This window comes from Microbulbifer variabilis ATCC 700307 (genome assembly GCF_000380565.1).
Classification (GTDB): domain Bacteria; phylum Pseudomonadota; class Gammaproteobacteria; order Pseudomonadales; family Cellvibrionaceae; genus Microbulbifer; species Microbulbifer variabilis.
In genome coordinates this window covers 55,897-171,239 of the sequence record NZ_AQYJ01000029.1, presented here as the reverse complement: position 1 = coordinate 171,239, position 115,343 = coordinate 55,897, and the positions used below count along the sequence as shown (strand labels likewise).

The window sequence follows — 115,343 nt, the reverse complement described above, 5'->3', positions numbered from 1 at the left end:
TACAACCTGAACCACAGAGTGAATATTGAGTTCGTGCATCCGCTCCAGAGTTATCGTAGCGATAAGTCTCACGGCCCAACACGTCATAGCTAAAGTAACTCTTAAAGCCATTCAGCCCATGAACTTCCAGGGGCGCTCCATATGCATTTCGACTGATTACTTCTTCTGTTAAATGCTCAAGACTATTGTAATTCTTATTCGCAAAACGCCCAGAAATATCATAAACAGTCCGTGTATAGCGACTCTGTTCACCCTCTGCGCTCAAAGTCTTCTTCTGAATGTTACCGAAGCCATCATATTCATAAGTAGTAGTTTGCGTAAACTCAGCATTATTTGGCTCAACAACCTCAGTAAGGAGCAGGCCCTTTAAACTTCCAACGGTATGATAAGTAAAGGCAGATTCACGAACATGATCTGCCTGGCCCGGGCGGCTGTTGATTACCCTGGTAAAGCTCAAGCGCCCCTTTTCTGACTCCCAATCAGTACCACCGGAACAAAGTGAGCTCGGATGGGCAGCCATAGAACCGCCGAAGCAGTTGAGTGTATTTTTAATAAACTGCTCACCAGTGGCCTCATCAATAGTTCTCAGTTTTATTGAGGTAACGTTTCCATCATTATCATAACTATTCTCTGTAATAACGGTTTGCAGGTGCTCACCATGTGAACTTCCGTTATTTTCAAGAGAATAGGTTTCCTCTACTACCTTTTCTAGATATGGCTGATAAGGATAGACAGAGGTGTCAGAACCATTCCAACCCTTCAAGCTCCAGGTATTGGCAGCCTTTCGTATCAATGCCTTTGAGGCAGACCGAACCTCGGTTTGCAAGGGCATACCAGTGAACGGGTAGTCCTGGCGGTAGTAAGTGGATGTCTCTACACCCGTTTGCTCATCAGTTGTGGAGATCTTCTGGAAGCCCAGCATCCCTCGCCCAGCAGCCTGCAGTTTCATCTGTGCGTATTCATACGAAACAGCACTTTTCGCCGTGTAATCAACAGCACCGGGAGAGGAGCCGGCAGCTGGAGAAGTACTCTCCACTTTAGAAACTAAGTACATCGGTATCAACACATCGAGAACCGGTGCATCTTTTCCTAGGGTGACACTATCCTCCGGAAGGACCCATGGACCATTCAGTGCAGTATAAAAGTCCGCCGTGTTAGCGGCCTGCTTTAGATAACAATATGTACTTCCGGGGATCTCTACGCCGTTCTCATCTCTCTCAGACGGAGTAGTAGTACACTCCTTACCTTCAAGGGTTTTCGACATTTCAAGGCGACTATAGAACCAACTCCTAATGGTGCTGGTATAGGAGATATCAGTGGTATTACCCAGCCCATTGTCAATTTTGGTTAATACCTTGTTGGGAATATCCCTATTTGCAGAGTTCCCATAGTTGGATACATAGGATGTTAAAAAGCCTTCATCGCTTATCTTGTGATAATCCGGCTGATTATCCCCATTGATATCAGCAAAGATGTGTAGGTAATCGTCATTATTGGGTACAGTCTGAATAAAGATAGACTTTCCAAAGCTGGAAGTCTGGGGATCCCAAAGTTCTACCCGCAACAATCCCGCATCATGATCAGGCCAGTAGACATCCAGCATCCCATCCTGGTTATAGTCCAGGGCTCCGGCTTGCTCTGAAGCAAACCTGCTAGGGGTTACTTTTACCAGTTGTTTCCCAGTACTGAGATAAAGATTTGACGAAGAAGATTCCTGCAATAGCAGGTCAGTTAAACCATCACCATTAAAGTCCGCTGCGACATGAGACTTTGCAGTATTACCTCCCAGGCTTGCAAAAAGGTCGTAGCTATCTGTTTCAGCGTTAAATACAAAAGCCGCATGCCCAGAGGGTCCTGCCGAATAAATATATTTAAAACCGCTTTTCAAATCCCCATTTTCATCAAGGCAAAAATCCAAGTCCACCACTTTATTGTCAGGGTCCTTACAACCGCTAACATAAGGTCTCTCCAAAGCAATCAGAATGTCAACATTACCATCCCCATTGAAATCCGCAGTAGCTGCTTTCAATGGAGAGTTGGTCAAACGGCTTATTGATTTACCGGAAGGCAACTCTAAGGAATAGCTTTTAGCTGAGCCGAACCGATAATAAGTCTTGGAACTAATTGGATCCGAGCTAGCTCGTAAGGGATAGACTAGTAAAGTTGATCCACCCACCACAACCAAATCGGACAGACCATCAGAGTTGACATCGACAAAGACACCATCCCTCTCTCCTACTCCGGTATCAATAGGATCGGATGAAAGCTTCCACTGGGAATCCACATAAGTAGAAAGGTAGACATGCCAAGTTTTACTGGTGTAGCGGTCATCGTATACAGCAATATCTGAGCGGCCATCAGCATTGTAATCTAAAACCGCAATACTGATATCCTCGTTTGCATTTGCCCCGGAGAATAAATATTTTTGGCCATTTGAGTAAGTTGCAGGAGCTAAGTATGCGCCATTTGATAATGCATACTTAATTTGATGATCCTGATCACTCGCACTATCAGTATCCATCTCCAACCAAACAACATCTTGGTATCCATCGCCATTGAAGTCGCCAAATTGGAAATCTCTTAAAGAACGGCTTTTGTTTGCCGTAAAATCAACAGATCCACTGGAAGTTCCGTAATTTAAGGAGTACTGAGACCACTCAAATGAGAGTGCCGGCAAGCAATTACTGCCTACACACTCTTGAATACTATCTATAAGGGAGGTCTGATTCTTGGATATATTATCAGCTACCAGCTGGTAATTAATATTATATTCACGCAGGGTACTGCCATCAGCGGCAGACGTAATTTTGGAAAGCCGTTTCGTTGTATTAAAAAGGTACCCGGCAGTGTAAGCTTGTAAGTAATCAGGCCTATCCGAATAAGTAAACTGGACTGAAGCCGCATTAGCTCCTGCTCCATATGCATATCTTACTTCGTGGATTCGCTTCCCGCTATCAGAATCACCTTCATATTCGAATTCAATTCTATTTCCAACGCTATCCTGAAATTCGTTCTGCATCCATGAGAGAACCTTACCTTCTGACACATTGGCATAAGACTTTGAGTTGGCTGTATTACCGTACCAACTGGTTGAGCCATCTTTTCTTTCAACGGTAAAGTAGGCAGGACCCGTTCCTATACTGCCGTGAGATGTGACTTTTACAAAAGATTCGATCTCAGTACGGTATTGTGCGCCGTCCGCACCATAAGATTTACTGGAAACATTAATTAGCCTTTGGCCATCCAGACAAAACCTGTCCGAAGGACTCCAGCTGATAGGTAAAGCTTTTCCGTCCGTGGCCAATGTTTGTCGGCAACGGGTAATTCCGGAAAGCCCCCCAATAGACCACCCCTTGCCCAGTAACCCATTACCTGTATTACCTTGGTAATTTAAAGATAATTGAGGGACAACACCGGCAGTACCCACCCCTGCTGCTATAGCAAGTGAATAAGTCGCACTACCTGACTCATTAACCCTGAACTGACCAGCAGAGCTACCGGCCATTGTAGGGGTCTTTACGCCCGAAGAAACAATATCCTGCTCAATCGATGGAAGACTTCCGTTAGAAAGGAAAGCAGTATCTACGAGATATTCTTTTCTGCCTTTAAGAACCAGATCATCCTGTCCGTTCCCATCAATGTCATCAACATAGAACGTATTATTAGAATCAGCTAGTAATTCAGAGAGGTCACTAGAGCGCGAATATGAAACAACAGAAGTCGGAACCTCATCACCAGAAACACCTACCACTACAAAAGGTGGCTCGTTAGTATTTTGGCTCCTGAACAGGATATCTACTACAGAATCACCATCAAAATCACCGTAGTAGAAGTCAATATTTTCCTCAAGCCTTGTAAATCCCGTCAGCTCATCTTCTGGCACGCTATACGGAGCAATAGTTCCGTCAGCAAAAATCACGTATGAAGGCCTGGGGGGCAAGGCAATCGGGGTGGCAATATCTCCATGTAAAATTAAATATCGACTATTGCTGATGACATAATAATCCAGGTCACCGTCACCATCGATATCCTTTAAATAAATAGCTTGGCCTTGGGAATCAAAACTTGAAGCCTTGAGCGATAAAGGCAGTATACAGGCCAATAAAATAAGCCATCTAAATACGTACTGAACTGCATTACTATTGCTCAAATGAAACATCTGGCTTCCCCAATGACCCCAATTTTATGGTACAAATGTACAAAAGCAGCAATTCTGCATACCTGAATAGGCGCAGTCAATTCCTCATTAACTTACTTAATGGGATGTTCATCAAAAGCCCAAGCCTTACAATATCCGGGCAAGAATAACCCCCACAACCGCGTCATCAAAAGTTAAAAACACCACCCTGAGAAGCCAACCACAGAAGGCGCACTAACAAAAGCATGTAGACTTCCAACATAACAAGTGAACACTTCAAGAGGTGCAAGAGAGATAAGCCAATAAGCGCAACCGTTAACCAACAAAACGGTCAGATAGGAATTTGTTACAACCAATAAATTCACGCATAGCGAAACAAACCACTTTTATCGACCGAATACTTCTCAACGTTCCCTTGCGATATTAACTACTGGCTATTGGAGCTATTCCCGAGCGTTATCATTTGGGGTACCTTCCGAATCTTTCCCTCGAACTCCAAACAAGCCCTTACGACCTTCGATAACTTCTGTTACAGGCCGCAAAAAATGACTTAGCTTATCCTTTTCCCACATTGCATCCTGATATCCGAGCTCAATCAATTCCTCTATATAAGGTCTTTCAAAGAGCAGATAGCTGGCAGCTGATACACCGCCTCCGGCACTGGTGGCACCTGTGGAGCGAAATAGCCAGCGCAGCGCAGGGGGAAGAAACTGCAGCTTTTTCCCTCCCAGCCAGGCAAGGCTTTGCGAGGGCTCAATCACCACAGACTCTACCGGGCGCAAAGGCGCCAAATCGGAATATTTCTCTTTTTCTACAGATTCCAACAAGCTGTTGACCCGATCCATATGCTCCAAATCCCCCTCAAGGCTGTCAATGAAGGCAGCGTTGAACCACTGGGCAGCTATCTGGGCCATTGAAGGAGAATGCATTTGCCTGTCAGTGCGCCGGCTACCCCAGTGTATGGGGGAGCGGTTATCCGATACACCTACAATAAACACCCGCTTTGCACCAAGGTGCAAAGCGGGACTGATCGGGGCCATTTGACGTATGGCACCATCACAGAAATAAATATCTTCAATTCTGACAGCGGGAAAGATTGCTGGAATAGCTGCTGATGCGAGTAAATGATCCACGGTTAGCTCGGTAGGCACACCAAATCGCCTAAAGCGCTGCCAACTCTTCACGCCATCGGCAGCTTGATAAAAGCTGACTGACTCACCTTCACTGTAGGAAAGTGCGTTAATGCAAGTGGCATGTAAATGCCCAGCATCGATATTTTTCTGAATATTGCGAAAGTCGATAACTTCCTTGAGCAATTTTCTCAGAGGTGAATTATCGAGTAGTGCCAGAGGTTTTTGTCGCCCCACCCCCTGGTTAAGTAATGATCGGCTAATTGAAAATAGATTGCCTATAAGGCTCCACCAACTAGTACGATAAACGCGCTCAACACTGAGGCTCATCCACACAGAGCACATGCTATCAACGGCTTCTTTGAAGGTGCCGGGATGGGAAGCCAGCATCATTGCATTCATCGCACCAGCAGAGGTGCCGCAGATAATTTTAAAAGGCCGAGGATTATCCTCTGGTACCACCTCCGCCAAGGCCTTTAGCACACCTGCTTGATATGCCGCACGGGCACCACCACCGGAGAGAACCAGCGCGCTGTTTTCATCGAGAAATGAAGACTCGTTGTTACCTTTAGACAATGTGCTCTTCCAACAGAAATAGACCGCCAATAACAGCATTTACCAAAATGCTATTGAAAACAAAGCGGACAAACAAATACCAATGCTTATATGCAGCCTATAAATCAACTCAGTTAAAAATCTGGATTTTGTAATTATTATTCCGAAAAGTTAAGCTGCTTACAGGGACATATTTACCACGTAACGGCCAATTCCATGCCCCCTATGAATACGAGCAAGAAACTCCGGCGCCTGCTCCAAAGAAATATCTTCAGCGATCCCGCGGAGCTGATTACCGATATACCAATCCCTCGAAAGCCGCTGCCAAACCGCGCTCTTTTTTTCAATTGGTAGCTCAACACTATCGACACCTAAAAGGCTGATGCCGCGCAAAATAAAGGGGAATACGTTGGCATGGAATTGTGCCCCGGAGGCCATTCCACAAGCAGCAACACCGCCACCATAGGCCAATGACTTAATCACATTGAAAAGTGTTTCACCGCCTACAGTATCTATTGCCCAGGCCCAAAGAGGCTTTGCCATAGATTTACTGGCAAATGGAGCCAAGGTATCCCTATCGAGAACTTTCCAGGCACCTAAATTAGTCAGGAAGTCCGCAGCTTCCAATTTACCTGTCACCGCCGCCACACGGAAACCCAGCTTAGCTAACAGTGCCACTGCAATTGATCCGACCCCACCCGTAGCACCGGTCACCAGAACCTCCCCATCCTCAGGGACCGCACCAGATTCAAGGAGCTTCTCCACACACAATGCGGCTGTCAGGCCGGCCGTACCCAGAGTCATTGACTCCCTGGCAGTAAGCCCCTGCGGAAGAGGCAACGCCCACTTGGGGGGAATGGCAATCATTTCTGCCAAGCCCCCCGGCGTATTCATGCCCAAATCATAGCCAGTGACCAACAATTCCGTACCGGGTTTATAAGTGTCACTATGATCCTCCAACACCTTGCCTACCGCATCGATACCCGGCGTATGGGGATACTCCCGGGTAATACTACGGTTACCAAATGCGGACATCGCGTCTTTGAAATTCAGAGAGGAATGAGAAACTGCAAGCAACAAGGGATTGTCTGGCAGGTCACAGACCTGCCTTTCAACCAAAAGCTGGTCGAACTTACCTACGGCAACCTCTTCTACCCTTATTGCCCGGAAACTTTCATCCCTGAAATTGTTCATGTGAAAATTTCCTGTCTATCAAAGATTTCAACCCTGCTTGAGGTGCTTATTTATTGCGCGTGATGCCGCCAAGCAGCTAACCTTGAGAATAGACGAGTCATCGCGGACTCTACTCCTGCCTCAGCAGCCAGCCCCATTTTCTTGGCAATATTCTTCTTTTCTTTGTACTCCACCTGATAAAGGTCAGCACCTTCTGCACTATGAGTCAGATACTCATCGGAAGTCTTGAGTTCATCAACAAGCCCAAGGGACAAAGCCTTTTGCCCAAACCAGACTTCACCGGTAGCAACTTTGGCAATATCCAGGCTGGGTCGGTATTCACTGACAAAATGCTGGAACAACACGTGGATCTCTTCCAGATCACTCTGGAATTTCTCACGGCCTTCTTCAGTATTTTCACCAAACATTGTTACTGTGCGCTTGTACTCTCCTGCAGTAAACAACTCATAGTCCACATCATGACGCTTAAGTAAGCGATTAAAATTGGGGAGCTGTGCGAGCACACCAATAGACCCCAACATCGCAAATGGGGCAGCCAGAATTCGATCAGCCACACAGGCCATCATATAGCCGCCACTAGCCGCGACTTTATCTACGGCAATAGTGAGGTGTATACCCGCGCTGCGTATACGCGCCAGCTGACTAGCCGCAAGGCCATAGTTCGCAACCATACCGCCTGGACTTTCCAGGCAAAGAAGCACCTCATCTCCCGTTTTTGCCACCTGCAGGATCGCAGTAATTTCTTCTCGTAGGTGGGAGAGCGCACTTGCTTTAATATCGCCATTAAAATGCATTACGAAAATACGTCTGCGATCCTCAGAGGACACTGCAATGCTTTTTTCAGATTTTTCTGCCTGAGCTTCTGAAGTGCCTATTTCTTGCTTCTGGTTATCACTTTCTTTTGCTGCTTTCTTCTTTGCTTCAGCCTTATGTCTCTTCACTAATGCCTTTTCTTCAGCTTTTTTTTCCTTCGCAAGTTGCTTCTTGCGATGGGCAAACTCGTGCTTTTCCATGACCGCTTCCAGCAGGGTGTCTTTGAACTGCTCATAGCGGTCATTCAAACGTGTAACACTAATATGCCCCTGAACACGCTCCTTTAGCTGTTCGCGATTGGCAAAAATAAAGCCTATCAATATCATTAGGGCCACAATCACTGTGACAATTTTTGCCAGGAATAGGCCGTACTCAATTAAAAATTCCACTTAAACTCCAGATTGCTACCTTTCAACATTAAAATTTATTACTCATATCATTTCCAGCCATCCAGGGCGGAAGTTGCCTGCTTATTCAGCGGCCTTGCCAATAACCCACTGTGACTGATTCGAACATCGTAAACAGCTCCATCCTCCATAGGAAGAAAGGTTGCGCTACCATAAACGGCATCAACGAAAGGCAGGCTTTTATCAAAACCTTTAACAAACCGCCAAACATCCACTCCGTAATTGGTGCCGTCGATCTGGTGGACAGATCGCTCCCGGGCTCGTTCATCCCTCAAGGTTAGGTAACGCCCGCTCAGCCGGTCCAGTCTGTATGCCGGTTCAATGCCCCAACGGGCCAAATGGCCCTGCCATTTCAGCATTCGCGCATCCAACTGCCACTGATCGCCATACAGCTCAAATTTCTGAGAAATTCCATCGGCATCAGCGAATTTAACTTCGAACTGCTGCTCGGCCACCTTTCGGAAAGAGACAATACCGACGCTGTGCTCTTGAGCCAGATTGCGATAACTGAAGACATCGGCCGCCACCAGGACTATCCATAGGGCCAAACCGAAAAAGATCAAGCCCGCCGAGCCTCGCAGAAAGCCCATCACCCAGCTTCCACTTAACAGTACTCGCGCCCCCCAAAAAACAAGCAGCAATGCCAATATGGCAATCAGAAAGGTGATCAAGATGTACATAAATTATTGTTCTCCATACTTCTTAGCAGAGCCGTTAGAACAACCACGGCTACTTTCCCGCCGCGACCTGCTCCACGAAAGTGTGAATCAGCTGTCCCGAGAGAGTCTGCACAGGTGGAATTTCCGGCAGCGATCTATAGTGAAACCATTGTGCTTCTTCAATTTCATTCGGATCGGGACACAACTCACCGCCCTGCCACGCCGCAAGATATCCCAACATCAATTGGCCGGGAAATGGCCAGGGCTGGCTACCGATATACTGCAAGCTACCCACCTCTAAGCCTACTTCCTCACGAACTTCACGCTTGAGCGCTATCTCAGCGCTTTCACCCGGCTCTATAAAACCCGCAAGCGCGGTATAGGTGATATTTCTACGATTCGCATGACGGGCAAGCAGGCACTCTTCTCCTCGAGTGACCAGCATGATGACACAGGGAGAAATTCGAGGATAAACCGTCAATTGGCAGTTCGGGCAGGTTCTGGCCCTGTCGATGGAATGGTAGTGAGTTGCGGTCCCACAGCACCCACAAAAGCGATGGTCGCGGTCCCAATGCGCGATCTGTAGAGCGCGGCCGGCCAAGGCAAATAAATGCTCGTCTGTGGAGGTTAATAAACTGCGCAGGTTACGCCAGTCATGCCCGCGAATATCCAGCAGGCTGGATAACACACGAACACCGCAACTTTGTCCTCCCAACTCCCCAAGATAGTGGTTTGAAATTACAGCCTCGGCCAAAAATATATCCATCTCATGGATAAACTGGTCTCCTCGACAGAGCACCAACCCCTCAGCCACAATAATTTGTTGGGAAAAATCTGGGGTAGCCCACACATTTGCAGCGGGCTCAAAGCGTTCGACCAAAAGAGCCTCCTAATTCAGGTTAAACCGTCTCTACGGGATAACCAAGTGCAGCCAAGCTCTCCACAGCGAGGTTAAGGGATTGCACATCGGCCTGACGGTGCAGCTTTACCTCGCCAAGGTAGTACTCAAGGCTGATAATAGCATCGGCGAAAATATCCAGTGATTGCTCAACATCAGGACCTGCATCGTGGCGATCTACCACTGTTTCAACAAATTTAAATAAGCCTTCAACCACCGAAGCAGCGCGCTGTAGGTTTAAGACGATCAACCCCCCACGCACAGAGTTAAGAGTGGTCGAGACGTTGCGGATATGGCCATGGTCATAGCCGGAATCTGCATATGCAGCTAGAGCGCGCTTTATCAACGCAAGGCCAGCTTCCGCCTCCTTAAGCACTGCTACCTCTGCCTCTGCCAGCTGGCTATGCTCAAAAGCAATATCCGCATGGCCGTACTCATCGAGATCAATATTGGTACTCTGCTTTAATGCCCGCACAGTACTATCCACCATCAACACTTGACCGGTGAGCTTCTGTAAAGCTGAATCTGCGACAGAACCTCCTGCACCTGCAGCACTTTGGTATTCAGCTACGGCATTGCGCAGACTCTCGCCCACTCGCTTGAAATTCAACATTTGCAAGGTACCAGCAACGCGTCTCAGAGTGCTGGCTAGTCCATCATTCTCATCGATATCGGAGATACCGATCAGCTCAATATCATCCAGCATCCGGCGCACACTGGATAACTCTTCATCCAGTGCACCAGCTACAGCAGAAATTGCAGTGGCACCAGGCCCACCCAGGCTCGCGCGCTCCCTTTCAAGTTCTTCCTCAGTATATTCAAGGGATTCTGCCGAAAAGATATCGAGAAGCTTACTCCCAGCCTCAGCAGGCTTCGACAGAGCAAGCCAATAGATGCATTCTTTCAGCAATATCGGGGGTGCAGGCTGGTCTAGAGCAGCGTCACACTCCTTTTGCAGGGCACGCAACCAACGATCAAACATACTGAATACCATAACCCTGGAACGGCTAATACGCATTTCACAGGCAGCCATACCTGTCAGGGCGGCACCAGCCACGACCCACAGGCGCCCATTTGGACGCCCAGAAGTGATACTCGCAATCCGCTCCAATGCTCGGGCCATCATGGTGAAAGCCGGGCCGCGGGGTTTGCCACGCAATAATGCCAAGAGACCAACTTGGTACATATGCCGGAACCTACGGACAAAACTACGCAAGTCTTCGGACATTACTGCCGAGGCGCCCATGCCAGGTATCGAAGCATCCAGGTTACAACGAAAAAAATGGCTTTCAGGTACCGGCGGCTGGGACCGCGCAGCCCTAAGGTTATTAATAAAGGGGATCAGTAATTCTGGCCTGGCTATGGCCCGACTCTGCACAAAATCGAGGTACCGGCCCAATACATAAAGCCCACTACCCAGAGCTTCCATTAGCTCCTCTGTGGCTTGCTGTCGCCCTTCCAACACTTCGGTGAGTGCAGTTATTTTCTCCTGGGCAAGCAATTCTCCAGCATGGAGCTGCACCATCTGCAATACGCCACTCACTTGCCTAAGAGCTGCCAAGCATTGCTCCAATGACTGCTTCTGGGTGGTATCTGCTGCAAATTTGTCCAAGTGAGAGGTAGCGTTATCTACTGCTACTACCAGCTCATCCTTGACCACATTGACAGAAGTGATGTTGATCTTGCGCAATTCACTCTTTGACTGCACCGCTGCACTCTTCCTGTAACCGAACAAAAAATAACCAAAACAAAAGGTTCTGGCCTAGTAAAGGGCAATTTATACCAATAGAGAAAAGAGTCCACCTTTCCGCTAATAAATTCCACCGAATATTCGACAAATCCTCTGATACCTCCTCTGAACCCCTAAATTACTTGAATTTTCCGGAAAACCCAGTAGCGTTTGCTACTTTCAAGTGTGCAGATGCGCACTTTTTTTGCGCTTACGCCCAAAAAACAATCAGCTTCACCAGCTGAACACAAGGGAAAGAGAGATCGCGGCTAAGGGCTTTCCCGAAATGCCGCAAAGGGCAGGGACAACCCGACACTTCAATTTGACCCAAACACTGGGTTACCCAGGGAAGTAAATGATGAACACTTACAACAATGCACTGACGGCTTCCGGTAGCGGTTTTGGCCGGGCTTTTGCGGATAATTTTCTCGGCGAAGCCCCGGATTGGTACAAACTGACAATAGCTGCCTTTCTTCTATTAAACCCAGTAATACTTTATGTCAGCGGCCCTTTTATTACCGGGTGGGTACTGATTGCTGAATTCATTTTTACCCTGGCAATGGCACTAAAGTGCTACCCACTTCAACCCGGAGGATTGCTCGCTATTGAGGCCGTCCTTATGGGAATGACCAGCACAGATGCGGTCTATCATGAAGTAGTCGAGAATATTGAAGTTATCCTGCTGCTGATGTTTATGGTCGCCGGGATCTACTTTATGAAGAGTCTCTTACTCTTTGTGTTTACCAAGATCCTAATTCACGTGAACTCAAAGAGTATGCTCTCGCTACTGTTTTGTGCAGTAGCTGCAGTACTTTCAGCATTCCTAGACGCACTTACAGTTACTGCTGTACTAATCGCGGTAGCTGTAGGCTTTTACTCTGTTTATCACCGGGTCGCCTCCCAGCAACCCCACCACCACCATGACCATGATCACTCAAATGACGAACACGTAGTGGAGTACCACCGGGAGGACCTGGACCAATTCCGGGCCTACCTGCGCAGCCTTATCATGCATGGTGCCGTAGGTACTGCATTGGGAGGCGTCTGTACTTTAGTGGGTGAGCCACAAAACCTACTGATTGCCGAAAAAGCCGGCTGGGAGTTTCTTCAATTCTTCCTGCAAATGGCGCCGGTCACTATCCCCACCCTATTTGCTGGGCTTATCACCTGTGTATTCTTGGAAAAAACTAAAATCTTAGGCTACGGTGCCCAGCTTCCTATAGCAGTGCGTGAAGTATTGTTGAACTATTCGAGAGAAGAAGAAAAGAAGCGTACCTCTGCACAGGTGGCTGAACTCTGGGTACAGGGCATTGTTGCTCTGCTGCTTGTATTCGCATTGGCCTTCCATGTTGCCGAAGTGGGTATTATCGGCTTGATGATCATTGTGCTTTTGACGTCCTTCAATGGTATTGTTCAGGAGGCCCGAATTGGACACGCCTTTGAAGAAGCCCTGCCTTTTACGGCTCTATTGGTGGTATTTTTTGCCATTGTTGCGGTGATTCACCAACAGCATCTGTTTGAACCGGTTACCCACTTCGTACTATCACAAAAGCCTGAACAACAACCGGGTTTACTGTTTTTGGCCAACGGCATACTGTCCATGATCAGTGATAATGTTTTCGTAGCCACGGTGTATATTAATGAAGTTAAGACTGCCCTAACTGCGGGCGACATCACTCGTGAACACTTTGACAAGTTGGCCATTGCAATTAATACAGGAACTAACCTTCCGAGTGTTGCCACACCGAATGGACAGGCAGCCTTCTTATTCCTGCTCACCTCAGCCCTGGCTCCGTTAATCCGTTTATCTTACGGGCGTATGGTAATCATGGCTTTGCCATACACTATCGTGCTCACTGCTGTTGCGCTGGTTTGCGTTGTTTACGCAATTTAATGAGATTCAAAAACACTAAATCCTAACAGCTACTTCACTTCTATCGCACAATAAAAAAGCCCGCTATGCGGGCTTTTTTATTACCAAAAATGCTTGCCTGAGGATTTCTCCAGTAATGCCAACATGGATTGGTGAGCTTCTAATTCCCCTCTATCTGCCTGAACTACAAGCAGGGGCTCACGATCAGTTGAGAGCCTACGGATTACTGATGAAGTGTCTTCATTCTGCCCTTTATCCCCATCCTCTTGATTGTGCCCATCGCCACCCTGAGCCAGTATTAAGTCAGTCTGGCCGCCGGTCATCATCAAGTAGACGTCAGCGAGAATCTCCGCATCCAGCAAAGCGCCATGCAGGTCTCGCTGGGAGTTATCGACAAAATAGCGCTTGCACAGAGCGTCCAGGTTGTTCTTCTGGCCAGGGTGCTTTTCCCGCGCCAAAGCCAGAGTATCCAGGACAGTGCTGTGGGCTGCCACATTTTTCCAGCGGGGATTGCCGAGCAGCCTCAACTCAGCATTAATAAAGCCAACATCAAAGGGAGCGTTGTGAATAACCAACTCAGCCCCCTCACAAAAGTGCATAAACTCATCCGCGATTTGCGCAAAGACCGGTTTATCGGCAAGGAATTCATTGGTAATACCATGAACTTCTATAGCGCCATCTTCCACTTGCCGCTGCGGATTAACGTACTGATGGTAATGGCGCCCGGTCAGCTTGCGGTTAATCAGTTCCACGCAGCCAATTTCAATGATCCGGTGGCCACTTTTGGGATCCAGGCCGGTAGTTTCCGTATCGAGGACAACTTGACGCATTTTCTACTCTCCCTCAGGACTCCAGCTCATCAATACCACGGTTAGCTAACTGATCCGCCCGTTCATTGCCCGGGTGGCCAGCATGCCCTTTTACCCAATGCCACTGCACTTGGTGACGAGCAACACTCTCATCCAGCTGACGCCAAAGATCAGCATTCTTAACTGGCTTTTTGTTGGCGGTTTTCCATCCGTTTTTCTTCCAATTATTGATCCAGCCGGTAATACCCTGGCGCAAGTACTGAGAGTCCGTATGCAAGTCAACCAGGCATGGCTGTTTAAGCGCTTCCAGGGCCTGAATTGCCGCCATTAGCTCCATGCGATTGTTGGTGGTGTGAGACTCGCCACCACATAGCTCTTTTTCCAAATCGCCATAAACCAGCAAGGCTCCCCAGCCACCAGGGCCTGGATTACCACGGCAGGCACCATCGGTATAAATAGTTATTTGTTTCAAAATTGACGCCAAATTAGGAAAGTAGCCGATGTGCGAAACCGCTCCGCAGGATCAGCGCTTCTGATGCTTACCCCGCGCCGCAACACGGGGGCTCGTAGGTGTGGCCACCAAGGCGGGTTTTCGCTGGGTACGCCAGTTAATTTTTATGGTACGTACTCGCGCCACCTCTTTGCGCGCGACTATGATGTAAAAGCCCCCCCAAGGCAAGCACCAGCGGGATCCCAGGCGCTCCATCCAAGCCGTTTTAGCTAGCAACTCCCGCTGCTGTAATGGCAACCGAAAGAACCCCCGGTGCACTTTATCTGCCTGTAAATCCAGGAGATTCATCCAGTCTGCCACACGGGCAGCGCGCATTTGGTTGCCCTTTTGGTATGCACCGCGAGAAAAAAGCATCCGTGACAAACCGAGAAGAGAGAAAGGATTAAACCCTATCAACAACATATGACCACCTGGTATCAACACTCGCGCAGCTTCTCTGAGTATCTGGTGGGGGTGCGCTGAGAAGTCCAGCAGATGGTGCAATAGAACAACATCTATAGATTCAGATGGTAGAGGCAGATGCTCCAACTCTACCAGCGCAGCTCCCTTCTGCTCCGGACAGGCAGCGAGGCGGAATCGATGATTAATACGACTGGAGTCCGCAAAATCCACAGCGTCTGTTACTCCGACCTGCATCAGATGGTAACCAAAGAAGCCCTCAATCAAGGGTTGCGATAGCGCCAGCTGCTGGGACAGTATTTCCTGACCCAAACTACTGGAAAACCAGTGTGACAGAGCCGGGCAGGCTTTTACCAGTGACGGCAGCTCCGAGTCGTTCCGCGACCTGAACTTATCAGTCATTCAATCTCCTAATTAAAAGCCAGCAATATCCTGGCCTCAAAACCACCCGATACAGAGGTTCACCCCGAAACCCAACAGCAGTTTAACAAGATAAGGTAGCGTTATTTGCTATGGATTTAAAAGGTAAATCAGGCCACTAAATGTGCTTTCAGCACACTACTACTCTGATTACATGGTATCGTTTCCAGCCCCAGATGGCAGGCAGGATCAATATGCTCTCAATAACACCTATTCCCGCACTTAGAGACAACTATATCTGGCACCTCAACAAAGGCGACGAGCACTGGGTTGTCGATCCAGGGGAAGCTGCTCCAGTTATCCAGGCACTTAAAGGCGACTCTCTGGATGGCATTTTGATCACCCACCACCATTTCGATCACACCGGAGGAATAGCTGAACTGAGAAAGCACTATCACTGCCCTGTTTACGGACCCAAAGCAGTAAAAGGTGTGACAAATACGATTACTGAGGGAGACAGCCTTCAGATACTTGGCACTTCCCTGCGGGTTTGGAGCATTCCGGGGCACACCCTCGACCATCTCGCTCTGATCCTTGAGGGGCAAGGCAAAAACGGAACTCTGCAAACTCATCTCTTCTGCGGCGACACCCTTTTTGCCGCGGGCTGCGGGCGATTGTTTGAGGGCAGCCCTGAACAGATGTATCAATCCCTACAGCGGCTTTGCACCCTACCGCCGGCAACACAAATCTACTGCGCTCACGAGTACACTTTGGGTAACCTGAACTTTGCCAAATCTGTTGAACCAGACAACCCAGCAGTAACCCAGCGCTTGCAAGAATGCCAGCTACTCAGAACTTCAGGCAAACCTACGCTGCCATCCAATATCATTCGGGAGAGGGAAACCAATCCATTTCTACGCTGTGATATTCCAGAGGTTAAGCAAAGTGGCGCGCGACACTTAGGCCGCAATAACCCTCAAAGCCTGAGTGAAGTTGAGGTATTTTCGAGCCTGAGAGACTTAAAAGACCACTTTTGACAAAGTGCCCTCAGCTAAAATCCTGTAGCAATCAAACTTGAATAAACTGTCTATATTTTATTCAGTCGCGTTGACCGAAACTATTCCTGCTATTTAGAATCATATGACTATGATCTAATGCTCAGTGTTAGCAAAAAATAAACGCCTAGGCGTAAGCTGAGCGAGGAATTAAAAGAAATATTCGCGGATACCAATCATGGTTCATAAGAATTTTGCCGTGGCGCTGTTAGCAGCCACGGTTGGGGCATGCTCGCAGATGCCAAATAAGGGCTCATCACCTGAGCGTGAAGCTGCAGAAGCTCCTGAAAGAAAAATTGCGAGCAGCACCACTATCTCCACGCCTGAACCTGAAGAGGAAGCCCTGCCCCCTACAGACATCTGGGAACGTTTGCGTAGAGGCTTCCGCCTCAATCATCGCGTTGATAATACAAAAGTCCAGGATTACATCGCCTATTTTTCCCGCAATGAAGGCTATATGGCGCGCGTTAGCGAGCGCTCGCGCCGTTATATCTTCCATGTAGTCGAAGAACTCGAAGAGGCCAACTTGCCTCTCGAACTGGCCCTGTTGCCAATTGTTGAGAGCGCATACGATCCCTTCGCTTACTCTCATGCACGCGCCTCCGGCATGTGGCAGTTTATCCCTTCCACTGGCCGCTCCTTTGGTTTGCAACAAAACTGGTGGTACGACGGCCGTCGTGACGTCCATGAATCAACCCGCGCAGCGGTTAAGTACTTCAATTACCTGATGGAGCGGTTTGACGGCGACTGGGAACTGGCCCTGGCAGCCTACAATGCTGGCGAGGGCACCGTTCGTAGAGCAGTAGAGCGCAATCGTCGCAAAGGGCTTGGTACCAGCTTCTGGGACCTGAAATTGCCTAGGGAAACGAAGCGATATGTACCACAACTGCTAGCACTGGCAGAGGTGGTTTCACGTCCAGACTATTACAAAGTGCCTCTCCATGATATCGCTAATGAGCCTTACTACGCCCGGGTTGATGTCGGCAGCCAGATAGATATGGCGCAGGCTGCTGAGCTGGCTGAAATTGAAGTTGATGAGCTCTACCTACTTAACCCAGGCTATAACCGCTGGGCTACAGACCCCAACGGAAACCATCAATTATTGATACCCATTGAAAACCAGGATGTGTTCGAAGCCGCGCTCAAAGAGCTGCCTGAAGACCAGCGAGTAACCTGGCAACGCTATACCATTAATCGCGGGGATACACTTTCGACGATTGCGAGGCGCTACCAGACAACGGTCAGTGCCATTCGCGAGACTAACAAACTGCGCAATAACAATATCCGGGCTGGTAAAACCCTGCTGATTCCCAGTGCCTCTGGCCCTGCCGGACAGTATGCGTATGCTCTGGACCAGCGTGTAAAACGCCGTCAATCCTCCGGCCAAGGGCAGAAGAGCAGCTATACAGTAAGACCTGGCGACAGTCTTTGGGCTATAGCTCGGAAAATGAACGTAAGCGTCAAACAATTGGCCAGCTGGAATAGCATGGCGCCCGGTGACACCCTACGCCCTGGCCGGACATTGGTTGCCTATGATGGGAGTACGCCTGCTAGCAACAACCGTACGACACGCAAGGTTTCCTATAAAGTCCGTAGCGGTGACTCTCTTTACCGAATCGCTAACAAGTTCAGTATTGAGATCGACGATATTTTACGCTGGAATAAAATCACCAAATCCAAGTACTTACAGCCAGGCCAGCGCCTCACTCTGTTTGTGGACAGCGCAAGCAACAGTTGAGTTTTCTGACCTTTCGCCCGCCTGCTATCGCAACTAAATAAAAGAAGCTGTAAATAAAAAACCCGGCATCTGCCGGGTTTTTTATTTTTCTAATTGAGCAAAGTTACTGGCTCTCTGGCGCCAGCTCGACTTTTGCCTGATCAGATAAGTAACGCTGAATAGCTGCCAGTTCCGCACCTCCATTTACTGAGGCTAATTGCTGCATTAGCGCCTGGCGCTGCTCTTTACTTTGCTGGGATAAATTGCCTTCCCGCACACCGCGTAATGCCAGAACAACTTGATCACCGCTGCTCGTAGCAAACACTGACAATTCCTCAGAGCCGGTGGCCGGGGCAGCCAAGGAAAATGCCTTGGTATTGATTTCTCCGCGCTCCCCAAAGCCACCGCGACGTGTTTTGTCGCTGACCTCTAAGGTTAAGCCTTGCTCCTCTGCCAATTTGGCAAAATCTTCACCTGCAGCGAGCTTTTCTTTCAGGGCTTCGGCACGAACAGCAAGCTGCTCGCTCGCTTTGTCACGCTTGAGACGCTCAACAATTTGCTCGCGGACTTCCTCTAGCGGATAGGTTCCAGCCTGCTTGGACTCCGTTACGCGTAATACCACGGAGTGCTCGTTATTAAGATTGAGCACATCTGAAGTGTTACCATCTTCCATCACTTCAGGGGAGAAAGCAGCTTCCACTACCTGCCCATTAGCCAAGACCCCAGCGCCACTTTCACGAGAGAAGAGGCCACTGGTTTTTAGAGGCACTCCCAGCTCCTCGGCGGGACCTGCCAGGTTATCGGCATTATAAGCAAGGTCTGCCAAACGGCTCAGGGCATCAACGAATTCACTCTCTGCTGCGGCTGCACGTAACTGGGTCTCGATAGCACCCTTACGCTCCTCAAAAGTTGGAGGCTCACTCTCCTCAACTTCCAGCAACTTAATAAAGTGTGTTCCGCTATCAGTGGTAACCGGAGCAGACACCTGACCAACCTCCAAGCTTGCCAGTGCCTCCTCAAAAGCCTGAGGGAAAACATCACCGGCGGTAAAGCCGAGGTCTCCACCCTCTTCCCGTGAACCAATATCTTCTGAATAAGCTTTGGCCAGTTCGGCGAAGTCTTCACCTGCATCCAGCTTGGTCTGGATCTCCTCCAGCTTCGCTTGGTCTGCGTCCTCCAAAAGGATATGAGCTGCGCGACGACGAAGGTCAGCGCCAAAACTGGCAATCTCTTGGTCGTACTGCGAGCGAACATCCTCTTCTGAAATATCGATATTGGCTGCAAACAACGCGGGAGTAAGCTCTATATACTCAACTGCCACTTGCTCAGGTCGCTGGTATTGACTCTGATTTTCCTGGTAGAACTGCTCGACTTCTGCATCACCAACTTCAGTGGTGGCCAGAAGCTCCTGTACCGGCATTACTACATAGTTGAAATCACGCTCTTCCATTGATGCCGCCACCACCTGCTCGGCATCAGCTTGCGTAGTAAAAGCGCTTTCGGTAACGCTATCTGCATATTGCTGCAGCGCCAGATCACTTTCGACAATTTGAGGGAAATTGGCTGTGCTATAGCCCATACGACGCAAAGCATCGCGATATAATTGAGGATCAAAGGTGCCATTTACCTGAAAAGCTGGAATATCGGTAATGGCTTTATTAACAGCCGCAGTACTCATAACCATACCGCTCTCCAAAGCAGCTTGGCGCATGACTGAGCTTGAAATTAATTGGCGCAATACAGGTTCACGTAACTGCTCGTCGCTGATCAGGTCTGCTGGGACATTTTCCCCATATTGACTCATGATCATACTGCGACGATTTTGAATCGCTCGCTGCAAATCCAGATTGGTGATTTTTTCACCATTTACCTCGGCAACCGCATCGGCGGCACCACCACTGGCCCCTGAGAAAAAGTCGATTCCCCCAATGACCATAATGAACCCAAAGAAAGCTGCGACAATAATCGCTGCCGTCCCTTTCAGGTTATCGCGCATGGACTGAAGCATGCTCAGCTCCGAATTTTGACTCTAATTATTTAACTGTTACCAGATACAAAAAAGGCGTATCCAACCTGACACGCCTCTTTATAGCTTCGAATCTTTTACAAGGTCTCGAAGTTCACCGAAAAACTTAGTTTACGGCGTCTTTCAGGGCTTTACCGGCCTTGAAGTTAGGGATTTTCGCTGCGGCGATTTCGATGGGGTCGCCAGTGCGAGGATTGCGGCCAGTACGGGCTGCGCGCTCTTTCACTGCAAAAGTACCAAAGCCTACCAAGGCAACCTGATCGCCTTTTTTAAGCGCATCAGTAATGCTATCAACCATTGCGTCCAAAGCACGGCCAGCTGCTGCTTTTGGAATATCTGCAGACGCGGCAATTGCTTCAATCAGTTCGGACTTATTCACGCTTAATCCCTCTGTTCTTTTAAATATGTTCAGGACACCCTCAGGCCAGGTATCACTATTAGTAACTTTTTAACCACCGGCAATTTTGGCGCCGGGCAATAAGCCTCGTTTTATACCAACTGCCCGGTAACGGGTCAAGGAACCATGCGGGTTTCCGGACAGTTGAACGAAACCCGAGCATCAAAAATCAACAGAGTGGTTATGTTTTGGTCTTGCAATTGTTACGGGGTGACAACAGTCACCCCGTAACAGGTTAATGAGTTTGGATCGATCTTTGCGAGCGCTCTTCCGCCTGCTTTTGCAAGGCAGAATATTCCTCATCCGAAAGGGACTCGGGTTTGTGCTCAAGTGCCAACTCCAACACCTGGTCGATCCACTTGACCGGTTTCACCACCAGGTCCTGAAGGATATTGTCGGGAATATCTTTCAGGTCACGCTCATTATCCGCAGGTATCAGTACAGTTTTTATACCGCCTCGATGTGCTGCCAATAACTTTTCCTTGAGACCACCAATTCGTAAAACTTCTCCACGCAAAGTGATTTCACCAGTCATCGCCACATCCGAGCGCACAGGAATATTGGTGAGTACTGAAACCAAAGCCGTGCACATCGCAATACCCGCAGAGGGGCCATCTTTCGGTGTAGCACCCTCTGGCACATGAATGTGAATATCCCGTGTCTCGTGGAAGTCGGGCCCTATTCCGAGGGCTTGCGATCGCGAGCGCACCACTGTCAGGGCAGCCTGGATAGACTCCTGCATTACATCACCGAGAGATCCGGTCTTGATCATACGACCCTTACCTGGAACCGCAGAAGCTTCGATATTTAACAATTCACCGCCGACCTCCGTCCAGGCAAGGCCGGTAACGATACCGATTTTGTTCTCCTCTTCGGCACGGCCGAAGTCAAATTTACGCACACCCAGCAACTCTTCCAGCTGGTCAGATTTGACCACAGCCGTTTTCTCCGATGGGTTGCGTACATGCTCGGTCACGACCTTCCGGCAGATTTTGGCAATTTCGCGATCCAACCCACGTACACCAGCTTCACGAGTGTAATAGCGAACGATATCCCGTATTGCCTCATCGGACAGATCCAACTCATCGTCTTTCAAGCCGTTAGCCTTACGCTGCTTTGGTACAAGGTAGCGCTGGGCAATATTGAGTTTTTCATCCTCGGTATAACCGGGAATACGGATAACCTCCATGCGATCCAGTAATGGACCGGGAATATTCATGGAGTTGGAAGTACATACGAACATTACATCTGACAGGTCATAATCTACCTCGAGGTAATGGTCGTTAAAGGTCTTGTTCTGCTCCGGATCCAGAACCTCGAGCAGTGCTGAGGCCGGATCTCCGCGCTGATCCATGCCCATTTTGTCGACCTCATCGAGCAGAAACAGCGGGTTCTTTACACCGACTTTGGAAATTTTTTGAATCAACTTCCCTGGCAGTGAGCCTATGTAGGTTCGGCGATGCCCACGAATTTCCGCTTCATCGCGCACGCCGCCAAGGGCCATTCGCACATACTGTCGATTGGTAGCGCGAGCTATAGATTGCCCAAGTGAGGTCTTACCAACCCCTGGAGGCCCAACCAAGCAGAGGATCGGACCCTTCACTTTTTTTACGCGCTTCTGTACCGCCAGGTATTCAAGTATACGTTCCTTGACCTCCTCCAGACCGTAATGCTCTTTTTCGAGTATCTCTTCAGCCTTCTTAAGGTCATGCCTTACCCTGCTCGCTTTTTTCCAGGGCAGACTTAACATCCAATCGATATAGCTGCGCAGGACCGACGCTTCTGCCGACATCGGAGACATCATCTTCAACTTGGCAAGTTCAGCGCGGGTTTTCTTCTCAGCCTCTGCACTCATACCGGAATCGGCAATTTTGTTTTCCAGCTCTTCAATTTCATTGGGCTCTTCAGTAATTTCGCCCAGCTCCTTTTGAATCGCCTTCATCTGCTCATTCAGATAGTACTCACGCTGGCTTTTCTCCATCTGCTTTTTCACGCGGCCACGAATGCGCTTCTCTACCTGGATCAGGTCGATCTCTGAATCCATCAGGCCAAGCAGATGCTCCAAGCGCTCTTTAACGCTGGAGGTTTCAAGAAGCTCCTGCTTCTGTGCTAGCTCAAGGGACATATGGGCAGAAATGGTATCTGCAAGGCGCCCTGGTTCATCGATCCCAGACAGAGAGGTGATGACCTCGTTGGGTACCTTCTTGCTCACAGAGACATACTGTTCAAATTGAGTCATCACCGAGCGCACCAGAGCATCAGCCTCGGCTTCAGGCAACTCAAACGTCTCCATAGGCTCTACTGTCGCCTCGAAGTGGTTATCCCTCTCCATTACATCGAGAATATTTACTCTCTCCCCCCCTTCCACTAGCACTTTGACCGTACCGTCGGGAAGTTTGAGCAGCTGTAAAACGCTAGCTATGGTGCCCACGCGATAGATGTCCTCAGCGCCAGGGTCATCTTCCGATGCTTTTTTCTGGGCTACGAGTAACACTTGCTTATCCCTGCGCATGGCCTCTTCCAGAGCCTCTATGGACTTTTCCCTGCCAACAAATAGCGGGATAACCATATGGGGGTAAACAACAACATCGCGCAATGGCAACAACGGATATTCAAGTTTGGTGTCGGATGACTGATCCATAGAACTCCTCTCGGCCCTATCACTGGGTATTTGGCGCGGCATCATGCTGCTGTAGTAAATGACAGCTCAATTTGGGCCACCGCCCTTCAGTTGCTAGAGATGGGGGGGGAGAGCCCGGAATACAAGTCTAATCTGGCGACCAATTTGTGCCGAACTCAACTGAATACCAATAAGCCGCCTCGGTATTGGGGCCTCAAATGGTAAAAGGAGCTTCTTTTTAAGAAGTTGAGGTTATAAAAAAAGCCCCGAATTGGGGCTTTTTTAAGTACGAGGCGTCACTCTTCAGGAGCTGCTTTCTGGGGCTGGGTCTCACTTTCATAGACGAGTAGCGGGGCCGACTCACCCTTGATTACAGCCTCATCGATAACTACTTTAGCTACGTTGTCAGTGGAGGGGATATCGTACATGGTCTCCAAAAGGACAGATTCCATAATAGAACGCAGTCCACGAGCACCGGTTTTACGCTCCATTGCCTTGGTAGCTACAGCATCCAGGGCATCTGGGCGGAAATCCAGTTCCACATCCTCCATCTCAAACAGTTTGCCGTACTGCTTGGTCAGTGCATTGCGAGGCTCTGTCAGGATCTGGACCAGGGCCTCACGATCCAATTCCTCAAGAGTCGCGGTTACCGGAAGCCGCCCAACAAATTCGGGAATGAGACCGTAACGCACTAGATCCTCGGGTTCGAGATCTCTGAGAATCTCACCGAAATTACTGGTTCCGTCCTTGGACTTCACTTCAGCACTGAAGCCAATTCCACCCTTTTCGGAGCGATCGCGAATTACTTTATCAAGGCCGGCAAATGCTCCACCGCAAATAAACAGGATATTAGAGGTGTCCACTTGCAAGAATTCTTGCTGAGGGTGCTTACGGCCTCCCTGAGGGGGCACTGAGGCCACAGTTCCTTCAATCAGTTTCAGAAGTGCTTGCTGAACACCCTCACCAGAAACATCACGGGTGATAGAGGGATTATCTGACTTGCGAGAAATCTTGTCGATCTCATCGATGTAAACAATGCCCTGCTGAGCCTTCTCCACATCGTAGTCACATTTCTGTAACAGCTTCTGAATAATGTTTTCTACATCCTCACCAACATAACCAGCTTCAGTGAGAGTAGTAGCATCTGCAATCGTGAAAGGTACGTTGAGCAGGCGAGCAAGGGTTTCCGCAAGCAATGTCTTACCGCTACCAGTCGGCCCAACCAACAAGATGTTGGACTTACTTAGCTCAACTTCATCCTTGCTCTTTACACCAGCTTTGCTGCGTAGGCGTTTGTAGTGGTTATATACAGCCACTGCCAGTACACGCTTGGCCCGCTCCTGGCCAATAACGTACTGATCAAGGATCTCAGTGATCTCGCGCGGCGTGGGCAAGCGTCCCTCCGGGCCCTCCGCACTCTCTTGGACCTCTTCGCGAATAATGTCTGTACACAGTTCGACACATTCATCGCAGATAAAGACTGACGGCCCAGCGATTAACTTCCGCACTTCCTGCTGGCTTTTGCCACAGAAAGAGCAGTACAGCAATTTGCCGCTGTCTTCTCCGCTGCTTTTGTCGGTCATCAAAATACTCCGTGGTCACTGGCCGGCCAGGGCCTTCAAATTTAGCTATTACAGCAAGATGCTGTTTTTTGGCGTATTTTTCAAGCCCCTCAACTAGGAAGTCTGCTCAAAATTATTAACAAATATAGGAAAACGCCACTAGCAAATTTTTTTTGTTGAAATACTATTTTTCCAGTGCTTGGCGACGGGATAGGACATCATCCACTAAGCCATATTCCTTGGCCTCATCAGCGCTCAAGAAGTGATCTCGCTCAGTATCGCGCTCAATATCACTGACCGGGCGGCCGGAATGATGCGCCATCAATTCATTGAGGCGATGGCGAATCTTCAGGATTTCCTGGGCGTGGATATGTATATCACTAGCCTGCCCCTGAGCCCCGCCACTGGGCTGATGAATCATCACCCGGGAATTGGGCGTAGCAAAACGCTTACCCGGAGCACCCGCAGTAAGCAGGAAAGCGCCCATACTGCAAGCCTGGCCAATACACATGGTGCTTACATCAGGCTTGATGAACTGCATGGTGTCGTAGATAGACATCCCTGCAGTAACAGACCCTCCAGGGGAGTTGATATATAGGTGGATATCTTTATCGGGGTTCTCAGCTTCAAGAAATAGCAACTGAGCAACCACCAGATTGGCCATATGGTCTTCAACCGGTCCAACCAGGAAAATAACCCGCTCCTTAAGCAGACGGGAATAAATATCAAATGAACGCTCACCCCGGGCAGTTTGCTCCACCACCATCGGCACCAGTCCGCTTGCTGAAGGTTCGATCGAGGCTTGGGGAAAATCAATTCGTGCCATAGGTACCATTGCTTCCTTTTGTGGCGTTTTCGGCAGGCCAGCAGATAGGCAGATTTGCCTGTGCTGAGAAATTCGTCTTCAGAGCTTAACCGGTCAGGGCGGATAAAGCCAGCCGGTAAAAAGGAAGGAGATGCAATGACGCCCGGCAAAGCCGAGAGCCATTGCATCCTTGAGAAAGCAGATTATTAACCCTGCTTCTGCGGCTTGATTACGTCATCGTAGGAGCTTTGTACCTCTTCAACCTTCGCAGCATCCAGTACAAAGTCTACAACTTGATCTTCTAGAACTACTGACTCAACACCAGACAGCAACTCGCGATTGTTATAGTAGTATTCAACTACCTCTTCTGGCTGCTGGTAAGTGGACGCCAACTCTTCAACCTTCGCTTTTACACGATCTGCATCTACAGACAGGCTGTTCTGCTTAACAATCTCGCCAACAACCAAACCCAGTACTACACGACGCTTTGCCTGCTCTTCAAACATTGTGTCCGGCAGCATGCGCTCAGCGTCTTCGGCTTTGATCTGACCTCCGAATTGCTGAACCATTTGACCGCGCAGAGTGCGAACCTCATTCGCAACCAATGTTGATGGCAGCTCGACCTGATGCTTTTCACACAACTGATCCATCACTTGGGTTTTAACTTTATTTAACGCCGCATTTTTGAGTTCGCGCTGCATATTGTTGCGCACTTCCTCACGGAATTTTTCTTCACCGCCCTCTTGAACACCATAGGCTTTGAAGAATTCTTCATTCAACTCGGGCAATTCAGGCTTTTCGGAGGAAGTTACTTTGATATTGAAGGTTACTGCAGCACCGCGCAGATCTTCAGCCTGATAGTCCTCAGGGAAAGTCAGGTCCAGGTCTGTTTCCTCACCTGGCTTCATGCCGAGAATACCCTCTTCAAAGCCAGGGATCATCTGGCCTGAACCGAGAACCAGCTGATGACCTTCCGCTTTACCACCTTCAAACTCTTCTCCGTCTTTACGACCGAGGAAGTTGATAACAACACGATCACCTTTTTGTGCTTTGCGCTTAGTGTCCTTCCAGGAAGACTGCTGCTTGCGCAGCACATCAATCATGTTGTTTACATCGGCATCAGTTACGTCGGCAATTGGGCGTTCAACGCTGATTTCCGCCAGGTTAGAGAGCTCAACTTCAGGATATACTTCAAAAGTGGCAACATATTCCAGATTTTCACCAGCTGCAGTCTGCTTGGCTTCAATACTGGGCTGGCCGGCCGGCTTCAGCTCTTCTTTTTGAACAGCATCATAGAAGGAACGACTCATCACCTCGCCAAGCACTTCCTGTCGAACACCAGCACCAAAACGCTGACGCACCACCTTCAAAGGTACCTTGCCTTTACGGAAACCATTTACGCGAACAGTCTTGGCGGCCTGCTGGAGACGCTTGTCCACTTCTTTATCGACGATTTCCGCCGGCAAATTAACCGTTAAACGACGCTCCAGACCGGAAGTAGTTTCGATGGAAACCTGCATGTTTATCCTCGTGAGACTATCTCTTTTATCGCGCCGCAGCGCCAACGAATACCGGGCCGCCGGGACTTAGCCAACCGCCTCTTAGGGCATAGCCGTCAAAATTGCACAGCAATTTCCGGCTGACACCAAATACAAGGAGCCCGCACTCACCCCTCCAGGGCAAGTCATGCGGACTCCAGAGTTCTTAATTTGGTGGGGACGGGGAGACTCGAACTCCCACACCTTTCGGCACCAGAACCTAAATCTGGCGTGTCTACCAATTTCACCACGTCCCCAGAACTTTTCCGCCGCTAACTCTTTGAAAAGTAAAGAGTTTCAGCTCAAAACAAGAGCCCATCGCGACAAGGGGTGCAGATTGTGCCACAGCATTTTGAGGGCTTCAACACTTTACTGAACACTTTCCTCACAAAATAAAAAAAGGCGCCTCAAAGGCGCCTTTTTTCGAGATCCAATTAGATCAGACTCGCTCTACGACAGTGGTAATACCCTGCCCCAGGCCGATACACATGGTGGACACGCCCAGGTTACCGCCTTCGTTTTGCATAACGCTCAACAGGGTACCGGTAATCCGCACACCTGAGCAGCCGAAGGGATGCCCCAAAGCGATAGCGCCACCATACAGGTTGACCTTCTCATCCATCTGCTCAAGCAGATCCAGGTCTTTCAGCACCGGCAGTGCCTGGGCCGCAAACGCTTCATTCAGCTCGACCTTGTCGATATCGCCGATTGTCAAGCCAGCCTTCTTGAGCGCCTTCTTGGTGGAAGGCACGGGGCCATAACCCATGATGGATGGATCGACACCAGCCAGAGCCATTTCCTTCACGCGGGCTATAGGGGTCATACCCAGAGCCTGAGCGCGCTCAGCAGACATTACCAGCATCACAGAAGCTCCATCGGTGATCTGGGAGGAGGTTCCGGCGGTTACTTGGCCATGCTTCGGGTCGAATGCCGGCTTCAGCTGAGACAGGCCTTCCACGCTAGTATCGGGGCGGATGGTTTGATCCGTTTCAACCAGAAAAGGTACGCCGTCGTCGTCGTGGCCTTCAATGGCAATAATCTCGCGATTGAATTTCCCGGCCCTGGTAGCTTCAGCAGCGCGATGGTGGGAACGAGCACCGAACTCATCCATCTGCTGACGCTGGATACCATGCATCATCGCCAGGTATTCAGCAGTCATACCCATAGAGCCTGCAGCTTTTGCCATATATCGGCCCAGCATTGGGTTGGGACTGACATGCTCCATCATATTCAAGTGGCCCATGTGCTCAACACCGCCCACAACGTACACATCGCCAACGCCAGCCTGAATGTTGGCAGCGGCAGTGTGCAGGGAAGACATTGAGGAGCCACACAGACGGTTGACGGTTTGCGCCGGAATGGTGTGTGGCAGACCGGCACGCAACAGAATAAAGCGAGCTACGTTAAAGCCCTGCTCATCGCGCTGCATAACGCAGCCCCAGATCAGGTCATCGATCTCAGCGGGATCGAGCTTGTCGTTGCGCTGCAGGAATTTTTTCAGCAGCTCAGCGGACATATCATCGGCGCGAACATGGCGATATACACCATTCTTCGAGCGACCCATGGCCGTACGCGCGTAGTCGACGATTACGGCATCTCTAGGATTTAAACTCATCGCTATTCTCCTTACTTGTTGCCGTAGTAGGTTTTGCCACTTGCGGCCATTTCACGCATACGATCGGTCGGCTGGTACAGCTCGCCCAGTTCGGCGTACTTATCGGCAATCTTCACGAATTCATCCAGGCCAATACTGTCCAGCCATGCGAAGATTCCACCGCGGAATGGAGGGAATCCGATGCCGTAGATCAATGCCATATCGGCTTCAGCCGGGGAATCGACGATACCCTCTTCCAGGCAGCGAGCCAGCTCTGTTGCCATGGGCACCATCATGCGCTCGATAATTTCGCCTTTCTCGAACTCGCGTCGATCAGCAACATGCGGCTTCAGCAGCTCGTAGGACTCTTCGGTAGCCACTTTCTTCGGGCGACCTTTCTTGTCCTGCTCGTAATTGTAGAAACCTTTGTTGTTCTTCTGACCATAGCGACCCGCTTCATACATCACATCAGAAGCGGCGGTGAAGTTTTTACCCATACGATCAGGGAAGCCTTCAGCCATTACGCTTTCTGCGTGGACACCGGTATCAATACCAACAACATCCATCAGGTAAGCGGGGCCCATCGGCCAACCCCAGCGCTCCATCACCTTATCAACGGCCTGGAAGTCAGCGCCATCACGTACCAGCATGGAGAAACCAGCAAAATAGGGGAAGAGAACACGGTTAACCAGGAACCCAGGGCAGTCGCGCACAACAATAGCTTTCTTACCCATCTTGTTAGCGTAGGCAACAACGCGAGCTACGGCGGTGTCGGAAGTTTTCTCGCCGCGGATCACCTCAACCAGCGGCATTTTGTGCACCGGGTTGAAGAAGTGCATACCGAGGAAGTTTTCCGGGCGGGAAAGCGGCTCGGCCAGATGGTTAATGGAGATGGTAGAAGTATTAGAAGCGATTACAGTGTCTTCGCTTACCTTGGTTTCCACCTCTTTCAATACAGCATGCTTCACCTTGGGATTTTCAACCACGGCTTCGACAACAACATCGATATCGTTGAAGCCATCGTAGCTTAGGGTTGGCTCAATGCGATTGAGCACTTCACCCATTTTCACAGGGGTCAGGCGCTTGCGATCAACCAGCTTGGACAGCAGCTTATTGGCCTCATTCAGACCGAGGTCAATACCTTTCTGGTCGATATCCTTCATTTTGATTGGAGTGCCTTTGTAGGCGGACTGGTAAGCAATACCACCACCCATAATGCCAGCACCCAATACTGCCGCACGCTCAATCGGCTTGTCGGCTTTCTTTTCCCAGCCCTTGGCGACCTTGCTGATCGCCTGGTCTGCCAGGAACAAACCCACCAGGGATTTGGCAGTGCCAGTCTGGGCACAGAAGATAAACTTCTCCTGCTCAACTTTCAGCGCTTCTTCACGGGTTAACTTGTAACCCTGCTCAATAGACTCGACTGCAGCTACTGGGGACGGGTAGTTTTTACCCGCTTGCTGACCGACGAATGCCTTGGTAGTGAAGAAGGCCATCAAAGCTTCAGTATCGTTTAGGGGGATCGGAGATTTCTTGATCTCGCGGCTAGCCTTGTAGTCCAGCTCGCCATTAATGGCCCGCTCGAGCAGTTTGATCGCAGCATCTTTGAGCTTGTCAGTAGGCACCACTGCATCAACCGCATGAGCCTCAAGCGCTGCAGCCGGCTTCTGTTCTTTACCCGCTGCAATCCACTCAGCAGCAACATCAACACCCACCACGCGCGGCAGACGAACAGTGCCACCCCAACCCGGGATCAGGCCCAGCTTAACTTCGGGAAGACCAACTTTGGCTTCCTCGCCCATCAGGCGGAAGTCACAGCCCAGGCACACCTCAAAGCCACCGCCGAGCGCGTAGCCATTGATTGCCACTGCAGTCGGAACCGGCAGGTCTTCCAGGCGGTTGATATTTTCGTTGTTCTGATTCATCAGATCAGCAACACCCTCTGCACCCGCAGAGAAGGCATCGCCAAACTCAGTGATATCAGCACCAACAATGAAGACGCCTTTGCCGCTTGTCAGCAGTACGCCTTTTATACCATCCGCTGCTTCGATAGCATCCAGCGCTTGAGAGAGTTCAGAAACCGTCTGGCGGTTAAATTTATTGACGGATTCGCCTTGAAGGTCGAATTTGAGCTCGGCAATGCCGTTGTCCAGCATCTGTACCGTGAGCGCTTTGCCACTAAATAACATTGATTGACCTCTTTTATTCTGGGCCGCGATCCTGGGCCCGGGGTCGGAATTTTTGTGCAACCACAGGCCGTCCCGCAGGGTGCGGTGACACTTTGGCCCAATATGGTCAGCCGTAGTATAGCCAGATTCAAACGATTGTTTGAATACTATTTCTTACAAATAGAATGGCGCTACCAGCACCGAAGTACAGAAAATGGCCAACCTAAGAAACGGTGGCCAAGCTTTTAAGCGGAGCTAGTCTATCCCGGATTGATTTGACTTTTCAGCCGTCTGGCGCAAATTACTCTTTATTCAACACAGTATGTAGATCAGCGGATTGTGGTTCAGGAAGGGCTTGAGCTGGGGTCGCAGCATAGACAACTATACAGTCACAGCTACCGGGGTTTCGAAAGCGATGGGGGCGCCTGCTGCTAAAGTAAAAACCATCCCCAGTTCTTAGCAGGGCGAGATCTGACCCAACCGCAACCTCCAGCTCACCGGCAACCACTATTCCCCCTACCTCACCGCCGGCGACAGCAAAGTCAGGTCCCGAGTCCCGCCCAACAGGAAAAACTTTTCGCAGAATAGACATACTGCGATGCTCCCGAAAACCACCCAATAGCTGGGAGCGTACACCTCCCTGGCCAATATCAGGCATTTCATTAGCGCGAAAGAAAATCTGGCCTGGCTTACCAAGCTCCAGGGAGAAAAACTCCGCTAGGGACATTGGGACACTACCCAGGATCTTATTCAATGACCCCACCGACGGACTCACCCGCCCCTGCTCGATAAAAGAGATGGTGGCATTAGTGACGCCTGCCCGTCGTGCCAGCTCACGCTGGGAGATACCGTAGATATTGCGCACCATTTTCAATCGAATACCGACATCACTGCTATCGCCGGATTCACTGGACACATCCATGTCTGCCATTGCATTTCCTATCAAATTTGAGTGTTTAACCCTCCGGTCACCACACCTTCAATAACAGCAATTGGCGCTAGTGATTAATTGTCCCTTTACTCTACACCATATCGTCATAGGGATTTTCTTGAGGAAGGGAGACCGGCGAAAGCCCCGGAAGAACAACTTCTTCAGTAGACAATGCAATCTCACCTTCATCAAACAAACCCTCCCCAAAGCGGTAGATGGTATTTAGCTCTCCCCGGCTAGCCTCGACATCGTAAGCCTGCGCCCGCTCAATAACGGCTTCGTTACTCTTGCGGTAATGAGATACGGACTTCTTCCCGTGCCGTTTCTCAATCATGTTGCGAGTAAGATGCGGAGAAAGCACTGCAGCAGTGGCATTATTGCCACCAAACCCTTTCGAGTTCAGCAACGCAAGATCCAGAGAGCGAGGGTCTCTTTCGACGTGCTCAAGGGAGAAATCCAGGTTCTCTTGATGAACATCGTCAGCAATCCTGTCAGTGGTCAGGATACCCGGAAGTATTCCTTTATCAAAAATGCCTAGCGCTGTAATCAGCTGGTCGCCACTGGCCGCAGCTACGGTATGCCCTACAAAAGCTTTAACAGCACACACTGGCCATTTTTCTATTCCAAAAGTTCCAGCCAGGCGGTCGAGTATCGCCGATTCGGTTACCCGGTTTTGCGGAGTACTGGAGCCATGAGCCTGTACAAAGCTGCGTTGGCGCAAGGCCTCGTCACCAATTATCGATCGAGCCTCTGCCATAGCCCTGGCCATAGTGAGGTAATTACCCGGACCCGGTGCGGAGATTGACTTCTTATTGCCATCGGCATTGATGTACACACCCGCAACAGAGCCATGAATATTCGCCCCCAGCTCCAACGCCAGGGCATCATCCATCAGGATTGCCCACTGAGTGCCCTCTCCCAAGGTAAACCCACAGTTATCCCCAAAGGGGCGGCTTGTTCGCCTGAAGTCCACTTCACCCGGGTAGAGTTTGCGCAAATTTTCGATGGTAGCCAGGGCTCCCATGGTGGAATAACCATCTACCACTTCCGGCACTAGCGGGGCCTCTGCAGCCCCCACAATGGCGACCCTGGCACGGCCAGTGCGGATATCCTCCACTCCCGCTCGCAGATTATACAAATAACTGGCACAGGCCCCTGTCACTGCTCCTGTCGATCCCACATTATCCAGCACATAAGCATTTACAAAGTCGGCAGGCATACTGTTCAGACCGAGCGCCAGTTGCTTGGAACTGACTCTAGAACCACGCAAACGGGACTGCATCAAGCCCCCATTGCCAAAGTGATCCAATTGACTCATGGCCGAGGAGGCATACACAGAAATATTTCCTGGTCCCACAGCCCTTACAACTGTCTCCCAGTCAATACCCATGGAGCGCACTGCGTCAGAGGCCCCCAACACAGCAAGTTGCAGGCCGCGGGGGTGGAAGCGGGAATTGTAGTGATCGCCAGGCTCAAACCCAGTAGGCAACTGTCCCCCAGCGCCAACAGGAATTTCTCGGTAACTGTCCAACATCACCGACAAGCTCGGTGCCATCACACGCACCTTGCCACCCCCGATGGGCTCAACCTGCCACCCATCTGGTTGGGGATGAGGTAACTGACGCGCCGACATCTCAAAGGTGATGCCATTGGCGCTATTCAAGTTTGCTGCCTGGTGGAAATGACACCGGTGGTAGTCATAAAAACGCGCTTCCAGCTCTCGCACCAGAGTCCCTTGCAGTACTTGCTGCTCAAGCCCTGGATCCAGGGGAGTTCCGGCTTCAGCTCCCCTGCGAAGCCCCATTAGCGCAGCAAGGTCAGACAGGATATCAGCCCGCTCTCGCTGATCCAGCTTATCCAACACCAAACGGGAATAGCCCCGATGAAAGGAACTACGTCCTGCGGGGTTAAAACCACCAAATGCGGTGATTACGGGAAGGCGCTGCATCCTGACCTCCAGCCAAGCACTAAACACTTAATTTTCGAGTTGGGGAGTGTAGGGGGTGGCGATTCCGCCCAGTTATGGGCATACTGGCCAGCAAAATTGAGTGTTTTGGCCAATGGCGCAAGTGCGCTTGAGTATGCAATGCGAACGGTAACCTTTCTCCTAATTGATCAAATGCTGGCGACCGGCACGGTGCTTCCACTTGAAATGCTGCGTGGAGCCGAGAGCCGTGCCCGGGTGGAGGGAAAAAAAGAATCCCTGCGCCTGATAACTGCCAGCATGGATGGACGTCCAGTCAACACCCGTTGTGGCTTTACTTTCCAGCCCGATGTCGCCTTGAGCGAAGCCCCAGATAGCGATCTCATCTATATTCCCGCTCTATGGCGCAATCCACGCCCTGCACTTAAGCGTAGCGGACCGATCCTGGACTGGCTCAAGAGCCAGGCAGCAGCCGGAGCCGCCATCAACGCAGTGGGTACTGGTGTGTGCTTCTTAGCGGAAGCCGGCCTACTAGACGGCAAGCCCGCCACCACACACTGGCATTACTTTGATCGCTTCAGCTCCGATTACCCCAAAGTTAAGCTGAAACAACAGTATTTTATTACCCAGGCAGATAAGCTTTTTTGTGCCGCAAGCGTCAACGCCCTCGCTGATGTCACCGTGCATATGATCCGTCAACTTTACGGACCTGCAGTCGCAAGCCATGTGGAAAGGAACTTCTCCCACGAAATCCGCAGGCCTTTTGAAGAAATCGCTTATTCAGAGGGCGCGGTGCACTTGCACCCGGATGAAGATATCGTCCAGGCCCAGGCCTGGCTTAAGGAGCATTGCAATACAGAAGTGCGCTTGAGTGAAGTAGCGCAAATGTTTGACATGAGTGTTCGTTCATTTAACCGGCGATTTAAGCTGGCTACCGGGCAAACACCGCTGCAATATCTGCAGAATGTGCGGGTAGATATGGCTAGGGAACTTTTACAGTCCAGCAACCTATCGGTTAACGAAATTGCAGAAAAAGTTGGCTACCAGGATATGGGGCACTTTACCGCACTATTCAAAAAATTCCTGGCCACAACGCCCAGTGAATATCGCACCACTGTGCGGGCAAAACTATTCAGGGTAAATACCTGATTTGCGCAGGAAAATGACATCGCTATCGGCAAACTGAAGCTCGGCTTTTAATTTTTTAGCCAGCCATTGAAAGGTTTGCACACTGAAAAAGCTGATATGTGTAGGGTCACGGATATAGTGCCAACTGGCAAAGCGCTCTGGTGAAATCACCAACTTTGTCATCAGTGCCATCACTCCACCATCCCGCAACCTCTGCCAAAGGCAGGTCAATTCATCTCCAGGCGACACAAGGTGCTCCACCACTTCCGTCGCAACGATAAAGTCATAAGACTTATTCAGCGCGCCGGTGGTGGGAGCATAATAGCGATCGTATAAATCAACCCTGTGGCCATTATCAGCCAAAATTCTGGCTAGTAGCGGTGCAGGACCACAACCAAAATCCAGACCATCACTTGCCGGTAATAACTCATCCAGCAATGGTGCAGCACAACGACTGAGAAAACGGTGGTAACCCTCATCCTCCATGGAATTCTCATGCAGGTCGTAGTAGGCATGCTCTTCATCTGGGGTAAGATGATATTCGGTGGGCACAAATACTAAGGCGCAGCGATCACACTGGTGATAACTACGAAACTTATCGCGGTAATAAAACTGTACCGCCTTGTGGCGGCACAGTGGGCATACATATGACAAATCAGGCTGCAACTGAATCTGACTTTTTCTCACCATCAGTATGCTGTAATAAATTGCCTTCGCTGATTTCAATTTTGCGAGGTTTCATTGCCTCAGGAATTTCTCGCACCAACTCTATATGCAGCAATCCATTGGCAAGTTTCGCATCCGTAACTTTAACGTGATCCGCGAGCTGGAAACGTCGCTCAAAACTCCTGGCTGCAATACCCCGATGCAGGAAATTTCCTCGGGGAGACTCATCCGGCTTTTTGCCCGATACTGTCAGGCGGTTTTGCTCAACCTGGATATCCAGTTCAGACTGTTCAAAACCTGCAACTGCCATCGAAATTCTATAACTGTCCTCACCAGTCAACTCTATATCGTAGGGAGGATAGGAAGGTTGCTTCTGTTCACTGGTAGTCATGGCATCTAGTAGGCTGGCCATACGGTCAAAACCAATCGCAGAGCGGTACAGGGGGGAAAAATCAAAATTACGCATTGTTATATCCTCAATTCAGAGCAATATTAGAATTCGCTCGCCACAAAGCCCGAGCATTTTTTGCAAAAAACACTTTAAAAAAAGCTGCCTTCCGCACAACAGAGATAAGGGTAACAAATAGTTATTCAAGGGCTTAAAGAGAAAAAACATGTCAAAAGATTCAAAATTGGCCTCAAAAACTTCTTCACGCCTATTTATCGGTATCCGCCCACCAAGCGACACCCAAGTTTTTCTCGATAATCTATGTGCGCGCTGCAAGACGAAAATGCACCCGGAGACACTCAACAGAATACGCTGGACAAGCAGACAGAACAGGCACCTAACACTGGCGTTTCTCGGCCAGACCCCAAGTGAAAAAGTACTGCCACTCCAAAAAGGGTTAGAGGAAATTGCGAAAAACACCGTGAAATTCGAAGGATGTATCAGCTCAATAACCCCCTTCCCACAAAGCAATTCAAAATTACTCGCTACTGAGTTGACGCACAGCCCGGAATTGCTGAAAGCGTATGAGGATTGCAAAAGGCTGATCGAGAACCTGGGCATGAAACCTGAAGAGCTCGACTACCGCCCCCATATAACCTTAGCTCGCTGTCGGAGTGGTTTTTCCAATTTATTGACTGCTGCCCTGGATCATCCCCTTTGGCTCGACAATATCATTCTCTACCAAAGCAACCCTGCCCCGGAAAGCAGTCACTATCAACCACTTTTCGAAACAAGCTTGTCAGGCACAGAAGATATAAGGTAAATCAAAAAAGCCCGCAAATGCGGGCCTTCCTGGGGATATTATTTCAGAGAGTCCAAAACGTATTCGGGATACATCACTAAGCGAGGCCTTGAAAGGCGTCGCGCATCAAATACAAATACATAGCGTGTACCATCATCTTCAGCTGGAATCGTGCGACGGAATTTCCAGGTATTGATTTTATAGGTTTGCCTACCCGATTCTACTGCAGTCACCAACCGGTACTGATTCTTACCCAGGAACTCAAAAGGCACTCTCTCGCTTCCTGAGGGGCGCAATTCCAGGTTGCGGAAAGTTTGCTTATTATCTCCATCCTGCTCGCCCAACAAAGACGACAGACGCTCCTGTTCACGCTTAACATAGGCAAGCAATTCAGGGTCTATATCCTGCTTCAATTCCGGTACCGGCTCCGGCTCGGGCGCAACTTCACGCTTCTTGGGTTTCTCTATGGATGCAGTCTTAAGCTTGGGTGGCTTGGGCTGCTCAAGTCTCGCACTCCTAGCCAGAGCAGCTCTTCTCTCCGACTCTTCAGCCTTGGCGAGCATAGTGTCCACCATTTGGCTGATCTTGTCCTGCTGGGCGGAAATCTTGGCCTTAGTCTGAGTTATCGACTGCTGCTCCTGAGCCAGCCTGACCTGCAACTCTTTTTGATTTTCTTGAATAAACTCGAGACGGCGGCTGCGGCTATCCACACCGCGCTCCGCCATAGCGAAACCATGTTTTGCCTTGGTTAAACGGCGCTCAGTATCCGAATTCCCATTGGAGTCGTGGATGCGACGCGCCTCTTCCAGCTCGAGGCGACTTTCCTCAAACTCCTTGCGCAGCTCACTCAGGGACTCTTGCGCACGCTCAAGCTTGTACTCATAGGAGAGCAGCTCATTCTCAATGTCTTCCAGCTCGACCTGCTTGTTCTCGAGGGACTGCTCAAGACGCGCCAGCCGGTTTTTCTCCACCGTCAGGGATGATTGCGCCTGTGCCACAGCCCCGCCAAAAACTACCAAGCCCGCTAGAAAGAGCGAGCAGTACTGCTTTACCGCCATTGTACAGAACCCATTTCTCGATTTTTTGTCACACGTGAGATAAAAGCGCAGAGTCTAATTTTTGCTCAACCATTCCAAAATTTACTGTGCGCCAGAGCTAATTTTACGCAGGCTCAAGCTCGCGGGCAATGACCTCTCGTCCACATCTCGTACTTAACTGCTCAATAATCCCTCAAAATACATGGGCAAAGTCACTCTAAAGATAATTCGTCGAATTTTATGTGACATTTTCCTGCAATAGCGCTTGATTTTTTTTTTAGCGGAAGCATTATGGATAGCAGGGAGATGATCGCTGGACTCAGCGGAAACCCGACCCGGACGTAAAACACCCTTAGCTGTGCTATCAGCAAACTCTCGTTGCGATCCCGGCGGCTCGGTGCTCCAACTGCAGACACGACCCCTCCCAATAGGGCGCCCTACCTTCTTTTAGCAAACCGCATAAGCGGCCTGCATGGTTTCCTTTAACCGGAGGTATTTGCCCATGAAATCTGCGCCTAACGATAACATTGTGTTCCGCGATATCGACAAATCAGCTGCCCTGGCTACTACGGTATCCAAAAAGTTACATAAACTGGAACGTTATTGTGGCGACATCATTCGCAGTCGTGTAGTCCTGGAAGCCCCCCATCAACACAAGAGTAAAGGCCGACAATTTCGAGCCTCTCTGGAGCTTGCCATTAGTGGTAACCCAGTCACCATCAGCAGTGAAAACGAATCTATTCACCGGGCGGTTAATGATACATTTGCCTCTGCAGAGCGCTGCCTGAAAGAGCGCAGTGAACGCAGAAAGGCCATGCGCCACCAGGCACTTTACGAAGAAGCCGAACTAGAAGAGTAAGGAAAGTATTCGAGGAGATAAAAAGACAGGGCGGCGCAATCGCGCCGCCTTTTTGTTGTTGGAACTGATGCAAGCTTCCGGGAAACACTGATAAATCCTGCTGCCCTCCACAAGCTCCCTAGTCGCTAATGGAAATCATCATCCAGCAAGTAAACCCTAGCTTCCAACCGGCGCTCTCATTGTGACAAACTCTTCAGCAGCCGTTGGATGGATACCAATAGTTTCATCAAAGGTTTTCTTGGTCGCGCCTGCTTTCAAGGCTATCGCCATACCCTGAATAATTTCCCCGGCATCATCTCCTACCATATGCACACCAATTACCTTGTCGGTACTAGAGTCAACAACTAATTTCATCAATGTACGCTCGGTATTACCACTTACCGTATGGCGCATTGGCCGAAATTCGGATTTGAAAACAGTTACTGAGATGCCTGAATCCCGCGCCTCTTCCTCAGATAAACCTACAGTACCAATATTTGGCTGGCAAAAAACCGCCGTGGGGATATTGTTGTAATCAATTTCTGCCGTGTTTCCTGTACGCCAGTGTTTAACTAGTGCCATAGCCTCCGCCAATGCGACAGGCGTTAGCTGAGGCTCACCGGTAACATCTCCCAGCGCATAAATAGAGTGCACATTTGTGCGGAAATTATCATCCACTGAAATGGTGCCATCCTTATGAAGCACTACTCCTTGCTGCTCCAGGCCAAGCCCTACCGTATTAGCTTTTCGCCCAGTAGCATATAAAACCGTATCTACATTCAGACTGGAGCCATCTTCATCATGCACAAGCAGGCTGCCATCCTGCAGCTTTTCAATTGCCTTGACCTGATGATTGAATTTCAAATCAATGCCTTTTTTAACTACTTCGTCACGTACAAAATTGCGAATATCCCGATCAAACCCACGAAGAAACAGGTCCCGGCGATAAGAAAGATGGGTATCGGCCCCCAGGCCGGCGAAAATTCCAGCAAACTCTACAGCGATGTAGCCACCGCCAACTACGAGCACGCGTTTCGGAAACGCCTCCATAGAAAACACTTCGTTGGAAGTCAGCACAAATTCCCTACCGGGAATTTCTGGGATAAATGGCCAGCCGCCAGTGGCCACCAAGATACGCTCCGCCGTATAATCACGCCCATCAACGACAACACGATGCGGGTCGGCGATGCTGGCTCGACCATCAATTACAGTAACACCGGAATTGTTTAGCAGGTTGCGATAGATTCCGTTAAGACGACTAATTTCTTTTGCGTTATTGTCTCGAAGCGTAGGCCAATCAAAGTTCGCTCCTGAATTTTTCCAGCCATAGGCCCGCGCATCATCAAAGTTTTCACTGTAGCCACTGGCATAGACAAACAACTTTTTGGGAACACACCCTACATTGACACAGGTGCCACCCATGTAGCGGTCTTCAGCCACAGCAACTCTCATGCCCTGACTTGCAGCCATGCGTGCAGCACGCACACCGCCAGAGCCCGCCCCGATAACAAAAAGATCAAACTCATATTCAGCCAAAACAAACCTCTACTTCACTTAATTTTTCAACAAAGAGCCGAAGGAAATTTACCATCTGACAAACCATTTGGAACAAAGCTGTCACTCCTCACTTAATAATCGTTGACACTTTTTGGCGCTTTAGATATTCATGTGAAGACTGTCACAAAAAATACTCCGCCGGACAAAGTCGTAAACCAATAATGCGTGTTAGGCGGATAGAATAACCGTCACAAAAAAAGAGCAACGCATGGGCAAGAATATGAACTCTCCTATCTCAGTATTTCTACGGGCCACCGGGCTCCTATGCCTGCTATTTACCAGCACTCAGAGCATCGCAAATACCCATCCATCCTACCTCACCGAAAAGTACTGCAGCAGCTTGGTGGAACAGTTCGTCGATTCAGGCATGCGCAGTCTCGACAAGTATATCAATGAGCACTTCAACCCCGAATACAAAGGGGGCATCCGCAATACCATACGCTTTCTGGAACAGCGCCTCGAGTGGTTGAATGAGTGCAATAATTACCTCAAAGACACTGCACAAACCTATGTTTTTCACAGCGAAGATGACACACAAAGCATCTTTAGCGCGATCACTGAATTAACCCGTGAATTGCAACACGTTCGCTCTGGAGTTGAATATCGGGACGATGCGGGAAATAACAACCCTGCCCCTTATGTTAAGCGTCGTTTTGAAGCCCTGGCCCAACTGGTAGACCGGCACCACACCCGCATGCTGATGAAGAAGCAGTTCCAGTAAAAAATCCAAGAAAGCTCTGCCTCTTACAGAGGGGCCTGATTACCCAGCTCAGGCCCTTCCCCATACCATATTTGGGCTGGGCGATTTTTAGAGAAAATGGAGGAGCTAATCACTGCTAGAACGGGAAAACCCTGTATGCTCTTTGCGCGTAGGCCCCGCTTCCTTACGGCCAAATCCTACAGCAGAGAAGAGCTGGGGCATCCTCTCCTTCAGTCCCAGCCCAATGCGTGCCATTACGGAGCCCAGGCGTGGACGACGCTTGTCCGCAAATGGGATAGGCCGACAGCTCTGCATGGTTGCCAGACCAATACGTGCAACAAACAGACTGGCTCCAACCCCCTGTCCCAGGCGCGCCGAAAACGTGCTGAGCACGCTATCCCCAACCAGCTCTGGCCAAATTTCTGTTATGGCATATTCACTGGCACCACTGTAGGCCACAAGGGCGAGTACCTTCTTGAAGAGACGCCAACGCACGACGAGCGATGGACGCACCCCATAAATTTGTGCCACATCATCAATCATACGAAGTGACTGGCGCAGCGCGACCAGGATGTCAATACTAGCAAACGGACTCAACCCCACCAGTGCACCGGTTGTTGTTGAGTGGCGCACTACACGTCGCAACGCTTCCTGGTCAAGGGCGTCTAGAAAGGTCACTTCGAGATGCTGGAGCAGCTCACTGCTATCAAAGTAGTCCGGCGCCTCATCAAGCACACGATTGAGCAGGACCCCTTGGGGCTTGTTGGCAAAGTGCTCCTGCAACTGCTTACGAAATGGCTCCGCCTCTTTGTGACTGCGACAATCACGCATCTCCGCAGCCATCGACTGGGTTTTTTCAAGCTTTCGCAGAGGACGACCAGCGCGAAAGAACTCCCACACAGAGTTGACAATGACGGCTGCAAATATCGCAATAACCACGCCTGCAAGGGCTCCCAGGCTCCAGTGTTTATCCGCCGCCCAGGTATATAATTGTCGCAACTCCCACGCCAGCACCCCCACCGTAAGCGCAAGCGCCGAAAGAAGTGCGGGTTTCAACCACTTGAGCCGGAAAACTGGCAGGCGCAACTCTGAAAATGCAATACGATCCGGTAGAGACTCTCCAGTTGTGATGGATCTGGGAATATCCCCCCGTTCCTCTTGTAAGGCTTCAACCCGCGTCGTATCCCTGTGTGGCACCTCTCTTTCAGGTTCCTGTAATGACTCTATACGTGTGGTTCGCCGCTGTGTCTCATTATTGTCACCTTGCATCAAACTTTATCTCCAAGCAGCAAATTCAGTAGCGCATCGACACGGATATGGGGAATAGTACCGGAATCCATTCCCTGGGGAGGGCGCAGCTGTGGAGGTGCTGCACCGGTGTAGTGGCTCCAGCCGTCCTCCTCGCTTGGAAGACGTGAGAAAATCTCTGCATTCTCAAACCCCAAATAACGCCCCTTGAGATCGTGGCCCACGAGCATGCGCCGGCCATTGCGCTGATCTTCCCGAGAACAGCGCACCGCTGCAATTGCCTCACTAAAAATGGGAAGACCACGATGTCTAGCACCGGTAAATGTCTGCTGCAATTGCTGCCCGAGTAACTGGCGGAGCGCATCATGATCTGCCGCCAGAACCTGGTCCACTTTGGTCGCAGCAAATAGAAGCCGGTTAACTTTTGGGCGCCAAAGTTTACTCAGTAAGCCGGACTCACCGTAGCGGAAAGTATCTGCGATATGAGTGAAAGCCAGGCGCATATCATCGAGGGCCTGCTCTCCGGCAAACAATGTGCCAATCATATCCACTAACACCAACTGCCTATCCAGATGGCGAAAATGGCTCTCAACGAAGGGGGTTACCTGTCCCTGAACATAGGCCTCATAGCGGCGTCGCAATACCTGGTAGTTACTGTCATCCGGCATCGCCGCCAACTCATCGGCACTTAACTCACGTAAATCGAGTAACGGCAGTACCCCATAATCCTCACTATCGAGAAGGGCTCGCCCAGGTTGCAGGTAACTGAGCTTCCGTTCTTTCCTACAATCCTGAAGGAATCGCCTGTAATCCTCCCAGAGTGACGCAAGCTCACTTTCCCTGGCCTGAGATCGAGGTGACAGAGCAGCTAAGCGTGTTACGAGTTCGGGAGCCAGACCAGCCCTGGTGTCAGAGCCGATGATATGCGCCTGATGACGACACCATTCACGATAATCCATCCGCAGCAGGGGCAGGTCCATTAACCACTCCCCCGGGTAGTCGCGCAATTCCAGAACCAGGGTTTTATAACCCCTGCCCCGAAAGCGCCGGTGGCTACGCAAGTGAATATGGAGCTCCATAGCCGAAACATCGTGCGTACTCTGCGGCCAGCGAGGTGGCTCTGACATCAGTGCATCGAGGCAACTTTGATAGTCAAATACCGGAAGGCCCGAATCGAGGGCTGGCTTCAATTCGGCACCGAGCAGATCACCATTTAACGCCGGGGCAAATCCGGGTAACTGGGCTTTTTGCGGATGACTCAGTTGATAGATCAAACTGGTAAGGAGTGTCGACTTACCCGCGCCGCTGAGCCCTGTCACCCCAATACATACACGGCGATCCAACAGCCGCTCTGCTGCCCAGTGGGACTTCTCCTGGGCTCCTCGCCCCCAGTTGCGCAACTTTTCCTTAAAGCGTTTAGCACGACTGCTGTTTTGATCTATGTCGCTGTCCGGGCCTTGCTGCCGAGGCTCTACTACCTGGGGTTCCATATGGGAAGTGACTTCCTAAATAACGAGCGAAACCGGCACAAAGCCGGTCTCGTATGGGAGGCGCAATGCTGAATAGGCAATACGCATATGGCTATAAGCAACCGGGATCAGTCGACCAGGGCGACATCTCCAGAGCCCATCACCGAGAAAGAATCCCGTTGTGGACGTTTTAAGACAATGTCTCCGGACCCCATCACCGAACCAGAGGCACTATCAGCGCGCAGACCGCGTCCAGCAAAGTCCCCAGAACCCATAATGTTGATATTGACGCTGGCGACTCGACCACCAACCTTCATGTCCCCAGAGCCCTTGATAGCCGCGGAGAGGCTTTCCCCGGTAATACTGCGAAAATGTAGGTCACCGGAACCGGTGATAGCCACCTCTCCATTCACTGCCAGCGCCTTGTCTACCAGCAGATCACCAGAACCCGTTACGTATGCATTTAGGGTCTCTGCGGCAGCCTTTTTAACATAAATCGCACCAGATCCACTGACTCCGAGATCCAGGTTTTCACTTTCAATGCTGTCGGCATTAGCATCTCCAGACCCTGTGACCAAAAGTCCCTCGATCTTCGGCATCTTCACAGTAAAGTGCACTTCCTGATCGCGAGTGATAGTAACCACACCAAACCAACGCTGGGTGTTGTCTTCCACCGACAGCTCAAGCGTATCGCCTTTTACCACCACCTTGGTGTAGGGCATCGCTTCATCCGGCCCCGTTGCACTCACTGCAAATTGGTCTGCCTGAATCACCTCAACATGGGAGCTCCCCTTTAGGGACACCCGGGTAAAGTCACTGACGTCGAAGGTCTTGCTTTCCATTTTCTCAGCCTGAACGGAGGTGCTGTAGACAGAGCACACAGCCAGCAGAGCGAGTATTGGGGCCAAAAAAGCTTTTTTCAAAGTTGCCATTGCAGGTTTCTCGTAATTATCACCGTTACGTTCTACTAGACTACCTGAGAAGCTGGTTTGGATGCACCGCCTTCAAATAACTTTCACCAGGAAGAAAGCAGACCATTCAGTCAGTAGTTGTTTATCAACTTCCCATCAAGCGCAATCAGCCTCATTGCAACCCATTTCTTTCAGAGCCGTACGGATTTTTTCAGCTTCAATTGCCAACTGTTCAGGCGTAGCAGATTTTTGCAAGGAAAAATCAAAGTCCGTTAATTCATTCACAGGAATTAAATGTAAATGGGTGTGGGGAACTTCCAGCCCAGCAATCATCACACCTACACGCTTTGGTGAATAAGTCGCCTTTAGGCCTTTGGCGACTTTTTGTGCAACAAGCATTAAATGCGCCGCAAGATCAGCAGGAATATCATCCCAGTGATTAATTTCCTCTACCGGAATTACCAAACAGTGTCCCGGGTTAATTGGGGCAATTGTCATAATCGCAATCGCTTTATCATCGCGCCAGATAAAATGCCCAGGTAAATCCCCATTTATAATTTGAGTAAAAATACTTGCCATAAATCATCCTTTTCAGTTGCTTTTTTTGTACTTGGGTCAATCGTGCAGTCTAACACCGAGAGATAAAAACACAGCGTCGCGCGTAAAAAAACACTAACACAAATCGCGATTTTTTATTTGGCGTTCATAAAAGCAAGCGTACAACAACCTGTCGAACAGAATGACAATTTTCTTAAAGCAAGTTGGCAGTACAGGCGGATATGTCTTAGGCTGCTCACCAATTAATGTTGTACCGTCATTGAGCCAACGCACTTTGTGCACTATCGCCATCACAATATTTTCGGCTCTGCGGAATTTTTTATTTAAATACCTACTGCTCACCGGGGGGAGAGATATGGACAGCCTGTTAGATCAGGTCGGTGGTGCTAAATTTGTAAATCGCACAGTCAGTGAATTCTACGAGGCCATAGGCCGCCACCTATCAAATTACGAAACCTGCGATCACCGTAAGCAACAGAGCCGCCAGGCTCAATTCCTCAACCACGCACTTTCAGAGCAGCCCGAACCGGACCGCAGTAGTCGGGCCAGCTTCCTTGCTCGGGGCCTGAATCCAGCTTTGTTCGATGCTCTACTTGAGTACCTTGCGGAACGCCTGGTTGAACTGGGGTTCCCTTGGCAATTAAGTGAAAATCTCGTTCGGACCGCGAGCAGCCTCTACGGTGGCTGCGAACAAGACCTTTCCATCGCCTGTTGATTTTTTGAGCGCTCCGCGTATGTTGCGGCGCGCCCAACCTCTCAATACAATTGATGCCTCACAGCCTTTACCTTCCGTTTTCCAGCGCAGCGGTAAGCGCTACTTCACTTACGCTTCTAAATCAGAGATTATCCATGAAGATTGCCAACCACACAGTTGTGGAAATTCACTACACCCTGAAAGATGCAGACGGTACAGTCATCGACTCTTCTGCCAATGGCGAGCCGCTAAAGTACCTGCAGGGAGTCGGCAATATTATTCCAGGTCTCGAGCGGGAAATGCTGGAAAAAGCACCTGGAGACAAGTTCACAGCCGTTATTGCCCCTGAGGATGGATACGGCCAGCAAAACCCTGAACTGATCCAAACAATGCCACGCAGTGCATTCGGTGGAGTTGAAGACCTGGAAGTGGGTATGGCATTCCGCGCTGAGAGCACTGACGGCCACCCCATCGAAGTGGAAATCATTGATATCGACGGAGACGAGGTGACAATTAACGGCAACCACCCACTGGCTGGCGTTGAACTGCACTTCGACATCGAAGTGGTTTCCGTGCGCGAAGCCTCTGCAGAAGAAATTGACCACGGCCACGTGCATTAATCTATCTGCCGGGCGGTACTGGAGCCAGCTTTATCCTTTGGGCCGCCCTTCTTTAGTTATGCTCCCCCCCACTCCCAAAAAGATCGTTATCTTCGACAGCATCTGCAACCTCTGTAACGGCTGGAGCCGCCTGCTGCTGAAGTATGACAAGGAACACTATTTCACCCTCTGTCGAGCGCAGTCAGCCGCAGGACAGTATCTTCTCCAGAAACTGGGAATGCCTCTGCAGGACTTTGAAACAATGGTTTTGCTGGAGCGCGAAAATGGCTCATTCCGCCAATATCATAAGAGTGATGCTGCCCTGCGTATCGCAGCCTCCCTTACCGGCTACTGGCGTTTAATTGCCCTTTTGCGATACATTCCACGTCCCGCACGCGATCTCCTGTATGACCTGATCGCCCGTAACCGGTATCGCTGGTTTGGCCGACGTAACAGTTGCCTGCTGCCAAGAGCTGCAGACGAGCATCGCTTTCTGGAAGAAGTATCGGAAGAGAACCCCAATGAGCCAGTCTGAACAATACCTTCAACGCTTTGGCGGTATCGGCCGCTTATACGGCAATCGCGCTTTGGAAGCATTGAGCAGCGCTCATATGTTGGTCATCGGCATTGGCGGCGTAGGCAGTTGGACTGCAGAAGCTCTGGCCCGCAGTGGAGTCGGATCCCTAACCCTTATCGACCTGGACGATATCTGTATTACTAACACTAACCGCCAAAGCCACGCGCTGGCTACCACCATTGGCAACATGAAAATTGAAGTAATGGCGGAACGCCTGCGGCAGATCAACCCCGAAATTCAGGTCAATTCCATTGAGGACTTTATCGCCACAGATAACCTGGCCGAGTTAATCGATCCAGGTAAAATGCCCATCGATATTGTTGTCGATGCAATCGATAACGCCCGGGTAAAAGCCGCTCTGATAGCCTACTGCAAAGCGCGAAAACTGCGCCTGATCACCGTAGGCTCCGCCGGAGGCAAATGCTCACCCCAGGCTATTGAATGCACTGATCTCGGGCGAACAATCAATGACCCTATGTTGGCCAAGGTACGCCAGCACCTGTATCGATTCCATAACTTCCAGAAAAGCCGCAAGCGCCTGTTTGGCATTGATGCTATCTATTCAAGTGAAGCAATGGTCTACCCAAAGCCTGATGGCCAGGTTTGCCAGCAGAAGAGCGCTATGCAGGATGGGGTTAAGCTGGATTGCAGTGGCGGCTTTGGCGCCGCCACTATGGTCACGGGTACCTTTGGTTTTATCGCTGCCAGTAAAGCGATTGAGCGACTCCTTCAATCGAAAAGTTAAGCCGTCACCAATTGGGCTCTAAGGCGATCGCGATAACGTCGACTCACAGGCACCTGTTGTCCATTTGACAATCGAATGCGCGCATCGCCACTGTCCAGGGTCTCAATTTCAGCGATAGAGTCCAGACGCACAATATAAGAGCGATGTACGCGCACAAATGAATCTGGATCCAGGCGCTCTTGCAACTTTGCCATGGTGCCCCGTAAAGGGTAAATCCTGTTTTCCAGATGCAGATTAACGTAGTTTCCAGCGGCTTCTACCCACTCGATATCCCGCACATTGACTAAAAATTCCTTGCCCAGCTTTTTCACAAGAAGCCGCTCGGGGCGCTCAATCAGATCTACTGACTCCCCATCATCCGGCTGCTCTAACATGCATACCTCTCCCTGCAAACGAAGTAGCAGGAAGCGATACAAATAAACTGAACCTAGTAGAAAGCCGTATGTACGGAAATCTTTGAGGTATTCATAGAAAAACTCTACAGGCCAATTGCCAAAGTCATAAGAGCCACCCTCCAGGCGATAGATCCCGGTGCGCAATACCACCATACCGACAACATGTAGCAATGACCACGGCAGGGTAAACAGCAAATGGATCAACAGGTTGCGCCGGATCTTTCCCTTCTGCAGGGGGAATCGGCGATCCCATGCCAATAACAAGGGAAGCAACATGGCTATCACCAGGATACTGGTGCCCTCCCAAACCAGGAACTCCCAGGGCTCGAAGCCTGACTCTCCACCATGATGTTCGAGATATTCCACCGCAAACTGCACCAGCCACAGCACGAGAAAAAACAGTGCCCAGAATCCCACTTCATGTAACCGTCTGCGCGCCAGGTACCTCTGCACCGTCATTTAATTCAGCCCTGTATGAATTTTCAGCGGCAGTCTATCCGCTATTTATCCCTAAAAGCCACCACTGGTACCCAAACAGGGACCAATCGACCCTTTGTAGTGGCGTGCGACGTGTTGAAGAGGGAAGCATAGTGACTACTCGAACCATGCCCATAAGAAGGAAAAAATGGAAAACAATTCTCGTCGTCGCTACGATATCGATGCCCTACGCGTAATAGCATTTGGCCTGCTGATCTTATATCACCTGGGAATGGCTTATGTCGCCGAGTGGAGCTGGCATGTAAAAAGTGCCAATCAAAGTGAGACTCTACAGCTCATCATGCTGGCGGTGAATCAGTGGCGCATGCCGCTACTATTCCTGATCTCCGGTGCGGCGACTCACTTTCTGTTTAACAAGTTGGGGAGTACCGGCTTCCTGCTGCGCAGATTGAAGCAGCTATTGATTCCCCTACTGTTTGGCATTCTCGTTATAGTGCCACCACAAGCCTATTATGAAGCGCTCAGCAATGGCGTGATAGAGCCCGGCTACCTGAGTTTCCTTTGGCGCTACTTCTCCTTTCAACCTTGGCCTGCCGATAGCTTTGCTGGCAGCCATGTTGGTTTCACCTGGAATCACCTTTGGTACCTGCCCTACCTGCTCTGCTACACCTTAGTCATTATCCCTGTTGCCCATTACCTGCGAAACAAGCAGTCACTGTTGAAACATTGGATATCTGGTATCAAATCCTGGCACCTAGTATTGTTGCCGCTCCTTCCACTGACCCTGTATGGCCTCTTTCTCTTCCCACACTTCGGCGGTATTAACTACGCAGTAGTAGGCGACTGGTACACCCATGCCCAGTTCTTTACATTCTTCTTTATTGGCTACCTGCTTGTGAGTAGCCAGGCACCCTGGCAACTGTTGACACGTCTACGTATTTTCCTTCTGTTTGCTGCGCCGGCTTGCTTCGGCCTGTTCCTGCTTTTTACTCGGACAATAGAGGAAAATTCATTTCCAGGTCAGTCACTTATCAACCTGATAATTATCTATACCAACCGCTGGCTTTGGCTGCTGCTAGTACTGGCTTGGGGGAATCACTACCTCAATCGACCTTTCTCCTGGTTACCCTATGCAACAGAAGCAGTCTACCCCTGGTACATATTGCACCAGACAATAACCGTAACGGCGATCTTTAAATTGAGGAGTTTGTCTTTAGGGCCAATAGTTGAGCCCCTACTTGTATTGGCAATCACAATTGTCGGATGCCTGGCTATCCATGAGTTGCTCATTAGGCGGATACCTCTGCTGCGCTTATTGTTTGGCCTTAAGCCCCTGGTATCGAAAGGGGCAGCGGGCAAAAATCCTGTGCCTCAGGGTAGCTAAACCCATTAAACCTCAGCAGTACCGTCTTCTATCTGGTGCAAAGCACGGCGCAACAAGGCGTAGAAGCCATTAGTGCGCGATTGACTGAGGTGTTTACTAAGCCCCAACTCCTTAAAGAGCTGGGGCAGATCAAGCGCCCTAATTTCCTCCAGGGTACGACCATCAATTTGGGAAAGAAGTAGGGCCCCAAGTCCTTTCACCACACGGCTATCACTATCAAGACCAAAATAATGGCGCCCCTCCCTCTCCTTGTGTACCAGCCAAGCCTCTGACTCACAGCCGCGTACCAGATTTTCCGGGTTGCGGATCTCAGGTTTCGCACTCACGACTTTGCTCCATAGTAAAAGTTCGCGGTAGCGCCCCTGCCAATTACGCTGGGATGTCAAGCGCTCCAACAATAACGTGGAAAAGTCATCCAGGTCCCAACTGTTACTCTCATCTTCCAGCCCCGAGGCGGACACTTGCTGCACTTCACAGTAATCCTCAAGTGCTTGTAAAAAATCCCTAATATCACTATCTGTGTTATACGCCGCAACGGAAGCACGCACTGTCACCAGGTTACCACTAGCTCGCCCGAGTAGTTGCGCACAATGATGCCCCACACGCACGGCAATATCCCGCTCATCCAGCCAATGCATTAAATCAGCTGCACTGCCATACACTGGCACAAAAGCAACAATTCCCAGGTTGTGGTGCACCTGGCTAATCAGACGGAAGTTTGGCGAAGCCCTCAACTCGCGATGAAGCCAGCGTACAAGCTTCTGCTCATGCTCCTCCATCGCCCGGCGATCCTGTTGGGCGAGAAAGTCGATCGCAGCACCAAGACCGGCAAGCGCAGCCAGTGGCGATGTCCCCGCTTCAAACTTATGCGGCAAGCCAGCATAGCGACTGGTATGCAGTTCCACTTCTGAGATCATTTCACCCCCCCCCAGCCATGGGGGCATAGACTCCAAGACAGCCTCCCTTCCATAAAGGAAACCCACTCCGCTCGGCCCATAAAATTTATGGGCTGAACAAACAAAAAAATCACAGCCAATTTTCTGCACATCTATTTGTTCGTGGGCCGCCAACTGTGCACCGTCAACGATCCACATAATGTGTCTACGCCGCAACAATTGGCGGATCACTTCCAAGTCGGGTCGCAGGCCAATAGAGTTCGAGCCACCGGTCAGGGAAACCACCCGGGTGCGTTCGCTCAGCACTTCACCCAAACGGTCAAATTGTGGGATACCAGCAGTATGGGGGACAAAGCGCAAAGTCAGATGATACCGTTCCGCTGCCATTTGCCAGGGAACAATGTTGGCATGGTGCTCAGCAGTGGAAATAACAATTTCATCTCCAGGCTCCATGTCACTACAAAGACAGTGGGCAAGAAGGTTCAAGGCTTCAGTGGCGCCGCGACAAAATACAATTTCTCTCTCGCTGGCGGCATTCACAAACTGCGCAGCCTTCTTACGAACCTGCTCCACCATTTCAGTGGACTTCCGAGCTAGACGGTGGCTAGACCTATGAGTATTAGCACTGCTATGGATATAGTAATCACGCACGGCATTAATTACGGGCATCGGCTTTTGGGTTGTGGCCGCATTATCCAGATAAACCAGCCCAGCATTTTCTTCCTGGGCAAAAAGCGGGAACTGCTGCTTAAAGTGTTCTGCAGAAAAACTCATAAGGAAAATAAAATCTCAGTATTGTTTTGTGTCTTATCCGCAATGTCCTGCAGGGAGACACCGCGTAACTTAGCCAGCTCTGCGGCTATTAACGGCAGGTTTTCCGGACTGTTGCGCAACCCCTGCCTGCCCGAAATAGGCATGTCTGGCGCATCGGATTCAAGTACCAGGCTCTCAATGGGCAGCTGCGACACAGTTCGGCGGGTTTTCGCCGCGCGCGCATAAGTAATAGTGCCACCGATGCCCAAATAAAAACCCATTTTCCAGTAATCCATAGCCATCTGCTCACTGCCACTAAATGCATGGATCACACCTCCTCGGGGCAGGCGGAACTGTTTCAAGAGCTTCAGCACCTCATTGTGTGTCCGATGCACGTGCAATATCAGCGGTAATTCGAATTCACTGGCGACTTCCAGCTGTACTCTAAATACTGCTTCCTGAATTTCAATAGGCGTCTCAATAGCTGCATCAAGGCCACACTCTCCAACGGCAACACAATGATTCGAATTAAGGTAATCAGAAAGTGCCCAACCAAGCGCTTCAGGTTGAATCAGGCTCCCATCGGGGTTTGATTCTTTTGCTACCCACCATGGATGAATACCCGCAGCCCCGTACCATCCCGACTGGCTACCGGTCAAAGCTGTAAGTGGATGCCACTGTGCTCGGCAAACTCCCGGAATAATCAGGCGAGTTACTCCTGAATTAATACATCGCTGCCAGACTTGAGCGCGATCTGGTTGAAAGGCATCAAAATCAAAGTGGCAGTGGCTATCGATAAATTTCACGAGTGTATTCCCGGCTTTGTCTGCATCTTAGCATGGAGCCCTCCACTCGCCTCGAATGCCCTTTCCAGAGGAAAGCCTTCGATAACTGCGAGTTAGGAAAGAGAAAAAACCGGAAAAAGCCCTGTGAATGCCACCCTGGCATCTAGCATGAACCAAATACTGTTTATTAAAGTTTGGTTGCTTGGGGACTGTCGTCTGCGGCTTGCTGGAACCCCTTTACTCTCAGTCCGGGCTCGGCTAAGTATCTGGAGAAAGAGCAGAGGCGACATTGAGAGCTACCATTACACAGCTGGCAGCTCATCAATATCAAAAATATGATATGACAGCAGTGGGAGTTAGCGTGACGCAGTCTGGGTTGACGTCGCTGCCCGTAAGGCTGCCGAATCCTCCAGCCAGAGAATTTCACCACTATCAACTTGGCTTCCAGTGACATCCGACAAGGTTTCACTCAATCGCTGCAGGTTCTCATGCTCTAAAGCGGAGGTTTCAACCGGTACCTCCAGCCAAGCCTGTCCCTTTTCATCGACAACCTGACGCACCTCACCTTGCTCAACACTACTGACGTGCCGATCAACGACTGAACTCCTACCTGGCGGCAGGTAAATGGTACCGTTGGTAAAATCCACTGCAAAGGCCACAACCCCTGGAATAATACCAAAAAGCAGCGCTGCACCATCCAGTATTACTACAGCCGGATCAACACGCCCACCGGCCTGCCCCTTGCGCTCCGGATACAGAAAGTAACCACATGCGCTGAGGTTCATTAACATTGTCAACAAGCCGCTGAACACAATGCCACGTTTGATATTTCTATTCATGGCTTACCTCATTTATCTAATTGAATAATATTTCTGTAAGGTCATGGGCCCTCAAATTGAAGTTTGCCAACCCAGCACGCTCTTACACGGGGCTATCGCCCCATTCAGCATGGACAGAAGATAACCAAATTTACGCCGATCTGCACCAAGGTACAACATTTGATCACCGAGACTGCCTAAACTTTAACCAGCACTAGCTGCGGTATGTCATGGAGAAGTAAACGATTTCTGACAGTGTGGAGTGACGCACTTGTGATCAGGCCGGGCAGTGAGCAGTCGCCAGGGGTCCGACACCGGAAATTTCAGGGAGCAGTAGTCGTAGCAGGTGCCGCCAGGGATTGGCTAAAGCACGGTATCGAATTCGATACCGTGCTTTTTTATTATTGGCAGCGCGAAATCGCACCATAAAGTGGCGATATTCCCTTTCCTATTCCTGAAATATTCCCCATACCGCTGTATCCTGCGCCCAACAACAAGCGTGGAGCTCTCTAAATGTATATAACCAGTGCTTTTGACAGCGGCAATATCGAAGTCATCAATACTGATAGCAGCCCAATAGAACTGGCCATCCGCCAGGACAATAATTCTGATTTTTACCAGTGGTTCCACTTTCGCCTCGAAGGCGAAGTTGGGGCCAGCTACCCCTTGCGCATCGTCAATGCGGGCAAATCAGCATACCCGGAAGGCTGGGAGAACTATCGAGTATGTGCCTCATACGATAGACAAAACTGGTTCCGAGTCGGCGCCAACTATGACGGTAACACCCTCGATTTTACAGTTACCCTGGATGAACCAAGCATTTATATCGCCTATTTCGCCCCCTACTCCTGGGAGCGGCATCTGGACTTGCTGGCGTGGGCGCAGAGCAACGATCGGGTGAAAGTGCAAACCCTCGGTAAGACCCTCGACGAGCGCGACATGACCATGCTCACTATCGGAGATGCTGATACTGCCAAGCACCGGGTATGGATGATTGCTCGTCAGCACCCCGGAGAAACTATGGCCGAGTGGTTTGTAGAGGGCTTCCTTGAAGCATTGCTGGATGATGCCAACCCACAGGCCCAGAAGCTGCTCACTGACACCGTTTTCTATGTGGTCCCCAATATGAACCCCGATGGCAGTGTCCGAGGACATTTGCGCACCAATGCCGCTGGTGCCAACCTGAATCGCGAGTGGCTTAACCCAACGATGGAACGGAGTCCTGAAGTATTCCTGGTGCGAGAAAAAATGCTGGAAATTGGTGGGGATATTTTCTTAGATATTCATGGCGATGAAGCGCTTCCCTACAATTTTGTTGCAGCTTGTGAGGGTATTCCCGGCTACGATGAACGCCATGCGAAACTGGAGGAGACCTTCAAACAGGCCTATGAGGCCCTAAGCCCTGACTTCCAAACTGAGCATGGTTATGAGCTGGACAAGCCTGGCGAAGCCAACCTCACTATTGGCACCGCCTGGGCCGGCCACCAATTCCGCACCCTGGCACTAACTCTGGAAATGCCCTTTAAAGACAACGACAACCTCCCCGATCCCATAGAAGGCTGGTCACCAGCCCGCAGCCAACAGCTGGCCCGCGATATCCTGTACCCGATACGTGAAGTACTAAAAACCCTGAAGTAAAACCAGGTCACAAATGGCCCCGGCCGATACGGCCGGGAACCCACTTTCAAGGAAGCAAAACTCACTGCCTGGATATTAGTTTAGAGACATGGAGAAGAGTGGGCGCTATAGTTTTCGGCTTAATAAAAGACATTTCTTATTATATTAATTATTCAATGAATACAAACAAATCTACCCGCTCCAGGTAGGCTTTACGTACTGGATCCAGCTTACTCATGTTGGCGTAATAGTGAAGGCAACCTCTACGATTATTCACTTAGAACAAATATCAAAACACATTTACAATTAACTTCAATAGCATTCACTACGATGCACAAACTTTTGTACAGTAATCTCCAATGAGAAGATTTATCAACCCTTTTCGTTGACTGACTGCAACATAAAATTTTTAAATCATCCCAAATCGAAAACAGAAAAAATATTGAAAACTTACAGCGATTTTTTCAGTAGAAATATAACCATCAACAAAAGTAAAAAGGTAAATGCCACCAACCCCCACATTACAGATTGAAAAGCACTCGCGAAAGACTGGTCAAACATTGTAACAACTTGGCTATGAAGCTGACTGGAAACTCCTGCGGCACTGTGGTCAACTCGCTCAGGATTCATTAATAGAGCTTGAATATACTTTTCAAAGCTATGTGACATAGCAATCCCATCTTCCTTTATCAACTGTAACAAGTTGTGCTTTTCCAACAACCGGAAAACAGTACCAGTAACAGCCAGACCAAGTGCAGCACCAATATTCTGAATACCCCACAGCATACCTGTGGCAATACCGGCACTATTCGCAGGCAGGGCACCTATTGCGATAGGCGCGGTAGCACTAAAGACAAAGCCCCAGGCAATACCAAAAGGAACAAAAGCCAACAATAAAGTAGTAAAGTTTGTTTGGGTAGAAAATTGCGTCATTACTATGGCCGCAATCAAAATACATATTACACCGATTAGTATCGGGGCAGCGGGACGTGAGTTTGTAGCCATTCGCCCTGCAAGCGGGGAGACTAATGCCATCACCAAAGTAATTGGTAGCAGTATCAATCCGGACATCACTGTTGTGTCCTGGCGAACAACGTGCAAGTAAAACGGCAACAGGAAAAATGCAGAAATCAAAAACACCAACAAACTAAAATTAGTCAGCACACAGGCAGAAAATAGAGCGTTTTTAAAGTAGGAAAAATGAATTAGCGGTTGCTCTAATTTGTTCTCAACCCTATACAGAAGCCAAAAACCAATAATAGAAACCCCCAATAGAACCAGAGCAGGCCAACTCATCCACCCGATTTGAGGCCCCTCCACCACCAGCAATACCAACGATCCAACACTTAGCGCGAGCAAAATCATACCGCGCCAATCTATATAGCTCTTTTCTGCATCCAGGCACTGTGGACTCTTCATCATAAAGAGCCCTACAACAACACTGACCAAGACAAAGGGAATATTAATAAAGAAAATAGAGCGCCAAGAAAAAAGATGGCACATTATTCCGCCCAATACAGGCCCAAGTGCAAAACCTATCGCCAAAATTGACATCCACCAGCCCATCGCAAAACCCGCTTCTTTCTCCACAAAGCTATGGGACAGTAACGCTATGTTATTTGGCACAATGATGGCGATAGCAACACCTTGTAAACCACGCCAGACAATCAACCACAGTGGATCATTTGCCAACCCAGCCAATAGAGAAGCAACTGCTAGCAGTATCCATCCAACATTTAGCATTTTTAACGAACCAACAATATCCCCGAGACGCCCCATGCTCGCCATCAGGATACAGAGCATTAACATAAAGATATTGATTATCCATTGGGTCTGGACAAATGTAGCGCCGAGGCTTTGCTGAATAGTAGGGAGGGCAATACTGACTATGGTGTAGTCCAGGCCCAAGATAAAAGTAGCGGGAAAGGAACCCAGTAAAATAGTCCATTTGTTGAGTCGCTGCACCGCTCAATGCTCCACTTCGTTATTCCCAAATACCTGACTGGCGATAACAACCACCAAAGAATCAAGCATCTTCTAAGCCAATAATAATTGTAGGGGGTATTTATTGAGATAAGACTCATCCCACTTTCCCCACACAGTGGACTTTCTACCAATAAGCATAAAGGGCATATCACGACACGGGAGCCTTCACAAATAGCAATAAAAGTCCCCAGACAATCCCTTCTCATACACTAACAAGTGAACGCTTAGTCAATACAAATACTGACCAATCAACAAGAGAAATTTGAGTTAACCCAAAAAAACCAAAAATAGAATAACCAGTCACCACAAAACATTATCAACTCAATATTGGAACTTTCTATTCACGCAACCGCCCGGCAACCAAACCAACATCCCAAAAGCCAATAGTGCATTTCACTTTTTCTAGACAGGGAAATTTATCCATAGTAAAAACCCCAAAAATAATAAATAAATCTCTACTTCACACTCTCAAAAAAATAAACCAATAAAAATCAACAAGGCTGTTCATTTATTCAAAATACGAAGTAAATGAAACTGCTACTCAACCCCCAACTCCCCCGGAGAATAATAATGAAACGCAATATCATGCAGCTAATCCAGGCAACAGCTATTATCTCGCTGTTTGTTTGCTCCCCCCTTTGGGCAGATACCGTTACTGATTTTCAAAATAGCTGGGCTGGTAAAGCTCTGGATCTACAACGGAAAATTGACAACCACACGCCTATGAGCGAGAACAATATTCTCGGTACGCACAATACCTACAATTCGGAAGTGTACCGGGCTTGTAACTTCTCTGTTGGTTGCCGCTACCTTGACCCCCAGCAGGAATATTCCATCAAGGATCAACTGCGGATGGGTGCCCGCTTTATAGAACTCGATGTTCATTGGACAGCGAAGATGGAGAGCCTTTTCTCCTACCCCAAACGCCTGCTGCTCTGTCATGGACTATGCAGCCTCAATGACAAGTATGCGACCGAAGGCTTCAATGAGGTAAGAGCCTGGCTCGAAGACAGCGCAAATCAGGATGAAGTCATTATTCTGTACATCGAAGATCACTCCGACGGTCGCCATCAGGATCTTTACAATCAGATTAACAGCCGTTTCGGCGATAGAATTTATTACAGTGGCGGCTGCAAAAGCATTCCAAACACCCTAACTAAAAATCAAGTACTGGCAGAGGGCAAACAGGTAATTTTGTGGAAAGATGGCGGCTGCTCTGGAAACAGTGATATGCAAAATATGGCATTCACTGGTCTCGGTGAAATTGGTCGAGTATGGGAAGACAGCACCACCATTGGCACCATTGGGGAAATTTTTAACGGCGGTATCAAGAGAATTACTGCCAATGATGTTCGCGAAGGCTTTGCCCTTGGCCGCAACATCATCAATCTAGACAATATGAATACTACCGATGGACGCATCGCAGCTGCCATCTGGTCATGGGACCAAAGCGAACCCAACAATCTTAATAATGAAGATTGCGCGATGCAGTGGGGTAATGGTCGCTGGAATGATGCCAATTGCAGCAACCAGTACAGCTTTGCCTGTAAGAATATGAATAATGGCAGCTGGCTGGTCAGCGCCTCCATCGGCCCCTGGTCCCACGGAGCCAATATTTGCCAGTCACTTGGTAGCGAGTATGTATTTGAGGTTCCCACTAACAGCCAGGACAACCAGGCTTTAAAAGCAGCTAAAGAAGCTACTGGTTACGACAAAGTTTGGGTCAACTACCAGGACCAAGCCAATGAGGGACAATGGCTCCGCAGCGAGTGAGCCTTAGGTAAATAAATATTTGGTAAAAAAACTGAGTTCATATCCCTATTCTGGGCCCGCTTGCCTATGCAGCGGGCTCTTTTTATGCGGACCCCATTTATACCGCCCACTCAGAGCTGTCGTTAGTTTAGTTGAAATGGGGCATAATCTATGCCTGAGCAAGACTCTCAGGACATAATTATGCGAATCCCTACCCTCTGGCGCCGCCTTGGCTTAACCATAGCCGTTGGCAGTGCACTTACCGCCTGTGGTAAAGGCAACCCCGAAGCCACCAAACCGGAAGCAGATCACAGTGCAGCCCATGCTGAGCATCAGGCCGCTGAATCCAAGCTGTCCCTCAGCAAAGCTGAGCAGGCGCAAGTTGATGCCATAGCTGCTGATCTGCACAAGCATATTGCAATCCTAGCTTCCGACGAGTTCGAAGGGCGCGCTCCTGCCACCAAGGGTGAGGAGCTGACCGTTACTTACCTGGCAGAACAGTTCAAGGCCCTGGGCCTGGTACCCGGCGCCGTAGATGCCGCCGGCAAGCCAAGCTGGTTCCAGCAGGTGCCCATCGTGGAGATGGAGATAGAAGCCTCTCCCCTTAAATTCTCAGGAAATGGTTTCGAGCAGCAGCTGCAACCTATTGAAGACATGGTGACCTTCACCCAAAGGCAAACTGCAGCCACCGCCCTGGATAACAGCGAGCTGGTATTTGTCGGCTACGGCATTGTCGCTCCTGAAAACAACTGGAACGATTACGCCGGCCTGGATATGAAGGGCAAGACAGCAGTCATTCTGGTCAACGATCCTGGTTACGCGACCAAGGACAAAGCTCTGTTCAATGGCAATGCTATGACCTACTACGGTCGCTGGAGCTACAAATTCGAGGAAGCGGCCCGCCAGGGTGCTGACGGTGCAATCATCATCCACGAGACCGGGGCTGCGGGTTACCCATGGGAAGTGGTTAGCGGCTCCTGGTCCGGTGCGCAAGTCAGCCTCGAAGCTGAAAACAAGAATGCTGACCGTGTCGCTGTAGAAGCCTGGATGACTAACCAAGCCGCTAACGAGCTATTCAGCGCCGCTGGTCTGGATTTACAAAAGGAAATGGATGCAGCCAAAGCCCAGGGCTTCAAACCCAAGGCCCTTGGGGTAACTGCCAGTGTTCAGTTGAAAAACCGCCTGCAGAAATCCAACTCCCGCAACGTAGTGGCCAAACTACCCGGCACAAAGCACCCGGACGAAGTGGTTGTTTACACCGCACACTGGGATCACCTGGGTGTCAACAAGAACGCGGAAGGTGAGGACCGGATCTTTAACGGTGCCGTGGATAATGCAACAGGTACTGCCGGCCTGCTCGCTATGGCAGCCGAAGCCGTAAAACTGGATCGCCCGGAACGCTCACTACTGTTCGTAGCTGTAACTGCTGAAGAGTCCGGCCTGCTCGGCTCCAAATACTACGCTGAAAAGCCTGTAGCCCCCCTGGAGAAAACGGTTGCCGGTATCAATTTTGATGCAATGAATGTTCTGGGCCCAGCCCGTGACATCACCGTGATTGGTTACGGTAGCAGCGAGCTTGAACAGCTGCTGGAAGTTTCTGCCAAAGGCCAAGGTCGCTACCTGGCTCCGGAAGAGCACCCAGAGCGCGGCTACTTCTATCGCTCAGATCACTTCAGCCTGGCGAAGAAAGGCGTGCCCATGCTGTATTTCGATTCCGGAACAGACAACTTTGAGCATGGCCGCGAATGGGCCCAGGCGAAAGGCAATGAGTACGTTAGCCAGCACTATCACAAGCCTGGCGACGAGTACGACCCCTCCTGGAACCTAAAAGGTTCTGCTATGGATCTGCAGCTGGGTCTGAAACTCGGCTTAGAACTGGCCAACAGCCGAGACTGGCCCAACTGGTATGAGGGTAACGAGTTCCGCGCGATTCGCGATGCAAGTGCAGAGTCACGCAAATAACTGGTAACCTCCCTTTATTCGCGGCGGCACCCCAGGGCTGCCGCGACCTTCTCTCCCCTTTTACTTACACAACCCTCTCTCGCAGTCTTGGTCTCCTCCTGCAAAACCATCTACTAACCCGGCACAGTTAAAAATAAAAAAGCCCCACCGTTTCCAGTGAGGCTTAAAGAAAATAGCTAACCGGGACTTCACCCGGCTAAGCACTATGCGCTAACGGCTTCCAGCTTTTTCAATTCCTCATCGCGCAGTTCACGGCGCAGGATTTTACCCACATTCGTTTTGGGCAAGTCTTCGCGGAATTCCACTTGCTTGGGCACCTTGTAGGCAGTCATATTTTCACGACAGAAAGCAATAACTTCATCTTCAGTCAGAGACGAGTCGGCTTTCACCACAAACAGTTTTACCTGCTCACCGCTCTTTTCATCGGGCACACCAATCGCTGCAGCTTCAGTGACTTTCGGGTGGGCACTCACTACATCTTCAATTTCGTTGGGGTACACATTAAAGCCGGACACAATAATCATGTCCTTTTTGCGATCTACAATTTTGATGTAACCATCATCCTGTATAACCGCCATATCCCCGGTATTCAACCAGCCCTCACTATCGATAGTATCCGCAGTTGCCTCCGGACGCTGCCAGTAACCTTTCATTACCTGAGGACCGCGCACGCAAAGCTCACCGGGAGAATTATTCGGCAGGTCATTACCATTTTCATCAACCACTTTGACTTCGGTACCCGGCACCGGGATACCAACAGTACCTAACTGAACACCATCGGTAGGGTTGAAGGACACAACAGGGGAAGTCTCGGTCATACCATAGCCTTCCATTACCACACAGCCGGTCATCTCTTCCCAACGCTTGGCCGTATCTCGGGTCAGAGCCATACCGCCGGAAGCTGTGGAATGCAGTTTACTGAAGTCCAGCTCAGCAAACTCCTTGTTACGCATCAAACCATTAAACAGGGTATTGAGGCCGACAAAACCAGTGAAACGCTGACCTTTTAGCATTTTTACAAAACCGGGAATATCGCGCGGGTTCGGAATCAGCAGCGAGTGATTGCCAGTCGAGAAGAGACACATGCAGTGAATGGTAAAAGCGTAAATATGGTAAAGGGGCAAAGGCGCGATATAGTATTCCTCACCCTCTTTCATGCCACTGCCAAACGCTTCGCGCACCTGCTCCATATTCGCAACCAGGTTGCGGTTGGTGAGCATAGCGCCCTTAGCCACGCCAGTAGTACCGCCTGTGTATTGCAACACGGCAATATCATCCGGTGTGCGCTCAGCATCCTGCTGCGGTTGCTGGGCACCGAGAGTCATAACCTCACGGAAGGACACCTGGTTGGCGAAGGAAAACTCCGGCACCATTTTCTTAATGTACTTGGCAACGCTATTTATCAACGTGCGCTTGAGCGGACTGTGCAGGTCCGCAATCTCAGTAACAATTACTTCTTCCACGCCGGTTTCCGCAACTACTGCAGAAGCAGTATCGGCAATATTGGCCAGGACGATTAACGCCTTGGCTCCGGAATCATTTAGCTGGTGCTTTAACTCACGCTGGGTATACAACGGGTTAGTATTAACCACCACGAGGCCCGCACGCAGGGCACCAAAAACCACTACAGGATACTGCAGTACATTGGGCAGCTGGACGGCGATGCGATCACCCGGCTTTAAATTTGTATGATTTTGCAGATAGGACGCAAACTTCGCGCTCAGAGTGTCAATATCGCCAATCGTCAGAGTTCGTCCCAGGCAGGTAAAAGCCGGTCGGTCACCAAATTTGGCGCAAGCGCCCTTAAAAACATCGAGTATGCTGCGTTCAATGTCCAACTCTCTTCTCCCATTCCTGATTGTTGTTGTCGCTTGCTCTCATCTTCCGTCCTTATAGACGAAACCTGCCATCTAAAGGCGCCAGCGAGAATTTATTTATTGTTTGTAGTATCTTGCGAGATAGTGAAAAAGAGGTGCTTTCATGCCTCTCCAAACATATCTCCCTTTTTACTCCGCGCAGGAAATAAACCTGCCAAGGCCGCCGCCAACTCTCTATCCCCCGTGTACTGGACGTCCCCCAAGAGAAAGGCATGGCGCGCGTTTAAATGACCATCCAATATTGCTTTGAGCGTTTGGTTAGCCATTTCTAATATTAGTGCCGGCTGTTCTGCTTGTCCGAATTCGGATACCACTTCAAGGTCATTGGCGCTACCAGTGATATAAACAAAAAAATCACAGGCGTCCGGCAGCCGAAACTGTACCCGAGCAAGTGGGTGCAAACAAGCTAGACGCCGAAGGCGCTGCTGCACTGAGTCCGGCAATTGCATCGGAATCTCTCCGTTATTAACCACTACGGCGCCGGTAAAAAAAACCGCCGGTAAGAACCGACGGTTTTTTTACTGGGAGTGGAATTAGAACGCAAAATGCTCAGCGTCCAGATCCATTAGGTTGGCCGCACCACTAAGCATGGTCGCTGCGTGGCTGGCGGTACGTGGCAGAATACGCTCGAAGTAGAAACGCGCAGTCTTCAGCTTGGCCTGGTAGAAATCTGCTTCAGCGGTACCTTCTGCAAGTTTCTCATTGGCCAGTTTGGCGGCACGGGCCCACAAGTAACCGAGTACGGTATAACCGGAGAACATCAGGTAGTCGACAGAAGCCGCACCAACTTCATCCGGGTTTTCCATTGCTTTACCACCAACATGCAGGGTCAAATCGCCCCACTGCTTGTTCAGCTCCTGCAGCTTGGTCACGAAAGGTGCAAGCGCTTCATTATCAATTTCCGCCTGGCAGAACTTGTGTACCTTCTTGGTGAAACCGCGCAGCAGTTCGCCCTGAGTCATCAGCACCTTGCGGCCCAGCAGGTCGAGAGCCTGAACACCGGTAGTGCCCTCATAGATAGTAGAGATACGTGCATCACGTACATTTTGCTCCATACCCCACTCGGCAATGTAACCGTGGCCACCAAAGCACTGCAGGCCCAGGTTGGCAGACTCAAGGCCGGCTTCAGTGATAAATGCTTTGGCAATCGGCGTCAGGAAAGCCAGCTGGTCTTCAGCTTCTTTCTTAGCAGCCTCGTCACCCTTGTGGGTAATGTCTACCAGCAGCGCACAGTTGGCAACCAGCATGCGGCTGCCTTCAGCGATAGCCTTTTGGGTCAACAGCATACGGCGAACATCGGGGTGTACGATGATCGGATCAGCCGGGCCTTCAGGGTTCTTGGCGCCGGACAGGGAGCGCATTTGCAGACGGTCCTTGGCGTAAGCCAGGGACTTCTGGAAGCCGATTTCTGAGTGAGCAAGACCCTGCAGAGCCGTACCCAGGCGCGCGGTATTCATAAAGGTGAACATATAGTTCAGGCCTTTGTTGGGCTCGCCAATCAAAAAGCCTTTTGCACCGTCAAAGTTCAAAACTGCAGTGGCATTACCGTGAATACCCATTTTGTGTTCCAGGGAACCACACACAACGCCGTTGCGCTCACCGACAGAACCATCAGCATTAGGTACAAACTTGGGCACGATAAACAGGGAGATACCCTTGGTGCCAGCCGGTGCATCCGGAAGGCGCGCCAGTACGATATGCACGATGTTTTCAGTCATGTCGTGCTCACCGGCAGAAATAAAGATTTTGGTACCGGTAATTGCGTAGGAGCCGTCTCCGGTGGGCTCAGCTTTGGTACGCAAGATACCCAGATCAGTACCGCAGTGAGGCTCGGTCAGGCACATGGTGCCAGTCCAGCTACCCTCAACCAGCTTGGTCAGGTAAACGGCCTTCTGCTGATCGGTACCATGCTCTTCCAGGGTATTCATGGCGCCGTGGGACAGGCCCGGGTACATGCCCCAAGACCAGTTAGCGATACCCACCATTTCGCTCATGATGGTGCCCAGAGAGGGCGGCAGGCCCTGACCGCCATACTCGGGATCGTGGGGCAATGCCGGCCAGCCAGCTTCTACGAACTGTTGATAGGCTTCTTTAAAACCTTCCGGGGTGGTGACCTCACCGTCTTTCCAGGTACAACCCTGCTGGTCGCCAACCTGATTCAGCGGTGCCAGTACGTTTTCACAGAACTTCGCACCCTCTTCCAGGATGGCATCCACGACATCAGGAGTCGCCTCCTCAAATCCAAGTGACTCGTAATGCTTGTCTGAGTCCAGCATCTCGCGCATGACGAAACGCATATCACGCAGTGGCACTTTGATATCGGTCATCCTGATACCCTCAATTTGTTTATGTTTAGGACCAAGCGCAAAACTGGCCGGTCATAGTTGTGACTAATTACTAGGATTTGTTCATCATAGTAGTAAGCCGGCAGCCCTCTCTATGGCTAAATCCGTCCAAAGCGGTGACAAATCGAGGCGGGAATTCGAAAAAATGTGACCAACCCGGTCAAATATCCAGGCCGGCAGCGGCGCGACCGCCCCGCCGATACTCACCTGGCGTGATACCTGTCCACTTCTTAAACGCGCGAAAAAATGCACTGGATTCGTCGAAGCCAAGCATCTCGGCAATCTGTCCATTAGACAGGTCTGGGCAGCTTAAATAGTGAAAAGCAGCCTCCATGCGACACTCATCCTTCAGTTTCTGATAGGAAGTCCCCTCCTGCTGCAATCGACGGCGCAGGGTTGTCACAGACATATTGAGGCGATCTGCCACCGCCTCCGCTGCAGGCATGGATTCACTCACATCCCGATTCAGGATGGTTTTCACTTTTGTTTTGATACTGTTCGCGCTGCCGTCGCTGATCACCAGGTGGTAGGGCGCGGTACGGATAAAATCCTCGACCATCTGCGGGCTCTGCACAACAGGATACTCGAGATAGCGCGTATCGTATTCGAGGGCATTAAATGGCTGCTCGAACAGTAACTCATCAGCCTCGCTCTGGGCCAGGCTGCGGAATTCTTCCGGGCACGGGAATGAAAAGTGCAGACGCGCTAAGGGCACCTCGCGCCCGGCAAGCCAGCAATAGAAGCGGTGCCAAACCGCCAAAGTTGTGCGCACCACACTGGGACTGGTGGAGGCTAACAGCTGATCAAACTCGCCTTCCTCCAAAGAAGAAATGCCATGAATCTCTACCCTCACACGCCCGGAGGGGTCTCCCTCAAGCACGGGCTTCACCTTAAAGCCCCTACAGATCTCCATAAACTCGGCACACAGTGTGATCGCTTGACGCAAAGTCGCGCAATTTACCACTGCCAGACACAGTAAGCGGAAAGAGCCTGAGCGCACACGCCCGCCACTGAGCATGCCAAACCACTCATTTTGGGCCAGCCACATTACCCTCTGGTACAGCCGGCCGTACCTGATCGCGGAGAAAGCGGCAACGCCCTCAAGCTCGGCTTCATCAATGCCGACTGAGTTGAGTAACTCTTTGCGATCGCAACCATGGCGAATCGCCTCCTCCAGCAAACGCTCCAGGTAGGCAATCGGTATGCGGATATCCTCTTCTGACGCCATCTATCTACTTTCGCCTGCGCAGCCAGTTCAACAAAGCCCCAAACCCCATCGCAACTACAATAATGACAAACAGCACTACCAGAAGAAGTAGGAAGTAGTACACAACGTCTCTGACAGGCAGGTCCCAGCTATAAATCGCTGCCACGACAAATGCGACACAGGCAAGTACGCTGGTAATAAAGGAGCGGCGACTTTTATTGGCCATGGTGATCTGAATAAATTGATTGTAAAACCGGTGAGATTACCACTTTCTGTGGCGCTACCATTGTATTGTCGGTCTCAGGTACCGACGCGGCGTCGAATCGTGAGGGATTGGCAGGTATCTGTCAACGCCGCAGGAGGCGAGGATGCCCAGAAGAATGCTGGAACCCGAGGATCAGGCCACCCTGTTGCGCCTATTTCGCTGGATGATGTGCATGACAGCGATTATCACCCTAATCATGCTGGGCATCGCCATATTTGCCTGAAACCCAGTTACTCACCGACCAAACCGCCCTTCGCCAGGTGCGCAGGATCCAAAAGATCTTCAAGGGTCTTGCGGTCAAGATCAGTCATTTCCAAAGCTACATCCAATACTGGCCTGCCGCTGCTGTAGGCGGCCTTGGCAATCTCCGCTGCCTCAAGATAACCAATTACAGGATTTAGCGCCGTCACCAATATAGGGTTGCGTCCCAACGTCTCCTCTATGTGCGCCCGGTTTATCGTAAAGCCAGCGATAGCACGGTCCGCCAGCAGAAGTGATGCATTGGCAAGCAGATGAATGCTTTCGAGCAAGGTACTGGCCACTAGTGGCAACATAACATTTAACTGGAAGTTACCGCTCTGCCCGGCCACGGTAATCGTGGTGTCATTACCCATCACCCGCGCAGCTACCATGGCCGCCGACTCGGCAATTACCGGATTAACCTTACCCGGCATAATACTGCTACCCGGTTGCAGGGCCTTAAGTGCTATCTCAGTTACTCCGGCCAGGGGACCACTATTCATCCAGCGTAGATCGTTGGCGATCTTCATCATCGCCACCGCCAGTACCTTGAGCTGTCCAGACAGCTCTACTGACGTATCCTGACTTGAGATAGCGGCAAACAGGTTGTCTGCGGGGCGAAACTGTTGTGAGGTGTGAGCGCTGAGCTTTTGTGCAAACAGCTCGGAAAAATCCGGGTGGGCATTTAGCCCTGTGCCGATTGCAGTCCCCCCCTGGGCCAGCTGCGCCAGGCGCGGCATGGTCCCACGGATCCGCTCGCGGCAGTCCTCTACCTGCGCTGCCCAGGCTCCCACTTCCTGTGCCATGGTCATAGGCACCGCATCCATCAGGTGAGTACGGCCGGTTTTGACCACACTTTGCACTTCCTCCGCCTTATCACACAAGCGGGTATGTAAGTGGCGCAAGGCGGGCAACAATTTATCGCGCACCGCAAGCAGCGCAGAGACATGAATTGCCGTGGGGATTACGTCATTACTGCTCTGGCTCATATTGACGTGATCATTAGGACTGATAGCGAGCCCATTACCCTTACCGGCCAGGTGTGCCAACACCTCGTTAACGTTCATATTCGAGCTGGTGCCCGAGCCAGTCTGGTAAATATCCACTGGGAAGTGAGCGGCAAACTCCGGATCGCCAAGACTGTCGCAGGCAGCGATGATCGCCGCTGCTCGCGCTTTATCCAGCAGCCCCAAGTCTCGATTTGCCTCGGCCGCCGACTTCTTAATCAGCACTACAGCCTGAATAAACTCTGTCGGTAGACCCTTGCCACTGACTGGGAAATTTTCCACCGCACGCTGTGTTTGGGCCCCGTAGAGCGCTGCCTGCGGCACCTGGATTTCACCGAGGCTGTCCTTTTCAGTGCGGAATTTGTCGCTCATTGCTCTTCCTCAAGGTGTACCAAGGCACACCGGTGACTATCGTTTTATGCCGTGGATCACTCTACTTCGATAGTGATCTTCTTGGACATCACCGGCTTTTCATGGGGTACATGCATGTAATTACCCAGTACCAGCTGCAAAGTATGTTTACCTGGCGGCAAAGTGACCTGGGTCTCTGTCTGGCCACCGCCGAAGTGGATAATGTTCTCACTCGCAGGTAGCGGCTTACTCATATCCGGCATTTCATCCACGTCGATCAGCAGGTGGTGGTGCCCGGTATTTTCACTATCCACTCCAGCCGGAGCCACCCCCATACCAGACAAACCAAACTTCACAGTAAATGTCCGAGGAACCTTCTCGCCATCCTTGGGGGAAATAATATAGAGTTTGGCATTCTCCGGCGCCTTGCTGGCCATATCGGTTTTGGATTCATGCTCCGCCGCGTGTAACAACGGCGACAGCATCAGGGCGCTGGCAAAGAGTAGAGAGCTTGCTTTGATCATGATCATTCCTTCCTGATAAGGCGCCCCAGGCGCCATTTCTTATAATCCGGCTTTATTGCCAATCATTGGCTTTGTTTTTGCCAAATGACAGAGGCACTTTACCAGACCATCGTTTCACTGAAAGGCATTCACTGGGAATATAGTTGCCGAATCGAACCAGTACATCAAAATCTGTGACTCTAGTAGTGCAACAGCGACTGTGCCAGCTGGATAGCTGGCGATAGAGAAAATATTAGCTGACGGGATTATTGCCTGAGAGCCTCGGCTGTAAATTCTTAGACACTGACACGCCCTTCCTGTGTCCACTCGCAGCGCACCTGCATATCGCCACTACCCGGCTCATGATAGAGGCCGGCTGCCTCCCAGCTAAAAGAGTGGACTCCCGACAACTCAGTTTCCAAATGTACAGTTGCCGACACCCAGTACATGCTCTTCAGCAGCTCTTCAAACTTCTGAATCCACATATCCCACTCATACTCCACAGCCCGGTATGAGGCACCGAAATGAATTACGTCAGTTTGGTACTGGGACTGCTTTACCTTGATGGTAGGGATGGAAAACATATCGCGACAAAGAAAAGGCCACTCATCGGCACTAGGTAAGGCCAGGACCGCATTGCGGTTAACCCGGCGACGTTCACTGCCGCCGCTAAGACTATTGCTGTCTTTGATACAACCGTAAACTATGGATTCCTGATCGCCCTGAAGCATTAATTCCATTCCTTACCACAGCGCCACCGGACATCAGGTACCCAGGGCAAAAAAGATCTTGGAGATGCACTTTAACGGCGAAGCGGCAAGAAAGCCATAACTCCGCGGGCGATCATTTATGTTGAGCGGGAATTAACGGAAAACGCGGGTACTGTTTCACAGCACCCACGAGGCGGAAGTTATATTTCAAAGCCCCTCTGGCGCAGCATTTCCATTAAACCCTCCTCATCCATTACCGGAATGTTAAGCTCCCGCGCTTTGTTCAGCTTTGAGCCCGCTCCCGGGCCCGCCACAACATGATGAGTTTTTGCTGACACACTACCAGCCACCTTGGCTCCAAGACGCTGCAAGTAGTCTTTGGCTTCACTTCGGGAAAGGGTTTCGAGTTTTCCGGTGAGCACCCAGGTCTGCCCTGATAGAGGTTGCTCCTCACCACCCGTTTCCTCCGCTGGCCAATGTACTCCAGCCTGGCGTAGAGCTTCGATTTCCTCTTGAGCATGGGTCTGCTGGAAAAACTCAGCAACGAAGTGAGCTACTGTCGGGCCGACATCATCTACTTCCTGTAAAGCCTCTTCATCAGCAGCCATCAATGCTTCCAGGGTGCCAAAATACCGCGCCAGATTTCGCGCAGTCGCCTCACCGACTTCGCGTATCCCCAATGCATAGAGGAACTTCGGCAGAGTGGTATCTTTACTGCGCTCCAGCGCATCCAACAGATTTTGCGCGGACTTTTGCCCCATACGCTCAAGACCCGCCAACTGTTCGAGTTCAAGGTGATAGAGCCCGGAAACAGAATGCAGCAGCCCCTCATCCACCAGTTGCTCCACCAATTTGTCTCCGAGACCGTCAATATCCATGGCCTTGCGCGAGGCGAAATGTCTGATGGCCTGCTTGCGCTGGGCGCTGCAAATCAAACCACCGCTACAGCGGGCTACGGCTTCACCGGGTGTCGACTCAACAGGCGAATCACATACCGGACAGTGCGTGGGAAATTCAATTGCCTTGGCATCCTTCGGCCGCTTCGTCTCCACCACCGAAACTACCTGCGGAATTACATCACCAGCACGGCGAATAACGACAGTATCGCCAATCATAACTCCGAGGCGCTGAATTTCATCGCGGTTATGCAGAGTTGCGTTGGAGACGGTAACCCCACCGACAAATACCGGTTTTAACCGAGCTACCGGTGTTACCGCACCTGTGCGCCCCACCTGGAATTCCACATCGAGAAGCTCGGTCATTTCTTCCTGGGCAGGAAATTTATAAGCCATAGCCCAGCGAGGTGCCCGAGCCACGAAGCCCAATCGCCGTTGAAGGGGTATGCTATTAACCTTAAATACAATACCGTCGATATCGTAAGGCAGGCTCTCGCGCTTCTCCCCCAGCTCTTTGTGATAATCGATACAAGCCTGGATATCTTCTGCCACACGCATCTCGCTATTAATGCGAAACCCCCATTGCCCCAACAATTCCAGAGTTGCTATATGCTCCTCCGGCAGGCTCGCCCCCTCTACCAGCCCGGTACCATAGGCGCAAAGTTCTAATGGGCGCAGGGCGGTGATACGGGAGTCAAGTTGACGCAAACTACCGGCTGCGGCATTGCGCGGATTGACGAACAACTTTTCACCTGCTGCGGCAGCCTTGCGATTCAGCTCGGCAAATCCCGCCTTGGGCATATAAATCTCACCGCGCACTTCCAGAACAGCGGGAAACCTGGCAACCCCTTTTGCCTGACGCAAGCGCAATGGCACCGAACCCACCGTTCGCACATTTTGTGTAATATCCTCGCCGGTGGTGCCATCACCACGGGTAGCCGCGCGCTGGAGAACACCATCTCGGTACAAAAGGCTGATAGCAATACCATCGAGCTTTGGCTCACAGGCATATTCAATTGGCCCCCGGCTATTCAATCGCTCGCATACCCGGCGATCAAATTCCACCAACTCTTCATCATTAAATGCATTGTCGAGCGAAAGCATCGGCACTTCATGGCGCACCTCGGCAAAGGAGGACAGGGGCTCAGCACCAACCCGCTGGGTAGGCGAATCTGCAGTCTGCAGTTCAGGAAACTGCTGTTCAATATCCTGCAATTCCCGCAAACGTCGATCATATTCCGCATCCGGCAGCTCCGGATCATCCAATACGTAATACTGGTAATTCGCTCGCTGGAGCAGTTCGTGCAACTCCTGCACCCGATCGCGGGTCTGCTTGGGAATAGTTTGTATGGTCATCAACAATTCAATTGAAAAACAGGTTAAAAAAAGAAATTTGAATTTGGTATACAGCAGCGGCCCCAGGCCGCGGTCAAAACCCCAGGGGATTCCACCGCGGCCTGGGGCCGCTGTTACTGACAAATAAAAGTTTTTCGCTATCAGTTCTGTGCCATAGCCAATGCGCGGCGGCGCTGGTATTCCATGACACGCTGGCGATAGTGCTCAGCGGTCTGGGCAGTGAAAACACTGCGATTTTCATCTTTCAGCTCCCCACCGAGCAACTTGGCGATGGTGTAAGCGGTGGACAACAGCTGATCAAATGCCTTGATCGCCTCCCCCTCTACCGGCAACGCCAGGAACAGGCTAACCCCGGGAGTGGCAAACTCCTCCATCTGGGCGAGATCAAAAACGCCCGGCACAACGATATTTGCCAGGCTGAAAATAACCGCTCCATCGGCTCCACCACCCTCGTGGTAATGGAAAATATTCATTTCGCCAAAACGCATACCCGAAGCCACCATCACCCGCAGGAGATCATTGCCCTCAAAGTAATCCCCTTCCGGAGCCATCACATTAATGACAAGAACTTCGTCGCGCACCGGTACTTTTTCCTGGGGGTACTCATCAGCCAAAGGCATTTGCGGGCCTGGATCCCGGTGTGCAGGTGGCTCATTTTCGGGAGAAGTTGTGGTTCCTGCCCTGTCCTCACTGATCGCATGCAGGCTCTCGGATTCATTCAGTTCCGGCTCAAAACGCTGCTCTTCACTAATGGACTCCATTAAGGTAGGTACCTGCTCTTCCAGATCAAGCACACCCTGCTCTTCCAGTTTGCGCTGGGGTGTACTCCCTGCGAGGGGCTTACGCGAGGAAATAAAACTCTCTTGCACCTGGCGGTTGACGTGCAGGGCATCTTCCATTGCGCGGCGCTGAACTACGCGCACCTGGCCAGGCAGTTCACTGTTCGCCTGCCTCTCCTCAGCACGTTCATCACGGGGTTTGCTCGGTGTATCATCAGCGGTAGGTTTGGGGGCCGATTTTGAGACGGGGTCAGCTTCACTGTCCACCTCAGATTGCATCGCCTTGGATAAATTTCGGGAGACTTTTACAGCCGCCCGCTGCCGCATGATTGCGCGGCGCACACCATCCAATACCGCGATAAGCAGCACTACTACCAGGATTGTAACCAGCCAGTTATCCATTTTAAGCGTCTCTCCTTTTACGCTCTTATGCGGAAGCCAGCTCAGCGGCTTCTTCCACATTCACCGATACCAGGCGAGATACACCCGGCTCATGCATGGTTACCCCCAGCAGCTGATCTGCCATCTCCATTGCGATCTTGTTGTGGGTAATATAGATGAACTGAACATGTTCTGACATTTCTTTAACCATTCGAGCGTAGCGACCTACGTTAGCGTCATCGAGAGGAGCATCCACCTCGTCCAACATACAGAAAGGTGCTGGATTCAGACGGAAAATAGAGAACACCAGAGCGATCGCAGTAAGTGCCTTCTCCCCGCCAGATAGCAGGTGAATGGTACTGTTACGCTTGCCCGGTGGGCGCGCCATAATTGCGATTCCAGTATCGAGCAGATCCTCACCTGTAAGCTCCAGATAGGCATTACCGCCCCCGAATACTTTCGGAAAGAGTTCCTGCAGCCCCGCATTGACCTGGTCAAAGGTCTCCTTGAAGCGGGTTCTCGTCTCCTTGTCGATTTTCTTAATTGCATTTTCCAGAGTCTCCAGCGCATCCATCAGGTCGCCATACTGGCGATCCAGGTAATGCTTGCGCTCAGACTCCTGCTTATATTCATCAATGGCCGCGAGGTTAATCGGCCCCAGGCGCGAAATACGCGCGGCCACGAGTTCCAAATCTTCCTGCACCTGGGCGATGGTGAGATCACCGGGCAACTGCTCTAAAAGCTGCTCTACATCGTGATCACTCTCTTGCAGCTGCTCAACCAGACCATTGCGCTGCACCTCCAGGGTTTGCGCGGCGAGACGCTCTTGCTCAAGCTGTGCACGTACCCCTTGTAAGGCCGCTTCAATCTTGTGGCGCTCCTGCTCCTGCTCACGCAGGCCGCTTTCCACTTCCTCAAGCTTTTTACGCGCTTCTGCCAGCTCGGTTTCCACCTCAATACGCTCGCCCAGCTTCTCCTCCAGCTCAGCCTGGAAATCCTGGGAAGGGTCTTCGGTTTCAGCCATTTGCTCCTGCAACTGGTTGCGACGTAATCGCAGGCGCTCGAGCTGTTCATTCATCACCTGCAGGGTGCGCTCCAAAGAGACCATCTGTGTACGCACAGATTGTTCGCGCATAGCCAGTTCGTGAGCGCGATCCTTGTCCTCTCGGGCGCGCTGGCGCGCAGCATCCAAAGCTTCGCGCAATTCCTCGCGACGCGCCATTAGCGTTTCACGACGATCGGTATCATCGCTCATCGCCTCCACGGCTTCCTGCAGCAACAACCGCGCTTCAGACAGGGATTCACCTTCAAGCTCCTGCTGCTCACGCACTTCAGCAATTTCCTGCTCAATGCGAGTGCGGCGCTCGCTCATCTGCTCTGCACGAGCACGACGGGCAGACAACTGGCTGCGAAGCTCCGCCTCACGGCGACCGAGTTGTTCGGAATCCAGTCGGGACTGCTCAATTGCGCGCTCCAAGTCTACGGCATCACCTCGCATGGATTCACGCTGCTCACTGAGACTTTCTATCTGCTCTTCACACAGGGCAATCTCCTGTGCCAATGCCTCCAGTTCCTGCTTGCGGGCTAACACCCCGGCCTCCGCATCGCTGGCCCGGCTTACACGCAACCAGTTTGGCCCCAACCAGAGACCATCCCGGGTTACGATCGATTCATGAGCCCGCAGCTCAGAACGCTTCGCCAGTGCGTCAGTAAGGTTTTCAGCAGTGTAAATGCCTGAAAGCAGCCCGGTGAGAGAGGCCGGCCCCTGTACTACATTGGCCAGCGTGGGTAATGAAGAATCGGGGGGGGCCGCTACACTGGCCCCATCAATAAAGATTGCCTGGCCGCTCTGCAGTTGACCCAGCCCCTCAACAAGGCTCTCTAGCTGATCCACGCAGACCGCCTGCAGCTGTGAACCCATTATCGTTTCTACTGCGGTTTCCCAACCGGCTTGAGCCTGGATCTGGTCGGCAAGACGCGGCCTTTCACAAAGGGATTGTTGCTGCAACCAGCTCTCAACAGCTTTACCCTGCCCCAGTGCCGCCTGCTGCAGCGCTTCCAAGGAGGCTTGGCGACCGCGGCTGGTCTGTAGTTGTAAGCGCAATTGGTCAAGGTCAGCTGCCATCTCCTGTTCGCGGGAACGCAATCCGTCCAGGGATTCGCGTCGCTCAGCCGTCTCTTCACGGCGCTCCTGAGCCTGCATTTCCATCTCGGCGAGCTCTTCATTCAGCTGCAGGGTCTCTTCGTCATCCTCAGAGACCTGAAGACCGGATTGCTCTGCGATCAGCTTGTTAATGCGCTCAAGCAATCGCTGCCCGGAAGTCTCCAGGTGTTGGATGCGCGACTGTTGCACCTCGGCCTTTTGGCGGGAACCTGAAGCCCCCTGATTAAATTGGTCCCACTCATTTTGCCAGTTGCGCATTTGCTCCTCGGCCTCAAGTAAGCCACTAGCGGACTCCTCTTCGGCGGCGAGAACCATTTCAAGATCCGGCACAATTACTTCGAGCTCCTCCTCGAACTGGGCAGCCTTTTCTCGATCCACTTCCAGGTTGGTCTCCGCTTCGCGGAACTCCTGTTCAGTCTGCGCCAAGTCGGAGTGCAGGCGAGTGGAACGTTCACGGGCATGGGCAATACTCTGCTCGAGGCGCGCGATATCACCTCCAACCGCATAAAAGCGGCCCTGCACCTCATTGAAGCTGTCGGACAACTCATGGTAGCCAACACGCTTTTGTTCAATGCCGGTGTCACAGCTCACCTGTCGGGTAACCAACTCCTCAACCGTCAGCTCCAGCTCACCGATTTGTTGCTGCTTAGCGGTATTTTGATCGTTGAGTTCGCGGTATTTAAGGGCTTGTAAATTCGCTTTGTAGCTACGCTCTTCCTCTTTAAAGCGACTATATTTTTCCGCTGCTGCGGACTGCCGTTCCAGCCGGGACAGTTGTCGATCCAGTTCGTCTCGAATATCGGTAAGACGCTCCAGATTCTCATTGGTGCGGCGCATACGATTTTCAGTATCTCGGCGCCGCTCCTTGTACTTGGAAATGCCGGCGGCTTCTTCAATATAAACGCGCAGCTCTTCCGGCTTGGCCTCGATCAGCTTGGAGATCATGCCCTGTTCGATAATCGCATAACTGCGTGGGCCAAGACCGGTTCCCAGGAACAGGTCTGTCACATCCCGGCGGCGACATTTCTCACCGTTGAGGTAATAGTTATTCTGCCCTTCACGCGTCACTTTTCGTTTTACGGAAATCTCTGTAAAAGAGGCATAGGCACCGGAGAGCTTGCCGGCAGAGTTATCAAAAACCAGTTCGATAGAAGCCTGGCCCACGGGTTTACGCCCACTGGAACCGTTGAAGATGACGTCCGTCATGGAATCACCGCGCAGGTTCTTCGCTGACGACTCCCCCATTACCCAGCGCACGGCATCAATGGTATTTGATTTGCCACACCCATTGGGACCTACCACCGAGTTAAGGTTTGTAGGAAAGTAGACAGTGGTGGGGTCAACAAAGGACTTGAAGCCCGCAAGTTTGATGCACTTCAGACGCATGTATTCTTAAACTCGGTATTTTTTATCTTTGCCGGCCCGATCACCAAACACTCAATTGTACATGGCGCTGCCTGGGCTTTCAGCGCAATTCTTCACAGTTACTTTTCAAGCGGATTATCGGCCGGAATGGCCTGTGGTCAAGTCAAGATCGCTCTAAAGCTGCAACTGGTACCCAAGGCCAACTCTATAGCCCGGTAAGTTTGCATTAACAACCTCAAACCACTCACGACGTTGCCTCGTGCGCCTGTGACCATTTAGACGCGAACAAGTTCTCTGGCCGCAATACACTTTAATACAAGGCGAGAAATTACAGTCCCCGCGCCGGCTCTAAGCGACGGAGAAGATGGGGCCATTAGGCCCCCTATCGCCACCTCTTACAATTTTTGGTCGATGGTAATGGACTGCGCTTTATCCCAACTGGCCTTTGGCAGGGTTTTAATAGTGCCCTGCCAATCCCCAGCTGCCGGACGCGCGTCGCCGTGCAGTGCCAGGCGTGCAACCAACTGAACCGACTCGACCGTAGAAATAGAGCGGCCCGGCATCATCGCACGAGATTCATCCAGAACCACCTCCGCAGGCAGCTGGCCCGCGGTCAGCCGCACTATCGCCAGCGGCATTGGGCTTTCAGCACTGCGGGCATAGATAAACACAGGCGTTGAAGCCTCGGCCTCGACACTGCTGTCCAAACTAACCTGGACGCGAATCTCGGGGCCTGCCTTTTCACCAGGGTCCCGGGCAACAACCACCGGCTCACCAGCATCCACCAACGCCTTTTCCGCCCGGGCAACACCCGCAGCAAGGGCTTCAGCAGCGGCCGACCCTGGTGCCAACTGTTGCAGGGCTGCCTGCCAGTACTCCTGTGCTTTACGGTATTCCTTATCCTCGTACGCGGCTATCCCGGCCAACCCCAACGCCGTGCCATTGCCGGGCTGGGATTCAAGGACCTGCCCAACCAACAGGCGGATTTCCTCGGTTATTTTTGAACCGCCAGCGAAAAATAGCGCCTGGGCTAACTCCGCTTTTACAGAAGCCGCCTCAGGCTCCCGCTCCACCACATATCGATAGGCCTCAACGGCACCGACAATATCTCCGCTTACCAGCAACCTTTGCGCCAACACATAACGAGTGCTCAAGTCTTCAGGGTGGCTTTCAATACGCGCCTTGAGCTGACTGGTGATTCTCTTCTCAGCTTCTGCGTCTGTCTGCCCCTGCTGGCTAGCCAGAATCTCCCGATAGAGCGCCACCTCACCGGGCCGATCGGATATCATATAAGCTCCAACTGTCACCACCGGCACTACCACCGCCAGGCCGAGCAAAGCGCCCGCACCACGCCTAGTAGGTGCGGAGGCCTGAACCTCTTCCTGAGCACTGAGAAGCTCACGGGCCATTTCCGCTTCAAGTTGGGCAAACTGCTTTTCATCCATAGCCCCGCTCTGCACAGCTGCACGTAACTCACGGGAGCGCTCGCGGTAAAGCTCCGCTAAAGCCTCTTGCTTGTTGCTGCCCGAGCGTTTTGTCCCTGCAGCGCGCAACCCTGGCAATAAGAAGACAAAGGCCAACGCCAGCAAAAGGATCGCCAAACCAAACCAGATATCAGTCATTTGCTCTTCTTCCCACCATCAGTCAAATCACTGGGATCTTCACCCAGCAGTTTCTTCAATTTGCGCCGCTCGTCTTCGCTCAAGGCCCCGCTGTTATCATCCTGGCTCGCACCGGTTCCACTTCGGGAGCGCGTCACAATAATGATCAGCGCTAACAGGCCTATCAAGGCGAATACACCCGGAGCCAACCACAGGGCCAGAGTGTTTTTCTGTACCGGTGGCCGGTATAGAACGAAATCCCCATATCGCGCCACCATGTAGTCAATAATTTCTCTATCTGTGAAACCCTCTTCCAACAGCCGGCGAATCTCACGGCGCAAGTCTGTTGATATCGATGCATCAGAATCTGCCAGGTTTTGGTTCTGGCACTTTGGACAGCGCATCTCTTCAATCAGCACCCGATAGCGTGCTTCCAGTTCCGGGGAGGATAACTTTTCGGTCTCTACCACCGCCTGCACCATAACGGACAGACTCAGAGCGGCCATCGCTAAAAGGATTTGGCCCAGCCAATTCTTTTGTCTCACAGCTTCTCTCACGCTTTATCCATGGGAAATTTGGCTGATTATAACAGCGACACCTGCCATCGGACACGCCCGCGACTTCACACTTAACTGCCTTAACTCATTGAAAGTCAAAAAAAAATTCAAGAAAGGCGTTGACGCCGCGGAGAATATCATTAAGATACGCAGCTCCTGACACGGGGTGGTTAGCTCAGTTGGGAGAGCGACGGCCTTACAAGCCGTAGGTCACAGGTTCGACCCCTGTACCACCCACCACTTCTCTGACTCTTGCCAGGCAGGAGCAATAAAGAGAAACAGGAATGCGGACCGGTAGTTCAGTTGGTTAGAATGCCGGCCTGTCACGCCGGAGGTCGCGGGTTCGAGTCCCGTCCGGTCCGCCATATACAAAAAAGCCCTGCTCGAAAGAGCGGGGCTTTTTTGTTTGTGATTATTTTTTCTTTCCTTTAATTTTCATCTTCCATTATTAGAACCACACCCACTAAAAACAGACCCCGGCAGATCGAGCAAACCTAACTCCAAGTTAATGGAAGCTTCCCCTCAACAAAGCACAACCCAACCAAAAAAAGGACCGGCAAATTTTTACGATCATTTTCCGCACTTAAAAAACTTGCCGCGCACAGATAAACCGGCCGCTACAAAAAAATTATTCTCCCCGCCAACACCAATTTAATTCCACCCATTAGTACCAGGGCAACCCCCCAACAAAAAGACAGCAATCATTTACTTTCTGCCAAAAAATAACCAAATAATTTCACAGCAAATATTCTTTAAGCAGAAGTTGGTGCTTTTTTATTCCATTAATTATTTTTAAACCTTTTTCGTAAAAACCTGTTGACCGTGAAAAAAATATCATTAAGATACGCAGCTCCTGACACGGGGTGGTTAGCTCAGTTGGGAGAGCGACGGCCTTACAAGCCGTAGGTCACAGGTTCGACCCCTGTACCACCCACCACTTCTCTTACTCTTGCCAGGCAGGAGCAATAAAGAGAAACAGGAATGCGGACCGGTAGTTCAGTTGGTTAGAATGCCGGCCTGTCACGCCGGAGGTCGCGGGTTCGAGTCCCGTCCGGTCCGCCATATACAAAAAAGCCCTGCTCGAAAGAGCGGGGCTTTTTTGTTTGTGTTTTGTGAAAACACCGAACAATAATTAGCTTATCCAGTATTTCAAATATTAACTTTCGGCCAATTCAGTTTCTGCCTTTTCGAAATCGGCATGTAACAGGCGGGTTAACTCTTCCAGATCTGGCATCTCCGCAAAGTGCTCGCCATTTCCGGCGATAAGATCCCAGGTTGCCTTGGAATCCACGTGCAAATGGGCAACTACCTGACTCTCCAAGCTCCCCTCTATCAATCCTGCGGGAACCCAGAAGTGCGTGGTGTTGCTCATCAGGTGGGGGACTGTACTACCGCAGCCGCTACAAAAGTCTGAGCGATATCCTGTTGGAGTGCGGTAAGAAGAAACCTTGTCCAACCCTCGCACCCAGCGAAACTGATCACGCGCCACAAACATTGCAGTATCTGATGCGGAGCCACTCAATTTGCGGCAGAGCGAACAATGACACTGATAAAGGCTTGGTAGTGGCTCATCCAGCTGAAACTCGACTGCGCCACAGAGGCACTTTCCATTCATTCCTTCCTCCTTACCATAAGCTGAAATTCAGAGTCTTATCTGAAATCGAAATAGGGTAGCAACAATATCCCATCCCTACCTTAGACTCCTATAACGGCACGAGGAAGTAAATGCCAATTGGTACTCCATCCGACCTTATGGAAACTAAAAGGGCTTCTTATTCTTTAACTAGCGCCGTCAGTACATGGTCCTCCCAGCGCCCATTAATCAACAAATAACGCTTAGCATTGCCTTCAACCACAAAACCAAGCCGACGTAAAAGAGCTGCCGATCGATAATTTTCAGGCATGTAATTTGCCATCACCCGATTTAGCCCCAATTCCTTGAAGGCGAAAGCAATTACATATTCGCACAATAAGTACATTACCCCCTTCCCTTCAAAACTTTTGTCCACCGCGTACCCCATATTACATGCCTGAAAAGGCCCGCGAACAATGTTGGTAAGAGAACAAGTAGCCACAACCCGGGAGGATTCCGGAAAAGTGATCAGGAAGTATGCTCCTCTCCCCTCCTGTTGCTCTATATGCCAACCCTGTAATCTCTGCTGCCACGCTCCAAGACTATGGTAACCACTCCCCCTGGCTGGCTCCCACTGGCGCAAATGATCCGCGTTACTAGAATAAAAATCGGAGAGTCCCTCAGCATCCTCTATCCTCACCGGCCTAATTTCCATTTCTTCCCCAATTAAAAAAGCAACGACAAGGCTTCATCACTGAACCTTAAAAAACTGCGAAAACAAATCGACCTCAGTCTGCTGCCGATGCAGAAAAGGCGGCGCTCGCCTCACCCCGCAAAAAATGCCACCCTAGCGACCTCCCATCTTGATAGCCCTGCTCAAGCAACTCAGCCTCCTGTGTAAAGCGCTTTACCGGGAAGTCTTCCGGCGGCGCAATGACCGAAACGCGGCAATCTTTTGGGGGAGATTGAATAAAGTCCAAAGCGCGGTTGTAGCGCTCTCCCCTCTCCAGGACAGCTTCAAATAGCCGCGCGTGATCGTGGAAGAACTGCTTAATAAACTTTGGCGCCGCCCCAACCGGTTTGCGGTACCCCAACGGGCGTGACAGCACAACAGTAATATCCCTTGCGCCCTGCTCATAAGCACGAATAACCGGAATGGAGTCGGCAAGCCCTCCGTCTGTCATTGGCTCGCCGTCAACAATGGGAAATTCACGATACGCCATCGGAATAGCGCAGGACGCAGGGAACACTTCATGCATGTTCTCTTCCGTCACTCGAACATAATGAGCTTCACCGCTATTGATGCTGGTAGTTACCGCGTAGAGAGGCACTGCATTATCGATATAGCTTTGAATATTTAATGGCACGTCCTTGTAAGAGGCATGCCAAAGCCAACTAATATCGCAAAAATGCCCCCCTTTTAGATAACGCCGCCAATCTATAAAGTCCGTACGGCGCGCATGATCAAGCAATATCCGGCGACTTCGCCCGTAATCCCCCGCCAGGTATCCAATCAGGTTTGTCGAGCCTGCAGAGACTCCAATTGCGAAGTCGAAGGGACAGTAATTCGCTTCGATAAAAGCATCCAACACACCCGCGGCGAATATGCCGCGCATAGCGCCACCCTCCACTACAAGGGCAGATAAAGATTCTTTCTTTGTTAGTTCACTTGCCATAGGTAAACCGCCATAAAAACACAAAATCTCAATACCACACCCGAAAATATGGCTTATGGGTCATAAAATTCTCCAGGCCCGCCTCAATATCACCGCTGACTTAGGACAAGGTCTTTGCCAACTTGATTCCACCAGCACTATGATTGGAGAATTCAGGCTATTTGTCCTTAATTGAGTAATTTATGCCATCTGCCGTTTTTCAAGCCCCGTGGAGCCGTCAGTTAAAAATAATCAGCACCATAAGTGCCGCTCTCTTACTGGCCATTCCACTATTCCTGATGACTAAGGCCCCACCCACGCCGTCCCTACTCTTTAGTATCGCTCTTGCACTACCGCCAGCCATACTGCTGTTAGGCGCCCTGTTCGTGGTCAGAGGCTATGTCATTCAGAATAACAACCTGTTTGTTCTCCGCCTGGGCTGGAGGACACGAATCCCCTTGCAGGACCTCAGAAAAGCCTCAGCCGACCCTTCAGCTATGCAAGGATCGATCCGTATATTTGGAAACTCTGGACTATTTGGCTATACAGGCCTCTTCCAGAACAAGAAGCTGGGGCGCTACCGCGCTTTTGCGACCGATCACGACCAGGCCGTAGTACTAAACTTCCCTACCAAAACACTGGTTATCACCCCAGACAGGCCAGAACGTATGGCTGAAATACTTAACCGGCATACTTCCTAGCCCTGCCACACATCCGGCCAGCGGGAAAGCTCAACTCCTGCGGCATACTTGGCTTTTTTCAGGACGAGCAGCATACTCCTGCAAAACGTAATACTGGTAAGGAAGTAAATGAGAAAAGTTGTTGTTGCGCTGGCACTCGCCTTCGGCGCCCTGTCGGTAAATGCCCACTCCGCCTGCGTTATTTTACTTCACGGCCTCGCCAAATCTGATAGCTCTATGGCCAAGATGGAGCGTGCAATCAGCAATGCAGGATATAAAACGGTCAATGTGGACTATCCTTCCACAAAGTTTCCCATAGAGAAGCTGGCCGGCAAAGCAATCGCACCAGCATTGGATGCTTGCACCGGTGAAAATGAAATTAACTTCGTCACCCACTCTATGGGCGGCATTCTGGTTCGCCAGTATTTGAGCAAAGTGAAAATTGAAAATTTGAACCGCGTGGTTATGCTGGGGCCTCCCAACAAAGGCAGCGAAGTGGTAGATAAGCTCGGTAATTTTCCGGGCTTTCAGTTTGCTTTTGGCGATGCCGGATTACAGCTGGGCACCGGCGCAATGAGTGTTCCCAACAAACTGGGAAAGGCAGATTTTGATGTTGGTATTATCGCCGGGACACGCAGCATTAACCTCCTACTATCGCATATGATACCCGAAACCGACGATGGCAAAGTTTCTGTCTCCAGCACCAAGCTAGAGGGCATGAATGATCACTTGGAAATGCCTGTTACCCATGTATTTATGATGAAAGATAAAAAGGTAATCTCCCAGGTCCTCCACTATCTGGAGCATGGTGCTTTTGCCAAAAGCAAACAAAACCCAACCCCTGCCAGTCCAGGCAATACAACCGGGAACTAACCGGCTCGGCAAAACTTAAAAATTGGCAATATTTTTTTGCCAAAGGTTATCGTTAACAACCCAGACTATGAGCGCGAAAAATAAAAGCTCTATTTATGAGGGAATAACCAAGATGCAATGGCAATGGTGCAGCTTTAATGAACTTTCCATCAACCAGCTCTATGAAATTCTGCGAGTGCGCCAGGAGGTTTTCACCGTAGAGCAGGACTGCCCCTATCAAGATGCCGATGGCAAAGACCAGCATGCCTGGCACCTGATCTGCTGGGACGGGAACAATGAAAACCCACAAATAAAGGCTTACCTACGCGTTGTATTTCCCGGTGAAAAATATAGTGAACCCTCCATTGGACGAGTACTTACCGCGGAGTCCAGCCGCGGAACAGGACTAGGCAAAGAACTTATTTATCGCGCTGTAAAACAGACGCAGAATGAATACCCCAATAGAGGAATTCGTATTTCTGCACAGGAACACCTGGCCCGGTTCTATGGGGAATATGGTTTCGAGAGGGTATCCGACCCCTACGACGAAGACGGCATACCCCATATAGAAATGCTGCGCCCGGCATCGTGACGAATACCGGGCAATTCTCCTCGTTAGTTACTGCCCACAGCGCCGTTCACCGCAGTAGCAAAATTGCTATCGCGGCGACGCACCCAGGTATACAGACAAGAAGCAGCGATACCGGCAGCAGTTAGCAACCATACTGCATTGGCCACCAATGAGGCACGCACAAAAGAGTCTGCACCGAAAATAGAAGCATGCACAATGACCGCCATTAGACATGCGATGATGGTCGCCACTCTCAATAATATAGACCAGCCTGCTGCAGTGCCCGCAAAAGCGGCGACCACGCTTAAACTTAACGTGGTTAACCAGAACACTTTTACTGCCGACGCAGTAAAGGCCAAATAAGTCACCGCGCTCAAAGCTATAGCAAAGGGTATCCCCCAAACCTGGGCCATCCATACACGCTCAAGCCGCACAGCCGGAGCACCTCTCTGGCGCTTGCGCACCAACCAAATATTGATACCCGAAACCACAAGCACACACATGCCAATACCCAACAGGAAGTAGGCAATTTTCACAGGGAATCCGGAGAAATGGCCAAAGTGCAAACGGAAGGTGGAAAGATAGACCTGCTTAGCGCTGTCCCCTTCAGACCACCCCTCCTTCTCAATCAGGCTTCCGTCTGGATTAAAGTGATAGCGCTCTCCCCAAACCAGTCGCTCGGGAACACGAGTCCATATTTCTACCACCTGCCCCTCGCGACCAGGGAAAGCCACCTCCAACCTGGTTCGCTCCTCTTCGGGGGCAATACGCTCCATTTCTGCGAGTACAGCGGCAAAGTCTGGCAGTGAGGTTTCGGGAGCATTTTCTTGCATAACCGGATGCTCACGATACAGGATGTGCTCAACTTTCTCTGTATCCCCATCGTAGAAAAGGCCCGCAATTGCAAAGGCTGCAACCTGGGAAAGACCGATAAAGGCACCGGTAATCGCGATGGCCAGATGGAAAGGAGAAGCCCAGACACCAAGGCGGTTATGCAGATCCACCTGCTGCAAGCGCTTAGACCCGGATAGCCGGAAAGAGAATGCATCTTTGATAATTTTGGGGTGCGCGAGCAATCCAGAGACTATCAGGGCCGCCATTAAAACACCTATCAGCCCCACTAGCGGCACCCCCAAACCCAAAGGCAGGTTCAGGGCGAAATGCAAATAGGCTAGAAAGTGTGTCCACTCATGTTTTACCTCCCCCAGAAGAGCGCCGTCCTCGGCAACATAGCGCTCAATATCACCAACCTCGACAACCAGCCGGGGCATATCTGTATTTGGAATAGTGAATTTTACTGAGTCAAACTCTTCATTTTGCTCTTTTGCCAGCGCAATCGCCTGCTCAGCAGCAGTCTGATACACAGACGCAGCCACACTGAGATTTTCCAGTTCGGAGGCCTGCTCCCAGCGTTCAAATTCATTGTAAAAAACTGCGAGTGTTCCGCTGACACATACAATGTATAAAAGTGTCGATACCGCCAGTCCGAGAACCGAATGCCCATCGGTCATATTTCTTACAAAAGCAGGCGTCGGCTTAAAGGATAATTTCACGTTAGATCCCTACTCAGGTCCGTTTTACTAAGCTGCCACAGCGGGAATGGCAAGTTTCAACATCAGGCCACTGAGCACTGAAAATGCCAGCAGGCCTGCCGAAGGACGCAACAATTTTTTGTCGGCACAAACCCACACCACCGCCAGGGTCCAAATGGTCACCGAAACAAAAGCACCACCAACTAGTCGCCAACTATCAGAGAGGCCGGTAAAACCAAAGAAAAGCAACCCGGCAACGATCCCGCTCACCAAGGGTAAAAATGTGGCACTTAAAAAACGCAAAATGCCCCGCAACCACAATTGGCGCAGGGCTCCGGGCTCTGAAACACCACCCGATCGTTGCTTTTCAATAGGCCGGGGGCCGCTGGGCCATTCACCCCTAACGGCAAGTAATGCAAATACACCGAGCATTACTATTAAGGCGGCAATACTGATCCCAAATTCTGTACCGACTGCCAGGCTCCAGCCAACGGCCGACAAAACCAGCATTGCCCAACCAAGCCAACTACGTAATGGCTGAGCCCCCTTACTGGACCAAGCCGAGTACAAGGAAAAAATACCTGCAAAGGCAAAAACACTGGCTAGCCCAGCAACGAAGTAAAAGGAATCTTGCATAACCACCACACTGGGAAATTTCGCTTCCCGGCTGATTGTTAAAACGTAAAAAAGGGAGTCTGCCCACAGACTCCCCCTGTGGACAAACTCCCAGCCTACTCTAACTTAGAAAGTGTAACGTGCCTCAGCAGTTACATAACGGCGCTCACCGTAAAAGCAATCACCGCGGCTCAGGCAAGAAGTCGTGTGAATTTCATCAGTCAGGTTCTTCACATTCAGTTGGAACTTCCAGCTTTCCAGGGTATAGCCGATAGTAGCGTCATACAGGGTGTAAGAAGGATTTTCGGTAGGGAAATCTGCAAAAACATAATCGTAATAAGCAGCCTGCTCGGCATAAGCAGTTACCAACTGCGCATGAACTTTATCAATACCGGTGTAACTGTCACCAACATGACGAGCCCCTACTCCAACGCTTAGACCAGGTACCCACTCACTAAAGTCATAGTTTCCCCAAAGAGAGAATTGCTCCTCAGGCACAGTCTCAATTTCAGTGCCAACCTCAAATGGATCGCTACTCTCTACTATTTCAGTATCCATCTGGCTGTAATTAGCCACCAGTGTCAGATTACCCCACTGCCCACTGGCCTCAAGCTCAAATCCATCGATCTGCGCCTCACCGATTTGTCGATAGGACCTGTCAGGACCGAAAGTTAAGCGATTTTTCTGCTTAATCTCAAAGGCAGAGGCAGTCATCAGGATATTAGTACCTTCTGGCTGGTATTTAATACCGGCTTCAATCTGCTCCCCTTTCACAGGCTCGTAGGTACCGCCCTGGCTATTCGGATCTGCTAAAACAGCCTCAAAAGATTCTGAATAACTAACATAGGGAGATACACCGCTGTCGAAGGCATACATCACGCCAAATCTTTTTGTGAGTTCCGTCTCTCTCTGCTTGTCGCTAGCCTTCGTAGAAACATTGCTATGGGTCCTAGAAGACAACCTATCTTCACGCAAGCCCAAATTAAAAATAAAGTTCCCAAGGCTAACTTGGTCCTGGAAGTAAATACCTACTTGCTCAGCATTGACATCGGTAATTTCTCTATCCAGCCCTTCCAGTCCCTCTGGCACATAACCATAAACCGGGTCAAAAATATCGATATCACCACCGTAGCCACGGGCTCTTAAAATACTGTTATCGATTTCTGCATTCTGGCTATCAACACCAGCTGAAATCTGATGTTCAAGAGAGCCTGTAGTCAGCTCGCCTGACAAGCGCAGGTCAAAAATCAAAAGGTCGCTTTTCGCATCTTTCATATAGACAGTCCGCGATACTTCACGGAGGTCTTTTTGCAGGCGCAATGCAAGTGTGTAGTCAGCATACATCGAGTTGTAGTCGACATCCCCTTTTGAATAACGGAGGCCCGCATTGATACCCCAGCTATCATTCAAGCGATGATCAACCCACAAACTATAAGCGGTTTGCTCAGTATTGTATTTATCCCAACCCGGCTCACTAATAAATGTGTCAGTCGGGATTTCACCGTTTACGTTATCGACAATGGTACCGCCCCAAGGTAGGAAAGCTGCAGTGGTACCGGTCTTTTCTTCCTGGTGATTCACCAGGAAAGTAATCTCAGTATCCGCACTGGGGCGCCAGGAAACGGAAGGCATTAACAGGGTGCTGTCATCATCAACATGATCAACTTGAGCATCAGCATCGCGAGCGTAACCCACTACCCTATAGAGCCACTCGCCATCGCTATCGAAAGCACCTGTTACGTCACCAGCTATAACTTTTCGATCATAGTCACCGCCCTGTACCATCAGCTCACCGCCAAACTCCTCTTTGGGGCGTTTGGATACCAAGTTAACTATACCGCCTGTAGAACCCTGTCCATAAAGTACAGAAGAAGGCCCCTTGAGGATTTCTACACGCTCAAAGGCATACAGGTTTGCACGTGAACCGGTATAACTGCCGAAAGTAGTTTTTAGTCCGTCGACAAACATGATTGGCTCAACAGCACGAACGGTAGACCAATCACCGCGAGCATCAACGCCAAACAAGCCACCATTCACACCGGCAGAGTACTGCAGGATATCCTGCACAGTTTTTGAGCCAGTTACATCGAAGAAATCTTTATCGCGCAGAGAAATAGAGAACGGCGTCTCATCAACCGGAATATCTTGCTTGCCAATAGAGGTCTGGCGGGACAGGTTCAGCTCGCCGGTTACATGAACTTCTTCAATACCCTCATTCTTATCCTCTGCTGCAAAAGCTGCAGTAGAGCCGCCTGCTGCAATAGCCAATGCCAACAGGGAGTGGCTCAGCCCAGAAAGAATGGGAGAAGAGTTTTGGCGTAAACCTTGGATTCGAGCGGTGCCCATGGATATCCCTCAAAATTCAGTGGAAATATTATCTGCCGCAGCAGCTGCTACCGAAATAAGTTGACGCGGATCTTAATAGGAATCGTTATCACTTACAACATTATTAGAACATTTTTTTACTAATGCGGTCTGGCCCGTGTCCTTATTGCAGGCAAGGGAGCAAACCTGCGCCTGAAATAGATACTCTGGAGGAGCGAGGTGTAGGCACATGGGACCATCGAAATTCAGCCTCGCTCATACCCAGCACAAGCCATGAATTAATCAATATTTTTATATTTAAAAAGATGAATAGAAGGGACTACCTGGCAAAGATCAGGCTGATTTTTAGTTGGGGAGAGCTTGGGAAAGAGGCGCCCAGGAACCCGGACACCTCTGAGTGGAAACTGAAATGATGCATCCCGGGGCGGGTAAAACCACACCGGTGCTACTCATTATGGCGTTGGATAGGTATAGCTGGCTTGCAGCCCCAAAGGCATACCCAGATTCCAGTAAATCACCAGGAATATGGACCAGCAGATCAGGAACACCACCGAGTAGGGCAACATGATAGATACCAGTGTACCAATGCCTGTTCCCTTCACGTAGCGCTGGCAATAGACAACTACTAGTGGGAAGTAAGGCATTAACGGCGTAATAATGTTGGTGGAAGAATCACCTACACGGTATGCCGCCTGGGTCAGGTCCGGAGAGAAACCAATCTGCATCAACATGGGTACAAAAATGGGCGAGAGCAGCGCCCATTTAGCAGAGGCCGAGCCCACAAACAGGTTAATAAATGCCACCAGCACAATAATACCCATCAGGGTAATTGGGCCCGGCAGATTCATGGCAGCCAGCAGGCTGCCTCCCTCTACTGACAACAGGGTGCCTAAACCGGAGCGGGCAAATTCAGAAATAAACAGGGCACAGAAAAATGCCATCACGATGTAGTAAGCCATGGAGCCCATGGTCTTGGACATCGCATCGATCACATCCTTACTTTTACGGAAGGTCCCAGCGGCATATCCAAATACAACTCCAGGGATAACAAACAGTAAGAAGATCAGCGGCACAATAGACTTCATAACCGGCGCGCTAAAGGAGGCCAATTGCCCCTGGGAGTCGCGCAATGCAGAAGTCTCTGGCAACATCCAGGCGATAAGGCCCACAACTCCAGCCACCATGACAGTCACTGCCAGGTACATCGCCTTTTTCTCGCGAGCACCCAGCTCCTGCATTACTGGCATATCTTCTTTGTCCCCATCAATGGCGACATTCTTCAGGCGGGGCTCAATCACCTTATCGGTGAGCCACCAGCCCAAGATAGTTACTACGAGACAGGAAGCCGAAGTGAAGAACCAGTTATTGAGAGGGTTTACTTGAATCTCGGGATCAACAATCTGTGCCGCGGTTTGGGTAAAGCCCTGCAGCAAGGGATCAATGGCTGAAGGAACAAAGTTTGCTGAGAAGCCACCGGATACCCCGGCAAAAGCCGCAGCGATACCTGCCAAAGGATGACGGCCAGCCGCATAGAAGATCACACCGCCCAAGGGAATCACCAATACATAACCGGCATCTACAGCGGTATGGCTGACAATCGCCACCAGAATCAGCATCGGGGTAAGCAGCATCTGCGGGGTCACCGCCAGTAGCTTTTTCAGAACGGCATTAATAAAGCCACTCTGCTCTGCAACGCCAACGCCCAGCATGGCCACGAGCACCACACCAAGTGGAGCAAAGCTCGTAAAGGTGGTCACCATACTGGAGAGGAAGCGAGCCAGCTCCCCACTGGAGAGCAGGTTGGTCACCTGGATTGCGTCACCGGTGGCTGGATGCAAGGTATCGAAACTTACTCCAGACAACATCCAGGACAGCACCCAGATAGCAACCATTAATACGAGGAAGAGTACTGCCGGGTCGGGAAGCTTGTTCCCCACCACTTCAATAAAGTTGAGGGCCCGGTTGATCCAGCCGTTCTTGTTCGCGTCGCCACCCTCTGCAGGGTTAGCTTGAACATTTTCCATAATGAATCCCTGTTGTATCGTTATATTTTTATTAATGCTCTTTTATCTATAGGACGGCTACGGAAGCCATAGCCTCCCAACTTTAATTCAAAACATTACTTACCGATCTTGCGGATACCTACCGCATGGCGCAATTTCTCAATAAACGGAGCAGAGTAAGCGCTCGCCTTAGCCGCCCCTTTTTCAAGCTCTGCTTCAATCTGAGATGGGTTTTCAAGCAGCGTGTTATACCGTTCACGGGCTTCACCGATCTGACCATTAACCAGCTCGAATAGCTGCTTCTTGGCCTCCCCCCATGCAATACCCTCTTCAAACGCCTTACGCATTTCTGCGGTTTGCTCTTCAGTAGCGAATGCCTGCCAGATCTGGAAGACCGTTGAAGTATCAGGATCTTTAGGTTCTCCTGGCTCCAGAAGATTCGTCTTGATCTTATTGATGTGCTTCTTCAGTTTCTTCTCAGGCAGGAATAACGGAATAGTATTGCCGTAACTCTTGCTCATTTTTCGACCATCAAGCCCTTGCAATACGGCAACATGGTCGTCCACTACCGCCTCTGGCAGCGCGAAGTGTTCGCCATAATGGTGATTAAAGCGTTGGGCAATATCGCGAGCCATTTCTATATGCTGGACCTGGTCCTTGCCCACCGGCACTTTATTGGCATTGAACATCAGGATGTCTGCAGCCATCAGGATCGGATAGCTATACAAACCCATGGTCACACCGAAGTCAGAATCTTCGCCATCCACACGGTTAGCATCCACGGCAGCCTTGTATGCGTGGGCGCGGTTCATCAGGCCCTTGCCAGTCATACAGGTCAGCAGCCAGGTCAACTCCGGGATTTCATGAATATCGGACTGCCGATAGAACACGACATTGTCTGTATTGAGACCCAAAGCCAGCCAGGTGGCGGCAATCTCCAGGGTGGATTGATGTACCTGTTCCGGGTCCTGACACTTGATCAGCGCGTGATAATCGGCCAGGAAGTAAAAAGATTGGTTATTCTCGTCCTGGCTGGCGGCGATAGCCGGGCGAATGGCGCCAACATAGTTACCCAGGTGAGGAGTGCCGGTAGTTGTAATACCGGTCAATACGCGCTGCTTGGTCATAAATCCTTTGTTTCCTGTACTGAATTCAGGCAATAAAGGGCGAATCATAACCTGTTCGCGGCTAGGGTTGTATCAACGGAAGGAATCGGCTTCCAGCCAGTAAGCCCCCCTGCTCTCATCGTCAAAGACTCACTCCTCTTTTATAACCCCAAGCCTTTCCGGACAGGCAAATTGCCTTTGGTATTGCCCGGGGGATATACCGAAGGCTTTGCGAAAATGGTGGCGAAGGGTTGCGCTACACTCAAAGCCTGCAATTTGCGCTACAAGATCGACACTCTCCTTGCCGGACTCCAGCGCCTTCTGCGCCATCCTTAAACGCTGCTGAATCAACCACGCCTTCGGAGCGACTCCCATAGACTGGCGGAATTTCCTATCAAAACTGCGACGTGAAAGATGGGCCTGCTCTGCCAGGTCCCCCACCATGATAGGTTTATGCAGATTGGCAAGGGCCCAATCCAGCGCCCCCGCGAAATGGTCTGGCCGCTTGGGAACTGGAGTCTCCACGAACTGGGCCTGCCCTCCCTGTCGGTGGGGAGCCATCACCAAGCGCTTAGCCACAGAGTTGGCAAACTCTTGGCCATGGTTGCGACGCAAATACTCTATCCCCAGATCTATTGCCGCCGAGCTGCCAGCCGAACAGGCCAGCGCACCCTGCCAAACATAAAGCACATCCCCCACGTACTCCACATTGGCAAAACGCTGTTTGAAGACATCCCCATAGCGCCAGTGGGTAGTAGCTTGCTTCCCATCGAGCAAGCCAACTTCAGCAGGCAGAAATGAACCCGAGCAGAAAGTCAGGATTTGCCGACCCTCCGCAACGAACCCCTCCAGAGCACCGTACAAAGAGTCCAAATAACGATCTTTGGCCAGTGACGTAGTAGACCAGCAGGGAACCACTAGCAGATCGTAATCCAACAAACTGCTGATCTGCTTACATTGCAGAGACACCCCGCCCACGCCTACCGGGGCTTCTGGGGCAAAGGAGACCACCTCACCCTGATAGAGCTCATCCATACCCGGGCGAGACAAACAGAACAGCTCAGTCGCGCAGCCAAGTTCAAACAAGGCAACTTGCCGGTGCACCAGAATCGCTACTCGCTTTGGATCACTACACCCCATTGGCCCAGCCCCTTTATCAGTCATCACCATTCAACGCTTGGCTCAAACTTAACGCTATTTGGCGTTCAAGCCAATCGCCTAATTGTCAGCCAAGGAACAAACTATGCACAAGCTTTTATGAGAGTAAGAACCAAGGAGATACTTATGAGCTCAGCTGTAAGCCGCTTCGCCCCAGCCAGCAGCCAACAAGCCCTGCTTCATTTTCAGGAATTGCTGGCCTACGAGACCGACTGCTGGGATGTCCACCATGCCATTACCAATGGGCGACGGGATTTTGTTCTGCTGGATGTCCGTGGCGAAGAATCATTCCGGCAAGGCCACATCCAGGACGCTCACTCCCTGCCCCACCAACGTATCAATGAAAAATCTTTATCCAACTATCCAGCCAGCACACTGTTTGTTATCTACTGTGCAGGCCCCCACTGCAATGCCACAGAGAAAGCCGCTATCAAGCTTGCCAAGTTGGGTCGCCCGGTAAAAAAGATGATTGGTGGTGTTACTGGTTGGATAGATGAAGGATTTCATCTTATTAAAGATAGCGAAACTACCAACGCCGAGTAAGCAAGTTGGATCTTGTCTCACCAATTCAGAAATCAAGGGGGCGCAGGACTGCGCCCAAAATCGTCTCCCCAAGCTGAATTCCAATAAAGAAAAAAGAGACCAATGCAAATACGTTACGCAATGCCTTGCGATGGTGCCCAATTATTAAAAATGATGCGTGCCCTCGCCAAATTTGAAGGTTACCTAACTGAGTTCAAAGTCAACGAGCGTGAACTGAAAAGCCGGCTATTCGAGCAAGCAGATTTCAAGTGTCTAGTCGCTGAAGATAATGGAGTAATTGTTGGCTACTTGGCCTTTTACCCCCTGCCATTTACTTATGACTTAACTCCCTGGTTCTGGATTAAGGAACTATATGTAAATGACAGTATGAAATACCGTCGAAAAGGAATAGGCAAATCTTTAATGCAACAACTGATCTATGAAGCCCGCAAGCAAGGTAGTACAAAAATAAAGTGGGAAGTACTTTGCTCGAATATCAATGCGCAAGATTTCTATAAGCAGCTGGGCGCATCTGTAGAACAGCAATGGCAAACCTGGTCCCTTAGTACAAAGGAAGCCAAAATCAACTAACACTTACAAAGAAGCCCTATCAACCGCCACCCAAAATCCCACACAAAAAAGAGCCTCGAAATCAGTAAGGTGAGCCACGGAACCGGTTAAGTCAGATACTACAAATATGCTTAACTTGTGAAAACATGAGATTCCTTTAACCACCTAAAAATCCGAAAAAATAATAGTGCCTGTAAAAATTTAGGCGCACGAATAATCTTATTGGATTTTATTTGGTTTTTATCTGTGTCAAAGCCGCGTAAAATCAATAGATATTTATCAGTATTGCGGCTGGTTATCAAGCAAGCTGTGTAAGGCTCATACCTTAAAGGAGCCTAAAACTTTCACAATGATCCACCCTTCAATAGGAGAGCGGTAGCGTGACCTAAGAATAGAGAAAAGGCGCTGACCCAAGGTGCTACCAACACCAGGGGCCAGCTAACCAAATTGATAGAGAAAGTATCAAGTTGGCTATATGCATAGTACGCTAGAAACCCGCTCGTCTTCAATAAAGTCGAGAATATTCAGCAGCTTGGAGCGACTTCCCAAGCTCCGGGAGCCTAGCGTCCGCCTTTTCCTATTTTGTGCCCACCGCTCCCGCGCCCCACCCCTTAAGCCCTCCAAATGTCGACTTCTAAGCTTTTCACCCAAAAGCGCCCACCCATGAATTAAGTATTAACAGGAAATAAAAATGTTGATCTTGAAACGCCGGACTGGCGAAAACCTAAGAATTGGGGCGAATGTCTCTCTCACCGTATTGGAGGTTAACGGTAATCAGGTAAAGATAGGAATACATGCCCCTAAATCCTTATCTGTTCACCGAGAAGAAGTTTATATCCGTATCCAAAAGAAACAGGAGGCAAGCAATAGAAACCGTTGAGAATATGGCCCTCACCGGTTGTATTCTGCGGCAAATTGCCAGTCTTGAAGCAGCTCTATTCGTAACGAGAATCTCATTTGAAAAGATAGCTATAGAAATCAGCCGAAGTATCCATGCTGCTTACCCCAACAGAGCAATTGTTCATTTTCCAAATGTAATGTTTCATGTACCTAATAGAATAACAAGCCAGATTTTTTTTACGCTACCCTTACAACTAAAATGGAATGGAGGGTGTAAACATTTATCATATTGATTGATAAATATATCCTCCATCCCAACTTCTACCTGTTATTCACCCGCCACTTTAGAAAGATAAAATTGATAAGCACGGTTTGCAACCTGGTGACCTATCGCCTGGCCCGCCGGAACTGAGGGCTCAAAGTGCACACCTCCCCAAACACGACTATTACCACAGTCTTCTTCAAATGAAGTCCAGGTTGGGAAGTGCAAAGACAAATCGGTTTGTGGTGTTATGCCTGGCTCAATCTGCGAGCTTCCTGCAAACGCTGGCACGGTATAGCCCAATGTATCACCTTGGGGTAAAAAGAGGCGGCTTGTTTCAGCATGCGCGGCACAAAAGCTGGCAGAAGCAGACGGATACTCTGGGTGATCAGCAACAGGCAAATAGCTGGTCCACTGACTAGCAGGCAAATCATTTACCGTTCCTTTTCCCACTCCTCCCCAGGCAGTAACAGGCTCGTCTTTATAAATATACCGAACTGCGGAGAAGGGGCGTACGGAATTGTGACGACGCTTCTCCTTCCAAATCGCAATAGCAGTATCAAAGGCAGCCATATTAGTCAGGAAATCGTAATGAATGAAATCCATCAGCGATAAACCCTGAGCCTCCGATGCAAACACAGCAGCAAAGCCTAAGCTGAAGATCTTCATATCAAACAGCTCTGCCTTCATTTTCTGCTCATCAGTTAAGTTAGCTGACGTAGTCAAAACATCATTTACTTGCGCCACGTAACTTGGATAGTTCCATATTTTCGATTTTAGAGGTACCGGCGAAGTGAATTCATCCGGAGACTCATAACTGTATGGCGTCGTCAGCGCTATCTGGGGCGTGACAAATTGTTGAACCCGATATACGCCAGGGCGCTCCATTAAAACTGCTGGCTGCCACTTCGAAGGAAAACGTAATTTATAGGCAGTGTTAGCTGGTTTGAAATTGGTATAATCGGCATAAGGTAAGCGGTGATACAACTGATTACCCTCATTACCCAGCTGATTCATACCGTCATTAACACGCCCTTCCAATACTTTTCTACCGGCATAGTTCCCTATACCAATCGGGGTAGTAGTATCTTCTGAAAAGTTATCAGGATCCAACCCTAACTCAAGTAACAGATTATCCCATTCAGATACCAAGTGTGGGAACAACCCACTCAATACCTTATGAGACGCATAGGAAAGTGCAATATTTAACTCACTGTTATCTGTCGGCTCAGCCATCCGAGCAATATCTGAGTAAACTCCTTTGGCAGTCGGATGATAAGGGGCTGTGGCATCAAACCAAGAGTTGGTAATTAGCGTCGTAAAACGGAGCACTAAAGTCGCGTCATTAGCAGCGGGAGACACTTCAAAAATTGCACACGCCGCTGCAGGAATAATATTCTGCACTGCGACGTTGCAGCTTTCCAGATCTGTAGAGTTACACTTGGGTGGCAATTGAACGTCTTCCAGTTGCGGGCAGGTTAACGCCTGTGCCTGCCAGCTCACAGAAATAAATAATACCCCGACAATCCCTTTTAAAGCCTTTTTATAAATCTTATTTTTAAGCATCGATCTATCCATTTTTACTTGATTAGCGTGTTTGAAAGTCCCCTTTAGGCAACCAAACACGTATTATTAAAATCAGACATACACACTTTAAAGATTCGTTAAACTCCCTATACTCTTGCCCCCTTTTTTAAACCAGAAGTAACCACAACGTTCACACTCGGAAAACCCAAACTGAAGATTAATGCTGTTGAAATGTTCATTTGCTGAAGCTTTACAATCAACATACCAACTTGCACCAAAAAAATTTAGTCTCCGCCACCTATGCTCCAAAAACTTAAAAATTATCCATTTGATTTCAATAGTTTTTTGATTAATCTGCTCTACGTTGCGGGGTCAGTGAACCCCCTCCTGTATAGAGAATATCCATATTGACTCTGACACTTGGTATATAATGGTCAAACCTTACAACTATAAAACTGTTGTGACTGGAAAATTCACCTCAGGAACTCCAGCCAAATAAATTCTACTGAAATACAGCCTATTTCTGTAACCAAGTTGCAAACCGAAATATAAGAAAGAATAGTGTTAACTTATTAACTAGAATCACGAAGCCCTTAAAAATATATTATTAATCTTACATCCTACCGCCTGACACTCCCCACTAGTAACATAACTTGATGAGAATCAAGTGAAAACTATGCAGCGGCCATATTGTGATGCAATCATTTGTTACATTTTTACTAACTGGTTGCCACTAAGAGCTAGCCCAGGTATCTCGCCTAAGAAACCACCGAAGTGAACCTAACAATTTCGAGAAAGCCTAACCGATCAACACATTTTAGCCAAGCACGCAAAAATACATCAACTTACAGCCAGGATTAATCTCGCGTGAAAATTAAAAAAAGAAAAATTAAGATTTTTCGTGATGACATCATGAAGTTATAATTCATGCAGATAACTCAAGCCACTAATCAAATGACTTCCAATTGACAGCTCGAACTTGCAAATGTTTCTTGTAATTTGTCATAGCTGTAAATCTAGACTTAATAAGAAGTTATCAGTCTTTCCTACTGAATTTTGATACACTTTTAAATAGAGAAATAAGCGTTCAGCCAAACACCCACGGCAAGCAATGTCACCAACAAGAATAACCCAAGAAAGTCTTAGGTAATCTGTGCGGACTAGTACTAGAGAGATCCTGTTTAGCCCGGTTAGCACTCAAGGCTGCCCCAGATTGCGCCAGCTCTTGACGGGCTTACATTTTGTGAATATCAGTAAGTTAGAAGGCTCCATATTGGAATGAAATCATTTATATGCATCTTATGATTTTTCCGCTATCGCAAGCGCATATCACTAAACATCAGGATTACTGAAAATTTAACCTGCTGCCTCATTAGGCAATATACTAAAATAAACCATTGTTTAATCTGTTTACAACATAAACTCCTTACAACGAGCATTTCATCAGTTTACACCCACCAACATGTGGAATAAGTGGATGTGATTCCAATTTAACATTCTTAATGCTTTTGAATCCTTGCTCTTCGTATAGCTTAATGGCTATGGTATTGTCAGAAAATACGATAAGACTTAGCTCACTGTAGCCTTCATTTTTTGCTTTTTCTTTCGTCTGCTCCAGCAATGATTTTCCAATCCCTCTCTGCTGATATGCCTCATCAACACACATAGCATCTAGAAAATAACTCCCTTCAATCCTGCTGGAATAAAATTCTCGAAACCTATTTAAACGATCCGGGGGAAGAAAATTCACCAACTCTTTTGTTATACAGTGGAACTTTGCAGGATAAGACAAAGCTACCCCGACAATTTCCTGATTAGACTCAGCAACAATACAACTACGGAAAGTATGTGGATAAATATCTTGCTCCAAACCATTGGAAAGCACTTCAATAGCTGTCACATTAGGTATCAAATCATGAAATAGATACTCTACAGCTCCGTCAGATGCAATATAGTCTAGCTCTGCAATACGGCGACAATCATCCTTTTTTCCAAGCCTGTAGTTCACATTCATATCTCATCCTAAACCAATATATTTGACGGTATATTTCAGATATACACTAAGTTTTGGGCAACAATCATGTTTCCAGGTAGATAAAAAAACTGTTAACTCAGAGTTTTTGATTTCACCAAACAGTCTATTATAAAATGCTAATTCCATATCTATAGACTAAAGGTATGTATATACCAGTCACACCAAACAATTACTTGCTTACCTGAAAATCATATAAGATAGCGATGAGGCTAACATGTAGTGCCAGCCCTTGACCAACAGCTTGTGAAGCATAGGAAGTTCAAAACACGACACAATTAATTTTGGTCAACAGCATTTATCTTAAAAAGCTTATTCCCTTCAAAAACCAAACTGTAGTAATTAGTTTTTCCATAATTAGTAACTTGAATGATCCACTCCTCAATCTTCATTACCCGAACCCTGTTCCCCGCAGCATCTTCCCGATCAATATACCCAATAACCTCTTCACTTACGGGCTGGCCGCAAGCGCTCAACACCTTATACTTAATGTCTCCTACCGATATCAACTCGTTGCCGCATCTCAATGCAAAGGCGTTGTTAGCAAATATTAACAAAGAAATAAAACAAACAATCTTCTTCATATCAACTCTCTTTTATTGCCGTTCTCATCAGAGGACAATGCTATATATCTAGTCCAGAAATGTGCATAAAGCAACCAGTAAAAAGGTGGATAACCAAGTACTATACCTGGCTATACACCCGTACCTACTGTGCGTAATCGATGGTACATGGTAGTAACAAACCTACCACCAAAAATCATTGCGAGTGAAATTAGCAAAACAGTGACATAACCGTAATTGATAGTTCCCTGAGTAAAAAGCTGGCCAACAATAACTCCCACAGACTTTAAAGCCCAGTAGATTCCTAAAAGAAAAGTGCCAGCCGCCACCAGTCCTTTCTCAGAAATAGAGGCATCTCCATCGCTTGATCTAATGATTTTAGGCGCTATTTTAGGGGCCAGGACCCAGAGAATTATGCCAATAACAGCTGGCACTACTATCGATCCAAGAACGGGAGCAATGGGTATTGGCCCACTGATACCCCAAGATGCAGGTGCAATGATAAACGGTAGGGCATTTCCTAAATTACTTAGAACCAGATATGCCGCCAAAATCTTAATCGTCAATTCTGAAAACTGTTTCATATTTTTTGTCTAATACACCTAAAATAGCAGGCTGAGTTTTGCGCCCTTAACCAGCTTTAACCATTTGTCAAGTGGCTTTCTAGGATAGAAGCTCTTACGGAATCCATGCTATACACCCCACAGCATCACTATTACTTAAAATTAGATAATTACTGCCATTACATAATGTGCCAAAACCCTGATTCATAACCTACTAAGCTTCACAACTAATACTTAGCAACATAGTTGAGTGCTTTGAGGGAATCTTAAGAACACTCTCCGTCAAGCTAAGCTCTTTCCTTCAAACCGGAATTAATATCGATCTCGTACGTAATGATTGAGGAAACTCCGTCATGGTTGCTCTTAATGCTAAATCTTCGTACATGCTGAACCTCCGATTCAAAGTTTAATATTCTCTCTATTAAACTATGAACCTTAGATGAACAACCACCTAGCATTGACCTTTGGGGCTACTTGATAGGGCGCCCCTAGAACACATTGTTACAACTTTTTTACTAGGCAGTATGTTGTATGTCCTTTGGGGTAATCTGGCAACTCACCATAAACTTTAAAGCCAAGTTTTTCATAAAAAGGACGAGCCTGGAAACTTAATGTTTCCGTGCGAATATATTGAAACCCCTTTTCAAGAGCATATTGTTCAGCAGCAGCCACCAATTCACTACCAACACCTAGACCGCGGGTATCCTCCGACAACCAAAGTAACTCGATAATGCAATAGTTCCAGAACCCTGTTGCCCGGATGCCACCTTGAATTTCTCCATTTTCACTTTTAGCAAACACTGCAAATTTAGTATCTTCTTCAAATACAACATCATCCGGAATATACTTCTGATTATATTTCTTTATCCCCTCGCTAATAAATTTTAAATCTTCTTTTTGTGGGGTTGATGTTACTTCGATGTTCATTCACACCTCCTTAAGTATTTGGTAAATTCTGAGGGGGTTATAATTCACTGAAAAGTGATAGATTAGTCATCTTGATAGCCATAACACAAAGGTAAAGTCATAAATAGTTCGTGCAATGAAAATTATTCGGCCACAGGGCTTTGCATCGTAAAGCCAGCTACATCCACTAATTAAATGAATTATTTTGCGGATCATATACATTGCCATACCATCAGGCCGGTTCTCCTAGTAGCTCACAGGTCTTGGTTCCAGTTTCCTCGATAGTCTTAAACCAATGCTACTGGAATAGCTAAAACGGTAGTACGAATAAGGCTCCCACCACAACGTAGCTAAGCTACGGTAACTTTCTATCAAGCTCTGAAAGATTTCGAATCAATTTGAAACAATATCAGAAGCTTTTACTGAAATATTGCCACTATATTCAATTACTTCAAATTTACCCATTTTAATTGATCATTTGGATAACTTCGCCACTGAAACGCCGCTTATCCAATTCATAGATAACTTAACATTTATAAAGTGATCATGACAACTATCCCGAAATATCCATCAGTACACAACCCTATGATTTTATTTTAAGCTAATCAAGTTACTATTCAGAAATAGCAGTCACGGTAATTGAACTTACAGTCCAGGCCTCGTCACTTTTCGTCACGGCACAAATTTATGCACATTCACTTCCGGAGCCCGCTGGTTAATTATCGAGCAAATCAGTTTGTTTAGAGCAGAGCATCGTTAAGTTGAGTGATTATTTTAGGGAGAGATTAAAAGGAATACCGACCTGGTGAGATTTGATCATCACGTCGGATTTCTTGACGTCAAATATCTTGTCATCAATTAGCAAAAAAATTGCTGAGCTACTCAAAGTAACTGAGAAACTATCCTAAAAAAATAGATTTGTACTGCTTCTCTACCGATTCTCGAAACACAACTGCTATGGATATTCTCAATTCCCAGGGATAAGTATGCAAATTAACTTTCCACGTTAGTGCCCTAACCTGTAGTAGAAGTAGCTTTTAAGGGGCTTGATTTACTCTGAGATACCTCATAGAACCATACTAACAACTACAATCAATCGCTGGGCTGCACAGAAATTAACCAGCGATAACTTTGGTATTTAGGGGATTATAGCGAAGGGGTAAATAGAGATAGTATTTTTTCAAAGATCCCTATTTTTCTCTTGCAGTTCTCCAGCTATCTGTGACAATGATACTGAAATTACTACCTTCGCAAATCCTATTTTACATCCTTACTTCTATCCTCGGATAACAAGGGGGGAAGCGAGATTGAAGCAAAGAATATAGACACCAACCTTCATGTCACCATGATACATACAAGCACTCCACCTCAAAATCAGGGAACTAAAGAATTTATTTCGGAAGTAAGGCCAATTACCAAGCTTCCTTTACAGGGTCAGCTATTCGAGTGTGAATTCAATCCCAAGGAGTATAGCGACCTTTTATTTAAGGCCCTGGATGTTACTTTATCTGAAGATGTTCGTTTAGCTCGAGACAAACGTAAATCTGAGTTTCTTGCAGGGAGGTATTGTGCCCAACAAGCTTTAAATCATTATGGTTATCAAAATATTGATATTCCGATTGGGCAGGACCGGTCCCCGCAATGGCCAAAAGGTGTGATTGGATCTATCACACATGCGGGTAATAGAGCTGTTTGTGCAATCAGCAGACAATCTGTTGGGCTTGGTATTGATTATGAATTACCCGTGACAGATAAGACCGCCAATGAAATTAGTAACCTGATAGTGAGTGAAAAGGAAAAGCTATTACTCTCCAATTCCGGCTTACCTTACGCCAACTGGTTAACTTTGATATTTTCTATCAAGGAAAGCCTGTTCAAAGCCCTCTACCCAAAAGTAAAACAATATTTTGATTTCCTCGACGCTGAAGTTTTCAGCATTGACCATGTACAGCAAACAATATCTTTGAAACTACTAAGGAATCTAACCCCTGAGGTGAGATCGGGTCAAATATATGATGGAAAATACTGTTTCCATCAAGGTGGTATTCTCACACTTATTGAATATTGATACCCTTGATAATATTAGAATTAATGAGCTTTTGGTAAAAGAACCACATTATATAATCGACCCCCAGAACACTTTGATCCTATTAGTTAGTAGCCGGCAGCTGTATAAGGACCAACATTGCGTCTGTAAACTAGCAGTTTCCGTTCGAAACTTAATACGTAAGCGCCATCTTGATTATGCGCACGTGAACTAACATGTAGCAGTCCCTGATCGGGGCGTGATTTGGATTTGCGTTTTCCGAGAATTGCTGATTCAAAATATAAAGTATCACCAACATATACTGGTTCAACCTTACAATCCGTCACACTCAAGTTTGCCACGACTTTACCAAATGTTTTGGTTGTAAGAGCCATCGCACTTAAAACAAAAGTCTCAGATACCTTTATCCGGTCACCATAGACCCTTCGGGCATAGCGTTGATCAGCATAACCGGGGCTGAGATCAAATACATTGCCTGCATAGCTCAGTGAGCTGGCTTCTGAGAAGGTGTGCCCCGGCCGGTGCTCAAAAACCTGGCCTACTTCAAAATCCTCAAAATCTACCCCATAAGTTTCAATAAATACATTGGGCTCAACCTCACGGAGAAAACTGAATGAATCCTTCACAATGGCTCTCCAACGTAATCTATTGATTTAATCATTAGTAATTATTTGCGGAAAACGGTAGATGATCCCGCTTGAAAATCAACATACTACAACGCATTTCATTCGTCTTTACTTTATCCTGGTTAATGCCGTGAACAGCGAGTTCTATCAGGCCTGCGTCTGAGTCTTTGGAAGTTGCACCAACAAATAAGATTTCACTTTCGGCATAGAGAGTATCCCCACCAAATACTGGTGCGAGCATGTCAATACTTTTCCACTCCAGTATGCTTTTTCGCCGATTGAACGTTTTCCAGGTCATTCCCATCAGGCGCGATACAATCAAGGTGGTCACAATTAGTGGCTGCTTGAACTCTGTCTGTGCTGCATAATTTGAATCAAAATGTATCATTGCCTGGTTAAATGTAGTAATACACTCCTCGACATTATCCTGCTGGCTTATAGTGACTCCGGGGCGGTGTTTAAAAACCTGACCCACCTGAAAATCTTCAAAATCCAAACCGTATCTCTCCCTATATCGGTTATCGCCTACCCTTATATATCCGGGATAACAAAGATGTTCCATATAAATAAAGTCCTGAAAAGCAAATTACCTGGCCGTAACTGAAAGGCTATTTCCTATTTGCCAGGTTGATCAGCCGCTGCGCCCGCTCAACCACAGGTATATCCACCATCCGGCCATCGACCACCAAGACCCCTCCCCTGTTTGCCCTGTAAGCATTTACAATTTTTTGCGCTTGACGTAGAGTTTCTTCCGACGGAGAGACTCCCCGATGTATTCCCCGCAATTGACCCGGATGTAGTGCAATTTTTCCAGTAAAACCCAATGCCGTTATTTTTTGTGTGTCCTCAAGCAGGCCACGGTCATCGCCTAGATCCAACCAGGGCCCATCAATTGCCGCTATATTGGCATGTCCAGCTGCCTGCGCGATACGCCCTCTAGCATACAGAAGGGAATCCCAGCTCATATCTCCCCTTACTTCGGATGAGTAATCTGCTGAACCAAAACCGATAGCCACTACATTTGGCGCCATTGCAATTTTGATGGCGTTTTCCAATCCTTTTGTCGTTTCAACCAAGGGTATCAATCTGACAGGGTGCTCAAGAGAGGTCATGACTTCGTTAAACCAAGCGATCTCCTCGGAGGATTCCACCTTCGGTATCATAACGATGTCTGGCAACGGCTCCATCTTCAATATCAACAACATGTCTCTCAATCCCTGCTCACTTGCCAGGTGATTAATTCGCAATGCCCGTTGAATAGAATTTGAGGTTTCGGCTTTAAAGAAATCGACGACTTTCTCTCTGGCAGCTTCTTTCTCACCTGGTGCAACAGCGTCTTCCAGATCAACACATGCTACATCGGCTTCGCTCATTAACGCTTTTATATATCTGTCGGGACGTGTAGCGGGAATAAACAAAATACTGCGAAAAAAACAAACTGTCTCACGGTCCATCATTTGCACTTTCGCCTTACCAGGTTTCTTCGCCCAAATCTTTAAAATTTAACTCTTAATGACATCTTCATACTTAGATCTATCCCAGCATATTAGCAGCCCTAAAAATCATGAGCTCATTAAGCGCTGTCAATTAAAATGGCTTATCGGACTGAAACTCTTTTTTGCGCCAGCCTCCCATTCCTTAATCAATACTGCTGGGAAGCACTCCCAGATTTATCTGTCCTAAAATCGTAATTGACGATAAACAAAGATTGGTGAACTTCTCAATGCTCCCTCTTTCCGGCTTGCGGGTAATCGCCGTAGAACAATATGGCGCAGGCCCCTTTGGCACATTATTTCTCGCCAATTTAGGCGCTGAAATCATAAAAATTGAGGATATTTCCCATGGTGGGGATGTGGCCCGCACCGTTGGACCCTATTTTATAAAAGGTGAAAAATCAGATAACAGCAGCTTGTTTTTCCAGGGACTCAACCACAATAAACGGAGCTTGTCCCTTAACCTCACATCGAGAGAAGGGCAGGAAATACTCCATAGGCTCGTTGCAACTGCTGATGGGGTAACCGGTAATCTACGTGGTGACGTACCTGAAAAATTGGGAATCACTTTTGATGCCCTTAAAAAGGTCAACCCTAAAATTGTCTGCGCCCACCTAACCGCTTTTGGCAGGAGTGGAGAAAGAGCATCTTGGCCAGGCTACGATTATCCCATGCAAGCGGAGGCCGGTTACTTCAAGTTGACAGGAGAACCCGACGGACCACCCACACGTTGCGGCCTCTCACTAGTGGACCTATCTACCGGGGTAGCTATGGCACTTGGATTGGTATCAGGTATTTTCAGTGCCAGGGAAACGGAAAAGGGAAGAGATATCGATATCAGCTTATTTGATAACGCACTATATAATTTAAACTATGTAGCTATGTGGCAGTTGAATGCCGGGCACAACCAGCATCGACAGCCCCGCTCGGCTCATTTTTCCCTTACCCCTTGCCAACTGTATAGGACCAAAGACGACTGGATTTACCTAATGTGTAATAAGGAAAAATTCTGGACAGAACTATGTAAGGCTATAGAGCACCCTGAGTTAACCACTGACTCCAGATTTTTGGATTTCAAAACACGCCTAAAAAATCGAGATCAACTCACAGAAATACTGGATATGATTCTCAGTAAGAAGACGACTAACCAGTGGCTTAAACTATTTTCGAGTCGCGTTCCTGCAGCTCCTATTTATGACGTGGAGCAAGCATTGACCAACCCATTTGTCACAGAGAATGGCAAAATACAATCAATGTATGATGACAATGGAAAGCAAATTAAAATTCTCGCACCGCCAATTCGCTGTGACAAAGAAATGCCAGAGTTCAAGCAAGCCCCAACAATGGGGCAGGATAACTTCGACATTCTCTCCCAATTGGGATATTCAGAAACAGAAATTAAGCAGCTGAAGAGCAATGGGATTATTTAGTTAATCCTGTACTTCAAAATTTTCAGCCAGAAGCTGTAATCGTAAAGACGGCCATTCACTACTTGGCAGGGAGATGGGAATAACAACCTTGCTCGCATATTCTGCCGGCCCACAGCTTCCCTGATGACGCCCTACCAGGAAACGCAAGCGGGATTCCTGGGCAAAATTACAGCCAACGACAATACTTTCCAGAGGTACAAAAGTGTCGAGCCTGACCTCTTGCAGGGCGCTGCCAACTGAGCCTCTATAGGCCCGCATCAGACCCCCAACCCCCAGCTTGGTACCACCAAAATAACGGGTAACTATAGCTCCGACATTACCGATACCCTGTTTGAGCAGCAATTCCAGCATAGGACGACCGGCGCTGCCGCCAGGCTCACCATCATCATCCGCTTGCATCACTTCAGGATTGGAAGGGTTGCCAATCACCAATGCTGTACAGTGGTGACTGGCATCCGGATATGTTGCACGAACCAGGTCAAGTTGCTGCTGAAATTCCACCTTATCTTCGACCGGGCCCAACCAACAGATAAAGCGGCTTTTCTTTTCTTCGGTCTCACTGACAACGGGAGACGAGGGAATCTGATAGGTCACCGGCAAACTCGTCCCAATGCTGGGTTTTCAGCTTTTCGTAAAGGGGCTGTAGCTTGGTTTGCCACACCTTGTTATCCACTACGCCTACATGCTTACAGCGAATGGTACCCTCGGCATCCACCAGGAAAGTTTCCGGGGCTCCAAAAACCCCCAAGTCGAGGGCCAGGCGCCCTTCCCTGTCTGCAAGGCTGTAAATATAAGGGTTGTGGAATTTCTCCAGCCACTTGATTGCAGCTTCGTCCTCATCCTTCATGTTGACCCCAACAATAGGGACACCCTGCTCCGCCAAGGCATTCAGATAGGGGTGTTCCACCCGGCAAGCAACACACCAGGTCGCCCACACATTGAGCAAGTGCGGCGCTTTTGGTAAGTCACTCTTCTGCAACAGTTGATTACTATCGGCAACATTCTCCAGGGAAAATTCCGGCACCGGCTTGTTAAGCAACGCGGAGGGCATTTCTTGCGGATTCAGGGACAGGCCGCGCCAAAAAAGTGCGGCCAATCCAATAAAAATAATCAGAGGCAAGAAAAGTTTTAATCTGGACATACTATCTTCCCCAAATCTACGCAGTAGCTACATTGCCAGCAATCGGCACCTGACGTGCCACTTTGGCTTTACGATAACGTTTATCCGCAACCGCAATACCACCGCCAATCGCCATTAATAAAGCACCGAGCCAGATCCATACTACAAATGCCTTATATTGCAGCCTTACCGCCCAATCGCCGCTGGGATTGCTGCGGTCCAAGGGTTCGCCCAGGGCTACGTATATATCGCGGAACAGGCCAGTGTCGATCGCCGCCTCGGTCATGGTATTTCCGCCAGAGAAATAATTCCGCTTCTGCGGAAGCAGCTCTGCTACAGGTTCGCCATTTTTACTTACGTGCAACACCCCTTCAAAGGCACGGTAGTTTGGACCCTGAGCGAGGCGCACCCCATCAAATTTGAAATCGTAGCCAGCCACTTGATGGCTGTCCCCAGCCCCCATGCGCAGGTCATCTTCCACGCTGTATACCGTAGTTAATACAACCCCGAGTACTGCAACAGCCAGGCCAATATGCGCGAGATGCATACCATAATAGCTGGCACGCTGGCGCTTTAATCCAGCAAAGAAAGACTTGGCGTTGCGGGTCTTGGTTACGATATCGGCAAGGCTCGCACAGAATACCCAGGCACCGATAAAGATACCCAGCACTGCCCCCCAGTGGTAATGGTCAAAAGCCAACGGCCAAACCAGAGCGATAACCAATGCTGCCAAAAACGGCAAACGCCAAATATTCAATAACTTGTCCCAACGGCTGTCTTTCCAGTTGGCGTGCACTCCCATACCCAGCAGCAGGCACAACACAACCATTATCGGTACAAAGAACAGATTGAAGAACGGCGGTCCCACACTGATCTTGCCGAGGTTCAAAGCATCTGCAACCAATGGATACAAAGTACCAGTCAGCACCACCGCCATAATGAGGATCAGCAAAATATTATTGCCGAGCAGGAAAGTCTCCAGGGAGCGGAAAGAGAATACACTGCGAGCACTGACTGAAGGCGCGCGCAAAGCAAACAGCAACAGGGAGAACCCGACAACCAGCGCCAGGAAGCCAAGGATAAAACTGCCCCGCAGGGGGTCGGTAGCAAAAGCATGTACTGAGGTAATCACTCCGGAACGTACCAGGAAGGTACCTAGTAAGCTCAGGCTGAAGGCGAATATCGCCAACAAAATAGTCCAGCTCTTAAACAGACCACGTTTCTCTGTTACCGCCAGTGAGTGCATCAGTGCAGTGCCAACAAGCCATGGCATCAAGGAAGCATTTTCCACCGGGTCCCAGAACCACCAGCCACCCCAGCCGAGTTCATAATAAGCCCACCAACTACCCAGGGCGATACCCAGGGTGAGGAAAGCCCAGGCCACGACCGTCCAGGGCCTGGCCCAGCGCGCCCACACTGCATCCAGTTGGCCACCGAGCAGGGCTGCAATAGCGAATGCAAAAGCCACAGAGAACCCCACATACCCCATATACAGTAGGGGCGGATGGAAAATCATTCCCGGGTCTTGCAACAGTGGATTGAGATCTGAACCTTCCATCGGCGGGAAAGGCAGGGTTCTATCGAATGGATTCGAAGTTAAAAGGATAAAGAGGAAGAAACCGATCAGCACCATGCCCATTACAGACAGCACCCGTGCCGACAGCTCCGGTGGCAACTGCCGGCCGAACATGGCAACCGCAGCTGCCCAACCAGCCTGAATCAAAAGCCATAGAAGTATGGAGCCCTCATGCCCTCCCCAAACTGCCGTCACTTTGTAGTAAACAGGCAGAATACTATTGGAGTTCTTTGCGACGTAATTAACTGTGAAATCACTCTGTACAAAGGCAATCGTCAAGCAAGCAAAAGAGATCAATACAAAGACGAATACGCCCATGGCGAGGGGTTTACCGGCCTCCATCCATAAGGGCCGAGCGGTATAGCTGCCGGCAATAGGCAGGACAGATAAGGCAATAGCAAGCAGCAATCCCGCTACCAGTGCAAAATGGCCCAACTCAGGGATCATATTTTTGCTCCATCAGCACAGCTTTCGTGAGAAACCATAGACTCAGCCACCTCTGGTGGCGTATAGGTTTCATCGTGCTTGGCCAGGACCTGGTCTGCACGCATGGTGCCGTCCTGCATCAGGCGCCCGGAAATTACTGCAGCTTCACCCTCAGCAAACAAATCCGGCAGTATCTTGTCGAATACCACGGCCAGTTCGGCTTCACCGTCAGTGATAACAAACCGCACATCCAGGCTATCTTCAGCGCGCTGCACACTGCCTGGCACTACGCAACCGCCTGCGCGAATGCGCTTTTCAAAAGGGACCTCTCCAGCCGCAAAAGCACTGGGCGCGTAGAAATAATCCATATTTTCACGCATCGCATAGGTCACAAAACCCACGGCGACACTAGACAAGGTGACCAGGACAAGTACCAGGATCAGACGTTGCTTGCGTACAGGATGCATTGTCTTAGTTAAACTCCATATATTTAAGTTTTGATCTTGTTAGCTGGGCAGCGGTCACAACCGGGCAAACATCTAAATCTAAACCTGTGAGCCGGCACAGCCTATGCGGGCTCCTTTACAGCTTGCCTCGCTGCTTTCACCTTTTGGCGCCGCTGGCTAATCCGTTGCTGATGTTGCAGTTCCCGCTGCAGACGGCGGCGGGCAAGTCGGGGATAAAGAGCCATGGCAGCCAGTGCTGCAAAAGTAACCGCGTAAGAGATCCACACGAAGATACCGTGACCGTCCATCGCCAGGAAATCTGCAAAACTGGAAAATTGGAACTCCACGTTATTTTCCTCCCGCTAATTCCTGTTGTGCCCACTGGGTGCGAACCTCCCGGCGCAATAACAGAGCGCGAGTATGGGTCAGCAGGGTCCAGGCGTACATACAGTAAAAGCCGATGATCATGGTCAGCAATGGGTAGAACATACTCGGATCGATGCTGCTGGATTCTGTAAGGCGGATGGTGGCAGGCTGATGCAGAGTAAACCACCAGTCTACCGATTTGTAGATAATCGGAATATTCACCGTGCCTACCAGGGCAAGGAGTGCGCTGGCTTTATCGGCCACTTGCTCACGGCTGACAGCTTGCGACAAGGCCATCACACCGATATACAGGAATAACAGAATCAACATGGAGGTTATACGAGCATCCCATACCCAGTAAGTGCCCCAGGTAGGCTTGCCCCAAACAGCACCGGTGAAAAGGGAAATAAAAGTTAGCACCGCACCGATAGGCGCTGCGGCCCGCATCACCGCAAAGGAAAGCTTCATCTTCCAGATAAGGCCGATAGCCCCACTGATCGCCATAATGTAGTAGCCGGCCAGGGCCAGGAAAGCAGCTGGCACATGAATAAAAATAATGCGATAGCTATTGCCCTGCTTGGCATCTTCCGGCGCAAAACCAAGTCCCCAAACAGTACCCACTGACAACAATACAACACTTGCCAGTGCCAGCCAGGGAAGCCACACATTGGTCTTCTGATAAAACCAACGCGGCGAACCTAAACGGTGAAACCATTGCCAAGCCAAGAAGACCTCCGAATCAATTATCCAGGCTGATACGTATCGCCCCGGCAGCAGCGAGCGGAGCAAGGGCTGCAGCGGCGGCCAGCAGAGCGGCCAAAATCGCCAGCTGTGCGCTGTAGGCATAGCCATCAATAGCCGCCTGCACCGCGCCGGTGCCGAAGATTAGCACGGGCACATACAAGGGCATAACAATTAGCGCCAGCAGCAGACCGGGGCGACGCAGAGCTACTGTGAGCGCCGCGCCTATTGCGCCTATCAAACTGAGGCTTGCCGTCCCTAGGAACAGCGAAATAAATAAGCAGAGATATCCCTCGACGGGGAGATTCAGCATCAATGCCAACAACGGCGATAAAAGCGCTAGTGGCAACCCGGTAGCAACCCAATGCACCAATGACTTTGCCAATACGGCAAAATATAGAGGTTGCGGCAACAGGGTTAACTGCTCCAGGGTTCCGTCCTCAAAGTCTCCGCGGAACAGGCTCTCCTGGGAGAGCATGGTGGCGAGTAGAGCCATCACCCAGATCATTCCGGGGGCCATTTTTGCCAATAGATCGGGCTCCGGTCCTACTCCAAGGGGTAGAAGCGCGAGCACTGTGACAAAAAACAGCAAGGGGTTAGCAATATCTGCCCGCTTACGCAGGGCCAGTAGCATTTCAATCCGGAAGAGTGCAACAAAACCGGGGCTTGTACGGGCTTCACTCACCGGGGGTTGGACATCAACTGAAGACATGCTCTCCCCCGATATCTGTAAAAGACTCATCGACTACAAAGTCAGACAGATCGATAAAATCGAGCCCAGGTAAGGCCAGTGGTTGATGAGAGGTCAGGAGTATGGAACCACCCTTATCCATATGCGCAGACATCTGCTTTTCCAGCGCAGCCACCCCGGCAACATCCAGGGCAGTTAAGGGCTCATCAAGGACCCACAAACGTGGCGCCTGCGGCAAGAACATCCGGGCCAGGGCTACTCGGCGGTTTTGCCCAGCAGACAGGCTATGGCACAAACTGTGCTCAAAACCGAACAAATCCACCCTATCAAGAGCCTGCAGAGCAGACTCATTATCTGCCCCATACCAGGTGAGGTTTTCCAGGGGAGTTAATCCAGCCCGTACCCCACCCCGATGGCCGATATATAGTAGGGACTCACGCATTCCCCGCAAAGCCTCAGGGAAAGGATTGCCGCGCCAGAGGATCTCTCCGCTAAAATCACTGGAACTGCCAATTAAGGTGCGCAACAGTGTGGTTTTACCCGCCCCATTGGCACCTTTAACCTGGATCGCAGCCCCGCTTGGGAGTGAGAAATCAAGGCCCTCAAACAAGCGACGACCATCCCTTTCACAGGCGAGGTCGCGTACTTGCAATACAACTGGGGACTTGGAAGTCACAGACATTCTTGGATAAAACCGCTCTGACGAAAATCTGAACGGCATTATACCGGCACTTGCGCCAAATGCATGGTATTCAACGCAACCTATCTCACATGCCCTTGATTTCAAGCAAGGCAAAGCCAGAAATCGGGGCAGTATTTGTACGCTGGTATTGGCCCGAGAGCCTGGCTCTGATACTTTTCGCACTGTCGTGAGGCGGCGCCAAGTGCCGTATGCCCAGGTGAACCAGGGCTGAAACTCTGTGGTCGACATCAACAAAAACTTCGATGTGACCCGGTGGCTACACCGGACCAGTTTGTAAGGATGCACAATAATGACTAGCCCTGCTGCTGAAGCCAGCCGCTGGCTCAATGCCAGTGACTTGACCGGCGAAGATATCCTGATTAACCGCCAGCCCTTCCCATTCTTTGTAGCCCAGAAAGTTTTGAACGAAAACATGATGTCTTCATTTATTGAAGACTTTCCGCGCCTTAAAGGCGCTGGCTACCTCCCCCATGAAAAGGAGGAATGCGGGACTTCCATTAATACCTTGATCACCCAGTTTACCGATCCGGAATTTGCCAATGCCATCGGTGACAACCTGGGCATTGAACAGCTCTCCCAATACCCAACTTATGTCTCCATCAGCCGCACCTTGAAAAAGCGACACGGCAGGATTCATACCGACGGTAAGTCCAAAATCGCTACCGCCCTGCTCTACCTCAACCCTGAGTGGACCGTGGATGGCAACGGCTGCCTACGTTTCCTTAAGCGCATAGATGACTTCGAAGATACTGTTGCGCCTGAAGTCTCTCCTGTCTACGGCACCCTTGCTGCCTTTAAGCGCGCGGATAATTCGTTCCACGGCCATTTGCCTTTTGAGGGGCAGCGAATGGTTATCCAGGTAGCCTGGCTGGTAAGTGCTGCTGACAAAGAGCGTAAAGCCAAGCGCGGCAAGTTATCCCATAAGCTAAAGCAACTGTTGGGCTGGTTTGGCGGCAAGCAAAGTAAAGGGGATGAAGGAACAGCTACACAAATGTAGTTAAATGCCAAAGGTGCGGCTCCTGGGCCGCCTTTGCTTGCAATTCCTTATAGAGCGCTCATTCCTGCTTAAAAGCGCATAGAGAACCACTACTTAGTTACAAAGTCATTAGCGGCAAAACTCTACGTAGTAATAGAGAAATTCTGAGCGCTGGACGTCAGCATTTAATTGCATCAGCGATAATTGGGGCGTTATTGATAGATTTTCCCATCAACTAGTTATCAGCTAATTTCAATGGAAATTAATCCGTGGGAAATTTATTAGCAATGAATAAAGCAGTAAATAAATGAATGTAATTAGTTCTCAAATTGTACGGGGCTCTAGTGGCAACCCCGTACAACCCTAAAATAATTGGTAACTTAAATCCCTTTTGAGTATTTAGTTTTCAAAATCATAATCCATTAACTCCCGCCTCAAGCGTATCTCCTCCAGTTTATCCTCCACCATCCTGCGCGCGTCACGCGGCGGCTGGGAAGTAGCCTGCTTTAGTACTTCATTAGCAATTTGTGGAATATCCACACTGTCAAAATCCATGTACTTTTCGTTAACGTTACCGCTCATACGAAACTCCATAATCTTGATTCGCGAAAGCAGAAATATCCTTATTGCACCTTGGGTGCCACTGCAGATTAGCGATGCTAAACAATCATGGTCAAGCAAAAATTTACACCTAAACAATGACAAATTGACTTCAATCAGATTCCGCTTTTCAGCACGCAAAAATGTCCGCCAAATTGCGTTTTTCAAACACAAAACCAACGATGGCACAGCAAATAATTATGAAAAAATTTCGAAAACCGCACAGATAGGAAACAGCGGGTAATGCGGTAACTAGAGCTTCTGCCTGTTACCTAGAGTGACAGGTCTACTCGCGAGTATCGGCGAATAATGAAACTAAGCAGATAGACGTTGAGGGTGCAGGATGACATGACATTTGCCGGCATACCGGATAGAATGGCCGCCCTTCGCACCCATAGCCAGATACAAAGTTCGGTTAAAGTGCCTGCCCCCGTCGGTTAACAGGATAAACCACGGACCTCCTAAGTCCGGACTGGTGGTTCGAGTCCACCCGGGGGCGCCATCTCTATCCCCCTTATGCTATAGAAAAGCACTACAGAGGGAACGCCTTGGCTGAGTGCATAAACAGCGCCATGAAGAGGCCCGCCAGTAGCACCGCACCCCAAAACAGCCTGGCAGAACGATTAATGTTCCGTCCACGCTTCACACCATCCCTAACAGACTTCCCCATAGCACAACTCCATTTGACTACTTGATTACCCGGCGATGATCGCAGCTCCAACTCTAGCCGGTTTGAAAACTTACCAATAGCCTATACCCCGCCAAAGGTAAGCTTCAAGACCAGAATAGACGAAACCCGGCCGAAGCCGGGTATCATCCAACGCAGTGGGCTACTGCTTCTGTTTTTGCTTCTGCATATTGTTGCTGCCGTTGGTACCACTGTTATTGCCATCGGTACCCATGTTATTGCCGCCACCCTGCATGTTCATCATTTGCTTCGCCTTGTCCTTACCGTGGTGGCGCCCCATCTTGTGCCACTCATCCTTAAACTTGGCCCAGAAGGACTCTTTTGGCGCGTTGGCACAGGCGGTGATAATCATTGGTGTCACCTTTTCGGTGCCCTCGATATCCAACATATCACCCTCTTCCTTACCGCGCTTTGAATAAGCCGCAGCCCAATAGACTGCTTTAGGCTTAAACTCATCATCAATGGCCAGGAAATCTGCACAAGTCCAGTCCTTCGCCGGCTTCTTGGGATGAGAATCCGCAAGGGCAGCAGAAGCAGCAAGACTGGCAATTACCAAAGGAAGGATGTACTGCTTGCTTTTCACAATAAGATCTCCAAAGTTTCCAGGGCTATCACCCTGTAAATCAATTGCAGGTAATGTGCTATCCGCTCGCTTCCCAGGAGCTGGCAGGTTGAGACTAGCTATTCATGCCTAAAAACACTGAAAGCAATGGGCAACTGGTAAAGCCCGTCTCTACACCACACCTTTTACAGCGGAAACTCTAGCCAGGACACCTCTTTAAAGACTGTCTGGCCCATTGAAAGAATAGACGCATTTTTCATTTTTTGGCGCGAGATCCAAAAAAATGCTAAGCAGCCGTTGATATCACTTCTTGTGAAGCCAGAAGCTCCAGTTTTAACCCTCCAGCAGAAAGTAAAGTAAGCAAGACCAGTGGAACAGACAAAGTCATCCCACTGATAATGCCAAGAGGGGGCCAATGAAGGCAAACATTAGGAAGTGGAGGCGATAATAACCACAACAAAATACTTGTCTTCTCTACACTGAAGAATAATTAGTCAGCACGAAACTATTCCGTAGCACCATTAACAGCGTTAGCAGCTTCCCAAGTCTGCCTATTACTGCTCTTCCCTAATAAAGAAATACCCATCCAGATAAACCAGCCTATTTGAGTGACACCAAAAATTTCCGTGAGAATATCAGCAGGGTAAACGGTCGCAATTCCAGCGGCTCCTACTATCACTCCAAGGTAATTTAATGGGCGGGAGAAAACCCTTGCTTGCAACGCAACCACGCTAATCAGCAAGACCCAAAGCCCACCAACCAACTCATTCCCTCCACCAAGGCTCTCAACCAACAGGTATATAACACCCCAAGCTTCAAAAGCTTTTTCTACATTGACTTCGGAGAGCCCCAAGGCATAAGCAAGCCCAATATTCGCA

The 115,343-nt window shown here is 49.6% G+C and carries 99 protein-coding genes and 6 tRNA genes (2 of these 105 only partly in view); 29 read left to right on the top strand and 76 right to left on the bottom strand.

The window, feature by feature from the left end; translation table 11 throughout:
- The 7 genes from G367_RS0119500 to G367_RS0119470 form a co-directional block, all read right to left on the bottom strand.
- On the bottom strand, positions 1-4,159 hold the 5' portion of the coding sequence (locus G367_RS0119500; protein WP_020414839.1) for an FG-GAP-like repeat-containing protein. Its footprint begins 3,176 nt before the window's first position; only the first 4,159 of its 7,335 coding nucleotides appear in the window; its start codon is at positions 4,157-4,159; its stop codon lies off the left edge, out of view.
- Between the two features lie 422 nt (positions 4,160-4,581).
- The gene (locus tag G367_RS0119495; protein WP_020414838.1) at positions 4,582-5,844 is read right to left on the bottom strand and encodes a patatin-like phospholipase family protein; all 1,263 of its coding nucleotides are present in this window, start codon (positions 5,842-5,844) and stop codon (positions 4,582-4,584) included.
- Positions 5,845-6,003: 159 nt separating this feature from the next.
- Positions 6,004-7,017 carry a YhdH/YhfP family quinone oxidoreductase gene (locus G367_RS0119490; protein WP_020414837.1) on the bottom strand — a complete coding sequence of 338 codons (1,014 nt, stop codon included), beginning with the start codon at positions 7,015-7,017 and terminating at the stop codon, positions 6,004-6,006.
- Positions 7,018-7,067: 50 nt separating this feature from the next.
- Positions 7,068-8,219, bottom strand: a complete 1,152-nt coding sequence (gene sohB, locus G367_RS0119485) for a protease SohB (protein ID WP_020414836.1) — start codon at positions 8,217-8,219, stop codon at positions 7,068-7,070.
- 47 nt (positions 8,220-8,266) lie between these two features.
- The gene (locus tag G367_RS0119480) at positions 8,267-8,917 is read right to left on the bottom strand and encodes a hypothetical protein (RefSeq protein ID WP_020414835.1); all 651 of its coding nucleotides are present in this window, start codon (positions 8,915-8,917) and stop codon (positions 8,267-8,269) included.
- 49 nt (positions 8,918-8,966) lie between these two features.
- A complete protein-coding gene (nudC, locus tag G367_RS0119475; RefSeq protein ID WP_020414834.1) occupies positions 8,967-9,776 on the bottom strand; it encodes an NAD(+) diphosphatase in 810 nt (269 codons plus the stop codon).
- A 19-nt stretch (positions 9,777-9,795) separates the two neighbouring features.
- Positions 9,796-11,502, bottom strand: coding sequence for a FimL-related protein (locus G367_RS0119470; protein ID WP_020414833.1), 1,707 nt, complete (start codon positions 11,500-11,502; stop codon positions 9,796-9,798).
- A gap of 379 nt (positions 11,503-11,881) precedes the next feature.
- Here G367_RS0119470 and nhaB point away from each other — a divergent pair, with 379 nt between their 5' ends.
- A complete protein-coding gene (nhaB, locus tag G367_RS0119465; protein ID WP_020414832.1) occupies positions 11,882-13,417 on the top strand; it encodes a sodium/proton antiporter NhaB in 1,536 nt (511 codons plus the stop codon).
- Positions 13,418-13,497: 80 nt separating this feature from the next.
- Here the strand turns inward: nhaB and dnaQ are convergent, their stop codons facing one another.
- Genes dnaQ through G367_RS0119450 form a run of 3 tightly spaced genes read right to left on the bottom strand, consistent with a single transcriptional unit; the run spans position 13,498 to position 15,517 of the window.
- A complete protein-coding gene (gene dnaQ, locus G367_RS0119460) occupies positions 13,498-14,226 on the bottom strand; it encodes a DNA polymerase III subunit epsilon (RefSeq protein ID WP_020414831.1) in 729 nt (242 codons plus the stop codon).
- A gap of 13 nt (positions 14,227-14,239) precedes the next feature.
- Positions 14,240-14,677, bottom strand: coding sequence for a ribonuclease HI (gene rnhA, locus G367_RS0119455; protein ID WP_020414830.1), 438 nt, complete (start codon positions 14,675-14,677; stop codon positions 14,240-14,242).
- Positions 14,678-14,728: 51 nt separating this feature from the next.
- Positions 14,729-15,517, bottom strand: a complete 789-nt coding sequence (locus G367_RS0119450) for a class I SAM-dependent methyltransferase (protein ID WP_020414829.1) — start codon at positions 15,515-15,517, stop codon at positions 14,729-14,731.
- A 140-nt stretch (positions 15,518-15,657) separates the two neighbouring features.
- Here G367_RS0119450 and gloB point away from each other — a divergent pair, with 140 nt between their 5' ends.
- Together gloB and G367_RS0119440 are read left to right on the top strand one after the other, a co-directional pair.
- Positions 15,658-16,512 (top strand): hydroxyacylglutathione hydrolase, encoded by an 855-nt coding sequence (gene gloB / locus G367_RS0119445; protein ID WP_245556723.1) that lies wholly within the window; start codon positions 15,658-15,660, stop codon positions 16,510-16,512.
- A gap of 196 nt (positions 16,513-16,708) precedes the next feature.
- Complete coding sequence (locus G367_RS0119440; RefSeq protein ID WP_020414827.1) at positions 16,709-18,268, top strand: LysM peptidoglycan-binding domain-containing protein; 1,560 nt, start codon at positions 16,709-16,711, stop codon at positions 18,266-18,268.
- A gap of 103 nt (positions 18,269-18,371) precedes the next feature.
- Here G367_RS0119440 and G367_RS0119435 read toward each other — a convergent pair whose 3' ends face one another.
- From G367_RS0119435 to G367_RS0119385, 11 genes are all read right to left on the bottom strand, one after another.
- The gene (locus G367_RS0119435; RefSeq protein ID WP_020414826.1) at positions 18,372-20,255 is read right to left on the bottom strand and encodes a SurA N-terminal domain-containing protein; all 1,884 of its coding nucleotides are present in this window, start codon (positions 20,253-20,255) and stop codon (positions 18,372-18,374) included.
- Positions 20,256-20,379: 124 nt separating this feature from the next.
- The gene (locus tag G367_RS0119430; protein WP_010132873.1) at positions 20,380-20,652 is read right to left on the bottom strand and encodes a non-specific DNA-binding protein Hbs; all 273 of its coding nucleotides are present in this window, start codon (positions 20,650-20,652) and stop codon (positions 20,380-20,382) included.
- 253 nt (positions 20,653-20,905) lie between these two features.
- Complete coding sequence (gene lon, locus G367_RS0119425) at positions 20,906-23,311, bottom strand: endopeptidase La (RefSeq protein ID WP_020414825.1); 2,406 nt, start codon at positions 23,309-23,311, stop codon at positions 20,906-20,908.
- Between the two features lie 275 nt (positions 23,312-23,586).
- Positions 23,587-24,873, bottom strand: coding sequence for an ATP-dependent Clp protease ATP-binding subunit ClpX (clpX, locus tag G367_RS0119420; protein WP_020414824.1), 1,287 nt, complete (start codon positions 24,871-24,873; stop codon positions 23,587-23,589).
- Positions 24,874-25,036: 163 nt separating this feature from the next.
- Positions 25,037-25,678, bottom strand: a complete 642-nt coding sequence (clpP, locus tag G367_RS0119415; protein ID WP_020414823.1) for an ATP-dependent Clp endopeptidase proteolytic subunit ClpP — start codon at positions 25,676-25,678, stop codon at positions 25,037-25,039.
- Positions 25,679-25,863: 185 nt separating this feature from the next.
- The gene (gene tig, locus G367_RS0119410; protein ID WP_020414822.1) at positions 25,864-27,177 is read right to left on the bottom strand and encodes a trigger factor; all 1,314 of its coding nucleotides are present in this window, start codon (positions 27,175-27,177) and stop codon (positions 25,864-25,866) included.
- A 190-nt stretch (positions 27,178-27,367) separates the two neighbouring features.
- A tRNA-Leu gene (locus G367_RS0119405) sits at positions 27,368-27,452 on the bottom strand.
- 182 nt (positions 27,453-27,634) lie between these two features.
- Positions 27,635-28,810 carry an acetyl-CoA C-acyltransferase FadA gene (gene fadA, locus G367_RS0119400; protein WP_020414821.1) on the bottom strand — a complete coding sequence of 392 codons (1,176 nt, stop codon included), beginning with the start codon at positions 28,808-28,810 and terminating at the stop codon, positions 27,635-27,637.
- Positions 28,811-28,821: 11 nt separating this feature from the next.
- Positions 28,822-30,978, bottom strand: coding sequence for a fatty acid oxidation complex subunit alpha FadB (gene fadB, locus G367_RS0119395; RefSeq protein WP_020414820.1), 2,157 nt, complete (start codon positions 30,976-30,978; stop codon positions 28,822-28,824).
- A gap of 280 nt (positions 30,979-31,258) precedes the next feature.
- Positions 31,259-31,888 (bottom strand): helix-turn-helix domain-containing protein, encoded by a 630-nt coding sequence (locus tag G367_RS24370; RefSeq protein WP_020414819.1) that lies wholly within the window; start codon positions 31,886-31,888, stop codon positions 31,259-31,261.
- A gap of 91 nt (positions 31,889-31,979) precedes the next feature.
- Positions 31,980-33,836: a beta-ketoacyl synthase gene (locus G367_RS0119385; RefSeq protein WP_020414818.1), complete on the bottom strand. Its 1,857-nt coding sequence runs from the start codon at positions 33,834-33,836 to the stop codon at positions 31,980-31,982.
- Positions 33,837-33,974: 138 nt separating this feature from the next.
- On the opposite strand from G367_RS0119385, the gene G367_RS0119380 reads away from it, so the two are divergent.
- The gene (locus G367_RS0119380) at positions 33,975-34,961 is read left to right on the top strand and encodes a GlxA family transcriptional regulator (protein ID WP_026305271.1); all 987 of its coding nucleotides are present in this window, start codon (positions 33,975-33,977) and stop codon (positions 34,959-34,961) included.
- Here G367_RS0119380 and G367_RS0119375 read toward each other — a convergent pair.
- Both G367_RS0119375 and G367_RS0119370 read right to left on the bottom strand, forming a co-directional pair.
- Positions 34,941-35,630, bottom strand: a complete 690-nt coding sequence (locus G367_RS0119375) for a class I SAM-dependent methyltransferase (protein WP_020414816.1) — start codon at positions 35,628-35,630, stop codon at positions 34,941-34,943. The two genes, G367_RS0119380 and G367_RS0119375, sit on opposite strands and share 21 nt — an antisense overlap.
- Entirely contained in the window at positions 35,596-36,072 is a 477-nt protein-coding gene (locus G367_RS0119370; RefSeq protein ID WP_020414815.1) for an Hsp20 family protein, read from the bottom strand. The genes G367_RS0119375 and G367_RS0119370 overlap by 35 nt, the downstream gene beginning before the upstream one ends.
- 148 nt (positions 36,073-36,220) lie before the next feature.
- On the opposite strand from G367_RS0119370, the gene thpR reads away from it, so the two are divergent.
- On the top strand, positions 36,221-36,817 hold the full coding sequence (gene thpR / locus G367_RS0119365) for an RNA 2',3'-cyclic phosphodiesterase (protein ID WP_020414814.1): 597 nt from the start codon (positions 36,221-36,223) through the stop codon (positions 36,815-36,817).
- A 38-nt stretch (positions 36,818-36,855) separates the two neighbouring features.
- Here the strand turns inward: thpR and G367_RS0119360 are convergent, their stop codons facing one another.
- Positions 36,856-37,854 (bottom strand): hypothetical protein, encoded by a 999-nt coding sequence (locus G367_RS0119360; protein ID WP_020414813.1) that lies wholly within the window; start codon positions 37,852-37,854, stop codon positions 36,856-36,858.
- Positions 37,855-38,335: 481 nt separating this feature from the next.
- Between G367_RS0119360 and G367_RS0119355 the strand changes: the two genes are divergently transcribed.
- Positions 38,336-38,692, top strand: a complete 357-nt coding sequence (locus G367_RS0119355) for an HPF/RaiA family ribosome-associated protein (RefSeq protein WP_020414812.1) — start codon at positions 38,336-38,338, stop codon at positions 38,690-38,692.
- A gap of 156 nt (positions 38,693-38,848) precedes the next feature.
- Here the strand turns inward: G367_RS0119355 and gorA are convergent, their stop codons facing one another.
- On the bottom strand, positions 38,849-40,207 hold the full coding sequence (gene gorA / locus G367_RS0119350; RefSeq protein WP_020414811.1) for a glutathione-disulfide reductase: 1,359 nt from the start codon (positions 40,205-40,207) through the stop codon (positions 38,849-38,851).
- A 229-nt stretch (positions 40,208-40,436) separates the two neighbouring features.
- Between gorA and G367_RS0119345 the strand changes: the two genes are divergently transcribed.
- Complete coding sequence (locus tag G367_RS0119345) at positions 40,437-40,949, top strand: hypothetical protein (protein ID WP_020414810.1); 513 nt, start codon at positions 40,437-40,439, stop codon at positions 40,947-40,949.
- Positions 40,950-41,054: 105 nt separating this feature from the next.
- On the opposite strand, the gene G367_RS0119340 is transcribed toward G367_RS0119345, so the two are convergent.
- From G367_RS0119340 to G367_RS0119325, 4 genes are all read right to left on the bottom strand, one after another.
- The gene (locus tag G367_RS0119340; RefSeq protein ID WP_020414809.1) at positions 41,055-42,197 is read right to left on the bottom strand and encodes a YcjF family protein; all 1,143 of its coding nucleotides are present in this window, start codon (positions 42,195-42,197) and stop codon (positions 41,055-41,057) included.
- Positions 42,197-43,666, bottom strand: coding sequence for a YcjX family protein (locus G367_RS0119335; protein WP_020414808.1), 1,470 nt, complete (start codon positions 43,664-43,666; stop codon positions 42,197-42,199). The genes G367_RS0119340 and G367_RS0119335 overlap by 1 nt, the downstream gene beginning before the upstream one ends.
- Positions 43,667-43,773: 107 nt before the next feature.
- Complete coding sequence (locus G367_RS0119330; protein ID WP_020414807.1) at positions 43,774-44,577, bottom strand: GIN domain-containing protein; 804 nt, start codon at positions 44,575-44,577, stop codon at positions 43,774-43,776.
- Positions 44,578-44,712: 135 nt separating this feature from the next.
- Positions 44,713-45,135 (bottom strand): HIT family protein, encoded by a 423-nt coding sequence (locus G367_RS0119325; protein WP_020414806.1) that lies wholly within the window; start codon positions 45,133-45,135, stop codon positions 44,713-44,715.
- A gap of 334 nt (positions 45,136-45,469) precedes the next feature.
- Here G367_RS0119325 and G367_RS0119320 point away from each other — a divergent pair, with 334 nt between their 5' ends.
- The 4 genes from G367_RS0119320 to tcdA all read left to right on the top strand — a co-directional run bounded on the left by G367_RS0119320 (position 45,470) and on the right by tcdA (position 47,729).
- Complete coding sequence (locus G367_RS0119320) at positions 45,470-45,829, top strand: globin family protein (protein WP_020414805.1); 360 nt, start codon at positions 45,470-45,472, stop codon at positions 45,827-45,829.
- 134 nt (positions 45,830-45,963) lie between these two features.
- A complete protein-coding gene (locus G367_RS0119315) occupies positions 45,964-46,428 on the top strand; it encodes an FKBP-type peptidyl-prolyl cis-trans isomerase (protein WP_020414804.1) in 465 nt (154 codons plus the stop codon).
- A 58-nt stretch (positions 46,429-46,486) separates the two neighbouring features.
- The gene (locus G367_RS0119310; RefSeq protein ID WP_020414803.1) at positions 46,487-46,942 is read left to right on the top strand and encodes a thiol-disulfide oxidoreductase DCC family protein; all 456 of its coding nucleotides are present in this window, start codon (positions 46,487-46,489) and stop codon (positions 46,940-46,942) included.
- Complete coding sequence (gene tcdA / locus G367_RS0119305) at positions 46,929-47,729, top strand: tRNA cyclic N6-threonylcarbamoyladenosine(37) synthase TcdA (protein WP_020414802.1); 801 nt, start codon at positions 46,929-46,931, stop codon at positions 47,727-47,729. The genes G367_RS0119310 and tcdA overlap by 14 nt, the downstream gene beginning before the upstream one ends.
- Here tcdA and G367_RS0119300 read toward each other — a convergent pair.
- Positions 47,726-48,583: a LytR/AlgR family response regulator transcription factor gene (locus tag G367_RS0119300; RefSeq protein ID WP_020414801.1), complete on the bottom strand. Its 858-nt coding sequence runs from the start codon at positions 48,581-48,583 to the stop codon at positions 47,726-47,728. The two genes, tcdA and G367_RS0119300, sit on opposite strands and share 4 nt — an antisense overlap.
- 166 nt (positions 48,584-48,749) lie before the next feature.
- On the opposite strand from G367_RS0119300, the gene G367_RS0119295 reads away from it, so the two are divergent.
- Positions 48,750-49,946: an acyltransferase family protein gene (locus G367_RS0119295; protein WP_020414800.1), complete on the top strand. Its 1,197-nt coding sequence runs from the start codon at positions 48,750-48,752 to the stop codon at positions 49,944-49,946.
- Positions 49,947-49,951: 5 nt separating this feature from the next.
- Here G367_RS0119295 and G367_RS0119290 read toward each other — a convergent pair whose 3' ends face one another.
- The 3 genes from G367_RS0119290 to G367_RS24365 all read right to left on the bottom strand — a co-directional run bounded on the left by G367_RS0119290 (position 49,952) and on the right by G367_RS24365 (position 53,219).
- Positions 49,952-51,616 carry an aminotransferase class V-fold PLP-dependent enzyme gene (locus G367_RS0119290; protein ID WP_020414799.1) on the bottom strand — a complete coding sequence of 555 codons (1,665 nt, stop codon included), beginning with the start codon at positions 51,614-51,616 and terminating at the stop codon, positions 49,952-49,954.
- Entirely contained in the window at positions 51,613-52,401 is a 789-nt protein-coding gene (locus tag G367_RS0119285; RefSeq protein WP_020414798.1) for a TatD family hydrolase, read from the bottom strand. Before G367_RS0119285 ends, G367_RS0119290 begins: the two co-directional genes overlap by 4 nt.
- Before the next feature lie 335 nt (positions 52,402-52,736).
- Positions 52,737-53,219, bottom strand: a complete 483-nt coding sequence (locus G367_RS24365) for a hypothetical protein (protein ID WP_020414797.1) — start codon at positions 53,217-53,219, stop codon at positions 52,737-52,739.
- A 492-nt stretch (positions 53,220-53,711) separates the two neighbouring features.
- On the opposite strand from G367_RS24365, the gene G367_RS0119270 reads away from it, so the two are divergent.
- Positions 53,712-54,836: a M14 family metallopeptidase gene (locus G367_RS0119270; RefSeq protein ID WP_020414795.1), complete on the top strand. Its 1,125-nt coding sequence runs from the start codon at positions 53,712-53,714 to the stop codon at positions 54,834-54,836.
- Positions 54,837-55,265: 429 nt separating this feature from the next.
- Here G367_RS0119270 and G367_RS0119265 read toward each other — a convergent pair whose 3' ends face one another.
- Entirely contained in the window at positions 55,266-56,780 is a 1,515-nt protein-coding gene (locus tag G367_RS0119265) for an MFS transporter (RefSeq protein ID WP_020414794.1), read from the bottom strand.
- Positions 56,781-57,371: 591 nt separating this feature from the next.
- Between G367_RS0119265 and G367_RS0119260 the strand changes: the two genes are divergently transcribed.
- Together G367_RS0119260 and G367_RS0119255 are read left to right on the top strand one after the other, a co-directional pair.
- Entirely contained in the window at positions 57,372-58,574 is a 1,203-nt protein-coding gene (locus G367_RS0119260) for a phosphatidylinositol-specific phospholipase C domain-containing protein (protein WP_020414793.1), read from the top strand.
- Positions 58,575-58,754: 180 nt separating this feature from the next.
- A complete protein-coding gene (locus G367_RS0119255; protein WP_040629288.1) occupies positions 58,755-60,515 on the top strand; it encodes a M28 family metallopeptidase in 1,761 nt (586 codons plus the stop codon).
- Positions 60,516-60,718: 203 nt separating this feature from the next.
- On the opposite strand, the gene G367_RS0119250 is transcribed toward G367_RS0119255, so the two are convergent.
- The 13 genes from G367_RS0119250 to G367_RS24355 form a co-directional block, all read right to left on the bottom strand.
- Positions 60,719-62,353, bottom strand: coding sequence for an AMP-binding protein (locus G367_RS0119250; RefSeq protein WP_020414791.1), 1,635 nt, complete (start codon positions 62,351-62,353; stop codon positions 60,719-60,721).
- 140 nt (positions 62,354-62,493) lie between these two features.
- Positions 62,494-62,841 (bottom strand): SCP2 sterol-binding domain-containing protein, encoded by a 348-nt coding sequence (locus G367_RS0119245; RefSeq protein ID WP_020414790.1) that lies wholly within the window; start codon positions 62,839-62,841, stop codon positions 62,494-62,496.
- 84 nt (positions 62,842-62,925) lie between these two features.
- The gene (locus G367_RS0119240) at positions 62,926-64,719 is read right to left on the bottom strand and encodes an acyl-CoA dehydrogenase C-terminal domain-containing protein (protein ID WP_020414789.1); all 1,794 of its coding nucleotides are present in this window, start codon (positions 64,717-64,719) and stop codon (positions 62,926-62,928) included.
- 178 nt (positions 64,720-64,897) lie between these two features.
- Entirely contained in the window at positions 64,898-65,965 is a 1,068-nt protein-coding gene (locus tag G367_RS0119235; protein WP_020414788.1) for an AraC family transcriptional regulator, read from the bottom strand.
- Positions 65,966-65,969: 4 nt separating this feature from the next.
- A complete protein-coding gene (locus G367_RS0119230; protein ID WP_020414787.1) occupies positions 65,970-66,170 on the bottom strand; it encodes a hypothetical protein in 201 nt (66 codons plus the stop codon).
- 269 nt (positions 66,171-66,439) lie between these two features.
- Complete coding sequence (locus tag G367_RS0119220) at positions 66,440-67,828, bottom strand: class II fumarate hydratase (protein WP_020414785.1); 1,389 nt, start codon at positions 67,826-67,828, stop codon at positions 66,440-66,442.
- Positions 67,829-67,884: 56 nt separating this feature from the next.
- Positions 67,885-68,331, bottom strand: coding sequence for a DUF4399 domain-containing protein (locus tag G367_RS0119215; protein WP_020414784.1), 447 nt, complete (start codon positions 68,329-68,331; stop codon positions 67,885-67,887).
- 275 nt (positions 68,332-68,606) lie between these two features.
- The gene (locus tag G367_RS0119210; RefSeq protein WP_020414783.1) at positions 68,607-69,041 is read right to left on the bottom strand and encodes a hypothetical protein; all 435 of its coding nucleotides are present in this window, start codon (positions 69,039-69,041) and stop codon (positions 68,607-68,609) included.
- 179 nt (positions 69,042-69,220) lie between these two features.
- Complete coding sequence (ligA, locus tag G367_RS0119205) at positions 69,221-71,272, bottom strand: NAD-dependent DNA ligase LigA (protein WP_026305268.1); 2,052 nt, start codon at positions 71,270-71,272, stop codon at positions 69,221-69,223.
- 140 nt (positions 71,273-71,412) lie between these two features.
- Positions 71,413-72,453, bottom strand: coding sequence for a cell division protein ZipA (gene zipA / locus G367_RS24360; RefSeq protein WP_020414781.1), 1,041 nt, complete (start codon positions 72,451-72,453; stop codon positions 71,413-71,415).
- 25 nt (positions 72,454-72,478) lie between these two features.
- Positions 72,479-75,982 carry a chromosome segregation protein SMC gene (gene smc / locus G367_RS0119195; RefSeq protein WP_020414780.1) on the bottom strand — a complete coding sequence of 1,168 codons (3,504 nt, stop codon included), beginning with the start codon at positions 75,980-75,982 and terminating at the stop codon, positions 72,479-72,481.
- Between the two features lie 374 nt (positions 75,983-76,356).
- A complete protein-coding gene (gene ccmI / locus G367_RS0119190) occupies positions 76,357-77,583 on the bottom strand; it encodes a c-type cytochrome biogenesis protein CcmI (protein ID WP_020414779.1) in 1,227 nt (408 codons plus the stop codon).
- Positions 77,580-78,107 carry a cytochrome c-type biogenesis protein gene (locus G367_RS24355; protein ID WP_245556722.1) on the bottom strand — a complete coding sequence of 176 codons (528 nt, stop codon included), beginning with the start codon at positions 78,105-78,107 and terminating at the stop codon, positions 77,580-77,582. Before G367_RS24355 ends, ccmI begins: the two co-directional genes overlap by 4 nt.
- 176 nt (positions 78,108-78,283) lie before the next feature.
- Between G367_RS24355 and G367_RS0119180 the strand changes: the two genes are divergently transcribed.
- The 4 genes from G367_RS0119180 to G367_RS0119165 all read left to right on the top strand — a co-directional run bounded on the left by G367_RS0119180 (position 78,284) and on the right by G367_RS0119165 (position 79,181).
- Positions 78,284-78,359: transfer RNA gene (locus G367_RS0119180), tRNA-Val, on the top strand.
- Between the two features lie 48 nt (positions 78,360-78,407).
- Positions 78,408-78,484: transfer RNA gene (locus G367_RS0119175), tRNA-Asp, on the top strand.
- Positions 78,485-78,980: 496 nt separating this feature from the next.
- A tRNA-Val gene (locus G367_RS0119170) sits at positions 78,981-79,056 on the top strand.
- 48 nt (positions 79,057-79,104) lie between these two features.
- Positions 79,105-79,181, top strand: a tRNA-Asp gene (locus G367_RS0119165).
- A gap of 94 nt (positions 79,182-79,275) precedes the next feature.
- Here the strand turns inward: G367_RS0119165 and G367_RS0119160 are convergent.
- The 3 genes from G367_RS0119160 to G367_RS0119150 form a co-directional block, all read right to left on the bottom strand.
- Positions 79,276-79,734: a GFA family protein gene (locus tag G367_RS0119160; protein WP_020414777.1), complete on the bottom strand. Its 459-nt coding sequence runs from the start codon at positions 79,732-79,734 to the stop codon at positions 79,276-79,278.
- Positions 79,735-79,891: 157 nt separating this feature from the next.
- Positions 79,892-80,407 carry a GNAT family N-acetyltransferase gene (locus G367_RS0119155; protein WP_020414776.1) on the bottom strand — a complete coding sequence of 172 codons (516 nt, stop codon included), beginning with the start codon at positions 80,405-80,407 and terminating at the stop codon, positions 79,892-79,894.
- Between the two features lie 73 nt (positions 80,408-80,480).
- Positions 80,481-81,368 carry a patatin-like phospholipase family protein gene (locus tag G367_RS0119150; RefSeq protein ID WP_020414775.1) on the bottom strand — a complete coding sequence of 296 codons (888 nt, stop codon included), beginning with the start codon at positions 81,366-81,368 and terminating at the stop codon, positions 80,481-80,483.
- A gap of 182 nt (positions 81,369-81,550) precedes the next feature.
- Here G367_RS0119150 and G367_RS0119145 point away from each other — a divergent pair, with 182 nt between their 5' ends.
- The 3 genes from G367_RS0119145 (at position 81,551) to G367_RS0119135 (ending at position 83,471) form a co-directional block, all read left to right on the top strand.
- Positions 81,551-82,048, top strand: a complete 498-nt coding sequence (locus tag G367_RS0119145; RefSeq protein ID WP_020414774.1) for a PH domain-containing protein — start codon at positions 81,551-81,553, stop codon at positions 82,046-82,048.
- A gap of 108 nt (positions 82,049-82,156) precedes the next feature.
- Positions 82,157-82,900, top strand: a complete 744-nt coding sequence (locus tag G367_RS0119140) for an esterase/lipase family protein (RefSeq protein ID WP_020414773.1) — start codon at positions 82,157-82,159, stop codon at positions 82,898-82,900.
- A gap of 112 nt (positions 82,901-83,012) precedes the next feature.
- A complete protein-coding gene (locus G367_RS0119135) occupies positions 83,013-83,471 on the top strand; it encodes a GNAT family N-acetyltransferase (RefSeq protein WP_040629208.1) in 459 nt (152 codons plus the stop codon).
- A gap of 23 nt (positions 83,472-83,494) precedes the next feature.
- Here G367_RS0119135 and G367_RS24350 read toward each other — a convergent pair whose 3' ends face one another.
- The 6 genes from G367_RS24350 to G367_RS0119100 all read right to left on the bottom strand — a co-directional run bounded on the left by G367_RS24350 (position 83,495) and on the right by G367_RS0119100 (position 92,195).
- Entirely contained in the window at positions 83,495-85,003 is a 1,509-nt protein-coding gene (locus G367_RS24350) for a PepSY-associated TM helix domain-containing protein (protein WP_157533674.1), read from the bottom strand.
- Between the two features lie 27 nt (positions 85,004-85,030).
- On the bottom strand, positions 85,031-85,618 hold the full coding sequence (locus G367_RS0119125) for a hypothetical protein (protein WP_026305266.1): 588 nt from the start codon (positions 85,616-85,618) through the stop codon (positions 85,031-85,033).
- Between the two features lie 105 nt (positions 85,619-85,723).
- Positions 85,724-87,943 carry a TonB-dependent siderophore receptor gene (locus G367_RS0119120; protein ID WP_020414769.1) on the bottom strand — a complete coding sequence of 740 codons (2,220 nt, stop codon included), beginning with the start codon at positions 87,941-87,943 and terminating at the stop codon, positions 85,724-85,726.
- A 431-nt stretch (positions 87,944-88,374) separates the two neighbouring features.
- On the bottom strand, positions 88,375-89,946 hold the full coding sequence (locus tag G367_RS0119110) for an AbgT family transporter (RefSeq protein WP_020414767.1): 1,572 nt from the start codon (positions 89,944-89,946) through the stop codon (positions 88,375-88,377).
- Between the two features lie 95 nt (positions 89,947-90,041).
- Positions 90,042-91,052 (bottom strand): tryptophan--tRNA ligase, encoded by a 1,011-nt coding sequence (locus G367_RS0119105; protein WP_020414766.1) that lies wholly within the window; start codon positions 91,050-91,052, stop codon positions 90,042-90,044.
- Positions 91,053-91,181: 129 nt separating this feature from the next.
- Positions 91,182-92,195: a helix-turn-helix domain-containing protein gene (locus G367_RS0119100; protein WP_211214960.1), complete on the bottom strand. Its 1,014-nt coding sequence runs from the start codon at positions 92,193-92,195 to the stop codon at positions 91,182-91,184.
- A 120-nt stretch (positions 92,196-92,315) separates the two neighbouring features.
- Between G367_RS0119100 and G367_RS0119095 the strand changes: the two genes are divergently transcribed.
- From G367_RS0119095 to csrA, 3 genes are all read left to right on the top strand, one after another.
- Positions 92,316-92,732 (top strand): rhodanese-like domain-containing protein, encoded by a 417-nt coding sequence (locus G367_RS0119095; RefSeq protein ID WP_020414764.1) that lies wholly within the window; start codon positions 92,316-92,318, stop codon positions 92,730-92,732.
- Positions 92,733-92,834: 102 nt separating this feature from the next.
- Positions 92,835-93,302 (top strand): GNAT family N-acetyltransferase, encoded by a 468-nt coding sequence (locus G367_RS24345; RefSeq protein WP_020414763.1) that lies wholly within the window; start codon positions 92,835-92,837, stop codon positions 93,300-93,302.
- Positions 93,303-93,972: 670 nt separating this feature from the next.
- Positions 93,973-94,161 carry a carbon storage regulator CsrA gene (csrA, locus tag G367_RS24340; RefSeq protein WP_020414762.1) on the top strand — a complete coding sequence of 63 codons (189 nt, stop codon included), beginning with the start codon at positions 93,973-93,975 and terminating at the stop codon, positions 94,159-94,161.
- 288 nt (positions 94,162-94,449) lie between these two features.
- Here the strand turns inward: csrA and G367_RS0119080 are convergent, their stop codons facing one another.
- The 5 genes from G367_RS0119080 to G367_RS0119060 all read right to left on the bottom strand — a co-directional run bounded on the left by G367_RS0119080 (position 94,450) and on the right by G367_RS0119060 (position 99,995).
- Positions 94,450-95,949: a vanadium-dependent haloperoxidase gene (locus tag G367_RS0119080; RefSeq protein ID WP_040629207.1), complete on the bottom strand. Its 1,500-nt coding sequence runs from the start codon at positions 95,947-95,949 to the stop codon at positions 94,450-94,452.
- A gap of 1,387 nt (positions 95,950-97,336) precedes the next feature.
- Positions 97,337-97,924 (bottom strand): GNAT family N-acetyltransferase, encoded by a 588-nt coding sequence (locus G367_RS0119075; protein ID WP_020414760.1) that lies wholly within the window; start codon positions 97,922-97,924, stop codon positions 97,337-97,339.
- A 296-nt stretch (positions 97,925-98,220) separates the two neighbouring features.
- A complete protein-coding gene (locus tag G367_RS0119070) occupies positions 98,221-98,526 on the bottom strand; it encodes a DUF2845 domain-containing protein (RefSeq protein ID WP_020414759.1) in 306 nt (101 codons plus the stop codon).
- Between the two features lie 110 nt (positions 98,527-98,636).
- The gene (locus G367_RS0119065; protein WP_020414758.1) at positions 98,637-99,089 is read right to left on the bottom strand and encodes a hypothetical protein; all 453 of its coding nucleotides are present in this window, start codon (positions 99,087-99,089) and stop codon (positions 98,637-98,639) included.
- Between the two features lie 480 nt (positions 99,090-99,569).
- Entirely contained in the window at positions 99,570-99,995 is a 426-nt protein-coding gene (locus G367_RS0119060; RefSeq protein ID WP_020414757.1) for a GNAT family N-acetyltransferase, read from the bottom strand.
- Between the two features lie 1,324 nt (positions 99,996-101,319).
- On the opposite strand from G367_RS0119060, the gene G367_RS24335 reads away from it, so the two are divergent.
- The gene (locus tag G367_RS24335) at positions 101,320-102,042 is read left to right on the top strand and encodes a 4'-phosphopantetheinyl transferase family protein (RefSeq protein WP_020414756.1); all 723 of its coding nucleotides are present in this window, start codon (positions 101,320-101,322) and stop codon (positions 102,040-102,042) included.
- An 86-nt stretch (positions 102,043-102,128) separates the two neighbouring features.
- Here the strand turns inward: G367_RS24335 and G367_RS0119050 are convergent, their stop codons facing one another.
- From G367_RS0119050 to G367_RS0119040, 3 genes are all read right to left on the bottom strand, one after another.
- Positions 102,129-102,647, bottom strand: a complete 519-nt coding sequence (locus tag G367_RS0119050) for a MaoC family dehydratase (RefSeq protein ID WP_020414755.1) — start codon at positions 102,645-102,647, stop codon at positions 102,129-102,131.
- A 34-nt stretch (positions 102,648-102,681) separates the two neighbouring features.
- On the bottom strand, positions 102,682-103,143 hold the full coding sequence (locus G367_RS0119045; protein ID WP_020414754.1) for a MaoC family dehydratase: 462 nt from the start codon (positions 103,141-103,143) through the stop codon (positions 102,682-102,684).
- 112 nt (positions 103,144-103,255) lie between these two features.
- Entirely contained in the window at positions 103,256-104,104 is an 849-nt protein-coding gene (locus tag G367_RS0119040; protein WP_020414753.1) for an HpcH/HpaI aldolase/citrate lyase family protein, read from the bottom strand.
- A 266-nt stretch (positions 104,105-104,370) separates the two neighbouring features.
- Between G367_RS0119040 and G367_RS0119035 the strand changes: the two genes are divergently transcribed.
- The gene (locus G367_RS0119035) at positions 104,371-105,570 is read left to right on the top strand and encodes a CaiB/BaiF CoA transferase family protein (protein WP_020414752.1); all 1,200 of its coding nucleotides are present in this window, start codon (positions 104,371-104,373) and stop codon (positions 105,568-105,570) included.
- Here G367_RS0119035 and G367_RS0119030 read toward each other — a convergent pair whose 3' ends face one another.
- The 8 genes from G367_RS0119030 to ccmA all read right to left on the bottom strand — a co-directional run bounded on the left by G367_RS0119030 (position 105,571) and on the right by ccmA (position 111,618).
- The gene (locus tag G367_RS0119030; protein ID WP_026305260.1) at positions 105,571-106,164 is read right to left on the bottom strand and encodes an IMPACT family protein; all 594 of its coding nucleotides are present in this window, start codon (positions 106,162-106,164) and stop codon (positions 105,571-105,573) included.
- Complete coding sequence (locus G367_RS0119025) at positions 106,127-106,711, bottom strand: DsbE family thiol:disulfide interchange protein (RefSeq protein ID WP_020414750.1); 585 nt, start codon at positions 106,709-106,711, stop codon at positions 106,127-106,129. Before G367_RS0119025 ends, G367_RS0119030 begins: the two co-directional genes overlap by 38 nt.
- 16 nt (positions 106,712-106,727) lie before the next feature.
- On the bottom strand, positions 106,728-108,713 hold the full coding sequence (locus tag G367_RS24330) for a heme lyase CcmF/NrfE family subunit (protein ID WP_020414749.1): 1,986 nt from the start codon (positions 108,711-108,713) through the stop codon (positions 106,728-106,730).
- Positions 108,710-109,159 carry a cytochrome c maturation protein CcmE gene (gene ccmE, locus G367_RS0119015; protein ID WP_020414748.1) on the bottom strand — a complete coding sequence of 150 codons (450 nt, stop codon included), beginning with the start codon at positions 109,157-109,159 and terminating at the stop codon, positions 108,710-108,712. The genes G367_RS24330 and ccmE overlap by 4 nt, the downstream gene beginning before the upstream one ends.
- A 101-nt stretch (positions 109,160-109,260) precedes the next feature.
- Entirely contained in the window at positions 109,261-109,485 is a 225-nt protein-coding gene (ccmD, locus tag G367_RS0119010; protein WP_020414747.1) for a heme exporter protein CcmD, read from the bottom strand.
- Position 109,486: 1 nt separating this feature from the next.
- Complete coding sequence (locus G367_RS0119005) at positions 109,487-110,230, bottom strand: heme ABC transporter permease (RefSeq protein WP_020414746.1); 744 nt, start codon at positions 110,228-110,230, stop codon at positions 109,487-109,489.
- 13 nt (positions 110,231-110,243) lie between these two features.
- Entirely contained in the window at positions 110,244-110,957 is a 714-nt protein-coding gene (ccmB, locus tag G367_RS0119000; RefSeq protein WP_020414745.1) for a heme exporter protein CcmB, read from the bottom strand.
- A complete protein-coding gene (gene ccmA, locus G367_RS0118995; RefSeq protein WP_040629204.1) occupies positions 110,944-111,618 on the bottom strand; it encodes a cytochrome c biogenesis heme-transporting ATPase CcmA in 675 nt (224 codons plus the stop codon). The genes ccmB and ccmA overlap by 14 nt, the downstream gene beginning before the upstream one ends.
- A 310-nt stretch (positions 111,619-111,928) precedes the next feature.
- Between ccmA and G367_RS0118990 the strand changes: the two genes are divergently transcribed.
- Positions 111,929-112,636: a 2OG-Fe(II) oxygenase gene (locus tag G367_RS0118990; RefSeq protein ID WP_020414743.1), complete on the top strand. Its 708-nt coding sequence runs from the start codon at positions 111,929-111,931 to the stop codon at positions 112,634-112,636.
- 378 nt (positions 112,637-113,014) lie between these two features.
- On the opposite strand, the gene G367_RS0118985 is transcribed toward G367_RS0118990, so the two are convergent.
- Entirely contained in the window at positions 113,015-113,197 is a 183-nt protein-coding gene (locus G367_RS0118985; RefSeq protein WP_020414742.1) for a PA3496 family putative envelope integrity protein, read from the bottom strand.
- Positions 113,198-113,641: 444 nt separating this feature from the next.
- Between G367_RS0118985 and G367_RS0118975 the strand changes: the two genes are divergently transcribed.
- A tRNA-Arg gene (locus G367_RS0118975) sits at positions 113,642-113,717 on the top strand.
- Between the two features lie 30 nt (positions 113,718-113,747).
- Here G367_RS0118975 and G367_RS26245 read toward each other — a convergent pair.
- From G367_RS26245 to G367_RS0118960, 3 genes are all read right to left on the bottom strand, one after another.
- Positions 113,748-113,885: a hypothetical protein gene (locus G367_RS26245; protein WP_020414740.1), complete on the bottom strand. Its 138-nt coding sequence runs from the start codon at positions 113,883-113,885 to the stop codon at positions 113,748-113,750.
- A gap of 160 nt (positions 113,886-114,045) precedes the next feature.
- A complete protein-coding gene (gene hdeA, locus G367_RS24325; protein ID WP_020414739.1) occupies positions 114,046-114,486 on the bottom strand; it encodes an acid-activated periplasmic chaperone HdeA in 441 nt (146 codons plus the stop codon).
- Positions 114,487-114,970: 484 nt separating this feature from the next.
- Positions 114,971-115,343, bottom strand: the 3' portion of a protein-coding gene (locus tag G367_RS0118960) for a DUF4386 family protein (RefSeq protein ID WP_026305257.1). The gene runs 308 nt beyond the window's last position; 373 of the gene's 681 nt are visible here — the last part of the coding sequence; its start codon lies beyond the right edge, outside the window; the stop codon is at positions 114,971-114,973.

Bases quoted from the DNA above. Each gene is read 5' to 3' on its own strand.
- G367_RS26245 (WP_020414740.1), bottom strand. From the start codon at position 113,885: ATGGGGAAGTCTGTTAGGGATGGTGTGAAGCGTGGACGGAACATTAAT.
- G367_RS0119325 (WP_020414806.1), bottom strand. From the start codon at position 45,135: ATGGCAAGTATTTTTACTCAAATTATAAATGGGGATTTACCTGGGCAT.
- G367_RS0119110 (WP_020414767.1), bottom strand. From the start codon at position 89,946: ATGGAAAATGTTCAAGCTAACCCTGCAGAGGGTGGCGACGCGAACAAG.
- G367_RS0119100 (WP_211214960.1), bottom strand. From the start codon at position 92,195: ATGACTGATAAAGGGGCTGGGCCAATGGGGTGTAGTGATCCAAAGCGA.
- G367_RS0119320 (WP_020414805.1), top strand. From the start codon at position 45,470: ATGGACAGCCTGTTAGATCAGGTCGGTGGTGCTAAATTTGTAAATCGC.
- G367_RS0119235 (WP_020414788.1), bottom strand. From the start codon at position 65,965: ATGGCGTCAGAAGAGGATATCCGCATACCGATTGCCTACCTGGAGCGT.
- ccmB (WP_020414745.1), bottom strand. From the start codon at position 110,957: ATGTCTTCAGTTGATGTCCAACCCCCGGTGAGTGAAGCCCGTACAAGC.
- dnaQ (WP_020414831.1), bottom strand. From the start codon at position 14,226: ATGCGTCAAGTTGTCCTCGATACGGAAACTACCGGCCTGGATCCCAAA.
- G367_RS0119360 (WP_020414813.1), bottom strand. From the start codon at position 37,854: ATGGCGGTAAAGCAGTACTGCTCGCTCTTTCTAGCGGGCTTGGTAGTT.
- fadA (WP_020414821.1), bottom strand. From the start codon at position 28,810: ATGAGTTTAAATCCTAGAGATGCCGTAATCGTCGACTACGCGCGTACG.
- nhaB (WP_020414832.1), top strand. From the start codon at position 11,882: ATGAACACTTACAACAATGCACTGACGGCTTCCGGTAGCGGTTTTGGC.
- G367_RS0119120 (WP_020414769.1), bottom strand. From the start codon at position 87,943: ATGGGCACCGCTCGAATCCAAGGTTTACGCCAAAACTCTTCTCCCATT.
- G367_RS0119140 (WP_020414773.1), top strand. From the start codon at position 82,157: ATGAGAAAAGTTGTTGTTGCGCTGGCACTCGCCTTCGGCGCCCTGTCG.
- G367_RS0119375 (WP_020414816.1), bottom strand. From the start codon at position 35,630: ATGGTGAGAAAAAGTCAGATTCAGTTGCAGCCTGATTTGTCATATGTA.
- lon (WP_020414825.1), bottom strand. From the start codon at position 23,311: ATGGATCAGTCATCCGACACCAAACTTGAATATCCGTTGTTGCCATTG.
- ccmI (WP_020414779.1), bottom strand. From the start codon at position 77,583: ATGACTGATATCTGGTTTGGTTTGGCGATCCTTTTGCTGGCGTTGGCC.
- G367_RS0119060 (WP_020414757.1), bottom strand. From the start codon at position 99,995: ATGAACATCGAAGTAACATCAACCCCACAAAAAGAAGATTTAAAATTT.
- G367_RS0119070 (WP_020414759.1), bottom strand. From the start codon at position 98,526: ATGAAGAAGATTGTTTGTTTTATTTCTTTGTTAATATTTGCTAACAAC.
- G367_RS0119270 (WP_020414795.1), top strand. From the start codon at position 53,712: ATGTATATAACCAGTGCTTTTGACAGCGGCAATATCGAAGTCATCAAT.
- G367_RS0119105 (WP_020414766.1), bottom strand. From the start codon at position 91,052: ATGACCAAGCAGCGCGTATTGACCGGTATTACAACTACCGGCACTCCT.
- G367_RS0118985 (WP_020414742.1), bottom strand. From the start codon at position 113,197: ATGAGCGGTAACGTTAACGAAAAGTACATGGATTTTGACAGTGTGGAT.
- G367_RS0119145 (WP_020414774.1), top strand. From the start codon at position 81,551: ATGCCATCTGCCGTTTTTCAAGCCCCGTGGAGCCGTCAGTTAAAAATA.
- G367_RS0119355 (WP_020414812.1), top strand. From the start codon at position 38,336: ATGAAATCTGCGCCTAACGATAACATTGTGTTCCGCGATATCGACAAA.
- gloB (WP_245556723.1), top strand. From the start codon at position 15,658: ATGTGCTTTCAGCACACTACTACTCTGATTACATGGTATCGTTTCCAG.
- csrA (WP_020414762.1), top strand. From the start codon at position 93,973: ATGTTGATCTTGAAACGCCGGACTGGCGAAAACCTAAGAATTGGGGCG.
- G367_RS0119160 (WP_020414777.1), bottom strand. From the start codon at position 79,734: ATGAATGGAAAGTGCCTCTGTGGCGCAGTCGAGTTTCAGCTGGATGAG.
- G367_RS0119040 (WP_020414753.1), bottom strand. From the start codon at position 104,104: ATGATGGACCGTGAGACAGTTTGTTTTTTTCGCAGTATTTTGTTTATT.
- G367_RS0119035 (WP_020414752.1), top strand. From the start codon at position 104,371: ATGCTCCCTCTTTCCGGCTTGCGGGTAATCGCCGTAGAACAATATGGC.
- G367_RS0119095 (WP_020414764.1), top strand. From the start codon at position 92,316: ATGAGCTCAGCTGTAAGCCGCTTCGCCCCAGCCAGCAGCCAACAAGCC.
- G367_RS0119480 (WP_020414835.1), bottom strand. From the start codon at position 8,917: ATGTACATCTTGATCACCTTTCTGATTGCCATATTGGCATTGCTGCTT.
- G367_RS24365 (WP_020414797.1), bottom strand. From the start codon at position 53,219: ATGAATAGAAATATCAAACGTGGCATTGTGTTCAGCGGCTTGTTGACA.
- G367_RS0119310 (WP_020414803.1), top strand. From the start codon at position 46,487: ATGCTCCCCCCCACTCCCAAAAAGATCGTTATCTTCGACAGCATCTGC.
- tcdA (WP_020414802.1), top strand. From the start codon at position 46,929: ATGAGCCAGTCTGAACAATACCTTCAACGCTTTGGCGGTATCGGCCGC.
- G367_RS0119025 (WP_020414750.1), bottom strand. From the start codon at position 106,711: ATGTCCAGATTAAAACTTTTCTTGCCTCTGATTATTTTTATTGGATTG.
- G367_RS0119230 (WP_020414787.1), bottom strand. From the start codon at position 66,170: ATGGCCAATAAAAGTCGCCGCTCCTTTATTACCAGCGTACTTGCCTGT.
- G367_RS0119385 (WP_020414818.1), bottom strand. From the start codon at position 33,836: ATGCAGCGCCTTCCCGTAATCACCGCATTTGGTGGTTTTAACCCCGCA.
- G367_RS0119260 (WP_020414793.1), top strand. From the start codon at position 57,372: ATGAAACGCAATATCATGCAGCTAATCCAGGCAACAGCTATTATCTCG.
- G367_RS0119075 (WP_020414760.1), bottom strand. From the start codon at position 97,924: ATGAATGTGAACTACAGGCTTGGAAAAAAGGATGATTGTCGCCGTATT.
- G367_RS0119435 (WP_020414826.1), bottom strand. From the start codon at position 20,255: ATGCTTCAGTCCATGCGCGATAACCTGAAAGGGACGGCAGCGATTATT.
- G367_RS0119335 (WP_020414808.1), bottom strand. From the start codon at position 43,666: ATGGAACCCCAGGTAGTAGAGCCTCGGCAGCAAGGCCCGGACAGCGAC.
- G367_RS0119080 (WP_040629207.1), bottom strand. From the start codon at position 95,949: ATGCTTAAAAATAAGATTTATAAAAAGGCTTTAAAAGGGATTGTCGGG.
- G367_RS0119290 (WP_020414799.1), bottom strand. From the start codon at position 51,616: ATGAGTTTTTCTGCAGAACACTTTAAGCAGCAGTTCCCGCTTTTTGCC.
- G367_RS0119240 (WP_020414789.1), bottom strand. From the start codon at position 64,719: ATGACCGATATCAAAGTGCCACTGCGTGATATGCGTTTCGTCATGCGC.
- G367_RS0119150 (WP_020414775.1), bottom strand. From the start codon at position 81,368: ATGGCAAGTGAACTAACAAAGAAAGAATCTTTATCTGCCCTTGTAGTG.
- zipA (WP_020414781.1), bottom strand. From the start codon at position 72,453: ATGGATAACTGGCTGGTTACAATCCTGGTAGTAGTGCTGCTTATCGCG.
- G367_RS0119215 (WP_020414784.1), bottom strand. From the start codon at position 68,331: ATGATCAAAGCAAGCTCTCTACTCTTTGCCAGCGCCCTGATGCTGTCG.
- G367_RS0119065 (WP_020414758.1), bottom strand. From the start codon at position 99,089: ATGAAACAGTTTTCAGAATTGACGATTAAGATTTTGGCGGCATATCTG.
- G367_RS0119340 (WP_020414809.1), bottom strand. From the start codon at position 42,197: ATGCAAGGTGACAATAATGAGACACAGCGGCGAACCACACGTATAGAG.
- fadB (WP_020414820.1), bottom strand. From the start codon at position 30,978: ATGTTATTTAGTGGCAAAGCGCTCACGGTACAGATGCTGGACAACGGC.
- ccmA (WP_040629204.1), bottom strand. From the start codon at position 111,618: ATGTCTGTGACTTCCAAGTCCCCAGTTGTATTGCAAGTACGCGACCTC.
- smc (WP_020414780.1), bottom strand. From the start codon at position 75,982: ATGCGTCTGAAGTGCATCAAACTTGCGGGCTTCAAGTCCTTTGTTGAC.
- clpP (WP_020414823.1), bottom strand. From the start codon at position 25,678: ATGGCACGAATTGATTTTCCCCAAGCCTCGATCGAACCTTCAGCAAGC.
- G367_RS24370 (WP_020414819.1), bottom strand. From the start codon at position 31,888: ATGGCAGACATGGATGTGTCCAGTGAATCCGGCGATAGCAGTGATGTC.
- G367_RS0119300 (WP_020414801.1), bottom strand. From the start codon at position 48,583: ATGACGGTGCAGAGGTACCTGGCGCGCAGACGGTTACATGAAGTGGGA.
- G367_RS0119370 (WP_020414815.1), bottom strand. From the start codon at position 36,072: ATGCGTAATTTTGATTTTTCCCCCCTGTACCGCTCTGCGATTGGTTTT.
- G367_RS0119490 (WP_020414837.1), bottom strand. From the start codon at position 7,017: ATGAACAATTTCAGGGATGAAAGTTTCCGGGCAATAAGGGTAGAAGAG.
- ligA (WP_026305268.1), bottom strand. From the start codon at position 71,272: ATGACCATACAAACTATTCCCAAGCAGACCCGCGATCGGGTGCAGGAG.
- G367_RS0119220 (WP_020414785.1), bottom strand. From the start codon at position 67,828: ATGAGCGACAAATTCCGCACTGAAAAGGACAGCCTCGGTGAAATCCAG.
- G367_RS0119380 (WP_026305271.1), top strand. From the start codon at position 33,975: ATGCGAACGGTAACCTTTCTCCTAATTGATCAAATGCTGGCGACCGGC.
- G367_RS0119125 (WP_026305266.1), bottom strand. From the start codon at position 85,618: ATGCAAGATTCCTTTTACTTCGTTGCTGGGCTAGCCAGTGTTTTTGCC.
- G367_RS0119315 (WP_020414804.1), top strand. From the start codon at position 45,964: ATGAAGATTGCCAACCACACAGTTGTGGAAATTCACTACACCCTGAAA.
- G367_RS0119135 (WP_040629208.1), top strand. From the start codon at position 83,013: ATGCAATGGCAATGGTGCAGCTTTAATGAACTTTCCATCAACCAGCTC.
- G367_RS24335 (WP_020414756.1), top strand. From the start codon at position 101,320: ATGATACATACAAGCACTCCACCTCAAAATCAGGGAACTAAAGAATTT.
- G367_RS0119295 (WP_020414800.1), top strand. From the start codon at position 48,750: ATGGAAAACAATTCTCGTCGTCGCTACGATATCGATGCCCTACGCGTA.
- G367_RS0119330 (WP_020414807.1), bottom strand. From the start codon at position 44,577: ATGGCAACTTTGAAAAAAGCTTTTTTGGCCCCAATACTCGCTCTGCTG.
- clpX (WP_020414824.1), bottom strand. From the start codon at position 24,873: ATGACCGACAAAAGCAGCGGAGAAGACAGCGGCAAATTGCTGTACTGC.
- G367_RS24345 (WP_020414763.1), top strand. From the start codon at position 92,835: ATGCAAATACGTTACGCAATGCCTTGCGATGGTGCCCAATTATTAAAA.
- G367_RS24330 (WP_020414749.1), bottom strand. From the start codon at position 108,713: ATGATCCCTGAGTTGGGCCATTTTGCACTGGTAGCGGGATTGCTGCTT.
- tig (WP_020414822.1), bottom strand. From the start codon at position 27,177: ATGCAGGTTTCCATCGAAACTACTTCCGGTCTGGAGCGTCGTTTAACG.
- G367_RS0119155 (WP_020414776.1), bottom strand. From the start codon at position 80,407: ATGGAAATTAGGCCGGTGAGGATAGAGGATGCTGAGGGACTCTCCGAT.
- G367_RS0119255 (WP_040629288.1), top strand. From the start codon at position 58,755: ATGCGAATCCCTACCCTCTGGCGCCGCCTTGGCTTAACCATAGCCGTT.
- G367_RS0119345 (WP_020414810.1), top strand. From the start codon at position 40,437: ATGGGCAAGAATATGAACTCTCCTATCTCAGTATTTCTACGGGCCACC.
- thpR (WP_020414814.1), top strand. From the start codon at position 36,221: ATGTCAAAAGATTCAAAATTGGCCTCAAAAACTTCTTCACGCCTATTT.
- G367_RS0118990 (WP_020414743.1), top strand. From the start codon at position 111,929: ATGACTAGCCCTGCTGCTGAAGCCAGCCGCTGGCTCAATGCCAGTGAC.
- G367_RS0119450 (WP_020414829.1), bottom strand. From the start codon at position 15,517: ATGACTGATAAGTTCAGGTCGCGGAACGACTCGGAGCTGCCGTCACTG.
- G367_RS0119245 (WP_020414790.1), bottom strand. From the start codon at position 62,841: ATGCAATTGCCGGACTCAGTGCAGCAGCGCCTTCGGCGTCTAGCTTGT.
- G367_RS0119440 (WP_020414827.1), top strand. From the start codon at position 16,709: ATGGTTCATAAGAATTTTGCCGTGGCGCTGTTAGCAGCCACGGTTGGG.
- ccmE (WP_020414748.1), bottom strand. From the start codon at position 109,159: ATGCATCCTGTACGCAAGCAACGTCTGATCCTGGTACTTGTCCTGGTC.
- G367_RS0119210 (WP_020414783.1), bottom strand. From the start codon at position 69,041: ATGCTTCAGGGCGATCAGGAATCCATAGTTTACGGTTGTATCAAAGAC.